A 112,918-nucleotide genomic window follows, 5' to 3' on the forward strand; every position below is an offset into this window, starting at 1 on the left:
CCGCCGCGAGCGCGAACGCGCCGGTGCACAGCGAAACGATCCGCGCACCTTGGTCTGCTGCTTCTCGGATGGCGTTGACCAGCTTCGCCGGAATGGGCTGTCCAGTTTGGACACACGCGTACGGCAAGGCGGGAACCAGCACGGTGTCCGCGTCCTTGAGCGCGTCGAGACCGTGCCCGGCGTGGTGCCGGAAGCCGAACTCGGTGCGGGTTTCCGGCTTCGCCGCGCAGAACCGCAGCTCGTACCAGGGATCGGCGAGGTCGGTCCTGGCCGGCCCGAACACCTCCGCCGCGATGGCCAGCTCGAACAGCGGCATGTCGTCGACCAGCGCGACCGCGACGGTTCGCATGGTTCGAGGATACGGCAGGAATTTTGCGGAAGCAGTCAGTCCTGCCACTCGCCCGACCCGCGAAGCGGTGGCAGATTCGCCTCCGTGACCGTCGTGGAGCTTCGCCAGTACACCCTCCGGCCCGGGCAGCGGGACGTCCTGATCGACCTGTTCGACCGGGAGCTGCTGGAACCGCAGGAAGCCGCGGGCTGCACCGTCGTCGGCCAATTCCGCGACGAGGACGACCCGGACCGGTTCGTGTGGTTCCGCTCCTTCCCGGACCTGGCGGCCCGGCACGCCGCGCTGACCGCGTTCTACCTCGAAGGCGAGGCCTGGCGGAAACACCGCGACGCCGCCAACGCCACCATGCTCGACAGCGACAACGTCCTGTTGCTCCGCCCCGAATCCGACTTCCCGCCGTTGCCCCGGCCAGTCGGTGCTGCGTCGTCGCGAATCCTGGTGCTCATCGGCCCGGCTTCCAGCGACTTCGCCGGGCCCTTCGCTTCCTTCGTCACCGAACCAGCCGAGAACACCTTCCGCGCGCTGCCGGTGCGGGAGGGGAGAACGTCCGAGTCGGGGTTTGGGTTTTCCCGGATCTAGCCGCGCGGCAGGCTTTCGAGCGCGGGTTGCCTACGAACCAGATGCAGCGGCTCCGCCTGGCCCCAACGTCGCGTTCTGCGCTTCGCTGATCCGCTGGGCGACGAGCTGGTCGAGACGTTCCCACGCTGGGCTGTCGAGATGCGCGGTGAGCAGCTCGACGACTTGACGGGGAACCTTCCGGAAGTCCGGCAGATCAGACGGCAACGTCATCCTCTGCCCGAGCGCGGCGGCCTTCTCCGCGATCCCTTCGAGCCGGGGATCGTCCGGCGGCCAGTCGATCGCCTCGTCATACGCGCGGAGAACGGCGACGTACTCCGGATCCTCCAGCAACGCACTGCGGCTGGCGAGAATGACGCGGCTGATGTCCGGAGCCAGCGCACAGGCGAGAATCCATCCGTCGCGGATCGCGCGTTCGTGGCGTTCGGACAGCCCGATCGGCTTCACCCGCTCCATGAACGCGATCGCTTCGGGCGGCAGGCAGAGCCGGTCCGGCTGATCGAGATGCCGCAACCGAGCGCGGCGCTGTTCGAGCTGCCGGATCCGGTCGCGCAGCTCGGCGTCGATCTGCTCGATCTGGCCCGCGCCGCCCTTGAGGACGTCCGGGATGCGCGCAAGCGGGACACCGGCCTTGGCGAGCGTGACGATGCGGGCCAGGTCGATGACCGCCTGCGCGTCGTAGCGCCGGTAACCGGAGGCGTCGCGTTCCGGCTCGGGCAGGAGCCCTTTGGCGTGGTAGACGCGGACGGCCTTCGCTGAGACCCCGGCTTGGCGGGCGAGCTGCCCGATGGTGAGCATGCGTCCAGTATCGCGCTTGACCTTGTCCCTGGGGCAAGGTTGGAGACTGGCGGCATGCACGATTACGACACCCTGCGCGCCCTGGCCGACGAGGGAAACGAGACCGCACTGGACCGCCTCGCCGACCTCGCCGACACCCGCGGCGACCTGGCCGCACTGTCCGATCTGCTGGACGAGGGCAGCGAACACGCCGGCCGCCTGCTGACCCGCCGCGCGGTGGCGAACCGCGACCTGCGCGAGCTGCAGCGGTTGTCGGACGCGGGGAGCAGCGAGGCGGAGACGGAGCTGGAACGGCTGCTGCGGGCGGATCCCTCAAGTCCGTGAGGGAATCAGATTCCGTGAAGGTTCCCCTCACGGACCTTCCGGCTGCGTGGCGTGCGGGGCGGACCTCAGGTGAGCGCTAGCGGCAAAGTCCGCCGCACCGCCGCCGCGTGCTCCCCGTGCAGCGGAACCACCGAAACCCCTTGCAGCACCGGCACTTCCTCCGCCCGCGCCCCGACCCGGACGGTCAGCTCCAGCTTCTCCCGCCCGCCCGGCGTCCGCCGCAGGGTCGCCGACGTAGCGGTGAACGCCGCCCCCGGCACCGCCACCGCCAGCGTCCGCGCGAGGCCGCGCGACGACCGCGGCGAGTAGCACGTCTGCGTCAACCCGCCCCACTTCCACGCGCGCCACGAATCCCCGTCCGACTCCGGGTCTCCGGTGGAAACACCCAGCGCCACCCGAAGCTCGTTGGTCAGCTCGCCAGCCTCCAGTACCGTTGACGGATACCCGGCCTCCGCCAGCGCCACCATCAAGCTCAACGCCGCACTCGCCGTGCTCCGCAGCGCCCCCAGTTCGCCGCCGCCCCGGGCGAGGGCGGCGATCGGCGCGTCCTCCGGCCGGTAGCGCACCGCGAGCCAGCGCACCCGGTACACCCGCGAATCCCTTGGCACCGCCCAAGTCAGCAGCTGCACGGCGGCCAGCGGGATGTCCGTGCCCTGGAACGCCGTGCGGAGGATGGCCAGCAGCTCGTCGGTCGACGGCTCCCCGGCACCGGGGGTGAGGCGGACGATCGCGCTCCAGTCGCCGTCGACCTCGGCGACGCCGAATCGGTTGCCCGCGCGGTCCACGTGCTGGCGGACCTTCACCGGGCCCGCGATGCGAAGCAGGGCATCCGGACTGTCGCGGCGGCTGTCGTGCCGGCGCAGGCGATGCGCGAGCCATGTCCACGCCCATCCGGCGAAATGCCGTCCGGCGATCCGCACCGACGTCGTCACCACGAGCAGCCCGGCCAGCGCGGCGACGGTGATCCGCATCGGCTGAGCCAGAGCGGGCGCGGCGAACGCGAGCAGAATCGCGAGCGCGGCGATCTCCCACCCGGCCGCCTGCAGCGGGCGGATCGGCAGCAGCCACGGCCACGGCGCGGTGCCCGAGATCCCGGCGGTCCCGGGGGCGCGGGCATGGGCCGGGGCAGGCGGCGCGGACACGGACAACGCATTCCCCTCTTCCCCGGGCAGCGACCCGGCCCCGCGAACGCTAGCGTCCTCGCGCGGGCGCGTGGGCGTAAAAATTACCCTCGTGCGCTCTGGAGGAGCTGTCTAGCCTGCGCGGGAAGCGGATGTGATCTCCAGGGGGCCGGAACAGCGTGTGGACGCAGCGGGACCAGATCCAGGCGTACCAGTTCCTGCGCCGCCGCCTCGTGTCCGCGCTCGTCGCCGCCGACGCCAACCATCCGGTGTCGCCCAGCCGCCGTCTCGTGCTCGGCACGGTGCTCGGCCTCGGCGCGGCCCTGCTCGTGACCGCGGTGTTCGGGGTGATCGGCCTGGTCAGCCCGTCCGGCGGGAAGGACTGGCTCGCCGGCGGCAAGGTGATCGTGGAAGAGGGCAGCGGGGCGAGATTCGTGCTCGGCGCGGACGGCGCGGTGCACCCGGTCCTGAACTACGCGTCCGCGCGGCTGCTCGCCGGCGGCAGCGGCCACGACACGGTCACCGTTCCCGCGGAGAAGCTCGGCACCGCCCCGCGCGGCACGCAGATCGGCATCGTCGGCGCGCCGGATTCGTTGCCCAGCACGCTGATCACCACCCCGTGGACCAGCTGCAGCCGCACCACCCAGGACGCGCCCGCCTCGGCCGAACCGCTCGTCGCCGTGCTGCTGGAAGCGGCCTCGTCCGGGGTCGAGCTGCCGCGCGATTCGGGCGTGATCGTCCACGTCCCGCAGGGCAGCCGGTTCCTGATCGCGGGCGGCCACCGGTACCGGCTGAGCGACGAAGCCGCGGCGGCCCTGCAATTCGACAGCTACCCGACGATCACCGTGTCCGCGCGCTGGATCGACACCGTGCCCGCCGGACGCGACCTCGGCGAGATCCCCGTCGACGGCGCCGGCAACCGCGGCCCGCGCGTCGGCACGCAGGACACGCGCGTCGGCCAGGTGCTGTCGGTCATCGACCCGATGGCCGGTGCCGCCACTGCCTCGACCTACTACCTCGTCCGTCCCGACGGTCTCGAACCCGTCGGCCAGACGGAGGCCGCGCTGCTCGTCACGACCCCGGCGAACGAATCGGCATATTCGGGTCGCCCGGAGCCAGCGCGGGTTCGCGCCGCGGACGTCGCGTCGGTCAAGAAGGTGAGCGAACCCCGCTCGGGCGGCGCGGATCCGGCGGCGTACCCGGACCGGATCCCCGGCAAAGCCCCGATCACCGGCAGCGCGGTAACCCTGTGCGCGCAGAACGGCCACGTGACGGTCTCGGCGGACCTGCCAGTTCCGCCCGGTGCCCGCGCACTGCCGGTGCAGAGCCGCACGGACGCTCGGGTCGCCGATGTCGTCTACGTCCCGCCCTCGCGCGGCGCGGTCGCGACGGACAGCGGTTCCGGCACGAGTTATCTCGTCACGGACACAGGACGGAAATATCCGGTGGCGAACGGGACGGCGCTCACGTCGCTGGGCTACGGTGCTGGTTCCGGGCATCCGGTCGCGGGCGGGCTTCTCGCGCTGATGCCGACCGGCCCCGCGCTGGATCCCGCCGCGGCCGGGCAGCCTGCGGGAACGGGGTGAGCGAGCAGGTGACCACGACAGCGCAGCGACCCAGCGACGTGCCGGACCGCCCCGAATCCCCGGCTCCCGGCAGCATCCCGGTCGCCGTGATCGAAGACCACCCGCTCTACCGCCGCTCGGTGGAACGCGTGCTCATGGAAGCCCCGGACGTCGAACTGGGCGCGGTGGTCGATTCGGTCGCGCGCTTCCACGTCGCGCGGCAGCCGTCCGGCAGCGTCGTTCTCCTCGACCTCGGCCTGCCCGGCGTCGCCGGCGCGGCGGCGGTGCTCGAAGTGGCCGAGCTGGGCCACCACGTGCTGGTGGTGTCCGCGCAGGCGGAGCCGGAGACCGTGCTCGCCGCGATCGCCGCCGGGGCCAAGGGATTCCTGTCGAAGGACGTCGACGTGGACGAGCTGCTGATCGCCATCCGCGCGGTCGCGGGCGGCGGCGCGTACGTGTCGGCCGTCGTCGCCGGAATGATCATCAAGGACAACACCGACCGGCCGGTCACCCGGCCGGAGATGGAACTGTCCCCGCGCGAAGAGCAGGTGCTGCGGCTCGTCGCGGCGGGGGAACGGGACGTCGACATCGCGCGGATCCTCGGCATCGGCGTCCGCACCGTGCGCGGCTACCTCGACCGGATCCGCGACAAGACCGGCGAACGGCGGCGCCCCGGCCTCGTGAAGGAAGCGATCCGCCGCGGGCTGGTGGGGAAGGAAACAGTGACGTGAAAGCCGACGAGGGGCGGCGCCGGACCGGTCCCATCCAGGTCGGGGTGATCGAAGACCACCCGCTGTACCGGGACGCGGTCGCCCGCGTGCTGAACGAGGCCCCGGACATCGAACTCGGCGCGGTAGCGGATTCGGTCGCGCGCTTCGCGGTCCAGGACCAGCCGCCGGGCAGCGTGGTGGTGCTCGACCTGAAACTGCGCGGCGTCCAGGACGCGGCGGCGGTGCTCGAGGTGGGGCAGATGGGGCACAAGGTGCTCGTGGTGTCCGCGCACGCGGAACAGCCGGAGGTCCTGGGCGCGATGCAGGCCGGCGCCAAGGGTTTCCTGTCGAAGGACGTCGACGGGGACGAACTGCTGCGCGCGATCCGCACGATCGCCGAGGACAACGCGTACGTCTCGCCGACCCTGGCCGGAATGATCATCCAGGACAGCGACGAACGGCACGCGGGGCCGAAGATCGTGCTGTCGGAACGGGAGAAACAGGTCCTGCGCCTGGTCGCGGCGGGGGAGCGGGACGTGGACGTGGCGGAGATCCTGGACATCAGCGTCCGGACGGTGCGGTCGTACCTGGACCGGATCCGGGACAAGACGGGGGAGCGGCGAAGGGCGGGGTTCGTGCGGGTGGCGATCCGGGAAGGGCTGCTGCGCTAGAGCTTCCCCGCCCCGCGAGCGCACCCAGCGGATATTCCTCGACCGGTGCGTCCCCTTCACGGACATCTGAGGGAGCGGAGCCGCGCGGCCCGTCTCAGCTGGTGCCTCACGTCGCTCCGGCGTGCATCGCGACAGCGAACCGGCCGCACACCGCACTACCGCGAAACCCCCAATGCCACATTGGGTGCGTCAGATGCACCCAATGCCACATTGGGGCGTACGGAAGCCCAGGTCACAGCCGCCGGTTCGCCAGGGCCCCAGTAGCCGCCCGTGCCTTCCCAGCCACCTCCGGCTCCACATCCACCACCAGCATCTCCGCCCCAGCCCCAGCCTGCGCCTCCACCCGGCCGAACCCGTCCGCGACCAGCGAGAACCCGATCCCGGTAGGCGCCTTCGGATTAACCTCCACCCCAGTCACCGAAGGATCGGCCTGCCCGCAAGCCGCCACCCAGCACCCGGAGTCCAGCGCCCGCGCCCGCACCAGCACCTCCCACTGCTCCCGCTTCCCAGCGCCCGCGCCCCACGAAGCCGGGACGACGACCACATCCGCCCCGTCGTCGGCCAGCCGCCGGAACAGCTCCGGGAACCGCAGGTCGTAGCAGGTAGCGACCCCGAACACGGTCCCCTCAGCAGAGAACGTCACCACCTCCGTCCCGGGCGCGACGGTGTCCGATTCAGCGAACCCGAACGCGTCGTACAGGTGGATCTTGTCGTACCCGAGATGCTGCCCCAGCCCGGTGACCAGCAGCGTGTTCCGCACCCGTCCGTCGTCCGCTGGCGTGAACATCCCCGCGATCACCACGACGTCGTGCTCCGAGGCGATCGCCGCCACCGCCGACGCCCACGGGCCGTCGAGCGGCTCGGCTACCGGGGCCAGCGGGCGGCCGAAGCGGGCCATCGTCGCTTCCGGGAACACCACCGCGCGCGCTCCGGCGGCGGCCGCGGCCTCCGCGCCGGAGCGAACCGCTTTCAGGTTTTCTTCCGGGTCGTCGCCCGAGTTGAGCTGGCACAACGCGATCCGGGGCACACGAGCCTCCCTGGTCCGGGGACAGCGGGTCGCCACCGAGTATCCCTGCCGGGAGCGCGCGGGCCACCTCGTACCCTGGTGTCCATGTTGAACCGCACCGACCTGCGCGGGCAGGTCCCCTCCGCTGCCGAACTGCGTGCCGCGCTTCCGCGCGCCGAGTACGACGTGGACGCGGCGCTCCATCACGTCCGGCCGGTGGTCGAGGCCGTGCGGGACCGCGGGGTCGAGGCGGTCCTCGAGTTCACCGAGCGGTTCGACAAGGTGCGCCCGGAGACGGTCCGGGTGCCCGCCGAAGAGCTGGCCAAGGCGCTGTCCGAGCTGGACCCGCAGGTCCGCGCCGCGCTGGAGGAGTCCATCAAGCGCGCCCGGAAGGTGCACGCGGACCAGCGCCGCCAGGACGTCACCACCCAGGTCGTCCCGGGCGGCACGGTCACCGAGCGCTGGGTGCCGGTCGACCGCGTCGGCCTGTACGCGCCGGGCGGGCTGGCGGTGTACCCGTCGACCGTCGTGATGAACGTCGTCCCGGCCCAGCTGGCCGGCGTGCGCTCGCTGGTGGTGTGCTCGCCGCCGCAGGCCGCGTTCGGCGGGCGGCCGCACCCGACGATCCTGGCCGCGGCCGCGCTGCTCGGCGTGGACGAGGTGTGGGCGGTCGGGGGCGCGCAGGCCGTCGCGCTGGTCGCCTACGGCGGCGTCGACACCGACGGCGCCGAACTGGCCCCGGTGGACATCGTGACCGGGCCGGGCAACATCTACCTCACCGCGGCCAAGCGCCTGGTCCGCGGCGTGATCGGGATCGACTCCGAGGCCGGCCCCACCGAGATCGCGATCCTCGCCGACGAGACGGCCGACCCGGCGCACGTCGCCGCCGACATGATCAGCCAGGCCGAGCACGACCCGCTGGCCGCGAGCGTGCTGGTGACCACCTCCGAGGAGCTGGCCGACGCCGTCGACCGCGAGCTGGGCAAGCGCGTCGCCGCGACGAAGCACTCCGAGCGGGTCGGCCAGGCCTTGGGCGGCAAGCAGTCCGGCATCATCCTGGTGTCCACAGTGGACGACGGACTGCGCGTGGTGGACGCGTACGCCGCCGAGCACCTGGAAATCCAGACCGCGAACGCCCGCGAAGTGGCCGCGCGGGTGCGCAACGCCGGCGCGGTGTTCGTCGGCGCGTACGCCCCGGTTTCGCTCGGCGACTACTGCGCGGGCTCGAACCACGTGCTGCCCACCGGCGGGTTCGCGCGGCACTCCTCGGGACTGTCGGTGCAGAGCTTCCTGAAGGGGATCCACGTCGTGGACTACTCCGAGGACGCCCTGCGCGAGATCGCCCCGCGCGTCGTCGCGCTCGCGGACGCCGAAGACCTGCCCGCACACGGCGAAGCCGTCACCGCGCGTTTCGAAGGAGACGGCCGATGAACGAAGCGATCCCCGGCGGCGAGGTCACCCTCGCCGAACTCCCGCTGCGCGAGGACCTGCGGGGCCGCACCCCGTACGGCGCGCCGCAGCTGGACGTCCCGATCCGGCTCAACACCAACGAAAACCCGTATCCGCCGCCGCCCGAGCTGGTCGCCGACGTCGCCGAGGCCGTGCGCGCCGAAGCCGCGTCGCTGCACCGGTACCCGGACCGCGACGCGGTGGCGCTGCGCACCGATCTGGCGGACTACCTGACGGTGTCCACGCGCGTGGTGCTGTCGGAGTCCAACGTGTGGGCGGCGAACGGGTCGAACGAGATCCTGCAGCAGATCCTGCAGGCGTTCGGCGGTCCCGGACGTACCGCGCTGGGCTTCGAGCCGTCGTACTCGATGCACCCGATCATCGCGACCGGCACGCGCACCGACTGGCTGCCGGTGCCGCGCCGCGCGGACTTCTCGCTCGACACCGAGCAGGCCGCCAAGGCGGTCGCCGAGCGGAAGCCGGACATCGTGTTCGTGACCAGCCCGAACAACCCCACCGGCGGGTCGATCCCGCTGGAGCAGCTGCGCGGCGTGCTCGACGCGGCCCCGGGGATCGTCGTGGTGGACGAGGCGTACGCGGAGTTTTCGTCGCAGGCCAGCGCGATCGAGCTGATCGCGGAGTACCCGGCGAAGCTGATCGTGTCGCGCACGATGAGCAAGGCCTTCGCGTTCGCGGGCGGACGGCTGGGCTACCTCGCCGCCGCACCGGCCATTGTGGACGCCCTGCAGCTCGTCCGCTTGCCGTATCACCTTTCCAAGGTCACCCAGGCGGCCGCCCGCGCCGCTCTCCGGCACGCCGACGCCACCCTCGCGTCGGTGCACCGGCTCTCCGCCGAACGCGACCGCGTCGTGGAAGCCTTGCTGGGCCTGGGATTCACCCCGGTGCCGAGCGACGCCAACTTCGTCCTCTTCGGACAGTTCGGCGACGCGCCGGCCAGCTGGCAGTCCTATTTGGACCACGGCGTGCTGATCCGGGACGTGGGCATCGAAGGCCACCTGCGGGTGACCATCGGCACCCCCGAGGAGAACGACGCTTTCCTCGAAGCGAGTAAGGAAGTCAAACGATGAGCCGCGTCGGCAAGATCGAGCGCACCACCAAGGAATCGTCCATCCTGGTCCAGCTGGACCTCGACGGGACCGGCCAGGTGGACATCGCCACCGGCGTGCCGTTCTACGACCACATGCTCACCGCGTTCGGCGTGCACGGCTCGCTGGACCTGAAGGTCGAAGCGACCGGCGACGTCCACATCGACGCGCACCACACCGTCGAGGACACCGCGATCGTGCTGGGCCAGGCCCTGCGCCAGGCCCTCGGCGACAAAAGCGGCATCCGCCGCTTCGGCGACGCGTGGATCCCGATGGACGAAACCCTCGCCCACGCCGCGATCGACGTCTCGGGCCGCCCGTACTGCGTGCACGTGGGCGAGCCGGAGCAGTACAACACCTTCACCATCGGCAACAACTACCCGTTCGTCCTGACCCGGCACGTGTTCGACTCGCTGGCGTTCCACGCGCAGATCGCCTTGCACGTCCGCGTGATCCACGGCCGCGACCCGCACCACATCGCGGAAGCGGAGTACAAGGCGGTGGCCCGGGCACTGCGGGCGGCGACGGAACCGGACCCGCGCGCCGGGGGATTCCGTCCACGAAGGGCGTGCTTTAACGGTCACGCGCGGCACACCGTGCGCGGCGTGCACGGTGTGCCGCGGTCCTGCACCGGAGATGGGGAAGGTGCGGCGGGGATGGATGTGCGCGGTTCTCTCAAGGAAATACTGCGTTCTTCCGATTCGGAGGCCGCGGCATTGGCGACTGAGCTTGTTCGAGCCGCCGACGCGGGAATCGACGACGCGCTGTTCGGATTGCTGACCCGCGGGTTGTGGCCGCCCGCAGGGAACACGCTGGCGATCCGGATCCTCGTGGAACGCGATCGCGGCCGTGATCCGGACCCGCTGCTCGATCTCGTCCCGGACGGGAAAGTCAGGGCAGACGACAGCCGCCCGGCCCGGGCGATCCGGGCACCGATCGTCACGAGGTACAGATTCGGCTTCGGCCGGCTCCGGAAACTGGACCCCGTGGGCCAGTACGACGTAATCCTCAGCCGTTATCCCGCTGTCGTGCGGATGGATGCGGCAATCGGGCTTGGCGATTCTGGGGAGAGCAGCGCTCTTGACCCCTTGGCAGAAGGCGTTGAAGGACACTGCCCCCGCTGTTCGCACTCTCGGCGCGGACGCCGTCCGCAGGCTCGGCAACGCGGGATTTCGCGAGACAGCGCGGGAGCACCCTGTCCGGGAGCTGCTGATCGATCTGCTGCAGGACATCCTCCGGGAGACGAGGATCGCCGCGGCGCGGGCACTCGGTTCGCTGGGGGAGTTCGAGGTCTTGCAGGAGCACAGCCCGAGGTCGTCCCGCGATCAGCGCGAGTGGGCGAGAATCCTGCGCGGCGAGATTCCGCCCTTGAAGCGGATCTGGCCAGGGGATCTCACGATCTGACGGCTCAGACCCGGAACACCGTGCGCGGTGCGGCATAAGCCACCGGCCCGGGAAAGTGTTCCGCGGCAAGGCGAACCGCGTCGCGCGCGGTGACCGTGTGGCCGAGATGCGTGAGCACCAGCCGCGCCGCTCCGGCAGCGGCGCGGCCTGCTTCCGCCGGAGTCAGATGTTCCGCGGACGGCTCGATGCTGTCCGCCTCGCACAAGAACAGATCCGTCCCCGCTGCGAAGACGGAGAGCGCGTCGCACGGCCCGGTGTCCCCGGAGTACGCGAAAGTCCGCTCCCCGTCAGTGATCCGCACCCCGAACGCCGGAAACCCGTGCGACACAGCCACCGTTTCCAGCCGCAGGCCGCCAACCCGGGTCCGGTGGCCGTCGTGCAGCTCGCGGACCGCGAATGCTTCCTCGATCGGCGCGCGGCCAGTGTTGCTGAGGAACGCGGAGATCCGCGCCGCCGTCCCGGGCGGGCCGTACAGCGGGATCGGCCGTCGCAGCCGCAGGTCCGCGAACAACAGCGCGTACACCGCCGGCAACAGATCCGCGACGTGGTCCGCGTGCAGATGCGAGATCCAGATCGCGTCGAGTTCCGCGGGCGAGACGTGCTCCTGCAGCGCGGCGAGCGTGCCCGGCCCGGCGTCGAGCCAGATCGCGGTGTCCTCGTGGCGCACCAGGTACCCGGAGCACGGCGCGTCCGGGCGCGGGTACGGTGTCGCGCTGCCCAGTACCGTCACGGTGAAGGCCATGTGGCACGCTAACCCCTGTGAGCAAAGAGCTGATCGCGGTCCTGCTGCTGGCCCTCGGCGGCTTCCTGGCCGGCGGGGTCTACTCGCTGTGGAAGACCGCGAAGTTCTTCGCTGTGGTGCTGGGCATCGCGGCGGTACTGGCGATCGGCGGGGCCATCGCCTGGCTCGTCAGCTGACCATCACGGACCTCGCCACGGCCACCGCGCTTCCGCGCGACCGGCGCGGGCCTTCTCGCGAGTGGCGCGGATCTCCCACATCTGACGCGGACCTCGCTACGGCCAGGGCGCTTCCCTGCGACCGGCGCGGGCTTTCTTGCGACTGACGCGGGCCTCCCACATCTGACGCAGACCTCGCCGCGGCCAGCGCGCTTTCCCGCGACTGGCACCGGCCTTCTCGCGAATGGCGCGGATCTCCCGCACCTGACGCGGACCTCGCTGCGGCCACCGCATTTCCCTGCGACCGGCGCGGGCCTTTTCGCGACTGACGCGGACCTCGCCACGGTCAGCGCGCTTTCCTGCGACCGGCGCGGGCCTTTTCGCGACTGACGCGGACCTCCCACATCTGACGCGCGCCTCCGGGCACCCGTCGCAGCTGGCTCTCCCCGCGACGAGCGCGGGCCTGTTCCCGCGTCGGGTCGTCCGATATCCGCTGTGGCTCGCCTCGCGACTAGCGCGGGTCTGTTCCCGCGTCGGGCCTCCCGCCGTCCGCTGTGACTAGCCCCCGCTTCCCCTCGACGAGCGCGGGCTGCCCCCGGAACTCACCGCTCCCCTCCGCACGAGGCTAAGCCTCCAACGGCTGATAAATGCACTCAGCAATCGTCGAGTGCTTCTTCCACCCCAGCGTCTCGTACAGCGCCCGCCCGGCATCGGTAGCTCCGAGAACACCGAGCACCGCACCGCTTTCCACCGCGCGATCGGCAAGTGCGCGCATCACGAACCCGCCGAGTCCGCGCCGTCGGTGGGCCTCCTCGGTCACCACCCGGTCCACGATCACCGCGTCCCCGACCGCCGCCATCTGGCCCTTCGCTGCCTGCTCGCCGCCAGCGTCCAGCACCCGGAGGAACGTGACCGCCCCGGAGGTCTCCACCGTCACGGTGTAGCCCTCCGGCGCGACCGGGTTCGTGGCCAGCAGGTCCGTCGCCATCAGATGCCCGGTGTGCTCCCACGCGACCACCCAGCCGTCCGAAATCCACGGCTCCACCGTCTCCGGTTCGGCGGGAGCCTTCAGCCACGTCCGGGGTTCGCGGACCGCGGCGGCAGCGGCGCGGACCAGCGACTCCTCGGCTTCCGGCAGGACGTGCCGCCCGGCCTCGGCGGGATTGTCCGGGACCTCGACGTACAGCCCCCACGGCTTCTCGACCGGCGCTGGCGTCCGCCGCGACAGTGCCCATCCCGCCACCCAGGTCCGTACCGTTTCCTCGATCATGAAACGAAGGGTACGGACCACCACCGACAAAAACTCAGACTCGAGTCAGCTCGCGTTCGTCGTCGCCGGGGGTGCCGAGTTCGCGGACCAGGCCTTCGCCCTCGACGTCGACGTTGGGCAGGATCCGGTCCAGCCATTTCGGCAGCCACCAGGCGCCGCGGCCGAGGAGGGACATGACGGCGGGGACGATGGTCATGCGGATGACGAAGGCGTCGATGAGGACGCCGAAGGCGAGTGCGAATCCGATGGACTGGATCAGGGTCGATTCGGCGAGCACGAACCCGGCGAACACGGAGATCATGATGAGCGCGGCGGCGACGACGACGCGTGCGCCGTGGCGGAATCCGGTGACCATGGCTTCCTGGGGTTGGGCGCCGTGGACGTGTTCCTCGCGCATGCGGGTCACGAGGAATACCTGGTAGTCCATCGCGAGTCCGAACAGGACGCCGATGAGCAGGATCGGGAGCATGCTCATGATGGGGCCGGTGGAGGCGACGCCGAGCAGGTCGGTGAGCCAGCCCCACTGGAAGACCGCGACGACCGCGCCGAAGGTCGCGACCACGGAGCCGAGGAACCCGAGGGTGGCTTTCAGGGGCACGACGACGGAGCGGAAGACCAGCATCAGCAGCAGGAACGCGAGTCCGACGATGAGCGCGAGGTAGGGCAGCATGGCGTCGGACAGTTTCTGTGACACGTCGATGTTGGCCGCGGTCTGGCCGGTGACCGCGAGACTCCCGCCGGTGGCGGCCTGCAAGGGTGCGGATTGTGCGCGGATCGCGGCGACGAGGTCTTCGGTCTGGGTGCTGCTGGGGCCGCTCTTCGGGATCACGGTGAGCAGCGCGGTGTCCCCGGCGGGGTTGACCCGCGGCGGTGTCACGGCGGCGACGTCGGGAAGCTTGCCGATGTCGGCGGCGGCGTGTTTCAGGGCGGCGGGGTTGTGGGTCGGGCCGGTGTCGACCACGACCAGCAGCGGTCCGTTCGCGCCCTCGCCGAAGCCCGTGCTGACCAGGTCGTAGGCCTTGCGCTGGGTGGTGTCCGGCGCGGCGGTCGAGTCGTTGGGCAGGCCGAGCTGCATGCTCAACGCCGGGATCGCGACCACGGCGAGCCCGGCGAGCGCGGCCAGCAGCACCGGGACCCGGTGCCGTGCCACGAACCGCGCCCAGCGTTCGCCGTGCGTCGGGCCTTCGCTGCGGCGGCGGATGCGGATGGTGTTGCGGCCGACGCGGGCGCCGGCGAAGCCGAGGACGGCGGGCAGCAGGGTCAGCGCGATGAGCACGGCGATCACGACGGTCGCCGCGGCGGCGACGCCCATCTGCCCGAGGAACGGGATTCCGACGACGGTCAGCCCGGCCAGCGCGATGATCACCGTCAGCCCGGCGAACACCACCGCCGACCCCGCGGTCCCGACGGCGCGCCCGGCCGCCTCTTCCGGGTCGCGGCCTTCGGATAGTTCGTGGCGGTAGCGGGACACGATGAACAGCGCGTAGTCGATGCCGACTGCGAGCCCGATCATCAACGCCAGCACCGGGGTGTTGGAGTTCAGCTCCAGCGATCCGGAGGCGAGCATGATGCCCGCCATCCCGACGCCGACCCCGACCAGCGCGGTCAGCAGCGGGATTCCGGCGGCCAGCAGCGACCCGAAGGTGATGATCAGCACGACCGCTGCGACCGCGACCCCGAGCCCTTCGGTGGCGCCGGTGGCGGGGATGCCCTGCACCGCGTCCCCGCCGTACTCCACCCGGTAGCCCAGCTGCTTCGCGTGGTCGCCGGTGGCCAGCAACGCGTCCCGGTCCGCGTCGCCGAGTTCGAAGCCCTTGACCTGGTAGCTCACCTGCGCAAGCGCGACCCTCCCGTCCGGGGAGACGGACTTGGCCTGGAACGGGTCGACGACCGCGGCCACCTTCGGCGCGGACTTCAGCTTGCCCACCACCGACTCGACGGCCGCCTGGCCCGCCGGATCGGTGATCTTCCGCCCGTCCGGGGCGGCGATCGCGATGCGCGCGGTGCCGCCGCCCGCCGCGGCCTGCGGGAAGTGCTCGGCCAGGCGGTCGATCGCCTGCTGCGATTCGGTGCCGGGGATGGTCACCGAATCGGACAGCTTGCCCGACAGCGTGAGCGCGCCCGCGCCCAACGCCGCGAGGACAAGCGCCCAGACCGCCGCCACGAGGGCCCGGCGGCGGAACGACAGCCTGCCGAGCCGGTACAGGAAAGGTGCCACGAGTCGTCTCCGTTTCGCGCCCGAAGCGGGCTCTCCGCACTGGAATCGCCCTTTCGAAGCTAGCCATTCGGCAAGGAGCTGCCAAGCCGATCGGCTAGGATGTGACTAGCCGCACGGCAAGTGTCGGACTAGTCGCCCGGCTAGTACCATGATGTGCTGCGGAGCGGCGCACTCCGCTTGACGAGGAGGGCGCGATGACGACCGTCGAACCGGTCGCGGACACCCGGACGAGGCTGCTCGCCACCGCGCTGCGGCTGTTCGCGGAGCATGGCGTGGAAGGCACGTCGCTGCAGATGATCGCGGACGAGCTTGGCGTCACGAAGGCCGCGGTGTACTACCACTTCAAGACGAAGGCGGAGATCACCGAGGCGGTCGCGGAACCGGGCATCCGGGAGCTGGACGAGCTGGTCGTCGAGGCGGCGAAGCACCGGCGGCACGGCGAGCGCGTGGACCACCTGCTGAACGGGTTCGTCGATCTCGTGGTGCGGCACCGGGTGCTGGTCGCGCTGTTCTCCAGCGACCCCGGCATCGACGCGGCGCTCGCGAAATCGGCGCACGGCGTCGAAGGGCTCAAACAGGCGCTGATCTCGATCGTGGCCGGTCCGGAGCCGGACGTGACCTCGCGCGTGTCGGCGATGGTGGCGTTCGTCGGCATCGCGATGGTCGGCGGGGAGCCGGATCTGGCCGAGGTGGACGACGACACCCTGCGCCGGGAGCTGCTCGGGGCGGCCAGGAAGCTGCTCGGCAGGCCGCGCCGCCGGGTCTGCTGATCTCAGTTATTGAGAATATCGTTGCAGTATTTGGGAATGATCTCTTAGCCTCGAACCATGCCTTCGGACAGCGCCTACGGTCAGGGTCACGCGGAAAGCGTTGTGCGGTCTCAGCATTGGCGCACCGTCGGCAATTCAGCGGCCTACCTCGCGCCGGAGCTGGTTCCCGGACGCAGTGTGCTGGACGTCGGCTGCGGCCCGGGGACGATCACGGTCGACATCGCCCGCCGGGTCGCCCCTGGTGAGGTTCTCGGCGTCGACCTGTCGGAAGCCGTTCTGGAGCAGGCGAGGGCCAACGCACAGCGCGAAGGGGTGACGAACGTCCGGTTCGAGCGCGCCGACATCACGTCGGCCGCTGACCTCGGCCGGTTCGACATCGTGCACGCGCACCAGGTGCTGCTGCACCTGACCGAGCCGGTGGAAACGTTGCGGCACATGCTGAAACTCGCCAAGCCCGGCGGTGTCGTCGCCGCGCGCGACACCGATTACGCCGCCGCGTTCTGGTGGCCGGCGGACTCGCGTCTGGACCGGTGGCTGGAGGTGTACCGCGCGGTCGCGCACGGCAACGGCTCCGAGCCGGACGCGGGGCGCAGGCTGCTGGCTTGGGCACACGCTGCCGGCGCGCACGACGTCACGCCGAGCGCCTCCATCTGGTGTCACTCCACGCCGGAGGAGCGGGCGTGGTGGGGCGGCATGTGGGCGGACCGGATCCTGAATTCCCGGATCGCCGAGCAGGCCGTGGAAGGCGGGTACGCGTCCGCCGCAGACCTCCGCGACATCTCCGAGGCGTGGCGCGCGTGGGCGGCCGACCCGGACGGCTGGTTCGCGATCCCGCACGGCGAAATCCTGTGCCGCGTCACCGAATCCGGCTGAGCGTCACTCTGGTGCGGTCAAGAACTCCGCTGGCACCGCGGCGGTGAGCCACACGCCGTTGTCACTGACCTGAAACGCGTGCCCCCGCGCGGCCATTTCCCCGGATGCGACCGTCAGCACCACCGGTTTCCCGTGCCGCGCCCCGACTTTCCACGCCGTTTCGCGGGTCGCCGACAGATGCACCGCATGCCGTTTCATCGGCCGCAGCCCCTCGGCCCAGATCGACGGCAGAAACCGCGTCGCCGTGCCGTGAAAGAGGATTTCCGGCGGCGGCGCGTCCGCCAGCTCCAGGTCGACGCGGACGCTGTGCCCCTGGCTGGCGCGGATCAACGTCCCCGTCTCGTCGAAGGCGAACCGCTGTTTGGCGCAGTTCGCGACGACCTCGTCCAATTCCGCGCGGCTCACCGGGAACCGGTTCCGGGCGAGCGCCGCCAGCAGGTCGGCGACCGGGACCCACCCGCCGGGGGCGAGGGTCAGCCCGAGCCCGCCGGGATCGTGGCGCAGGTGCCGGGACAGCCGTTTCGATACTCGTATTCGATATTTCTCGTTCATTGCTGCCTGAAGTAACCCACACCGGCCTGCCGGCGCGCAACGGAATTCAGATGCCGCCCTCCAGGACCGGGCGCAGTTTGCTCGCCCCGGGGCCGAAGCGGGCGAGTTCGTCGTCCGCGTTGTACAGGCCGCAGCTGCGCAGCGACAGGCATCCGCAGCCGACGCAGCCGGTCAGCCGGTCCCGCAGCCGCTGCAACGCGTCGATCCGGGCGTCGAGTTCGGTCTGCCATTCGCGCGACAGCCGGGCCCAGTCCGCCTTCGTCGGCGCGTGGTCCGCCGGGAGCGTCTCCAGCGCCGCGCTGATGTCCTCCAGCGACAGCCCGACCCGTTGTGCCGCGCGGATGAACGCGATCCGCCGCAGCACCGAACGCGAATAACGGCGCTGATTGCCCGCCGAGCGCTCGGAGGCGATCAGGCCGCGTTCCTCGTAGAACCGCAGCGCGGTGTGCGGGACCCCGCTGCGTTCCGCGACCTGCCCGATGCTCAGCTTGTCCGCCAACCTCGTCATTGGTCCAGGTTAGCGCTTGACCTTCAGTTTGGTCGAGGTTGCATCGTCGAGACCATGACCACCACACGCGCGCCGGGCTACGCGGACCTGCCCCGGCTGATTTCGCTGATGACCGGCGACGACAAACACCACGCGGCCGCGGAGTCCACAGTGGACGTCCTGTGGGTGCTGTTCGACCGCGTCCTGCGGCTCGGCCCGGAGACCGCCCGCAAACCGGGGCGCGACCGGTTCCTGCTGTCCAAGGGGCACGGGCCGATGGCGTACTACGCGGTGCTCGTCGCGAAGGGCTGGCTGGCCGAGGACGAACTGGCCGACTGGAGTTCCGCGCGTTCGCGGCTCGGCCACCATCCCGACCGGGTCCGCGCGCCCGGCGTCGAAATCTCCAGCGGTTCGCTCGGGCACGGCCTGCCGATCGCCGTCGGCGCCGCGCTCGGCCTGCGCGCCCGCCGGTTCAGCTCGCGCATCGTCACGCTGGTCGGCGACGCGGAACTCGACGAGGGCTCCAACCACGAGGCGATCGTCGTCGCCGCGCGGCTCGGGCTCGAAAAGCTGACCGCGGTGGTCGTGGACAACCAGTCCTCTACGCACGGCTGGCCCGGCGGCATCGCCCGCCGCTTCGAAACGGAGGGCTGGGCCGTGCGCACGGTGTCCGGCCGGGACCACGAAGCGCTGTACGACGCGTTCACCACCCCTCATCCCGGACGGCCGCTCGCCGTGGTCGCCGTCGTGGAACCGAAAGGCGCGCACTGATGCCGAACATGCGGGACACTTTCCTGTCCACCGCGGAGGAAATCGTCAACACCGACCCGGACGTGGCCGTCGTGCTCGCCGACATTTCGGCCGCGTCGCTCGCCGAGGCCGCGCGGCGGCATCCGGACCGGGTGATCAACGTCGGGATCCGCGAGCAGCTGCTCGTGAGCACCGGGGCCGGCCTCGCGCTCGCCGGGCTGCGGCCGATCGTGCACACCTTCAACGCGTTCCTCGTGGAGCGCGCGTTCGAACAGATCAAATTGGACCTCAGCCACCAGAATCTCGGCGCGGTGCTGGTGTCCTACGGCGCTTCCTACGACATGCCCGCGGAAGGCCGCACGCACCAGGCTCCCGGGGACGTCGCGCTGATCGACACCCTGCCCGGCTGGTACGTGCACGTGCCGGGGCATCCCGACGAGGCCCGGCGGCTGCTGTTCGATTCGGTGCCGGGGGACAGCCGGACGTACCTGCGCCTGTCCGCGCAGGAGAATTCCGAACCGCACCTCGGCGTCGGGCTCCAGCTGATCCGCGAGGGCGAGCGCGGCGTGGTGATCGCGGTCGGCCCGATGCTCGACCGGGTGCTGCGAGCGACCGCGGGCATGGACGTGACGGTGCTCTACACCTCGACGGTGCGCCCGTTCGATGTCGAAGGACTGCGCGCGGCGATGACCGACGTGGCCGACGTGGCGTTGGTCGAGCCCTATCTCAAGGGCACCTCCGCGCACTGCGTCACCGACGCGCTGGCGGACCGGCCGCACCGCTTGCTTGCTCTCGGCACCCGCCGGGACACCGAGGTGCGGATCTACGGGACGCTCGCCGACCACGACCTGGCGCACGGACTCGACGCGGGTTCGATCGCCTTGTCCCTTAAGGAATTTTTCACCGGATGAGCCGGAATCCCGGCAACGGCCAACCGCCCGGGGTCACCAGCCGCCGTCGGTGCGCCGCACGGGGTTCGCCGCGCGCGCGGTCGACCGGCGCGCGAGGTCGACCTCGGCGCGGGTCTTCTGCAGCGGGATGGTCAGCTCCCTGAACTGCGGGAACGGCACGCTGTCGATGTCTTCCCGCCAAGCTTGGAACATCCGGCAGAGCAGATCGGACTCGGACATCTCGTCCTCTTTCCGGGTCCGGGGCGCCGGCGGCGCCGCACGAGGTCGGGTAAGTACCCATTCGGGGCGGGAACGAAACGGGCGCGGAACGAAAATCTCCGGGGGACTACGCTCGGGGTGTGTCTCGTGTGGTGATCCTCGATTACGGCTCCGGAAACCTCCGCTCCGCCGAACGCGCCGTCGCGCGCGCGGGCGCCGAGGTGGAAGTGACCGCCGACCCGCAGGCCGCGCTCGAGGCCGACGGCCTCGTGGTGCCCGGCGTCGGCGCGTTCTCCGCGTGCATGAGCGGGCTGCTGAGCGTGCACGGGCACCGGATCATCGGCAAACGGCTCGCCGGCGGACGGCCGGTGCTGGGCATCTGCGTCGGCATGCAGATCCTGTTCTCCCGCGGCGTCGAGCACGGCGAGGAGACCGAGGGCACCGGCGAATGGCCGGGCGCCGTCGAGCGGCTGCACGCGGACGTCCTCCCGCACATGGGCTGGAACACCGTCCGCCCGCCCGCCGATTCGCAGCTGTTCGCCGGGATCGGCCCGGAGGAACGGTTCTACTTCGTGCACTCCTACGCCGCGCGGACCTGGGAACTGGACTCCGGCCTCGCCGGCCAGCAGCCGAAGGTGACCTGGGCGAACCACGGCGAGGACTTCGTCGCCGCGGTGGAGAACGGGCCGCTCTGGGCGACCCAGTTCCACCCGGAGAAGTCCGGCGACGCGGGGCGCAGCTGCTGCGCAACTGGCTCGGCACGCTGGGGTAGCGGCCCCCTGGGCGGTGTGCCCGGGGTCGGCAAGCCGGGCTGCTGGGTCGATGTGCTGCTGGTCACGCGAGTGTTCCAGTCCGCGGAGCAGCTCGGCACCGCACTTCTCCCCGGAAATTTCGGTGCGGCTGCGCCGAAATCGCGACACCTGGCAGCAGCGCTTCGCCGCGGACCGGCCCGTCCCGAGGTCGACGCGGTCTTCCGTCCGCGCCGCAGTCGCGCGCCGGGTCGCTGCCGCTGTCCGGCTTGGCGTGTATCCCCCGAGCGGTGCGCCGGACCCCGCCGCCTAATCTGTGCGCGTGACTTTCACGCTCCTTCCCGCAGTTGATGTCGCCGACGGCCAGGCGGTCCGTCTCGTCCAGGGCGAGGCAGGCACCGAGACCTCCTACGGCAGCCCGCTCGAAGCGGCCCTCCAGTGGCAGCGCGACGGCGCCGAGTGGATCCATCTGGTCGACCTCGACGCGGCGTTCGGCAAGGGCAGCAACCGCGAGCTGCTGGCCGACGTCGTCAAGCGGCTCGACGTGCAGGTGGAGCTGTCCGGCGGCATCCGCGACGACGCTTCGCTCGAGGCGGCGCTGGCCACCGGTGCGCGCCGGGTCAACCTCGGCACCGCGGCGCTCGAGGACCCGGACTGGACCGCGAAGGTCGTCTCCGAATACGGCGACCGCGTCGCGATCGGGCTCGACGTGCGGATCACCGAGGCCGGCCACCGGCTGTCCGCGCGCGGCTGGACGTCCGACGGCGGCGACCTGTGGGAGGTCCTGGAGCGGCTCGACCGCGACGGGGCCAGCCGGTACGTCGTCACCGACGTGAGCAAGGACGGCACGCTGCGCGGTCCGAACCTGGAGCTGCTGCGCGAGGTCACCGCCCGCACCGACGCGCCGGTGATCGCGTCCGGCGGAGTGTCCAGTGTGGACGATCTGCGCGCGCTGGCCGGACTGGCGTCGGACGGCGTCGAGGGCTCGATCGTGGGGAAGGCGCTGTACGCGGGCGCGTTCACCCTGCCGGAGGCGCTCGCGGCGGTCCGCTGAGCGCGGGAGTCGTTGCCGGGCAACGGGAAACCGGTGCCCGGGCTACTCCGCGACCTTGATCGCGATCCCGATCGTCCGCTCCGGCCCGCCGCGAAGACGGCTGAAGAACATCGTCACGCGTCCGATGACGCCGTAATCCCGCGCGATCACGCGGCGGACGCGGTCGGAGTCTGCGGCGTCGAGCAGCCGAGCCGTCCCGCTCACCTCCGCACCGTGCAGCCGGCGCCCGCGGACGTCGCACGCCTGCAGCCGGACCTCGCCGTTGTTGCGGATCCGCTTGACCTTGCCCGCCGTGCGTTCCGAGAACAGCACCAGCTCGTCTCCGTCGCGCGAAGCCCACACCGGGGTCGGGACTGCGCGGCCGTCGCGGCGGAAAGTGGTCAGCACGACGTACTTCTCAGCGCCAAGACGCTCCAATTCGGACATAGCCCTACGGTAGCCGTTGGCAGCGGTCCCGGGGCTCGCCGGAAGCAGCCGGCGCGCTGGCTAAAGTGCCGTGGTCGGCCACCTTCTGCATCACCACGTGTGTCGCCGCCACGTAGCCCCAGGTGAACAGGACGACCAGAGCCGCGGCGACGCCGAGGATCGCCTTCCGCCGCCCGGCGCGTCCGAGGAGCGCCGAAATCCCGGCTCCGGCGAGCAGGAACAGCACCAGCGAACTCACCTGCCACAGCGATACGCCCATTCCCGACCACGGCACGAGATTGCGCAGCCGGCAGGTCAGCTGCTCGCCCGCGGTGAGCTGCGCGAGGTAGTTGGCTCCCACGCACCAGGCCACCAGTACGGCGATGACCGCGGCACCGATGCCGACGGCGTGCGCGACCCGAGAAAGCGTGCTCCGAGACTCCCCCAGTTCGGACATGGCTTCACGGTAGCGGTCAGCGGCTGCCCAGCCAGCCGTAATCCGGTGCCGAATCGAGGACGATCCCGTCCGCCACCGCGACGAGCTGCTCGCGCGGGATCCGGCCGGACGCGGTCAGCCAGCGCCCCGACGACAGCCGCACGGTGACCAGCGCGTCAGCCGGTCCGGTGGCGGGCACGTAGGCCCCCGACACCCCGCGCACCTGCACCGGGACCGACCCGCCGAGCGCCGGGGAGCCGCCGCCGATGGTCACGCGCACCTTGCCGGCCGGGCCGCTCGCGTCGAGCACGGTCGTCGCGTTGTCGGAGCTGCTGCCGCGCACGGTCGTGGCCCCTTCGCGCATCCCGGCGGGCAGCGGGCCGAACCGGGCTTCGCCGCGGACGAGGACCGGATCGGCGGTCACGGAATCGGCGACCTGCTCGGCCACCGCTCGTGCGTCCGGAACGCCTTCGACCTTCGCGGTGAGCACGTGGTGGTCGTCCGGCATCCAGGTCAGCGTGGCGGCCGTGCTGACCGAACCGGTCACCATCGCGACCCGCCCGTGCACCACGACCTGGTCCGGCAGCGCCGCGATGCGCAGCGCGGTCTGCGCCCATTCCGGATCGGCCGTGGAATGCGCCGCGAGTTCCACCTGGCTCGCGCCGGACTGCCATTGCCGCACCTGCGTGGTGATCCCGGGCCCGCCGGAGCGGTACTGCTCGGTGAAACCGTCCGGCAGCCAGCCCGGCGTGTACCCGAGCACCGGACGTCCGGCGGCGGGCGTGAGCTGCGCGGGAGCCTCGGTCACCGCGTTGACCACGAACGGCACCCCGGCGGCGACCGCGATCACGGCGGCGGCCGCGGCGGCGAGCGCGAGACGAGGGCGGCGTTTGCGCTGCCGGGCCCGCGCGAGCGCGTTGAGCACCGCGTTGCCGTCAGGCGCCTGCTCCGCGAGCCGTTCGAGGCTGTCGCGCAGCAGCGTCTCGGTCTCGTTCGACGGGGTCATTCTCCTGCTCCGGTGGTGAGGGCGGACGGCAACGAAGGCAGGCCGGCGCGCAAGGTCGCCAGCGCGCGCGAGATCTGGCTGCGCACGGTCGAAACGCCGCAGCGGAGGAAATCGGCGATTTCGGCGTCGGTGTAGTTCTCGTAGTAGCGCAGCACGACCGCGGCGCGCTGTTTCCGCGGCAGCGTGGCCAGCAGGTCGAGCATTTCGTCGCGCTCGTCGTAGGCGGTGCTGGGATCCGCGGTCGGCGGCCCGAGCGCGTCGAGCACCGTGTGGTTCGACGGCACCACGCGGCGGGCGGCGCGGCGGCGCCACGACAGGTACTCGTTGGTGATCATCCGGCGGACGTAGGTGGGCGGCGAGTCGATCTTCGCCCAGCGCTGCTGGGCGCGCAGGAGCACGTCCTGCACGATGTCCTGCGCGAGATGCGGGTCGTCGGCCAGGACGGTCGCGTAGCGCAGCAGCCCGTCGAGGCGCTCCGCCACGAACTCGTCGAAACCGATGGTCACGATCATGAGACGCGCGAGACCCCGGAGTTGATGCATCGGATCCGGAAATAATCTCGGCGGCCGTCGTTCCCGGCTCCGCCGAGCGGCCGACTAGGCTGGTCCGCATGGCTGTGGCGGTTCGGGTGATTCCCTGTCTCGACGTCGACGCGGGCCGGGTCGTGAAGGGCGTCAACTTCGCCGACCTGCGCGACGCGGGCGACCCGGTGGAGCTGGCGCGGCGGTACGACGCCGAAGGCGCCGACGAGCTGACCTTCCTCGACGTCACCGCGTCCTCCGGCGACCGCGAAACGACGTTCGACGTGGTCCGCCGCACCGCTGAGCAGGTCTTCATCCCGCTCACCGTCGGCGGCGGCGTGCGCTCCACCGACGACGTCAACCGGCTGCTGCGCACCGGCGCGGACAAGGTGAGCATCAACACCGCCGCGATCGCCCGCCCGGAGCTGCTGCGCGAGGCGTCGCGCCGGTTCGGGGCGCAGTGCGTCGTGCTGTCGGTCGACGCGCGGCGGGTCCCCGAAGGCAGCGAACCGACGGAGTCCGGCTTCGAGGTCACCACGCACGGCGGCCGGCGCGGCACCGGCATCGACGCGGTGGAGTGGGCCGCGCGCGGCGAGGAACTCGGCGTGGGGGAGGTGCTGCTCAACTCGATGGACGCGGACGGCACCAAAACCGGCTTCGACCTCGAACTGATCGGCCTGGTCCGCAAGGCGGTGCGGGTCCCGGTGATCGCCAGCGGCGGCGCGGGCGCGACCGAGCACTTCCTGCCCGCCGTGGAAGCCGGCGCGGACGCGGTGCTCGCGGCGAGCGTATTCCACTTCGGACAGTTGACGATCGGCGACGTGAAGGGCGCGCTGCGCACCGGCGGGGTGGTCGTGCGATGAGCCTTTCTCCGGAGCTTTCCGCCCGGCTCAAGCGCAACGCGGACGGCCTGATCGCCGCGGTCGTGGTGGACCACGCGACGTCCGACGTGCTGATGATGGCCTGGATGAACGACGACGCGCTGGAATCCACGCTCACCACCCGGCGCGGGACGTACTGGTCGCGCAGCAGGCAGGAACTGTGGGTGAAGGGCGAGACCTCGGGCCACGTCCAGCACGTCCGCGAAGTCCGCATCGACTGCGACGGCGACACGGTGCTGCTGCGAGTGGACCAGACCGGCCCGGCTTGCCACACCGGAACGCACACGTGCTTCGACACCGACGACCGGCTGCTGCTCGCGGACGAGAGCGCGTGATGACCGTCGTCGCGAACGTGCTGATCGGGCTGGTCGCCCTGATCCACCTGTACATCGTGGTGCTGGAGATGGCCCTGTGGACCACGCCGCGGGCGCGGGCGGCGTTCGGCACCACCGAGGAATTCGCCCGCGAGAGCAAGACCTTGGCGGCGAATCAGGGGCTGTACAACGGGTTTCTGGCCGCCGCGCTGATCTGGGGTCTGATCGCGGCTGATCCGGCGGGCTTCCAGCTGAAGCTGTACGGCTTGGCTTGCGTGATCGTGGCGGGTCTTTACGGGGCGGCGACGTCGTCTAAGCGGATCTTGTTCGTGCAGGTGCTGCCGGGCGGGCTGGCGCTGGTCTTTCTGCTGCTGTCGCGCTGAGCCGGGGCTAAAGGTCCGAATCTTCGCGAAGCCCGGTGAGCGCGGAGCCGCAGCTGGGACAATTCGGCGAGACGACACTCTCGAAATCGCCCAGCACACAGCGCGCGCAGAACACCGTGGGGCAGGTCCGGCATTCCATGCCCACCCGTGGCCCGTAATAGCGAACGGCGGCATCGCCCGGATTCGCGCGCTCGACGGGGCAGCCGCATCTGCGGCAGTAGCTCATCTTCAAGGCGCGAAGCGTCCGCAGAGCTTGCGGATGACCGAGAAACGCCGCCCGCGCGAGGTGAATCTCGCCTTCGGCGGGCCGGCCGAGACGGCCGAGGACCATGCCGAGCGTGTTGTGCCCGTCGACGTGGTCAGGGGCAAGTTCGACGCATTTTCGGAGCGGCGCGGCCGCGGCTTCGGGATTGCCGGCTTCGGCCAGCGACGCGCCGAGCCGGAACTGCGCGTCGGCCGACCCCGGCTCAAGCGGGGCCGCCGCCTTTCGGCCACGCTTCGAGCGACGCGAGAATAAGCCCATCAGCGAACTCCGTTGGCAGGTCAGCCGATCGTCGCCGCGACGGTAGCGGCGGGTCGCCGGGAGGGGTCCCGAATCGCCGCTTCACGAGCCCCGCCTCAGTCGATGTCCCCGGTGAGATACCGCTGCAACGTAGGAGCCACCGCCGCGATCAGCGTGTCCACCTCCGCCGCCACCATCGGCGGGAACCGGGCCACGTACCGGATCAACCCGATCCCCACCATCTGCGACGCGCACAGCGCCACCCGCAGTTCGTGCCGGTCGCCGCCGAGGTCGCTCAGCAGTCCGGTGAAAAACTGGGAGAAGAACTCGCGCAGCACGGTGCTCGCCGCGTCGTGGCTGGCGATGCTGCGGATCAGCGCCTGGAACGTGTCGCCGCCGGCGCCGTCCCAGCGGGTCACGAACGTGTGCACGATCCGGACGCCCAGCTCCTCGACCGGGCCGTCGCCCAGGACCGTGACCAGTTCCGCCGGTTCGAACGGCAGTTTCAGCACCGCTTGGGCGAACAGGCCTTCCTTGCCGCCGAACCAATGGTTCACCATGGCCGCGTCGACGCCCGCCCGCGCGGCGATGGAGCGGACCGTCGCGCGTTCGTAGCCGTTCTCGGCGAACACCGCGCGGGCGGCTTCGAGCAGCACCGCGCGGGTGTCCTGACCAGCGGGACGGCGGCCGCGGCGGCGCGCGGTAGTGTCTTCGGTGCTCACCGGACCATCTTGACCGGTCGCCGCCTCGAATTCAACAGTCATTGAATTGAGAGCCCGCCGACCGCCGGATCCGGGCGTAGCGGCACAATGAGGCGCATGGTCAGCTCAGCAGCCACGTCCACGGCCGGGCCCGGCCCGGTCAGCCCGTCCCGCGCCGAGTTCCGCGCGCTGGCCGAGAGCCGCCGCGTGATCCCCGTGGTGCGCCGGGTGCTCGCCGACGGCGAGACCCCGCTGGGGATTTACCGGAAACTCGCCGCCGACCGGCCCGGCACGTTCCTCTTCGAATCGGCCGAGAACGGGAAATCGTGGTCGCGCTGGTCGTTCATCGGCGTGCGCAGCCCGGCCGCGCTCACCGTGCGCGACGGGAAAGCGGTCTGGACCGGCACGCCGCCGGTCAACCTGCCCTCCGAGGGCAACCCGCTGCAGGTGCTGCGCGCGACCGTCGAGGCGCTGCACACTGAACCGCTGCCCGGCCTGCCGCCGCTCACCGGCGGAATGGTCGGCTACCTCGGCTACGACTCCGTCCGCTGGCTGGAAAAGCTGCCCGAGCTGGCCGAACGGGACCTCGACATCCCCGAGCTGACCATGCTGCTGGCCACCGACCTCGCCGCGTTCGACCACCACGAGGGCACCGTCACGCTGATCGCCAACGCGGTCAACTGGGACGACTCGGCCGAGCGCGTGGACGCCGCGTATGACGATGCGCTGGCCCGGCTGTCCGCGATGACCGAACAGCTGCGGGTGCCCGCGCCGCCGACGGTCGCGACGTTCGACCGTCCGGTGCCGGAATTCCGCCGCCACCGCAGCAAGGAAGACTTCCACGCGGCCGTCGACAAGGCGGTCGAGGCGATCAAGGCCGGCGAAGCGTTCCAGGTCGTGCCGTCGCAACGGTTCGAGATCGAGACCGGGGCGGACGCGCTCGACGTGTACCGCGTGCTCCGCACCTCCAACCCGAGCCCGTACATGTACCTGCTGCGGCTGGAGGGCTTCGACATCGTCGGCTCCAGCCCGGAATCGCTGGTGACGGTGCGCGACGGCCGCGCCACCACGCATCCCATCGCGGGCACCCGCTGGCGCGGCGCGGACCCGGAGGAGGACGCGCAACTGGCCAAGGACCTGCTCGCGGACGAGAAGGAGCGCGCCGAGCACCTGATGCTCGTCGACCTCGGCCGCAACGACCTCGGCAAGGTCTGCAAACCGGGCACCGTGCACGTGGTCGACTTCTTCCAGATCGAGCGCTACAGCCACGTCATGCACATCGTGTCCACAGTGACCGGCGAGCTGAAGGACGACGCCACGGCGTTCGACGCGGTCACTGCCTGCTTCCCGGCGGGCACGCTGTCCGGCGCGCCGAAGGTGCGGGCGATGGAGCTGATCGAGGAACTGGAGCCGGTGCGCCGCGCGCTGTACGGCGGCGTGGTCGGCTACCTGGACTTCGCCGGCGACGCGGACACGGCGATCGCCATCCGCACCGCGCTGATGCGCGACGGGACCGCGTACGTCCAGGCGGGCGGCGGGGTGGTCGCGGACTCGGTCCCGGACTACGAGGACACCGAATCGCTCAACAAGGCCCGCACCGTGCTGTCCGCGATCGCCGCGGCGGGCACGATGGTCCCGGCGGGCGAACTGGACCCGGCAGAGGACGCGGCCGGTGTCTGAGCAGCCAGAGGAGGCGGAACCACGGCGCGGCGGCACTGAGGCGGAAGAGGCTGCTGTGACGCAAGGTGCGGCGAAAGCGGCCGCCCGCCGTCCACTGTGGACGATCATCGTCGCCCTGCTGCTCGGCGCTCTCGCCCTTTGGGGAGCTTCGCGGCTGGTGTGGTTCGCCGAGTTCCGCGACGAGGGTGTCCGCGGAACCGTCCTGTACACCGAACCCGGCGAACAGCGCGCCACCGCGCTCGTGCCGCTCGCGATCCTCGCGCTGGCGGGCGTCGCCGGGGCCATCGCCACCGGCGGCTGGCTGCGCCGGGTGCTCGGGATCGTGCTGGTGCTCGCCGGCGCCGCGGGTGTCTGGAACGGCTTGGACGGGATCAAATTCGGCGGCTTCGCGCCCGGGCTGCCCGGCACGGAAATCGTGCTCGGCCACCTGATCGCCGTGCTCGGCGGAATTCTCGTGGCCCTCGGCGGGTTGGCAGCGATCAAGTGGGCGGGAGCCGCGCGGAAGCTCGGGGCCCGTTACGCCGCACCGGGAGCCAAGGCCGTGCGGAAGGATCCGGACACCGAACTGTGGGAGGCGCTGTCGGAGGGGGACGACCCGACCGAGCCTCCGGATCCTCGTCGCTGAGCAACCCGGGACCGGCCGGTCATCGAGCGGGGGTTAGCATCGTTTCGGCGGGAAGGGGAAGGTTTTTGTGAGCGAGCTTGCGAGTGGACCCAGGAGTGCGGCAGCGGGTAGGGGCGTCCGATGAGCGTGCTCGAAGACATCGTCGCCGGCGTGCGCGAGGATCTCGCGCAGCGGGAATCCGCGCTGCCGTTCGACGAACTGAAGGCCCGGGCGGCGAAAGCCGCCCCGCCGCGTGACGTGATGTCCGCGCTGCGCGAATCCGGCATCGGCGTGATCGCCGAGGTGAAGCGGCGCAGCCCGTCCAAGGGCGACCTGGCGGCCATTCCCGACCCGGCCGCGCTGGCCCGCGACTACGAGGACGCCGGCGCGCGCGTGATCAGCGTGCTCACGGAACAGCGCCGCTTCGGCGGCTCGCTGGCCGACCTCGACGCGGTGCGCGCCGCGGTGGACATTCCCGTGCTGCGCAAGGATTTCGTCGTCAGCCCGTACCAGGTGCACGAGGCCCGGCTGCACGGCGCGGACATGGTGCTGCTGATCGTCGCCGCGCTGGAGCAGAACGCGCTCGCCGCGCTGCTCGACCGCGTCGAATCGCTCGGCATGACCGCGCTCGTGGAGATCCACAACGCCGAGGAGGCCGACCGCGCGCTCGAAGCGGGCGCGAAGGTCATCGGCGTCAACGCGCGCAACCTGCACACGCTCGAAGTGGACCGCGACGTGTTCTCCCGCCTCGCGCCCGGCCTGCCGATGGACGTGTTCAAGGTCGCCGAGTCCGGCGTCCGCGGCCCCGGCGACCTGATGTCGTACGCGGGCCACGGAGCCGACGCGGTGCTCGTCGGCGAGGGCCTGGTGGCCTCCGGCGACCCGAAGGGCGCGGTCGTCAAGCTCGTCACCGCCGGTTCGCACCCCGCCTGCCCGAGGCCCTCGCGGTGACCGGACGCGGCAAGCACGACCCGGACGAACGCGGCTACTACGGGCCGTACGGCGGCCGGTTCATGCCGGAGGCGCTGATCGGCGTGGTCGACGAGGTCGCGGCGGAGTACGAGAAGGCCCGCCACGACCCCGCGTTCACCGGCGAGCTGCACCGGCTGCTCACCGAGTACGCGGGCCGTCCGTCGCTGCTGACCGAGGCCAAGCGGTTCGGCGAGCACGCGGGCGGCGCGCGCGTGTTCCTCAAGCGCGAGGACCTCAACCACACCGGTTCGCACAAGATCAACAACGTGCTGGGCCAGGCGCTGCTGACGGTCCGGATGGGCAAGAAGCGCGTCATCGCGGAGACCGGCGCGGGCCAGCACGGCGTCGCCACGGCCACCGCGTGCGCGCTGCTCGGCCTCGACTGCGTCGTGTACATGGGCGAGGTCGACACCGAGCGGCAGTCGCTGAACGTCGCGCGGATGAAGCTGCTCGGCGCCGAGGTCGTGCCGGTGAAAACCGGGTCGCGCACGCTGAAGGACGCGATCAACGAGGCGCTGCGCGACTGGGTCACCAACGCCGACACCACGCACTACCTCTTCGGCACCGCGGCCGGCCCGTACCCGTTCCCGATGATGGTGCGCAATTTCCACCAGGTCATCGGCGAGGAGGCGCGGGCGCAGATCCTGGAGAAGGCCGGGCGGCTGCCGGACGTCGTCGCGGCCTGCGTCGGCGGCGGGTCCAACGCCATCGGCATCTTCTCCGGGTTCTACGACGACCCGTCGGTGCGGCTGGTCGGCCTCGAGCCGGGCGGCGAGGGCATCGAGGGCAACCGGCACGGGGCGACGCTCACCAAGGGCACCCCGGGCAACCTGCACGGCGCGATGTCGTACCTGCTGCAGGACGAGGACGGCCAGACGGTCGAATCGCATTCGATCTCGGCCGGGCTGGACTATCCCGGCGTCGGCCCGGAACACGCGTGGCTCAAGGACTCCGGCCGCGCCGAATACCGCCCGGTCACCGACGCGGCGGCGATGGACGCGTTCCGGCTGCTGTCGCGCACCGAGGGCATCATCCCGGCGATCGAATCGGCGCACGCGCTGGCCGGGGCCCTGGAGCTGGGCCGCGAACTGGGCCCGGACGGGCTGATCGTGGTCAACCTTTCGGGCCGGGGCGACAAGGACATGGACACCGCGGCCCAGTGGTTCGGGCTCGTGGACGGGGAGGGCAAGTGAGCGGCCTCGACGAGCTGTTCGCGGCGACGCGGGCGGAACACCGGGCCGCGCTGGTCGGCTACCTTCCGGCCGGATTCCCGTCCGTGGACGGCTCGAAGGACCTGCTGGCCGCGACCATCGACGGCGGCGCGGACCTGGTCGAGGTCGGCGTCCCGTACTCCGACCCGGTCATGGACGGCCCCACCATCCAGGCGGCCGCGGAGTCGGCGCTGGCCGGCGGTTTCCGGCTGAAGCAGCTGTTCGAGGTCGTGGAATCGGTGTCCGCGCGCGGCGGTCGTGCCGTGGTGATGACGTACTGGAACCCGGTGCACCGCTACGGGGTCGACGCGTTCGCCCGCGACCTGGCCTCGGCGGGCGGGCTCGGCCTGATCACGCCGGACCTGATCCCGGACGAAGCGGACGAGTGGATGGCCGCGTCCTCGGCGCACGGCCTGGACCGGATCTTCCTGGTCGCGCCGTCGTCGTCGGAGGAACGCCTGGCGAAGACCACGGCGGCGTCGTCGGGCTTTGTGTACGCGACCGCGGTGATGGGCGTGACCGGTGCCCGCGACGCGGTGGGTGTGCACGCGGAGGACCTGGTGCGGCGCACCCGGGAACACACGGAACTGCCGATCGGGGTAGGCCTCGGGGTCCGCTCGCGGGAGCAGGCCGCGCAGGTGGCCGGGTTCGCGGACGCGGTGATCGTGGGATCCGCGCTGGTCACGGCCGCGGCAGATGGTCCGGAGGGCGTGGCGAAGCTGGCTGGGGAGCTGGCGAAGGGCGTGCGCGAGGCGGTTGCTCCGGCCTGATCGCGGGGTCGACGGTCCAAAACTGTCGGTGGTCGTTCGTACACTCTCGGTATGCGGAAGAACCGAGGGGGAGTGCGAAGGCTATGGCAGACTGGAACCGGCGGAAGAGACCGAGCGCGGGTGGAGGTGACTTCGCATGTCAGCACCTGCTGAGCACGATACCGGCCACCCCGCGGCTCCGTGGCTGTCGGAAGTGCTTGCGCTGCCGGAAGAGCAGCTTCTCGGCACCCGGATCGAAGCGGTTGACGGGGCGCTCCTCATGAGCCCAGCCCCGACCTCGCTGCACCAGCGGTTACTTCAGCGTCTCCAGCTGGCAGTGGCACCGGAGTTGCCGGACGATCTGGAACTGCTCCCCGGCGTCAACGTCCGCTGCGGGGAGAACCGACTGCTGATCCCGGATTTCGTGGTCGTGACCTGCCCGGATGTGGCCACGACCTGGTACCCCGCGTCCGAGGTGCTGCTCGCCGCGGAGATCGAATCCCCGTTCACCCGGGTGCAGGACCGGATCTTCAAGAAAGCCCTCTACGCCGAAGCGCTCATCCCTTACTACCTGCTAGTCGACCCCGAGCAGGAAGCCGCCACCGTGTACGCGCTCGCCGACGGCGACTACCTCCCGCACGCGAAAAGCGAAGACGGCGTGCTCACCCTGGCCGAACCCTTCCCGGCGGAGCTGAACCTGCGCGCCTGAGCGGCCGGTTGTACACATCGTGTACGCCGTCCGCGCACAGTGCGGCGCATGGCTTTCGACATCGGACAGGTTCCCCGGAGGACGTTCCTGCGCGGAGCGGCCGGCGTGAGCGCTGCCGCGGCGGCGGGGCTCGTGCTGCCCGGCCTCGCGCACGCCGCGGCCGCGCCGCGCGTCTACAGCTGTGCGGAGTGGGGTGCGCGCCCGCCCGCGGACCAGCTCACCACGCTCGACCATCCCGCCACTCGTGTGCTCATCCACCATATCGACTGTCCCAACAGCACCGACTACTCGCTCGAGCACGCGTTCCAGGTCGCGCGCAACGACCAGGCCGACCACATCGACAACAACGGCTGGTCCGACACCGGCCAGCACTTCACGGTCTCCCGGGGCGGCTACCGCCTCGAAGGCCGCCACGGCAGCCTGGACGCGTTGCGCAGCGGGAAAAAGATCGTCCGCGCGGCGCATTGCCCCGGCCAGAACGACAACGCGATCGGCATCGAGAACGAGGGCACCTACATGCAGGTCGCGCCGCCGAAGGCGCAGTTCGATTCGCTGGTCGTGTTCGTCGCGTACGTGTGCCGCCAGTACGGCATCCCGGTCAAGGAAATCAAGGGGCACCGCGACTTCTACAACACGGACTGTCCCGGCGACAAGCTGTACGCGATGCTGCCCGAACTCCAGTCCCGGGTGGCGGCATTGCTCCGCTGAGCGCGGTCAATGCAGCCAGCGCATCGCCCGGCACAGCTCGTCCGGGGGCAGCGATCCCAGTTCGGCCACTTCCGCGCGGCGCACGTCGAGCAAGGTCGTGGCCAGCTGGGAGCCGAACGCGCCCGGCAGCACGTCGTCGGCCTCGAACGCGGCGAGCGCGTCCGACAGCGACTGCGGCAGCCGGGCCACTCCCGCCGCCGCGGCTTCGTCGGGGAGAGCGCGCCGGGGTCGACGCTGACCGGTTCCGGCAGGCGTGCGTCGGCGTCGATGCCTGCCTGTCCGGCGAACAGCAAGCCCGCGACCACCAGATACGGGTTCGCGGTGAGGTCGAAGCACTTCACCTCCAGGTTCGCCGCGGTGTCGCGCTGCCCGGCCGCGCCGCGGATCAGCCGCAGCGGGGCTTCGCGGTTTTCCAGGCCCCACGCGGTAAACACGCCTGCCCAGTGGTGCGGTTCCAGCCGCAGGTAGCTCACCACCGACGGCGCGCCGACCGTCAGCAGTGCGGGCAACCGGCGGAAAATGCCCGCACCGAACGATTCCGCCGTCGACGTCAGGCCGAACGCTCCGGCCCCACCCGCGCACAGGTTTCGTTCGCCGTCCCAGATACTCAGGTGCACGTGTCCGCCGTTGCCGACGCCGCCCGGCTCGAACTTCGGTGTGAACGACGCCCGCAGCCCGTGCGCGGCGGTGACCGTCCGCACCGTTTCCCTTGTCAGCACAGACAAATCGGCCGCACGCACCGGGTCGGTCGCCGCGATCGACAGCTCGAACTGGCCAGCCGCGTACTCCGGGTGGATCTGCTCCACCTCGACACCCTGACTGTCCAAAGCAGACACCAACGCGCGCAGATACTCGTGGTTCGCGCTCAACCGCGAGTATCCGTAGGCCGGACCGGACAGCGGGACCTCGTCCGCGTCGGTCGCGATCCACTCCAGCTCGAACGCCATCCGCGCGGTCAGCCCGCGTTCGGCGAGCTGCGCCACGGCGGTCGCGGCGAGCGCTCGCGCGTCCTGCGGATGCTGCTGTCCGTCCTGGTCGTACCGCCACGCCGGAGCCCACGCCCAGCCGGGCTGCGCGGAGAGGACGGTGAGCGCGTCGAGGTCGGGGTGCAGCCGCAGGTCGCCGACCGGGCCGAGGGAATGCTCGCCGCCGGCGATGGAATCGGTGCCGAGGAAGAAGTCGAACGAGTTCGACGCGCCGACGCCCCACGCCGCGACCTTCGCCAGCCTCGCCACCGGCACCGCTTTGACCCGGGAAATCCCGGAGTTGTCCACGAAACTCAGCGCGACGAGGTCGACGCCCGCCTGCTCCATCCGGCCCGCGGCGGCCGCGCCGAGTTCGGCGGGCCGTTCGCGGTCGAGTCTGGCGGGAGACGAGAGAGTGGACGACAAGGTGTGCTCCTTCGGTGCTGGGCGGGAAGGTTCAGCCAGTCGGCGCTGGTCGCCCGCGCCGTCCCGGATGTTCACTGTGTACTTCGCGGGGAGAGGAGCGCATCCGTGTCCGGAGACCGTCCCGAATTGCGGCGCACCCTTTCGGTCTGGCAGGCCGTCGGGCTGTCCGTCGCGCTCATGGCACCCAGCATGGCCGCGAACATCAATCCACAGCAAACAGCCGCGGCGGCCGGACGCGCGGTGCCGCTGGCGTTCCTGCTGTCGGCGGCGGGAGTGCTGCTGGTCGCGTACGGTTTCGTCCAGCTCTGCCGCCACTACCAGCACGCCGGATCGGTCTACGCGTTCGTCGGCGCCACGCTCGGCCCGCGCGCGGGTGTCGTGTCCGGCATCGGATTGCTCGGCACGTACACCTTCTACGCCGTGGTCACGAGTTCCGCCGCGGGCGTCCTCGGCACGGCCTTCTTGACCCAGGTCGGGATCTGGCCGCATCCACCGTCGTGGGGACCGTTCGTGCTGACCGCGGTCGCGCTCGCCGGCAGCTGGCTGCTCGCCGTCGCTCCGGCCCGCCGCGGCACGAGCACGCTGCTCGTCGTCGAGGGCGCGACCATCGCGCTCATCCTGCTGGTCACCGTGGTCATCCTGGTCCGGCTGATCGCCGGAGACGCGCCCAGCGGCCGGTTCACGCTCCAGGTTTTCGTCCCGGACACCGGAGTCTCCGGCATCTTCCTCGGCGCGGTGTTCGGCTTCTTGTCGTTCGCCGGTTTCGAGGCCGCCGCGACGCTCGGCGAGGAAACCCGCGACCCGCGCCGCAACATCCCCCGCGCGATCCTCGGCACGGCGATCTTCGGCGGCGCCTACTTCGTGCTCGTGACTGCCGTAGAGATGATGGCCTTCGGAGGCGACGCCACCGCGTTCCACGATTCCCCGTCACTGCTGGGCGACCTGGGCAGCCGCTTCGTCGGCCCGTGGGTCGGCGACGTCATCAGCGCGGGCGCCGCGATCAGCGCGTTCGGCTGCTGCCTAGCCTGCGTCGTCGGCGGCTCACGACTGCTGTTCGCCCTCGGCCGCGATGCCTTCGACGGACGCGGCATCGGCCGGATCTCCGCCAAGGGCACCCCTGCCGTCGCCGTCACCGTGGTCGCCCTCGCAGCAGCGCTGATCATCTTGGTGTGCGCGGTATTCTTCGGTGCCACCGCGGACGACACCTTCGCCTGGGCAGGGTCCATCGGAACCTTGCTCCTGCTGGTGATTTACCTGCTGACCACCGTGGGCGCGATCCTGCTGCTGTTCGTCCGGCGGCGGATGCGGGTGCCTTGGTGGCACTTGGTGTTCCCGATTGGAGCGTTGGCGCTGCTTGGCTACACCGTGTACGTGAACGTGGTGCCGTACCCGACCGAAGGCCCCGCGCGATGGTTCCCGGTGGTGGCTGGCGGGGTGCTCGTGTTGGCGGTTGTTGTGGTGGCTTTGGCACCTGGATTCGCCCGTAGGGTGGGGGAGAGGCTTGCTGAGGGAGAGACATGACCGGACTGCTCGATTTCGTCGCGGACTTGCCGTTGATCGACCACCACTGCCACGGCGTGCGTACCACGGGCGTCGATCGCGACGGGTTCGAGCGGATGCTCACCGAGGCGGACACCGTGTCGCCGCTGGGGACGTCGTTGTTCGATTCGCTCATCGGCCTCTCCGTGCGCGAACGCTGCGCGCCCATCCTCGACCTGCCGAAACACGCCCCGGCCGACGACTATCTCGCCAGGCGCGCCGAGCTGGGCACCGACGAGGTCAACCGGCGGTTTCTGCGCGGCACCGGCACCACGGATTACTTGCTGGACGGCGGTTTCCTGCCCGAATCCCTCACTGGCACGAAAGACTTCGCCGAGCTGGCCGGCGCTCGTGCGCACGACATCGTCCGGCTGGAGCAGGTCGCCGAGGACGTCATCCGCGAGACCAGCGCTGCTCGCTTCGCCGAGGACTTCGCGGCCGAGCTTGATCGCCGCACCTCCAACGCAGCGGGCGTGAAGTCCATCGCGGCGTATCGGGTCGGGCTGGAGTTGTCCGGCGAACGGCCGAAACAGGCCGAGGTCGAGGCTGCCGCCGGGCGTTGGCTGGCGCGGATCGAGGCGGGCGAAGCGGTCCGGCTGGCTGACGAGGTGCTGCACCGTCACCTGATCTGGGCCGGGATCGACCGGCGGCTTCCGGTGCAGTTCCACGTCGGCTACGGGGACTCCGACGTCGACCTCCACCGCTGCGATCCCTTGCGGCTCACCAGCTTCCTGCGCGCGACCCGCGACACCGGCGTCCCGGTCCTGCTCCTGCACAACTACCCGTTCCACCGCAACGCCGCCTACCTCGCGCAGGTTTTCGAGCACGTCTTCGTCGACGTCGGCCTCATCACGCACAACGCGGGCTTCCGCGCGCCCGCCATCCTGGCCGAGACGCTGGAGCTGGTGCCGTTCGGGAAGCTGCTGTTCTCCACCGACGCGTTCGGGCTCGCCGAGCTGTATCACCTAGGCACCGCGCTGTTCCGGCAAGGCCTGTCCGGCTTCCTGCGCACCGCCCTCGAAGCCGACGCACTGTCCGAAGTGGACGCGATCCGGCTGGCCCGCTTGGCCGGACACGAGAACGCGGCCCGGATCTACCGGCTGGAGCGCGAATGAACGACCTGGCTGAGGACTGGCGCGCGGCGCTGGCCGAGGAGTTGCCCGCAGCGGTCGAACTGCGGCACCGGATTCACGCGGACCCGCGCGCTTCCGGCGACGAGGACGACACCGCCCAGCGGGTGGCGGCCGCGCTGGGCGAAGGCGAGCGAGTCGCGAAAACCGGGCGGCTGATCGAAATCTCCGCACCGCATCCAGGTCCAGCCGTCGCTTTGCGTGCGGAGCTGGACGCACTCCCGGTCATAGAGCGCACCGGCGTCGAATGGGCCGCGCGGAACGGGCTGATGCACGCCTGCGGCCACGACGTCCACCTCGCCGCGCTGACCGCCGTCTGCCGGGCCGCGCGGCGCGTCGAAATCCCGCGTCCGTTGTTCGCGATCCTGCAGCCGCGCGAGGAAACGTCCCCGTCCGGGGCGCTTGACCTGGTCGAATCGGGCATTTTGGAGGAGCGCGGCATCGACACGGTGATCGGCGCGCACGTCCAGCCGCGGCTGCCGTACGGCGTCGTCTCGGCCGCGCCGGGGCCGGTGAACGCGTCCACCGACGAGTTCGAGATCGTGCTCCACGGACAAGGCGGGCACGCCGGTTATCCGCATCTGCTGCGCGATCCGGTGCTGGCGCTCAGCCAGCTGGTGGTGAGCCTGCAGCAGGTCGCGAGCCGCCGGATCGACCCGATGCACGGCGCGGTCTGCACCGTCGGCCGGTTGAGCGCGGGCACGGCGGCGAACGTCGTGCCGAACACCGCGTCCGCGTTCGGTTCGCTGCGGTTGATGCGCGCGAGCGACCGCGAACGCGCGCTGGAAGCGCTCGACGAGGTCGTGCACGCCACCGCTCGCGCGTACGGCTGCACCGCCGACCTCCGGATCAGCCCGTGCGAGCCCGTCCTGGTCAACGACCCGGCGCTGGCCTCGGCCGCGCGGATCTGGCTCGAACGCGCAGGCACCGATGTCGACGTGGATTTCCGTTCGTTCGGCGCGGACGATTTCGCGCATTACTGCGGCGAGGGCGTCCGCGGCCTGATGCTGTTCGTCGGGCTCGGCGAGACCGCGAACGCGCCCAGCCTGCACGGCGAAACGTTCCTGCCCGAGGACGCCGCGGTCGGCCAGGTCGCGCACGCGCTGCTGGCCGGGTACCTCGCCGCGGCGTCCGATCCGCAGTATCCGGAGGCGGCCGTGACCGGGCTGTGACCGGGTCTTGACTAAGGGTTCCGCGGCACCGGGACCACGACCGGGGCCCGACGCGCTACGGTGGCCGCGTGTACTCCGCAGCATTCCTGGCCACGATCCCGAGCCCCGACCAAGGCGTCTGGCACCTGGGCCCGATCCCGATCCGGGCGTACGCGCTCTGCATCATCGCCGGCATCATCGTCGCGATCTGGTGGGGCGAGCGGCGCTGGGAGGCGCGGGGCGGCACGAAGGGCACGGTGCTCGACGTCGCGGTGTTCGCGGTGCCGTTCGGCCTGGTCGGCGGCCGGCTCTACCACGTCATCACCGACCCCGAGCTGTACTTCACCGAGGGCAAGAACCCCTGGAACGCCTTCGCCATCTGGGACGGCGGCCTCGGCATCTGGGGCGCGGTCGCGCTCGGCGGCGTCGGCGCGCTGATCGCGTGCCGCCGCCGGGGATCCCGCTGCCCGCGATGGCCGACGCGATCGCGCCCGGCATCATCGTCGCGCAGGCGATCGGGCGGCTCGGCAACTACTTCAACCAGGAGCTGTACGGCGCGCACACCGACCTGCCCTGGGGCCTGGAGATCTACCAGCGCTTCGACCCGGCCACCGGAGCCCCGGACGCCCTCGGCGGCGTCGCGACCGGGCACATCCCGCTGCCCGACAGCCCGGTGCACCCGACGTTCCTGTACGAGCTGATCTGGAACCTGCTGGTCGCGCTGCTCGTGGTGTGGGCGGACCGCAAGTTCAAGCTCGGCCACGGCCGCGCGTTCGCGCTCTACGTCGCGGGCTACACGCTCGGCCGCTGCTGGATCGAGCTGATGCGCACCGACACCGCCAACCACATCCTCGGCCTGCGGGTCAACGTGTGGACGTCGATCATCCTGTTCGTCGGCGCGGTGGCGTTCTTCGTGGTCGCGGCCAAACGCGGGCCGCGCGAAGCCCCGGAGACGTTGCGCAGCAAGGGAGACGAGCGCGAGTCCACTTCGGACGACGCGGCGGAAAAACCGGAGAACACCGTCGACGCCGGGTCCGCGGGCGAGAACGGCAAGTCCGAGAAACCCTGAGCACCGCACGAGAAAAGGTCCCCGCCCGGATTGGGCGGGGACCTTTTCGCTGCGCGCCTAGCCGAGGAACGAACCGCCGAAGTAGTCGTCGTCATCGCCGGAGTCCTGACGCCGGGAACGGCGGCCGGACGACGGCGGCGGAGACGACGGGGGAGCGGGCCGCTTCCGGTCGCCGCGGTCGGCGAGGGGATCGGCGAACTCGTCCTCCGGCTCCGGTTCCGGCGCGCGATGCCGGGGCGGGGCGGGCGGTGCAGGAGGTTCTTCGCGCGGCGGAGCCGGCGGCGGAGTCCGTTCGGCGAGCGGATTCTCGTTCGAGTACCCGGACGGTTCCGGCTCGGGCGGGGCCGGGGGCCGCGGCCGAGCGCTGCTCGCCAGCGGGTCCTCGGCGGAGTAGCCGGCGGGCTGGTCCGGCGTGTCCGGATACGTCGAACGGCCGTTGTCCGACAACGGGTTCCCGGCGCCGCCGGTGCGCGCCTCGAGGATCTCCTCGGGGGTCTGGCCCTCTTCCAGCTCCTCGAGGATGTCCTTGGCCTCGCTGAGCTTTTCGTCGGCGAGGGCGCGGACCTCCGGATCGGCGAAGGCCCGGCCCGCGGCGACGTCCTCCCAGGACAGTTCGCCCGCGTCCACCTTCCGCTTGATCAGCCGCAGCTGGGCGGGCGCGTCCGGACGCGAGGCGGCGCGCTTGATCGCCTCGATCCGTTCCGGGGTGTCGGTTTTCGGCAGCGGGCGGAGCTTGATCTTCTCCAGGTCCTTCAGCAGCTGCTGGGACTTGCGGACGGTCCGGTCGAGCGCGGCCTCGGCCTCCCGCAGCTCAGGGGTCTTCCACGAGTCGTCCGCGGTCGTGGGCTGGGACATCTCGGCACTTCCTTCTTAGTCGATGCGGCCGTGGATCCGGCCGCTCGCCGAGCGACGGTGCGGATGGGACGGCTGGTGGTCCGAGGGCTGGTGGCTCGGCTGGCTCGGCTGGTGGTTCTGCTGCTGCGGCGGCTGGTGGTTCTGCTGGTTCTGCGGGGGCTGGTGCTGCGGCCCGTCCGGTTCGGACCGCTGGTTCTGGCCTCGGTCGCCCGAGCCCTGCGACCGATCGCCGTCGTCCCCGGAGCGGCGGTTGGTGTTGCCCTCGTCCCCGGACGAGCGGGTGTCGCCGCCGTCGTCGTCGCCGCCTTCGCGCGAGCGCCGGTTGTCCTCGTGCTGCTGGCGCGACTCGTTGACGCCGTCCTTGCCCGCCTGCACGGCGTCCTTGGCGTCCTGGCCGATGCCCTGGGCGTTGTCCTTGATGTCGCCGATGTCGCCGCCGATGTTCTTGGCGATGTCGGCGAGATCGCCGATGCTGCCGACGTCCTTGATCTTCTGCAGCTGCGACCCGATGTCCTTGATCGAGTTCCAGATGTCCTGGACCTTCGTGATGATGTCCTGGATCATCTCGATGATCGAGATCAGCGCGTTGATCAGCGGCAGCAGTTCGGACAGCGCGGTGATCGCGTCGGCGACCCAGCCCGCGATCGGGATGCACGCCTCCGCGGCCATCACCAGCAGCCGGTCGATCAGGCTCTTCAGCAGGTCCAGCGCCTTGGCCGCGAGCTTCTTCGACGTGTCCGCGAGCAGGTCGAAGCCCTTGGCGATCAGCGACGCGATCCCGGCCTCGGCGGCGAGCCCGGCCCGCCATCCGGCCTGCACGTAGGCCTTGTGCTCCAGGGAAGCCGTGCCGTGCCAGGAATCGCTGACGGTCTTCTCGTTGGCGACCATCACCTCGGAGAACGCCTTCATCGCCTCGGAGATGTTGCGCCACGCCTCGGCGTCGGCCGACATCTTCGAGAAATCGCCGGTGAGCGGTTCGATGAACTGCTGGGTGAGCGTGGTGCCGGTGAACTTCTGGTACACCCACTCGACGGCCATCACCTCGACGCCGGCGTCCTTCACCAGCGCCTGGACGTCCTCTCCGGACGTGTCCTCCGGCGGCTGCAGCATTTCGGTGATCGAATCGCCGCGGTCGAAATCGCCGGTGGCGCCGGAACCGCCGGGCTCACCGCCCGAACCTCCGGTGCCGCCCTCACCGCCGTTGCCGCCGCCTTCGCCGCCCTCGGTGCCGCCCTCGCCGCCCCCTTCTCCGCCTTCGCTGCCCTCTCCGCCTTCGCCGCCGGAGCCCTCGTCGCCGCCCCGGCCGCCGCCTTCGTCGCCGCCCTCGTTGCCGCGGTCGCGGCCGTTGCCGTCGCCGCCGTCCTCGCCGCGGCCCCGGCCGTTGCCGCCTTCGTCGCCGCCGTCCTGGCCGTCGCGGCCGTCCCGACCGTCGCGCCCGTCCCGGCCATCTCGGCCGTCGCGCCCGTCCCGGCCGTCGCCGCCGGTGCCGCTCGGATGCGTCTGGTCGTCCCCTCCGGACGGACGTCGCCCGTCCGGGCCGTTGCCGCCGGGATGCTGGTTGCCGCCAGGGTGCTGGTTCCCGCCGGGCTGGTTGCCGCCCGGATGCTGGTTGCCGCCCGTGCCGCCGGGGTGCTGGTTGCCCCCGGGGTGGTTGCCGCCCGGGCGGGACGGCGGATGCGTCGTCCCCGTTCCCCCGGGGTGGTGGCCCCCGCCGTGTCCGCCGCCGTGCCGTGCCATGTCGTCTCCCCCTCGTCAGAACTGTGTGGTGCCGGTGCGCATCAGGCCTTGCCGCTCCCGGAATCGATGCCGTCGAACTGGTCGATGAACTGCTTGAGCAGCTGTGCGGAATTGGCGTCGTGGTGCGCGTAGGCCTGCGCCGCCTGCTTGACCCCTTCCGAGAGCGAGGTCAGCCGCGAATGGCCGAAGTCGAGCGTGCCGCCGTACAGGTTCCCCACCAGCTGGACGACCGGCTGCAGCACCACGAACAGGCCGGTGAACCCGGACGTGTCGCACGCGGTCGAGCGCATGTAGTCGTTGATCTTGCTGATCTTCTCGTGGAGGCTGTCGAGCACCTCGGCGTACTGGTTCATCGTCTCGACGTCGACTTCTATGCCGGACATGAAAGAAACCGCCCTCCCCGTGAGCTTTTCGGTTGCCGAACACTATGGCAACCGACGATCACCGAGTGTGGGCGGTTCCCGGAAATTTGTGCGATTACCTGGGAAGATCGGGCGAAGAGGACGAAGCGGGCGCATCGACTGCGTCACGTGCCGGGTGCGCGAGGCGGCCCGGGGGCTTATGCTTCGCGGACCGAAGCATCGGGAACCCATCCGGAACTATGTCGTTCCGCGCTGCCGGATCGTTACCGTTCTTCCCCGTTCGGGGGGTCGCGAGGCGCTGCTGGGGTGTTTCCCAGGTGTTAAAGTCGCGCTAACAAGCGGGCCATCGTCGTCCCGTGCGCTCCCCGCGGCCGGTTCGCCGGCCACCGCACGAAACGACGAAGGAGGTCCCTTTTCCATGATCTTCTCCGCCATCCCCGGCAAGCAGGGTCTGTACGACCCGGACACCGAGCAGGATTCCTGCGGCGTCGCCATGGTCGCCGACGTCCAGGGCCGCCGCACGCACGGCATCGTCACCGACGGTCTCTCCGCGCTCACGAATCTCGACCACCGCGGAGCCGCGGGAGCCGAGCCGACGAGCGGCGACGGCGCCGGGATCCTGCTGCAGCTGCCCGACGAACTGCTGCGCGCCGAGGCGGGTTTCCCGCTGCCCGCGAGCGGCGCGTTCGCCGCCGGGATCGCGTTCCTGCCCGCCGAGGACGAGCAGCGCCGCAAGGCGATCGGCCTCACCGAACGGATCGCCGCCGAGGAAGGGCTCACTGTCCTTGGCTGGCGCGAGGTTCCGGTCGACACCGACGGCGCGGAGATCGGCCCCACCGCGCGTTCGGTGATGCCGCACTTCGCGATGCTGTTCGTGTCGTCCCCGCACGGCGAAACCGGCCTGGAGCTGGACCGGCTGGCGTTCTGCCTGCGCAAGCGCGTCGAGCACGAAAGCCTCGCTTCCGGCTGCGGCACGTACTTCCCGTCGCTGTCCGCGCGCACGATCGTCTACAAAGGCATGCTCACGCCCGAGCAGCTGCCGCGGTTCTTCCCCGACCTGCGCGATTCCCGGCTCACCAGCGCGATCGCGCTCGTGCACTCCCGGTTCTCCACCAACACTTTCCCGTCGTGGCCGCTCGCGCACCCGTTCCGGTTCGTGGCGCACAACGGCGAGATCAACACGATCCGCGGCAACCGCAACCGCATGCGCGCCCGGGAAGCGCTGCTCGAATCCGACGTGCTGCCGGGCGATCTCTCGCGGCTGTACCCGATCTGCTCGGCCGACGCGTCGGACTCGGCGTCCTTCGACGAGGTGCTGGAGCTGCTCCACCTCGCCGGCCGCTCGCTGCCGCACGCGGTGCTGATGATGATCCCGGAGGCGTGGGAGAACCACACCTCGATGGACCCGGAACGGCGCGCCTTCTACCAGTTCCACGCCAGCCTGATGGAGCCGTGGGACGGCCCGGCGTGCGTGACTTTCACCGACGGCACGCTCGTCGGCGCGGTGCTCGACCGCAACGGCCTGCGCCCGGCGCGCTGGTGGCGCACCGCCGACGACCGCGTGGTGCTCGCCAGCGAGGCCGGAGTCCTCGACGTGGCCCCGGAAAACGTCGTCGCGAAGGGACGGCTGCAGCCCGGCCGGATGTTCCTCGTGGACACCGCCGCGGGCCGGATCGTGGACGACGAAGAGGTCAAGTCCGCGCTGGCGCGCAAACAGCAGTACAGCGACTGGCTGCACGCCGGGCTGCTCAAGATCGCCGAGCTGCCCGACCGCGACCACGTGGTGCAGAGCCACGATTCGGTGCTGCGCCGCCAGCTCGCGTTCGGCTACACCGAGGAGGAACTGAAGATCCTGCTCGCGCCGATGGCCGCCAACGGGGCCGAGCCGATCGGGTCGATGGGCTCGGACACCCCGGTCGCCGTGCTGTCGAAGCGGTCGCGGCTGCTGTACGACTACTTCAAGCAGAACTTCGCGCAGGTCACCAACCCGCCGCTGGACGCGATCCGCGAGGAGCTGGTCACGTCGATGAGCCGGATCATGGGTCCGGAGCGCAATCTGCTCGCGCCGGGTCCCGCGTCGTGCCGGCACCTGAACCTGCCGTACCCGGTGATCGACAACGACGAGCTGGCCAAGCTCATCCACATCAACGACGACGGCGATCTGCCCGGTTTCGCCTGCAGCGTCCTTTCCGGACTGTACGAAGTGGACGGCGGGGCGGAGGCGCTGGCGGCGGCGATCGAGCGGGTGCGGCGCGACGCGTCCGAGGCGATCGCGGGCGGGGCGCGCACGCTCGTGCTGTCCGACCGCGATTCCGACCACCGGATGGCCCCGATCCCGTCGCTGCTGCTGGTTTCCGCGGTGCACCACCATCTGGTGCGCACCAAGGAGCGGCTGCGCGTCGCGCTGGTCGTGGAGACCGGCGACGCCCGCGAGGTGCACCACATCGCGCTGCTGCTCGGCTACGGCGCGGCGGCGGTGAACCCGTACCTCGCCTTCGAAACCATCGAAGACATGATCAGCCAGGGCGCGATCACCGGCATCGAACCGGCGAAGGCGGTCCGCAGCTACGTGCAGGCGCTCGTCAAGGGCGTCCTGAAGATCATGTCCAAAATGGGCATCTCCACCGTCGGCGCGTACACCGCGGCGCAGGTGTTCGAATCCCTTGGCCTGAGCCAGGAACTGCTCGACGAGTACTTCACCGGAACGTCGTCGAAGCTCGGCGGCGTGGGGCTGGACGTGCTTGCCGAAGAGGTCGCGGTGCGGCACCGCCGGGCGTACCCGGACAACCCGACCGACCGGGTCCACCGAGGACTGGACACCGGCGGCGAGTACGCGTACCGCCGCGAGGGCGAGCTGCACCTGTTCACGCCGGAGACGGTGTTCCTGCTGCAGCACGCGTCGAAGACCGGGCGCGACGAGGTGTACCGCAAGTACACCGAAGAGGTGCACCGGCTCTACCGCGAGGGCGGCACGCTGCGCGGGCTGTTCAAGTTCCGCGACGGTGCGCGCGAGCCGATCCCGCTGGACGAGGTCGAGCCCGCGTCGGCGATCCTGCGCCGGTTCAACACCGGGGCGATGTCGTACGGCTCGATTTCGGCCGAGGCGCACGAAACGCTGGCCATCGCGATGAACCGCATCGGCGGCCGGTCCAACACCGGCGAGGGCGGCGAGGACCCGGAGCGGCTGTACGACCCGCAGCGGCGCAGCGCGATCAAGCAGGTCGCGTCCGGCCGGTTCGGCGTCACGAGCGAGTACCTGGTCAACGCCGACGACATCCAGATCAAGATGGCGCAGGGCGCGAAGCCGGGCGAGGGCGGGCAGCTGCCGCCGAACAAGGTGTATCCGTGGATCGCGCGCACGCGGCATTCGACGCCGGGCGTCGGGCTGATTTCGCCGCCGCCGCACCATGACATCTACTCGATCGAGGACCTGGCGCAGCTGATCCACGACCTCAAGAACGCCAACGAGAAGGCCCGCATCCACGTGAAGCTGGTGTCCTCGCTGGGCGTCGGCACGGTCGCGGCGGGCGTGTCCAAGGCGCACGCGGACGTCGTGCTGATCTCCGGGCACGACGGCGGCACCGGCGCGTCGCCGATGAACTCGCTCAAGCACGCCGGCACGCCGTGGGAGATCGGGCTCGCCGAAACGCAGCAGACGTTGCTGCTCAACGGTTTGCGCGACCGGATCACGGTGCAGGTGGACGGTGCGATGAAGACCGGCCGCGACGTCGTGATCGCCGCGCTGCTCGGCGCCGAGGAATACGGTTTCGCGACGGCCCCGCTGGTCGTGGCGGGCTGCATCATGATGCGCGTCTGTCACCTCGACACGTGCCCGGTCGGCGTCGCCACGCAGAGCCCGGAGCTGCGCAAGCGCTACACCGGGCAGGCCGACCACGTGGTGCGGTACTTCGAGTTCGTCGCCGAGGAGGTGCGGGAAACCTTGGCACAGCTGGGCTTCCGCACGCTCGACGAGGCGATCGGGCACGCCGAGATGCTCGACACCGACGAGGCTGTCCAGCATTGGAAGGCCTCCGGGCTCGACCTCGGCCCGGTGTTCGACATGCCCGCGGAGACGCCGTACGGCGGTGCGAAGCGGCGCGTGCGCGAGCAGGACCACGGCCTGGCGCACGCCCTCGACCGCACGCTCATCCAGCTCGCCGAGGCGGCGCTGGAGGACGCGCATCCGGTGCGCCTGGAGCTGCCGGTGCGCAACGTGAACCGCACCGTCGGCACGCTGCTGGGCTCGGAGATCACCCGCCGCTACGGCGGCGAGGGCCTTCCGGACGGCACGATCCACGTGCTGCTCACCGGTTCGGCCGGGCAGTCGCTCGGCGCGTTCCTGCCGCGCGGCATCACGCTGGAAATGGTCGGCGACGCGAACGACTACGTCGGCAAGGGCCTGTCCGGCGGACGGATCGTGGTCCGCCCGCATCCGGACGCGAGCTTCGCCGCCGAACAGCAGACGATCGCGGGCAACACGCTGGCCTACGGTGCGACGTCCGGCGAGATGTTCCTGCGCGGGCAGGTCGGCGAACGGTTCTGCGTCCGCAACTCCGGCGCGACGGTCGTGGCCGAGGGCGTGGGGGACCACGCTTTCGAGTACATGACCGGCGGCCGCGCGGTGGTGCTCGGCCCGACCGGGCGGAACCTGGCGGCCGGGATGTCCGGCGGCAGCGCGTTCGTGCTCGACCTCGACCGCGCGAAGGTCAACCAGGACATGGTGGACCTGCTTCCGCCGGATCCGGACGACCTGGCCTGGCTCAAGCAGATCGTGCGGCAGCACCACGACCTCACCCGCTCGGCCGTGGCCGCGTCGCTGCTCGGCGACTGGACCCGGCGCGCGGCGGCGTTCACCAAGGTGATGCCGCGCGATTACCAGCGGGTCCTCGATGCGGCGAAGGCAGCGCGCGCTGCGGGCCGCGACGTCGACGAAGCGATCATGGAGGCGGCTCGTGGCTGACCCCACCGGTTTTCTGAAGTACGAACGGCAAGAGCCGAAGAAGAAGTCTTACGAGGAAAGGCTTTCCTCGTGGGGCGAGGTCTACGCGGACGTCGCGCCGGAGGAGCGCAACGAGCAGGTGCGCACGCAGGCGTCGCGGTGCATGGACTGCGGCATCCCGTTCTGCCATTCCGGCGGTTCCGGCTGTCCGCTGGGCAACCTGATCCCGGAATGGAACGATCTCGTCCGCCGCGGCGACTGGGCGGCGGCGAGCGATCGCTTGCACGCCACCAACAATTTCCCGGAATTCACCGGGAAGCTGTGCCCGGCGCCGTGCGAGGCGGGTTGTGTGCTGTCGATTTCGCCGCTGTCCGGCGGGCCGGTGGCGATCAAGCGCGTCGAGGAGACGATCGCGGCGCAGTCGTGGGAAGCCGGATACGTGCAGCCGCAGCCGGCCGAGGTGTCCTCGGGCCGCAAGGTGGCCGTCGTCGGCTCCGGCCCGGCCGGGCTCGCCGCGGCGCAGCAGCTGACCCGCGCGGGCCACGAGGTCACCGTGTTCGAACGCGACGACCGGCTCGGCGGCCTGCTGCGGTACGGCATTCCCGAGTTCAAAATGGAGAAGAAGGTCCTCGACCGGCGGCTCGCGCAGCTGCGCAAGGAGGGCACGAAGTTCGTCACCGGCTGCGAGGTCGGCGTCGATCTGTCGGTGGAAGACCTGCGCGCGCAGTACGACGCGGTGGTGCTCGCCGTCGGCGCCCTGCGCGGCCGCGACGACCGCACCACGCCGGGCCGTTCGCTGCACGGCATTCACCTGGCGATGGAACACCTGGTGCCGGCCAACAAGTTCGTGGAGGGCGACGGTCCGTCCCCAGTGGACGCGAATGGCAAGCACGTCGTGATCATCGGCGGCGGCGACACCGGCGCGGACTCCTACGGCACCGCCACCCGCCAAGGCGCGCTGTCGGTCACCCAGCTCGACCAGTACCCGACGCCGCCGCAGACCCGCGACGACGAGCGGTCGCCGTGGCCGACCTGGCCGTACATCCTGCGCACCTACCCGGCGCACGAGGAAGCGGGCGAGCGGAAGTTCGCTGTGGCGGTCAAGCGGTTCGTCGACGACGGCAACGGGCACGTGAAAGCCGTGGAACTGCAGGAAGTCCGCGTGCAGAAGGATCCGGAAACCGGCCGTCGCGAGGTCATCCCGGTCACCGAAGAGGTCGAAACCCTGCCCGCGGACCTGGTGCTGCTGGCGATCGGCTTCGAGGGCGTGGAGGAAATGCCGCTCCTGGAAGGCCTGGACCTGAGCCTGACCCGCCGCGGCACTCTGTCGTGCGGTTCGGACTGGCAGACGGAAACCCCCGGCGTCTTCGTCTGCGGCGACGCCCACCGCGGCGCCTCGCTCGTGGTGTGGGCCATCGCCGAAGGCCGCTCGGTGGCCGCCGCGGTGGACACGTTCCTGACCGGAGACTCGGACCTGCCCGCACCCGTGCACCCGACCGCGTTGCCGCTCGCGGTGGTGTGATCGGCCCCGTCTCGGGCCCCGGCGCAACGGCGCGCCGGGGCCCGTTTTCTTTACGCTGGATGTTATGCGGATCGGTGAACTAGCCCAGCGGACCGGAGTCAGCACCCGCTCGCTGCGCTACTACGAGCAGCAGGGCCTGATGCAGAGCACACGCTCCGCCGGCGGGCAGCGGCACTACCCAGCGGATGAGGTCGAGCGGGTCGAACTCATCCGCCGGTTGTTCGACGCGGGCTTGCACAGCAAGGTAATCGCCCGGCTGCTGCCCTGCGTGCACAGCGCCGACGAAGCCGTCATCGAAGACGCTTTCACCACCATGGTGTCCGAACGCGACCGGCTGACCGCCGACATCGCCCGCCGCGTCGAGGCCCGGGACGCCCTCGACGTCCTGATCGAAGCGAACACCCGATACCGGCAGGGCGAGGGCAGCTCCTGCTAGCGACTCAGGTCGATCACTAACTTGCCCGCCGCGTGGCGCGATTCGACGAGCGCCAACGCCTCCTGCGCCCTAGCGAGCGGGTAGGTCTCCGTGATGTGCGGATCGAGCCGCCCCTCGGCCATCAACTCGGCGACCCGCTCCAGACCCGTCCGATCAACGCGACGACGGACGAACTCCCCGCCGAGTTCGGTCACCGACTGGTCTCCGACCGAGATGAGCTTCCTCGTCAACGGTGCGACTTCACGCAGGGACTGGCCGCCAACGGTGTCGACCACCGCGTCGAACCGGCCCACGACGCTGCCCGCCGTGTAGTCGATGAACGCTGCCCCGTACTTCGTCGCGAGTCCCCGCTTGGCCGCGCTGCCCGTGCCCGTCACCACCAGCCCCCGGTCCCGCGCGAGCTGCGCCACCGCGATGCCGACCCCGCCGCCGATCCCGTTCACCAGCAGTGCCGCGCCCAGCTCCAGGTCGAGCTGGTCGAGCACATCCAGCGCCGTGGTACCCGCGACTGGGATGGTCGCCGCCCAGGTCCACGGCAGCGTGTCCGGGATACGGGCGGTGGACTCGCCGAGCAGCAGCGTCGTCTCCGCGTACGTGCCCGCCCCGGTCAGCGCGAACCCGGTAACCCGATCGCCAACGCCGAGCCCGGTCACGTCCTTCCCGGTCGCGAGCACCGTCCCCGCCGCTTCCATCCCGATGACCCGGGGAAACGGCAGGTCCCCGCTCAGGTCGGGAACGTGCCCGGACCGCAGCAGATGATCGAGCGGATTCACCCCCGCGGCCGCGACGCGCACGAGAACCTCGTGGGGACCGGGCGCAGGGTCCGGCCGGTCGAAGAACTCCTGGACCTCGGCGGTGCCGAACGCCCGATATCCCAAGGCGGTGCTCATTTACTCCTCCATCACGGTCGATTCGGGACCGACGCTAGGTGCTGACACCGGTGTCAACTTCCATCCGATGTGACCGGGACGACACGGTGCCGAAGGCCGCTCGGGCGCGCCGGGGCCCGTTTCCTTCTGTGGGTTTCGTGAGAAGCTGAGCCGCGGGAGGAGGGGCGATGGACGAAGACGCGCGGGTGACGAACCAGATCCTGGGCCCGGTCACCGGCGGCAAGGTAGTCCAGGTGGGGCACGCGGACACGGTGTACGCCGCCGCACCGCCCGCCCGGTCGCGGTACCGGCACTGGGTCCGCCAGGTCGCGCCGCCGGAGCTGATCGGCCGCGCGGGCGAACTCGCCGAGCTGGCCGAATTCTGCACCGACCCCGCCGGCCCGGACTACGTGTGGTGGCGGGCCGCGCCGTGGACGGGGAAATCGGCTCTGATGGCGACGTTCGTGCTGAATCCGCCGGAGCGCGTGCGCGTGGTTTCCTTCTTCGTCACGGCGCGCTCCCTTGGCGACGACACCCGCGAGGCGTTCGTGGACGTCGTCCAAGAGCAGCTGGCGGAAGTCCTGGAGACCGCGAAAGACCCGTCCGCCCGCAACCTCCACGCCGTCTTCGCCGACGCCGCCGCCCACTGCCGAGCCCGCGGGGAACGACTGGTCCTGGTCGTCGACGGCCTGGACGAGGACCGCGGCGCGGGCCCCGGCGGGCACAGCATCGCCGCGCTGCTCCCGTATCCGGAGAACGGCCTGCGGGTGATCGTGGCGAGCCGCCTCAACCCGGATGTGCCGCCGGACGTGCGGTCCGACCACCCGCTGCGCGCTCCCGGCATCGAACGCCCCTTGGCCTTCTCCCCGGCGGCCGTCGCGGCGAAGGCCGACATGGAGCGCGAACTCGACGCGTTGCTGCGAGGTCCGGCCGGGGAACAGGACCTGCTGGGGTTCCTGGTCGCCGCACGGGGCGGTCTCACCAGCTACGACCTCGCCGAGCTGACCCAGCGCCGCCGCCGCGACGTCGAGCGGGTGCTCAACAGCGGGGCGAGCCGCTCGTTCACCCGCCGTCCCGCGCATTGGCATCCGCATCGGGCCCCGGAGATCTACTTGCTGGGGCACGAGAACCTGCGGCGGGAAGCCGTCGAAGCGCTGGGGCAGGCCGAACTGTCGCGGTATCGGTCCGCGATCGACGAATGGGCCGACCGGTATCGCCGCGACGGCTGGCCGCCGGGCACGCCGCAGTTCCTCCTGCGCGGCTACTTCCAGCTGGTTCAGGAGACCGGAGACGCGGCCGCACTGGTGGAGTTGGCGACGGACCCGGCGAGACACCAGCGCATGCTGGACGCGACCGGCGGCGACCTGACCGCGATGGCGGAGCTGGAGGCCGCGCGGACGGCGGTGCTCGCGTCCGAGCAGCCCGATCTGGTCGAGCTGATCATGCTCGACATGTATCGGAGCAATTTCCGGCACCGCAACAAAATCACGCCCGAACGGCTGCCCGCGACGTGGGCCGAGCTGGGGAAGATCGAGCACGCGACGGCGCTGGCGCAGTCGATGACCGAGCCGGCGCCGCGCAGGCGGGCGCTGCTCGGGCTGGCCGGCGCGCTCGTCCGCGGCGGGCGGCTCGATCGCGCCGGGCAGCTGCTCGAAGACGAGCACGACCCGGACTTGCGCGACGCCCTGCTCGCGGAAATCGCGGTGTCCGCGGCGGGCAACGGCGAAGCACGGGCGTCGGTGCAGATTCTTCCGCGGCTGAGCCCGGACCGGCGCAAGCTGGTCCGGGCGCTGACCGCCGCGCTCGGCCCGGAGCCGGATTTCGCCGCTCTCGCGACGCTGGCCGGGCAGATCGCCGACGAACGCGTCCGGGACGACACCTTGCACGATCTGGCGGTGCTGGCGATCGGCCGTCCGGTAGCGGCTGACCTGGCGGACGCGGTGTCGGACGCGCACCGTCGAGCCCGGACCCGCTCGGCGCTGGCGCATGAGCTGTACCGGCGCGGAGAAATCGCCCAGGCACGCGAACTGGCTCTCGAATGGCGCGTGGACGACGTAGTGCTACGCATCGACCTGGTCGCTGCGCTGGCGGCGGCGGACGATCCGGCGGAAACGATCGCCGCGTTCGGCTCGAGGTTCTCCGCCGAGAAACGAGAACGCGTGTTTTCGCGGACACTGGTGCCGGCGCTGGCCGAGACCGGGCGGTTGGCCGGCATTCCGGACGTCCTGGAGTCGCTGACCAACGCCTTCGCGCGGGACGGCGCGATCACCTCGTACGTCGAAGCACTCGCGCGCAACGGCGACGTCGACGCCGCGTTCCGGTGGGCAGGCCGGTTCTCGTCGGAGCGTCGTTCGTTTCTCGAGCGGGAGTACGACGTGCGCCGGTATGCGCTCCTCGCCGAGACTCTGCTCTCGGCAGGCGACCCCGTGCGCGCTCGCGAAGCAGCCGAACGCGCGGAGGCGCTCGCCCGGCGTCCGGTGAGCGACTGGCGCACCGCGGACGCGATCACCGCGTTGGCCGCGGCGGTGGTGCAGGCCGGCGACGTGCGGCGAGCCGAGCTGCTCGCGCCGGTGGTGCGGGAGAGCTGGAGCGACGGGCGCGAAATCCGCGAGCTGGCGAATCTGGTCGCCGCACGCGGCGATGTGCGGATCGCCGAGGACCTGGTCGTCAGTCTCGAGCTTCCGCACCAGGCGGCAGAGCCGCTGGTGGTGCTCGCCCGGCGGCTGCGTTCCGCCGGCGACCACGCCGCGCTGGCCCGGCTGGCGGCACATGTCCGGAAGGGGATGGCGGTGTCCGGCGAGGGTTTCGTCTCCGCCCGGATCAGGATTCTGTGCGCGGTGGGGGAACCGGCCGACCTGGTGTCGCTCGCCGCGGGCGGGAACGACGCCAGCCGCGGCCTCGCCCTCTTGGACGGAATACCGGACCTGGCCGCGCGCGGCGAAGTCGGGGCCGCGCTCGAACTGTGCGGTTTCCTCGAGGAGCACGACGCCTTCGACGCGCGGCGGGCCTTGGTACGGGAACTGGCCGCGGCCGGGCACGTCGACCAGGCAGAGGCCGTGCTGGAGAGCTTCGCCGAAGGGCGGCACCGGGACCTGGCGACCGCGGCTTTCCTGCCGGAGCTGGCCAGGCACGACCTTCCGCGCGCGCTCGAACGGGTCCGGCTCCTGCAGCTCCCGGACGACCGAGCCCGGCTCCTGGTCGAAATCGCCGAAGCCGCACCTGCCGAGGACCGCCGCCGGATCCTCGCCGAGGCGCTGGCTCTCGGCCACTGGTCCGTCATCGTCCCCGCCCTGGACACCGACGAACTCGCCGGTCTCCTCGACGTAGCCGACCGCTTCGGCGCCCTCTACCGCCAAGAGGACCCGGACGCGTGACCCTCGCCGCCCGACGGTCCGGGCAAACGTGGCAGACCCTATCCTGAGACGCGTGAACTGGACAGTCGACGTTCCCGTAGACACTCTCCCCGAGCTGCCGCCGTTGCCTCCTGAGCTGCGGGACCGCCTCGACACCGCCTTGTCGCTGCCCGCCGCGCAGCAGCCGGAGTGGCCGGACGTCGCGCTGGCCAAGCGGGTGCGCGGCGTGCTGGAGAGCGTGCCGCCGATCACCGTGCCCGCCGAGATCGACCGGTTGAAGAGCCGGCTCGCCATGGTGGCCCGCGGGGAGGCGTTCCTGCTGCAGGGCGGCGACTGCGCGGAGACGTTCGAGTCCAACACCGAACCGCACATCCGGGCGAATCTGCGCACGCTGCTGCAGATGGCCGTCGTGCTCACCTACGGGGCCAGCCTTCCGGTGGTGAAGGTCGGCCGGATCGCGGGCCAGTACGCGAAGCCGCGCTCGTCCGGCACCGACGCGCTCGGGCTGCCCGTCTACCGCGGCGACATCATCAACTCGCTCGTCGCCAAGCCGGAGCTGCGGGTGCCGGACCCGGGCCGGATGATCCGCGCCTACGCGAACGCGGGCGCGGCGATGAACCTCGTCCGCGCGCTCACCGGGGCCGGCATGGCCGACCTGCACCAGGTGCACGACTGGAACAAGGACTTCGTGTCCTCCTCGCCGGCGGGGGAGCGGTACGAGGCGCTCGCCGCCGAGATCGACCGCGGCCTGCGGTTCATGAACGCCTGCGGCGTCACCGACTCCTCCCTGCAGTACACCGAGATCTTCGCCAGCCACGAGGCGCTGCTGCTCGACTACGAGCGCGCCATGCTGCGGCTGGACCGGGCCGACGCGGCGAATCCGAAGCTGTACAACCTGTCCTCGCACTTCCTGTGGATCGGCGAGCGCACCCGGCAGCTGGACGGCGCGCACATCGCGTTCGCCGAACTGCTGTCGAACCCGATCGGGCTCAAGATCGGCCCGACGACGACGCCCGAGCAAGCGCTCGAGTACGTCGAACGGCTCGACCCGCGCAGCGAGCCGGGGCGGCTCACGCTCATCTCGCGGATGGGCAACGGCAAGGTCCGCGAGGTGCTGCCCGCGATCGTCGAAAAGGTCGAATCGTCCGGGCACAAGGTCATCTGGCAGTGCGACCCGATGCACGGCAACACGCACGAATCGTCCACCGGCTACAAGACCCGGCACTTCGACCGCATCGTCGACGAGGTCCAGGGCTTCTTCGAGGTGCACCGCAAGCTCGGCATCTACCCCGGCGGCATCCACGTCGAACTGACCGGCGAGGACGTCACCGAATGCCTCGGCGGGGCACAGGAAATCTCCGACGTCGACCTCTCCGGCCGCTACGAGACCGCGTGCGACCCCCGGCTCAACACCCAGCAGTCGCTGGAGCTGGCCTTCCTGGTCGCGGAGATGCTGCGCGGCTGACCATCCGCTCGTGAGTGCTGATCACGGTGAGAACCGGGATCAGCACTCACGACGCGTCCAGAAGTTCGGCCGCCGACTTGGCCACCGCGTCCCGCAGCGACCCGAGATCCTCCACCGCCTCCCGGTTCGCCTGCAGTCCGATGTGGACACTGTCGCGGTAGGGAGCCACCGCGATGCCCACCGCCTGGCGCGGGGCCAGCGGCACGAACGGGTACACCTGCGTCAGCGGCGAACCGGCGAGCGCATGCCGGGCGGGCGGCACCGGCACCGTCGTCACCACCAGGTCGAACAGCAGCGGCGCGGCCAGCCCGGCGGTTCGCGTGCCCAGCCAGTGCAGCGCCGCGGGCACCCGCTCGGCCAGCAACGGGAACGCCCCGGCCCCCCGCGTCGGCCCGGCGGCTTTGTTGCGGGCCATCGCCTCGCGCACCTCGGTCAGCCGCCGCACGGGATCGTCCACTCCGATCGGCAGATCGCACAAATAGCCGGAAAGCTTGTTCCCGCCCACTTGCTCGGCCGCTCTCCCGCGCACGCTCACGGGAATCAGCGCGCGCACGGACCGTCCGGTCGCGCGAATGCCGCGGTTGACGAGCCATTCGCGCAATGCCCCGGACAGCACCGCGAGCACGACGTCGTTCGTGGTGCCGCCGTGCGTTCGCCGGATCCGGCGAAGATCGGCCGAGGCCAGCCGGGCGAAACCGAGGCACCGTTCGGCGGTGGCGGGCGCGGCCAGCGGGAGGCACGGCGGCCGGGCCGCACGGACGACCGAAGACGCGATTCCCGCTGTCTCCAACGTATCCCGCACCGCGCTCAGCGGCGAACGGGGCCGCGGGATCGCCGGAGCGGGCTCCGGCAACGGCTTTCCGTCGAGCAATCCGACCGTGACGGCGTAAGCGCCTGCTCCGTCCGTGAGCGCGTGGTGCAGTTTCAGCAACACCGCGAAACCGCCGTCCGGAAAGCCCGTCACCACAGTGAGTTCCCACAACGGACGGCGCGGGTCGAGCGGTTCGGCGATCCACCGCGCGGCGAACTCCGGCAGCGGGTCCGGGTCGTACAGCGTGGTGAGCCGATGGTGGCGGATGTGTTTCACTGCCTGGAAATCCGGGTCGTCCACCCAGGTCGCGGCCCCCGGCGGGAACAGCTCGGCGCGGATTTTCCGGCGCAGCGGCGGAATATTCGCCGCGCGCCGCGCGAGCAGCTCGGTGATCCGCTCCGGGCGGACCGGCTCCTCCGGCGCGAACACGAGGGCCACGCCCATGTGCATCGGCGCGGTTTCCCTGGAGAGACAAAGAAAAGCGACATCGAGCGAGCTGAGCGGGGCAGGTGCCATGGTCCACCTTCCAACGTCCGGCGTCGAGTGCGAATGTCGAGGGCGAATGTCACGACACTACTCGGGTATGACAGGCGGACGGCCGTTATGTTGCCAGGACGCTAATTCCGCGAAATTTCACTCACCCGTGGCACGCCGCGGCAGCCGCTGCGGCAGGCCGGGGCCGGCGGGGGCCTCGTTCGCCTCCGCGGCGATCTGGCGCATCGCGACGCCGTTGCCCGGCCGCTTCGGCAGCCCCGGCCACAGTTCGCCCGCGTCGAGCGCCGCCGCGCGCAGCCGTCCGCCGTCGAGCTTCGTGTGCGTCTCCGGGATCTCGCGGTCGAGCCACTGCACGATCACCTTCAGCGGACCGGCGCTGGGCAGCGGCCACACGAAGACCGCGTGCTCGTAGTGGAATTCCGAACCGCCAGCGTCCTCGACGCGCAGCACCGGTTCGTGCGGTTCGCCCGCGCTGGGCACCGAAACGGTTTCCGAGCTGGCCCGTCCGCCGTCCGGGAACAGCACGCCGACCAGCAGCGAGTTGTAGTCCGGGATGCGCCGGTGGGCGACCAGCGGCGCGCCGTCCATGCGGTCGCGCGAATACACCGCGATCCGCAACGTCATCGCCTCCGGCCACACCTCGACCGCGCGCAGCGCCACGATCGTGCGTTCGGAGCGGCCCAGCGGCGTCGCCCACGGCAGCAGCGCGGGCACGATGTGGTCGGCGGGCGGGCCGGTCCACGGACGGCCCTCGTAGCCGAACAGCTCCTGTTCCCGCACCGGGAACAGGGGGCGCTCGCGAGGACCGTCCGTGAAGAAGCTCATCAGTCCTCGCGAGGGGCGAGGCCGCCGCCGGACTCGGGCTGCTTGGCGCCCATGGCGTCCATCAGCTGGCGGGCGAGGCCGAGGCCCGTGCCGCCGAGCGAGAGCGCCTTGGTGAACATGTCCGACATCCCGTCCGCGCCGTTCAGGACCACCATGTGGTCGACATTGCCGAAGGCCTTCGCGCCGGCTTCGACGATCTCCGGCCAGCGCTCGGCCAGCTGTTGTGCTACCACAGCCTCCTGGTTCTCCGCCAGTGCGGCCGCGCGCGCCTTGATCGCCTCGGCCTCGGCGAGCCCCTTCGCTTTCGCCGCTTCGGCTTCGGCCAGACCTTGGGCTTTCGCCGCGTCGGCGTCCGCGAGGCCCTTCGCCTTGGCCGCCGCCGCTTCGGCCTCGCCAGTGGCCTTCGTCGCACTCGCGCTGGCTTCCGCACGGGCCTTCGTGGCCTGCGCTTCGGCCTCCGCCGCGGTCTTGACCCTGGTCGCGTCCGCGCCCGCCCGCAGCTCGGTTTCCTTCGCCTGCGCCTGGGCGCGGGCGATTTGCGCGTCGCGTTCCGCGTCGGCCGTGGTGCGCGTTTCGTACGCCTTCGCGTCGGCGGGCTTGCGGACCTGCGACTGCAGCCGCTGCTCGGACAGCGCCGCCTCCAGTTCGGCGGCCCTGGTCTCCTGGACCACGACCTCCTGGCGCGCGGTCGCCTCGGCCAGCGGACCGGACTGGCTCGCCTTCGCCTTGGCCTGGTCCACCTCGGCCTGGTACCCGGCCTGCTGGATCTGGCTCTCCCGGATCGCGCCCGCCTTGCGCGCGGCGGCGACCTGCTCGGCCTCGGTGGCCTCCTGGTCGCGCTGCGCCTCGGCGATCCGCGCGGCGGCGGCGATCGCGGCCGCGTGCGGTTTGCCGAGGTTGACGATGTAGCTGGACTCGTCGTCGATCTCCTGGATCTGCAGCGAGTCCACGATCAGCCCGAGCTTGATCATCTCGGTCGCCGACGACTGGCGGACCTCGCCGGTCAGCGCGTCCCGGTTGTGGATCATCTCCTCGATGGTCAGCCCGCCCACGATCGACCGCAGATGCCCGGAGAACAGCTCGTGGATGGTGTCGTTCATGCCCTTCTGCTGGTCGAGGAACCGGCGGGCGGCGTTGGCGATCGAGGCGAAATCGTCGCCGACCTTGTAGATCACGACCGCGCGCACGGTGACCGGGAGGCCCTGTTTCGTCACGCACGAGACCTGCAGGTTCACCCCTCGGGTGTCCAGCGACAGCCGGCGCGCGGTCTGGAAGCCGGGCAGCACGTTCACGCCCCGGCCGGTGACGATCTTGAACCCGAGGCTGTCGGCGGTTTCGCTGCGTTCGACGCGCACGCCCCAGCCGGAGATGATGAGCGCCTCGTTCGGCTCCGCGACCTTGTACAGGATCCGCAGCAGACCGAACAGCAGGATCACGGCGACGACCGCGATCACCACGATGACCCAGATTTCCATAGCCCCTCGCAGCGGTATTCAGATGGCTTGACCCCACTGCGACGCGGTCAAGCGCGCAGTGGTTGCCACCTTTCCACGTAGACCGTGCGCGGGGGCTCGAAATCGACCACCAGAACGGGGGTTCCGACCGGGAAACTGGCTTCCGGTTCGGCCGAATAGGCGTAAAACGCCTCGGTGCCGCCGCGGACGCTCAGCAGCACCTCGCCGATCAGGCCCGGTCCGACGGTGCCGGTGACGCGGCCGCGGCTGCCGATCATCCGCCGAACCCCCGGATCTTGACCTTGGTGCCCTTGGGCACGAACGTGCCCGGCGCCGGGTCCTGCTGCAGGACGAAGTCGAAACCGCCGCCGCCGTGCCCGTGCCCGTCGCCGCCCTTGCGGTCGACCTCGAGCCCGGCCTCCTTGAGCGCCTGCGCGGCGGCGTCGAACGGGCGGTAGCGCACGTCCGGGACCTGCACCGCGTTCGAGACGTAGACCTTGACCTTCTTGCTGCCCGGCGAACCCGCCGCCGGGTCGGTCCGGGTCACCGCACCCGCGGGCACGCTCTGCGAGAACTCCTCGCCGCCGTCCTGCGGGTCGAAGCCGGACTGCTTGAGGATCTGGAACGCCTCGTCCTTGGACCGGCCGGTGACGTCCGGCACCGGCGGCAGCGGTTCCTGGCCCTTGGACAGCACCAGCGTCACCTGGCCGCCCACGTCCACCGGGGTGCCCGCGGCCGGGCTCACGCTCACGACGGTGCCCTTCGGTGCGGTGTCGCTGTACTCCGGCGTGCCCTGGACGACGGTGAGCTTCTGCTCCTGGATCGCCTTCGTCGCCGTGTCGAGCGCGGTGCCGACCTGGATGTCGGGCACCTTCGGCTTGCCCTTCGACACCACCACGGACACGGTGGCGTCCTGGGCGAGCGTGGTGCCCGCCGCCGGGTCCACCTTGATCACCGTGTTGGCGGCGACGGTGTTGTCGAACTCCTGGCTGTAGCGCGGGGTCAGCTTCGCCGCGCGCAGCTGGTCGCCCGCCTCGGCCTGGGTCAGCCCGGCAAGCTTGGGCACGGTCGTGGTCGTCGGCTTGGAATCGCTGAGGATGAACGCGAACGCGCCGATCAGCCCGCCGAGCACCAGCACCCCGGCGATCGCCAGCGCGATCAGCTTGCGCTTGTCGCGCGGCTTCTCGTCCGGCGCGGCCGCGGGCGGCGGCGCGGCGGGCGGCGGTCCGGGCGGGGGTCCGGCGGGGACCGCGCGGGTCATCGCACGCGTGCCGCGCGGCCCGGAAACCGGCATGGTCTGCTGGCCCTGCGGGACGGCCGGGATGTTCGGGAGCGTGCGCTCGACGTCGGACACCCGGTCGCCGTCCGGCGGCGGGGGCACCGGCACCGCGACCGGCTGGAGGCCCAGTTCGGCGCGCGCGGCCTGCAGCTGCGCCAGGAACTCGCCCGCGTCGGCCGGGCGCTGCTCCGGGTCGCGGCGGGTGGCGCGCAGGATCAGGTCGTCGAGCACCGGCGGCAGGTCCGGCCGCAGCTCGCCCGGACGGGGGACGTCGTCGTTCACGTGCCGGTAGGCGACCGAGATCGCGGTGTCCCCGGTGTAGGGCAGCCGGCCGGTGAGCATCTCGTACAGCAGGATGCCCGCCGAATAGACGTCGCTGCGGGCCGTGGTGTCGCCGGTGGCGACCTGTTCGGGGGCCAGGTAGCCGACGGTGCCGAGGATGACGCTCGAGCTGGTGGTGCCCGCGCTGGCCACCGCGCGGACCAGGCCGAAGTCGCCGACCTTCACCACGCCGCCGGCCAGTTGCCCGCTGCGGCCGATGAGCACGTTCTCGGGCTTGACGTCGCGGTGCACCAGCCCGGCGGCGTGCGCGGCGGCCAGCGCGGCCAGCACCGGCTCCGCGACGCTCAGCGCGAGCGAGACGTCCAGCTGGCCCTGCTCGTCCAGCAGGTCGCGCAGCGTGCCGCCGTCGACCAGCTCCATCACCAGGAAGGCGAGGCCGGTGTCCTGGCCCGCCGGGGTGTCGAAGCCCTGGTCGTGCACGGCTACCACGTTCGGGTGGTGCAGCTGGGCGGCCGAACGCGCTTCGCGCACGAACCGGTCGACGAACGACCGGTCGTCGGCGAACCGCGGGTCCATGATCTTGACCGCCACCGCCCGGTCGAGACGGGTGTCGAGGCCCCGGTAGACGGCCGACATCCCGCCCCTGGCCAGCAGCTGGTCAACGCGGTACCGGCGTTCGAGCAGGGTGCCGACGAGGCTGGGCTGGGTGCGCGTCACGGTGGGCAATCGTACGGAAGGGCGTGCGCCCGCGGGCGGGTCACCCGTGCGTACCAGTGGGCCGGACGGGGGAATGTGGCAGAGTGTCACGCGTGAGTGGGATTCCTGTCGCCGACGACGTCCTCGATGCCGCGGTCGCGGTCAAGCCGTTGCCGGAGGTGGCGGCCGCCTTGGGCGTCTCGGCCAACAAGGTGCGCCAGATGCTGCGGGACGGCGAGCTGATCGCGGTCCGGCGCGACGGCGAACTCTGCGTGCCCGGCGACTTCTTCGTGAAGGACGGCATCGTCAAGGGCCTCGGCGGCACCATCACCGTGCTCGCCGACTCCGGGTTCAGCCGCACCGAGATGCTGCGCTGGCTCTTCACCGCCGACGACACGCTCCCGGGCAGCACCCCGATCAACGCCCTGCGCACCAGCCACGGCACCGAGGTGAAGCGGCGCGCGCAGGCGATGGCGTTCTAGGCGTTCCCTCGTTCTTAGCCCTTCCGGCCTTTCCCGCATTGCTCCGGACGGGCTGACAACAATGGGCGTCCCGGACAGAAACCCCGTTTCTCGTTGACGGGTCAATTGGTTCAGTCCATCCTCCGAACCGTCCTGAAAATCCTGCTCGGCCGCATGCTGGAGAGGAGCATCGGGCATGAGAGGACGGATTTCCGGAAGACGCCGCCTGGTCGCGCCGGCGGCGCTGATGCTGGGCGGTTCCGCGTTGCTGGGGCCGCCCGCTGCCGCCGCGGGCGCGCCATTCGCGGAATCGCCGCCGCAAGCCCGCGAAGTAACATTGATGACGGGAGACCGGCTCACGGTTTTCCCTGGCCCGAACGGCAGTACGAATTACGCTTTTTCTTCGCCGCCGCGCACCGCGTTTCAGTCGTATCAAGCCGACGGCGGCGACCGTTTCGTCATTCCGAGCGAGGCTGTTCCCTTTCTCGGGCAGCTGGACAAATCGTTGTTCGACGTCACCGCGCTCGCCCGGGCACAATCCGGCAAAACGCCCCTGGACCTGACTTTCCCCGCCGGCGCGACGCCGTCGGCGCTGCCCGGCATCACGCTCGCCTCGTCCGCCGGGAACACCGCGACCGGCTATCTCGATTCCCCGGCGGAATTCACGGCTGACCTGCACCGGCGCATCGCCGCCGACGCGGCTGCCGGGCGTCCGGCGGGGAGCAGCGCGTTGCCCGCGACGATCCGGCTGGCCGGCACGCCCCGCGAGCCGCAGCCGCGCTATCCGATGAAGATTCTCGAACTCCGGCTCGCCGACCTGCAGGGCCGCGCGGTCAACGGCATCGTGTCGCTGATCAACACCGACAACGCGGCCAAGCTGCTGCGCCAGGTCGAGGTCGACGGCGTCGCCCGGGTCGCGGTTCCCGAGGGGCATTACGCGGCGTCCGCGACCTTCTCCGACTTCGACAGCACCGGCAACACAGTCGCCGCGCGGACCTCGTGGGTCGAGGGGTTCGTCGTCGGCGATTCGCCGGGCGTGCAGACCCTGACCGTGGAGGAGAAGTACGCGACCGCCGAGGTCAAGGTGGCCGCGCCGAAGTCGGCCAAGCAGGACCTGCTCACCACCAACTTCTACCGCGAGGACCCGGCCGGCCGCGGGTTCGCCGTCGGCATTTCGGGCAGCACGATCAAACAGTATGTGCGGCCGGTTCCGAAACCGGCTCAGGGCTTGCTGCACTACGTCGTGCAATGGGGCGGCAAAGCGCCGAAGGCCGAGGACCGGTATCGCGTCGATCTTTCGTTCGCCAGCGAGGGCGTCTCTGAGAACCAGTCGTTTTCCACTAAGGACAGTGAACTCGCGACGGTACGGGACCGGATGTACGCCGATCCGGCCGACAAGATGCCGGTCGCGATCGACAGCGGTCCGGTGGACCCGGTGATCGAACGGCACGGCCTCGGCGCGAGCGGCTTCTTCATCCCCGCCCCGGGCGTGCTGACCGACTACCTCGGCACCACGCACACGAAGGAATGGGTGCAGTACGAGCAAAAGGGCTCGTCGTACACGCTCATGACGGCCGATCCGCGCACGTACCGGCCGGGCAGCACCACCACGGTCGACTGGTCCCGCGGCCCGCTGACCGCCGGGCTCGGGCAGTGGAAACGGGGCAGGCTGTGCGAGGTCTGCCATTCCGGCGGCCTGGTTTCGGTCGCCATCCCGTTCCTGCGGGACAGCGAGCCGGACCATTCCGCGATCCCGTTGCTGCACCTGCCGCGGATCCATTTCTCCCTGTACCGCGACGAGCAGCGGATCTTCGACCAGGACGATGCCTACGGCGCGTCCCTCGACCTGCCGAAGACGCCAGCCACCTTGCGCGGCGTGCTGGACGTCGACCGGACCGCGGTGCCCGGCGTCAGCCAAGCCGGAAAGCTGCGGACTGAACTGACCCTGCGGTACGACCCGGCCGCCGGCCCCATGTTGCCGTCTCCGCACAGCTGCGTGACCAATGATCCCGCGCAACCGTGCCGGATCCTCGGCGCGCTGACTGTGGACTATCAGCTGGATTCCGACCTCTCCACGACGTCGTCGTCGCCAGTGCAGGTGCTCGAATTGCACGTCGGCCACGCCGCATACGGCATCCCCGGGTCGGATGCGCCGATCACCTCGGCGACGGTCTCGGTGTCCGTCGACAATGGAGCGACCTGGCAGCCCGCCCAGGTTTTCGGGTGGTACGGCGAATACGTGGCGATCTGGCGGAATCCGCCGGCCGGGACCGCACCGTCGCTGAAGGTGACCGCGCAGGATTCGGCGGGCAACGCGATCACGCAAACGATCAGCAACGCCTACACCGTCGGAAAGGACGGTCAGCGATGAGACGCCTCGGTTTCCTGGCTGTGCTGATTGTTCTCGCCGCGCTCGTCCCGTCCGTGGCTTCCGCCGCGCCCCGGGACGTCTGCGGGCCCGCCGCGCCCGGATTCGCCCGCTGTTACGCCAAAGTGGACAGTCGGCACGGGCTCCGGGCCGCCGGATACGGCCCGGCGGACCTGCGTTCCGCCTACCGGCTGCCAGATACCGGCGGCGCGGGCGAGACGATCGCCATCGTCGACGCGGGCGACGCCCCGACCGCCGAAGCCGACCTCGCGGTATATCGACAAACCTACGGCCTTCCGCCGTGCACCACGGCGAACGGCTGCTTCCGCAAAGTCAACCAGCACGGCGATCCCGCTCCGCTCCCGCCGCGGCAGGGCAGCTGGCCGGTGGAGACCGCACTGGACCTGGACATGGCCTCCGCGGCCTGCTCCCAGTGCAAACTCTTGCTGGTGGAGGGAGACGACGCGTCCTTCGAGGCGCTGGCCGTGTCGGTGGACACCGCGGTGAAGCTCGGCGCGACTGTCGTGTCGAACAGCTACGGTGCGACAGAAAGCCGTCAGTCCAACGATTTCGCCGCGCATTACCGGCATCCCGGCGTCGCGATCGTCGCGTCGAGCGGTGACAGCGGATTCGCCGCGCCGAGTTTTCCCGCGGTGTACTCAAGCGTCATCGCGGTCGGCGGCACGTCACTGTCCAAAGCGGACAACGCACGCGGCTGGACTGAGTCGGTGTGGAAGGGCGCGTCGAGCGGATGTTCGGCGTGGGTGGCGAAACCGGCGTGGCAGAAGGATCCGAACTGTCCCGGCCGGACGGTCGCCGATGTTTCCGCCGTCGCTGATCCCGTTACTGGGCTCGCGGTTTACGAAACGACGGTCGCGACCGGCTGGATTCTCACCGGCGGCACGAGCGCGTCGGCCCCGTTCGTCGCCGGAGTGATCGCGTTGGCCGGACACCACGACCAGTATCCGGACGCTTCCCGGCTCTACGCACAGGCCGGTCAGCTCAACGACATCGTCCGCGGAGACAACGTCCAATACGAGGAATGCGGGGGCGATTACCTCTGCACCGGCGTCCCGGGCTACGACGGCCCGACCGGCAACGGAACCCCTAACGGACTCGCTGCTTTCTGACCGTCCACAACGGATGCGCGACAGCCGCGACCACCTGCGTCCCCGCCGCCGCGGCCAGCCCGGCGGCGGGGGAGCAGGCGGCCAACGGCCCGGCCACCGCGTTTCCCAGCGCTATTCCGGCGATCTTGATGCTCGCCGCGGTAGTGAACACCTGCGCCCGCATTTCCGGCGGCGCTTCCCGATGCCGAACCGCGAACAACGACGCCAGTTGCGGCCCTTCGCCGATTCCGGTGAGCGCCACCGCGGCCACCAGCAGCACGGCATTCGGCGCTACCGCCGCACCCGCCAGTCCGATTCCAATAGCGACAGTGCTCAATTGCACGACGCGATCCGGCGAATACGACTGTCGCGAAAGGACAGTGTTCGCGAGCAACGACGCGACCGACAACCCGATCAGCAACAACGTCCCGTATCCCGCGCTGCCCAGCCGTTGTTCGCCGATCAGCGGATAACACACAAACGCCATCCCGATCCCGACGCACGACAACGTCGAGGTCGCGGTCGATTGCCGCAGGGCGGGATTGCGCACCAGCACCATCGCCGCCTCCCGGAATCGCGGCCGCCGCTGTTCGCCGTTTCCGGGCAGCCGCCACGCGAACGGCACCGCGACCAGCGCCAGCACCCCAGCGACGATCATCGCGACCGGCGCCCCGGCAGTCGCGGCCAGCACTCCCGCGAGCCCCGGCCCGACCAGCGCGGCGACGGTGAACGTCATCGCGTCGAGCATGCTCGCCCGGCCGAGCTTCTCCGCCGGGACGAGCGCGGGCACCTGCGCCGTCCATCCGCCGCCGATCGCCGGTGCCAGCAGGCCGGTCACCACCGCGATCCCCACGACCAGCGCAAACGGCACCTCCCCGAAGGCCGCGGTGATCGCGGCCAGCCCGGTCGCGTACCCGATCAGCCCCATCGCGAGGACCCGGCCCGGCGCGCGTGACCGGTCCAGGACCGCGCCCAGCAACGGCCCGCCGACCGCCGCCGAGACGGTGAGCCCGGCCAGCAGCGTCGACCCCGCGACCGCCCCCGAAGCACCCACGCCGAGCAGCAGTACTGCCGGACTGGACAGCTCGTCACCAGTGCGCGCGGCCGCCGCCCCGGTGAGGTATGCCGCGAACTTGTAACGGCTTGTCACTGTCGAGATGTTACAGTGGCTTATGCCTGGAACGCAGCCGGATTTCGCCGGACGCTCCGCTCGGGACGCCGTACGCCGTGCCGTAGCGCTGCTGGATGTGCTGCTGGTGGCGGATCCTTCGCCGGATTCGGTAGCCGACGTGCTGGTCGAATACGGAGAACCGCGGATCCAGCTCTCCGCGCACGAGGTGGCCGAACTGCGCGCCGCCGCGCTGGAGCTGCGAGAGGTCTTCGCCGCACCAGACGCCGCTTCGGCCGCCGAGGTGTTGAACGCGCTGTTCGCCGCCTACGCCGGACCCCCGCGGCTGACCGCACACGACGCCAACTTCGGCTGGCACCTCCACGTCGACTCCTCCGACGACGGCCCGTGGGGTGCCTGGCTGGTCACGTCCTCCGCACTGGCCTTGGCGACCTTGGTGGCCGACCGCCAGAGCGCCCCCGGCGGCCTGTGCGCGTCACCGTCGTGCGGAAAACCCTTCGCGCATCTCGGCGGCGGAAGCCCGCGCCGCTACTGCTCTTCCCGTTGCGCGACAAGGGAACGCGTCGCCGCCCACCGGGCTCGGCAGGGTTAACGTCTGGCCAAGCCTGCGATCAGTCCCGGCAGCGCGACCGCGAGCCGCCGTCGCTTGCCGACGACCGCGCGCCGGTTCAGCACGGCGTAGTCCATCGCCTCGATCTCGTCCAGAATGCCCTCGTACAACGTGATCGCCGTCCGCACACAAGCCCGGGATTCCGGCCGCAGCAACGAAATCCCCGCCTCCGCCCGCCGATACACCGCGCGCGTCCGCGAAACCGCTACCGCGAACGCCGCCCGGATCCGTGGGTCTGCCCGGTCCTGCCGCCGCGCGTCGATCAGCCTCGCGCGGTCCACTCCGAACGCCGCCAGCTCCTCCGTCGGCAGATACAACCGCCCGCGGTCGAGGTCCTCGCCGACGTCGCGCAGGAAATTGGTCAGCTGGAACGCTTCCCCCAACGCCGCCGCACTCGGCGAAGCTTCCTCGCGGGGCACGACGGTCCCGAACACCGGCAGCATCTGCAGCCCGATCACGCACGCCGAACCGTAGATGTACTCGGCGAGATCCGCGTACGTCGCGTATTCCGTGATTGTTAGGTCCATCCGCATGGAATGCAGGAACGCGTCCACCAGATCGCGGCGGATGTCGTAGCGGCGCACGGTGTCCGCGAGCGCGGCCAGCACCGGATCGGCCGGGACGCCGCCGTCGTAGACCTCGTCGACGAGCCCGGCGACCTTGTCCAGCGCGACCGCCGGATCGGTGCCGGGCTCGGGGTTGTCGACCAGTTCGTCGGCCATCCGCGCGAAGCCGTACAGCGCGTGCGCGGCCGGTCTCGCGCGGGCCGGAAGCAGCCGGGCGGCAAGGAAAAACGTGCGGCCGTGGTGGGCGTTGATGCGCCGGCACTCCGCGTAGGCAGCGCGCAGCGCCGGCTCGGCGATGCCGGCCGCGTCGAGTTCGCTCACCGTCCGGTGATCCTTTCCGCGGCGAGCCGTCCGGAGATCAGCACCGGCGGAATGCCGACGCCCGGCGTGGTCCCGCAGCCGGCGAGCACCACGTTGTCCGCCGCCCGCACCAGGTTCGCCGGCCGGAACGGGCCGGTCTGGCCGAAGGTGTGCGCGAGCGAGAACGGCGTGCCTGCGGCCAGCCCGCGTGCCGCCCAGTCCGCCGGAGTGAGCTGTTCGTCCACAATGTACTCTTCGCGGAATCCGGTGAGCCCGCGCGATTCCAGTGTGTGCAGCAGTTCTTCGCGATAGGCGGGGCCGACGCGCGCCCAGTCGATCGGGCCGGTGTTCAGGTTCGGGGCCGGAGCGAGTACGGAGACGATCTCGCCGCCGTCGCCGGCTAGCGACGGCTCGGTCGCGGTCGGGCGCGTGACCAGCAGCGACGGATCGCTCATCAGCTTGCCCTCGCGGACGATCTCGGCGAAGGTCCGTTCCCACGCCTGACCGAAGAAGATCGTGTGGTGGTCCAGTTCCGGCCACGAACGGTCCGCGTGCCCGTGCAGCACGAAGGCCGACGGCGAGTACTTCAACGGCAGCACGCGCCGCGGACGCGCACCGATCAGCCGGTACGCCGCCGAAAGCTCTGTCGCGAGCACCACGGCGTCACACTCAATACGCTCGCCCGAACGCGTGCGTACAGCGCGTACGCGGGACGACACTCGCTCAAGCCAGGCAGCTTCGGTACCGAACCGCAGCTCCGCACCTGCGCGCGTCGCAGCGTCGGACATGGCGCGCGCGATCGCGCCCATCCCGCCGCGCGGGTAGTACACGCCGCCGACGGTGTCCATGTACGCGATGACGCCGTACGCGCCAAGTGCACGCGTGGGATCGAGGCCCGCGTACAGCGCTTGGAAGGAGAAAAGCCGCCGTACGCGCTCGTCGCGCAAGAAGCGGGAGACGCGCGGCCCGAGACGGCCGAAGCCGCCTAACGCGGCTAGCTTCACCAACTCGGGCCGGACGAGATCCAGCGGCGAATCGAAGTTCGCGCCGATGAAGTGGTCCTTCTGCGCCGCGTACAGGTCGGTGAGCCACCGCCGCAGCCGCCGGTAACCGTCCGCCTCGGCCGGACCGGCGAACGCCCGGATCTCGGCTTCCATCGCGTCGCCGTCGGTGTGCAGGGCGAGCGTGCTGCCGTCGGCGAAGCGAGCCCGGTACGCCGGATCGAGCCTGGTCAGGGGCACCGTGCCGGCCAGCGATTCGCCGACCGCGTGCAGTGCTTCGTCCACCAGCTCCGGCATGGTCAGCACGCTGGCCCCGGTGTCGACCGCGTTCGCGCCGAAGTCCTGCTGCCCGGCCCGCCCGCCGGGCATCTTCTGCTGCTCCAGCAGCGTCACCCGCCGTCCCGCGCCGAGCAGGTGCAGCGTCGCCGACAGCCCGGCCAGCCCGGCGCCGACGACCACCACGTGGTCGGCGTGCCCGTTCACCGTCCGCATCAGAAGTTCCGCTGGGTCGCCAGCCGGATCAGCCCGGCGAGTGCCGACGGGGCGGGCTCGGCCAGGTGCGCGCGGTCCAGCGCGGCGTTCGCGGAGGCGGTCAGCTCGTCGATCCGGCGTTCCACCGCGGCGACCGCGCCGACCGAGGTCAGCGCCTCGCGCACCTGGTCCACGGTCCCGCTGGTCAGGTCGGCGGCCCCGATCGCGTCCGCGATCGCCTTGGCCGCGGCGCGGTCGCCCCGCTCGTCGGCCAGCTGCAGGCCGAGCGCCACGAGCAGGGTGCGCTTGCCCTCGCGCAGGTCGTCGCCGGCGGGCTTGCCGGTCACCGACGGGTCGCCGAACACGCCGAGCAGGTCGTCGCGCAGCTGGAACGCGACGCCGACGTCGCCGCCGAACTCCAGCAGAGTGGCGATGAGCCGCTCGTCCGCCCCGGCGAGCGAAGCGCCGAGGTGCAACGGCCGCTGGACGGTGTACGCGGCGGTCTTGAGCCGGTCGATCCGCAGCGCGGCCTCGGGCGAAGCGTCGCCGACCGCCTGCGTGCGGACGTCGAGGTACTGCCCGGCGAGCACCTCGGTGCGCATCGCGCGCCAGGCCGGCCGGGCCGCGGCGATCGTGGCCGCGGGCAGCGGGGCCTCGGCGAACATGTCGTCGGCCCAGGCCAGCGCCAGATCGCCCACCAGCACCGCGCTGGCCAGCCCGAACACCGACGGCGAACCGAGCCAGCCGCGGTCGGCGTGCAGTTTCTCGGCGGCCACGTGCACGGTCGGCTTGCCGCGCCGTGAGTCGGAGGAGTCGATGAGGTCGTCGTGGATCAGCGCGCACGCCTGGATCAGCTCCAGGCTCGCGACCGCCTGCAGCGCGCCCTCGGCGAGCGGACCGGACGCCGCGCCGCCCGCGCCGCGCCAGCCCCACCAGGCGAAGGTCGGCCGGATCCGCTTGCCGCCGCCCAGCACGAAACCGGACAGCGCCTCGATCCCGGCCGCGACGCTCGGTTCGGTGCGCAGGATCTCGCTCCCCGCCCGGCCGAGAAAATCGGCCAGCGCACGCTCCACGTGCGCGGGGAGATCGGCGTCGAATCCGGGCGAGTCCATGCCCTCATCCTCCGGGACGAGGGCGGCCGGGGTCACGCCGGGCGCCCCCGGATGTGGCGCACCAGACGCGCTCAGCCGCTCCGGAACGCGTCAGGCCGCCCGTTCGCCGCGAAGTATTCCGCCGCCTCGACGGGCCCGCGCGGCCGATAACCGGGTTCGAGGCAGCCGGTGTACCAGTCCTTCGCGAGATGCCACAGCGCGTCCAGCCCGAGCAGCTCGCCCGGACTGTCCACACAGGACTCGCCGCAGTACAGCCGCTGCTTCCCTCGGTCGCCCGCCAGCTGGTCGGGCGAGGCCGGGAAGTACGCGACCTGCGCGCCCTTCGGCGGCCGGTCCCGCCGCACGACCAGCGCGGACGGCTCGCCGCAGCCGGGACAGCGCGTGGCCACCAGCACCTCGGGCTCGCCGGAGACCAGATGCGGGATCGCGAACGAATCCCAGGCGCAGCCGCCCCACCACATGGTGTGCTCGCCCATCACCGCGAACCCGAGCGGGACCGCCGCGAACGGCGCGGCCAGCGCGACGTGCTCGCATTCGTCCAGCCACAGCCATCTCGGGTCGGCCATCCGGTGCAGCGCCTGTTTCGCCACCGCGAGCGACCCGTGCGCGGCGTCCGCCAGCTCGGGCGCGGTGGGCGGGCGGCCGCGGGAGGCGAACGCGCGGTAGACGGCCACGCGCACGTCCTCGTCCCAGGCCAGATCGTCTTCGCTGCTCATGGCTCGCCTCCCCGGAGGGTTCGCCCCTGACGGTACGCCGCGTGGCCAAGCCCACCTGTCAGCTCTGCCGCGCGTCGAAGCGAGCCACTACCATTTCACTCCATGACGTCGGTGATCGAAAGGCTGCGGGGGGACGGGCCCGCGTTCTCCGTCGAGTTCTTCCCTCCCCGCGACGAGGCCGACGAGGCCGTCCTGTGGAAGGCCATCCGCGAGCTGGAACCGCTGGACCCGGCGTACATGTCGATCACCTACGGCGCGGGCGGTTCGAGCCGCGACGGCACGATCCGCAGCATCGCCCGGGTCGCCACCGAAACCACGCTCTGCCCGATGGCCCACCTGACGGCGGTCGACCATTCGGTGTCCGAACTGCGGAACGTGATCGGCTGGTACGCGGCGGTCGGCGTCCGCAACATCCTCGCGCTGCGCGGCGACCCGCCGGGCGACGTGTACGGCGACTGGGTGCCGCACCCCGAAGGCTTCACCTACGCTGAAGAACTGGTCGAGCTGGTCCGCTCGCTCGGCGATTTCTGCGTCGGCGTCTCGGCGTTCCCGTACGGACACCCGCGTTCGGCGGACCTGGAGTCGGACACGAAGCACCTGGTCCGCAAGTTCCGCGCGGGAGCCGATTTCGCGATCGCGCAGCTGTTCTTCGAGGCCGAGGACTTCCTGCGGCTGCGCGACCGGGTCGCCGCCGCGGGCTGCGACGCGCTCGTGCTGCCCGGCATCATGCCGCTGACCACCCTGCGGACGCTGCACACCACGATCAAACTGTCCGGAGCCCCGGCGTCGCAGCGCCTGCTGGACCGGCTCGAACCGCTGTCGGACGACCCCAAGGCCTTCCGCGCGGCGGGCATCGACTGGGTCACCGAACTGTGCGAGAAACTGATCGCCGAAGGCGTTCCCGACCTGCACTTCTACACCTTCAACCGGTCCAAGGCGACCCGCGAGGTCGTCACTCGGCTCGGGTTGGTGCCCGCCCGCGCTTAACTCCGTGGGCTCGGGGCGGGTCCGGCCGGTAGCGTGCCGGACATGGCTTCCACCGAACAGAGCGTTCCGGAGATCTGCGACCGGTACGTCGACGATTACGTGGCCGTGGACCCGGTCGCGGCCACCATGCTCGGCGTCGCGGGCTACGACGACCAGCTCACCGACTATTCGCCCGCGGGCCACGACGCCCGCGCGGACCTGGCCCGGCGCGCGCTGGCCGCGGTGACCGCCGCGGAACCGGCGGACGCGGGGGAGCGGGTCGCGAAGGCCGTGTTCGCCGAGCGGATCGGGCTCGAGCTGGAGATCCACGACGCGGGTCTCGACGCGGCCGCGCTCAACGTGATCGAAAGCCCGGTGCAGAGCCTGCGCATGGTCTTCGACCTGATGCCGACCGACACGCCGGACGACTGGGCGAACGTCGCGGCCCGGCTGCCGAAGGTGCCCGAGGCGCTGGCCGGGCTCCGCGCGTCGCTGCTGGCCTCGGCCGACAAGGGCCGGGTTTCGGCGCTGCGGCAGGTGTCCAAGGTCGCCGAGCAGTGCGACACGTGGGCCGGGCTCAAGGACGGCCCCGGCTTCTTCGCGAGCCTGGTCGACGGCGCGGGCGTGGATTCGCTGAAGGCCGAACTGGCCGCGGGCGCGCGGGCCGCGGACGAGGCGTTCGCGGAGTTCGCCGGCTTCTTGCGCGCCGAGCTGGCCCCGAAGGCCCCGGTGAAGGACGCCGTCGGCGAGGACGTCTACCGGCTGTGGTCGCGCTACTTCATCGGCGCGGAGCTGGACCTGCGCGAGGCCTACGAATGGGGCTGGCACGAATTCTCCCGCCTCGAAACGGAAATGCGCGCGGTCGCGAACCGCATCAAGCCCGGCTCGACGCCCGCCGAGGCCGCCGCCGCGCTCGACGCCGACCCGCGGTACCGCGTGCAGGGCCGCCCGCAGTTCGAGGCGTGGATGCAGCAGCTGTCCGACGAAGCGCTGAAGTCGTTGCGCGGCAAGCACTTCGACATCCCGGACCGGCTGATGGCGCTGGAGTGCAAGATCGCCCCGCCGGGCGGCGGCGTCGGCGCGTACTACACCGGTCCGAGCGAGGACTTCAGCCGTCCCGGCCGGATGTGGTGGTCGCTTCCCGCCGACCGCAACGAATTCACGACGTGGCGCGAGGTCTCGACGGTCTACCACGAGGGCGTTCCCGGCCACCACCTGCAGATCGCGACGGCGGTCAACCAGGCCGAGACGCTCACGAAGTACCAGCGGCTGATGACGTTCATCTCGGCGCACGGCGAAGGCTGGGCGCTGTACGCGGAACGCCTGATGGAGGAACTGGGCTACCTCTCGGACGACGGCAACCTGCTCGGCATGCTGTCCGAGCAGCTGTTCCGCGCCGCCCGCGTCGTGGTCGACCTCGGCATGCACCTCGAACTGGAAATCCCGGCGGGCACCGGATTCCACGAGGGTGCGCGGTGGACGCCGGACCTCGGCCTGGAGTTCATGCTGACCCGCACGATCACCGACCAGGCGCACATCCGCGACGAGATCGACCGCTACCTCGGCTGGCCGGGCCAGGCCCCCTCGTACAAGCTCGGCGAACGCCTGTGGCTGGCCGCGCGCGACGACGCCCGGGCCCGGCAGGGGTCGGCGTTCGACATCAAGCAGTTCCACACCAAGGCGCTGCGCATGGGCGGCATGGGGCTGGACACGCTGCGCGAACAGCTGGCGCAGCTGGACTGAGACTGCTTTCCCGGGCCGGTGTCCCTTCGGCGCCGGCCCGGGTGTCGTTCTCTCATGGTGACCGCGCAGCTCATCGAAACCGCCCGGCTGGACCTGGTTCCGCTGTCCGTCTCCCATGCCGAGGAGATGGCGGCGGTGCTGTCGGATCCGGCGCTGCATACGTACATCGGCGGCACCCCGGACACTCCGGAAGCCCTGCGCTCGCGCTATCAGCGGATGACCGCGGGCTCACCCGATCCGGCGGTGTCCTGGCTGAATTGGGTGCTCCGGCCACGCGGGTCCGGCCTGGTCGGCACCGTCCAGGCGACGGTCCGCGGTTCGGTCGCCGAAGTCGCCTGGATGGTGGGAACTCCGTGGCAGGGCCGGGGTTTCGCCACCGAAGCCGCACAGGGACTGGCCGGCTGGCTGTTCCAGCAGCCGATCGACGCGATCATCGCGCACGTCCACCCGGAAAACCGGGCCTCCGCCGCGGTCGCCGCCGCGATCGGGCTCACCCCGACGGACGAACAGCAGGACGGCGAGATCCGCTGGTGTCGCAGGCGATAAACCCGTTGTCCGTCCCTTCGTCTTCTGGTTAGGCTCCCGCCCGTGCACCGGATCTTCCTCGTCACCCCACCCCCGCGCGCCTGAGCGGGGTAGTTTTCGCCGCGTGCGCCCGGAACCGGGCCCGCGGCCGCTGGGTGCTGCCGTGAACCGGCTCGCGCACACTGCCCCGCGTCGTCGATCTCCGATTCCTTCGACGCAGGAGCCCACTTCCGCATGTCTGTTTCCGTACCTTCGCGCGCCCGCTCGTCGGCCGCCCTCGTCGTCGCCGGTGTGCTCTGGGGAACCGGCGGCCTGTCCGGTTCGCTTCTCGGCCAGCAAGCCGGTCTGCACCCGCTGGCCGTCGCCACCTACCGGCTGCTCCTCGGCGGTGCCGCGAGCGCGATCTGTGTCGCCCTCGCCGGCGGACTTCGCCTCCCCACCAAGCAAAACTGGCGACGCCTCCTCCTCATCGGCGGTCTCTTCGCCCTCTTCCAGGCCAGCTACTTCGCCTCCGTCACGCTCAGTTCGGTCAGCACGGCGACGATGACCACGATCGGTGCCGCACCCGTTGTGCTCACGGTGTTTTCCGCGGTGCGGCACCGGCGCGCGCCCCGGCTGTGGACGCTGGTGTCCGTCGGCGGCGCCGTCGCGGGGCTGGTGCTGTTGCGCTGGTCGCCAGAGACCGCGACGTCACCCGCGCGGCTGATCGGCGGCCTCGGCTTCGCGCTGCTCGCGGCGACCGGTTTCGCCGTGCTCACGCTCGTCACGGCGAAACCGGTCGACGGCCTCGACCCGTTGGCTACCACGGCATTCGGCTGTCTGACCGGCGGTTTGCTGCTGACACCGGTCGCGCTGTGGCTCGGCATGGGCTTGCCCGCCCGCGTCGACGTGCTGCTGCTGGCCGTGTACTTCGGCGCAGTCCCGACCGCCATCGCGTACGCCGCGTACTTCCGCGGCCTCGGCGGCGCGCACCCGGTGCTGGGTGCGTTGTCCGCACTGCTGGAACCGCTTACGGCGACCGTGCTTTCCGTCGTTTTCCTGCACGAACGGCTGAGCGTGTCCGCGTGGTCCGGCGCGGTGCTGCTGGTCGCGGCGCTCGCGGTCGGCTACTGGCGTCCCGAACCCCGATGATCGTCTTTCACGGACTGTCCGCGTTTTTGGGGATTTCGCCACGAACGGGTGAAGGACTCGGCTACGGTGCCGCTCATGATCACCAAGAACGGAACATTCCGGGCGTCAGCGCTGATGGCCGGAGTGGCTTTGCTGGCCCTCCTCGCCAGCTGCGGCGGCGGCTCGGGCGCGGACTCCGCCGCCTCTCCCGCCGCCGCCGCGAAACCCCAGATCACCGACCCCGCGGTGCAAGCCGCGGCCCTGCGGACCGTGGATCCGTGCGCGCTGCTGGACAGCAAGACCCTCGGCGGCGTCGGCACTCCGGACCAGGAGAGCCTTTCCTCCTCCGAATGGGGCGAGTGCAGCGTCGACGTCAAGGACGCCGGCGGCAAGAAAGTCGAGCTGGTGCTGCGCGTCGGCGACCAGCTGATCATGTCGGAGGACCCGGTCGAGAAACTCGAAGGACTTCCGCTGGTCGTCGACAACGACAAGCCGGGGTCGTGCTGGGTCTCGGTCGTGACGTCGTTCGAGCAGTCGCTGGGGATCACGTTCCAGACCAAGTCCCCGGGCGACGCGTGCGCGCCGGGCCGCACGGCGCTGACCAAGGTCGTGCAGGCCCTGCACGGCACTCCGCCGCAGTACAAGCAGGTGCCCGGTTCCGTGCTGACGACCGACCCGTGCACGGTGGCGAGCAAGCAGGCGGTGGAGACCGCGCTGGGGCAGAAGTCCTTTGTGGAGCCCAAGAGCCTGCACGAATGCGACTTCTGGTCCGGCGACGACACCCACTACCCGCAGGTGTCGGTGCGCCTGTACCAGGGCCTGCCCGCCGACGCCGAGGACGGCCAGCCCGCTGACCTCGGCAGCGGCGTCACGGCCATCCAGAAGAAGGACGAGGACAGCAGCGTGGTCAGCTGCGACGCGACCTGGCGCAAGGTCGAGACCCCGAAGGAGGACGAGGCGCACGGGTACGGCGAGATCGTCTCCGTGCAGTTCAGCGGCGAGCCCGCCAGTCTCGACACCGGCACCGCGTGTACGAAGGCGGTCGCCGTGGCCAAGACGGTGGCCCCGTCGCTGGGACACGCCTGACAGTTCGCGGTTGCGCGGGCCTTTGGGGGCCGTGTTTCGCGGAGGTGAGCGCGCCGCGCGCCTGGTCTCGTACCGGGCGCGTGGCCGTTTTTATTGTTCGTCGAGCGGCAGTGCCCGTCCCAAGATCGCGAACGGCCGCGGGTCGCCGGTGAACTGGTAGTCGCGCAGGACGTCGACGAATCCCATGCGCCGGTACAGCTTCCACGCCCGGCTCGTGCCCTCGGGGGTGGAGAGCAGGACGTTCGCGCTGGGAACGCCGTCGAGCAGCCGGCGCAGCAGGTCCTCGCCGATCTGCTTGCCCTGGTTCTCCGGGCGCACGTGGATCTCGGTGAGTTCGAAGTAGTCCGCCAGCCAGCGCTCGGCTTCCTCGTTCCCGGAGCGCCGGATGAGCCCGTGCCGGACCTGCTCGTGCCACCACTGCCCAGCGCGGCCCTTGTACCCGTACGCGACGCCGAGCAGCACCCCGTTGTCGTCGAGGGCGGCCATGCAGCGCCAGCCCTCGCGCAACGCGTGCGTGAGCCACATCGGCGCGCGCTGCTCAGCCGTGCCCTCGGGGTAGCGCATGGCGTTGACGTAGATCGCCAGCGCTTCCGGCAGCCGGGCCCGGAACTCGTCGGCGGAGAGCTGCACGTAGCGGGAGCATCCGGAGGACATCGCGGTCACAGTCGACCATCCTCCCCTTCTCCCGCGAGATCGCCAGGGGTGCCCCCGGTGAGCGTGACGAGCGCTTCAAACGTCGTCGGAAAGACCGATTTCGGGTGCCCCGCCGCGGCCCAGACCTCCGGGTACCCACGCAAGGCGGTGTCCACGAGCGTGACCAGCTTCGCCGGATGCCCCACCGGCGCGACACCCCCGATCGGCTGCCCAGTGTGCACCCGAACGAACGCCGCGTCCGCCTTGCCGACCTCGGCAACACCCGCGAGTTCAGCCAGCCGATCCTCCCGCGCCCGATGCGCCCCCGACGTGAGCGCGAGCAACGCGACCTCGGCCCCGTCGGCAGTGCGCGCCCGAAAGACCAGGCTGTTGGCGATAGCGCCGACCGGTACGCCCAGCGCCTCCGCGGCCTGCGCGGCAGTGCGCACCTCGGCGGGCAGCACCCGCACTCCGTCAGCGGCGGCGTGCTGCCCGGCCTCGCTCAGTGCGGCGGTGACCTTGGCGACAGCGGGATGGTCGTGGGTGCTCACCCGGTTATGAGACCACGCCGGTGCGGCCGTGTCCCGCACCACGTGCCCGGATTCCACCGGCGGGGTTGAGCGGACTCGTCGGCGCGGCTACTCTGGAAACAGATCGAACAGACGTTCGATACCCGGTGGGAGAGCACCGGCCGGTCCCGGGGTGGGGGAAGCACCTCGGGCCCCCGGCCGGACCCGCCCGAGCAGGAGGAGGGTCGCCATGTCCGTCTCGGCCGTGTCCCCCGCGGACCGCGCTTCCGAGGGACGCCCCGCCACGGACCGCCCCGGCCCGGCGGGCGAACAACTGACCCTCGGCGAGCCGGTCGGGTCCGCTCGTCCTGCCGCATCGTCGGGCGAGTCCGCGGGCGTTGTCCGGCGGACGGCTTCGGAGGACTCCGCCGCTCGGGCGGCTGCCTCTGCTTCTGCTCGGTCTGCTTCGGCGGCCGGTTCCGGCCAGCTCGCAGCCGCGGCACACAGCCCGGGCTTGTGGCCAGCCGGGGAAGGCAACTCCGTCGCCACGCCTACGCCAGCGACCAGTCCCGCACCCGCCCTGCCCTCCGCGGCGGAGCGCGACCGCATGGCCAGTCCCGCGCCGGTCTCGGCTTCGGCGGTGGAGCGCGGTCCCATGGCCAGTCCTGCATCGGTCTCGGCTTCGGCGGTGGAGCGCGGTCCCGTGGCCGGTCCCGCGCCGGTCTCGGCTTCCGTGACGGAGCGCGGTCCCATGGCCAGTTCCGCGCCGATCTCGGCTTCTGTGGCGGAGCGCGGTCCGATGGCCAGTTCCGCATCGGTCTCGGCTTCTGTGGCGGAGCGCAGCCCCGTGGCCGGTCCCGCACCGGTCTCGGCTTCGGCGGTGGAGCGCAGCCCCGTGGCCAGTCCCGCACCGGTCTCGGCTTCCGTGCCGGAGCGCAGCCCCATGACCAGTTCCCCTCCCACCCCCAGGCCAACCGTGCACCACGTCCCCGAAACCACCCCGGCCCGCCCCGGCTCCCCAGCCCCCAGGCAGGTCGTCCACCGCACCCGGGCCGCCGTCCGGCCCTCCGCCGAACCGTCCGCCCGCCGCTCCGGCGCCCAGGGCCAGCCGCAGCTCCCGCTGTCCCTGCGCCCACCGGCCCCGCCCGAAGCGGTGGCCCTGCTGTCCCAAGCCAATCGCGGCCTCGACCACGCGGAAAACGAGCGAGACCCAGCCGAGCGCTTCATCGGCGCCTACCTCGCCGCCCTGCGCGGCGCCGGGGCGGTGCTCGCCGTCCGGGGCCGCCCGCGCCGGAGCCGTCCCGCCAGCGGCTGGGTGCTGCTCGACGCCGTGGCCCCCGAACTGCGCGAATGGTCCGCGTTCTTCGCCGCCAACTCCGAAACCCGCGCCGCCGCCGAAGCCGGCATCACCGGCCGCGTCGACGCCGAGCTGGCCGCGGGCCTGCTGCAGGCGACCGCCCAGTTCCTCGAACTGGTCCGCCGGGTCGTGCACGGCCTGCCGATGTCCGGGGAAGCCCATGTCGCGTGAACTCGGCACGGTCGACCACGGCCGGTTGCTCGAGGCGTTCTCCGTCGAAGCCCAGCTGCTGGGGGAGGTGGCGCACTCGGCGTCGCCCGATTCGCCGGTGCCCACCGCCCCCGGCTGGACGTTGACCGAGCTGCTCCGGCACGTCGGCACCGTGTACTGGCAGACGCTCGGCTGGATCCGCGAAGGCCGCCGCCCCGAACCCTGGCGGCGCGAGCCCCTGCCCGGCCAGCCGGTGACCGACTTCTACGCCGCCGCCCGCACCGAACTGGACGCCGAACTGGCCGCCCGCGACCCGGCCGCCCGAGCCGCCACCTGGTGGTCCGCCGACCCGACCCACGGTTTCTGGCGCCGCCGGATGCTCCACGAAACCCTCGTGCACCGAGTCGACGCCGAAAACGCGGCCGGAGCGGGCGAGTCGACAGTCCCGGACGACCTGGCCGCCGACGGCGTCGACGAGGCCCTCACCCTCTACTTCGGACACAAGCTCACCACCATGGGCATCTCCGGAACCCGAAACGGCACAGTGGGTTTCCACACCGGCGGCCACAGCTGGATAGCGAGAGCCGGCCCCGGCGAAACCGAGGCCTGGCGCTGCTCGCCCCGGGAGGCCGACGCCGCGGACGCGATAGTCACCGGCTCGCCCGCGAACGTCTACCTCTGGCTCTGGGGAAGAGTCCCGGTGACCATGGTCCACACCGACGGAGACCACGAGCTGTCCGCCCAAGCCTGGGCCCTGCTGCGACTGGCCACCCGGTGACCGCCGCCTAGAACCGAAAGCGGGGAAGCTTCCCGGTTCTTTCCGGCCACCGGCGGCGATTCAGGGTTCCGGCAAGCGCGAACTCCCGCGCTTGCCGGAACGGTTCGCTCAGCCGAGCGTGTCGACCAGATGTCCGAGCACAGCCGTCACGTGTGCGCGCCGCCCCGGGAAAACGGTGATCCGCCGGTCGTCTCCGCTGACGACGACCAGAAGCCGCCCCCGTCCGGCCAGATCGACCAGGCACCCCGGCGCACTCCACGTGCGCTCCCCGCCGAAACCCCGGCCCGCTGCCCGGAACTGATGCACCGCGTCCGGCTTTTCCCGCAGCACCAGCCGAAACTCGCCGGACTTCTCCGCAAGCTCGGCGAGCAGATCCCCGCCCCCGCAATCCCGGCCGACCCCACGACGGTCCTTCGGCACCCCCATCGGCCTCACCCGGGCCGGCGAGCACGTCGGCAGCGCATCCACCACACTCGCGGCCAGCTCAGCCGGCCGAACCGGATCGAGCCGCACCGTCTCGCCGCCCGCGATCAGCCGAACCGCGTCCGCCCCGGACACCGCGCTCAGAACCCCAGCAGCGGACCCGACTTCCCGATCGAGGCTGTCCCACGAAAACACCTCGCGCCGGGCATTGCCGAGAACGCCGAGTGTCCGCCGATAACGCGGCTCGAGCACGCCGTCGTCGCCAGCCAACCCGAGCCGGACCAGTACCTCAAGCGCCCGCCGCCGATTGTTCCAGCCAGACTGACCCGGCCCGATCACAACAGGAAGCTCGCCGAGCCCGGCCAACTCCCACGACACCAGAAACGCGAACCGGGGCATCCGCACCGGCCGACTGATGACCGTCACCGCGCCGCAGCGCAACCTCCGACACTCATAAAGCCATCCTGCCACGCGAAACCCGGTGCGGCGGATGCTTTCGGCAACACTGTCGCCAACGCCCCGCGACATCGCTTCTCGACCACCTCGCCGGACGTCTTCCGCACCGTGCGCTGCCCGTCCTCCCCGCACGCCCCGATATCCCGCAATCCCCACCACAACTCCCTGCTGCCCCGGGCACCCTCGCCTGGCTCGCAGCCGCCGTTTTTGTCGGTGCTCCCCGCTACCGTGGGCGACATGCCAACCCACCTGGTCAGCCTGGTCACCGCAGCCGAACACCCGGCCGCCCTGGCCCGGTTCTGGGCAGATCTGCTCGGCTGGCGGATCACCGCCGAAGCCCCGGCGGAGGCCACCGTGCAGGCCCCGCCCGGCGACGGCTGCGAAATCGCCCTGTCCTTCGTCCCGGCGTCCCAGCCGAAGAACGGCAAGAACCGCCTCCACCTGGACCTCGCCAGCACCTCCGCCCAGCATCAACGCGAAACGGCCGCCCGAGCCGTTTCCCTGGGCGCCCGCCCCATCGACATCGGCCAGCACAACGTCCCCTGGACCGTCCTGGCCGACCCCGAAGACAACGAGTTCTGCGTGCTCGAACCCCGCACCGAATACGCCGAATCCGGTTCCTTGGCGGCGATCGTCGTCGACGCTCAAGACCCCGCGCGTCTCGCCCGCTTCTGGTCCTCGCTCACCGCCTGGCCAGTCGCCGCCGACGAACCGGCCATCACCGCCCTGCGCAACCCCACCGGCCGCGGCCCCGCGCTCGAGTTCCTGCGCGCGCACACCCCGAAGCACGGCAAAAACCGGCTCCACCTCGACCTGGCTCCCCGCCGCGACGACGACCACACCGCCGAAACGCGCCGAATCCTGGCCGCAGGCGCCCGCGAGATCGATGTCCCCGGAGCAGTCTTCGCTGACCTGGAAGACAACGAATTCCGCCTGCTCGCCCCACGCTGACCCCCTCCGCAGGTTTCGCGCGGATCACCATTTCCGGGAAACCTCTGACACACCCGAAACACCACAGGAGGCCCCCGGTTACGTGCGCCGGAGACGGTGGGTGCCATGAACACACCTCCCACGCGCCACAGTCTTCTCGCGACCTCCGTTTCCGACGGACCGGCCAGCCTCCCTCCCGCCGGTTCAGCGCGGAAACCCGTTCCTCCCGCCGCGCCCCTCCCCGCGACCCACGCCTGGCGAGTGCGCATCCGGTCCGACGACCAGCCCGAAACACTGGCCCGCTTCGCGATCCGGCTGGCCGACCTCGAATGCCGCATCCTCGGCCTCACAAGACACCCGGTACCCGGCGGCGTACTGGACGAATTCGTGCTGCGCCCCGCGACCGGCCTGCCCCAGCACCTTCTCGTAGACGCCATCCGCGACGAAGGCGGCGAATGCCTGGGGATGACCGAAACCGTCGTCCGTGACCCTCGCGCCCCAGCCGCTGCCGCGCCCGCCGTCGAGGAGTCGATCGCTGATGCCGCTGTCCGAGAACTCCTCGCCCCGGCAGCAGATGCATTAGCTGCTGGTCGGGGGACCGTTTCCGGAGCTGACGCCCGCGAGTCTGGTGCTTCGTCGACTACCGCGCTCCGCGCCGCATCAGCCGCTGGTCGGGATACCGCTTCTGGAGCTGACGCCCGCGAGCCTGGTGTTCCGTCGACTACCGCGCTCTCCGCCGCGGAGGATGCATTGGCCGCTGGCCGGGGGACCGTTTCCGGTGCCGACGCCCGCGAGCCTGGTGCTCCGTCGACCACCGCGCTCCCCGCCGCGGAAGATGCGCCCGCCGACGAATCCCCCATGGAACTGGGCGCACCCGCAGAAACTTCCCTTGCCGCAGATCGAGAAGCGCGCTCGTCGTTCGCGCAGCGAGAGCAGGATCAGCGTGCCCCAGCGGCTGCACACGTGGTGGAGGCGGCTGCCGAAACCAGCGTCGGCGGGCTTCGTGACCCGGCCGCGACTGCGCTCGTCGCTGCTCGGCGGGCGGTCGCTGATCCTGGTTGCCGGGCACCGATGTTGCGGGTGGTTTTGTCCGCCGACCTGGTCACGCTCGTCCCGGAGAGCGAGGCCAATCCGGGGCGCGGCGAAGGCGGGCACCGGGCGGTTTTCCCCGCTGGCGACGGGCAGGCGTTCGTCGCCCGGCGGCGGTGGGTGCCGTTCGACGAAGCCGAACTCGCTCAGGCCGCGGCGTTTCTGGAGTTGCTCGCCGTGGCGCGGCAGAATCTGAGCGGTCCGGTGGTGCTCGACCGTCCGGACGGGGCCGCGGTCGTTCTGCGGCTCGGCACCCCGCGGGACGTCGACGCGGTCGGTGCGGTGCATCTTCGCTGTTCGGCGAAGACTTTGTTCAATCGCTACCACACTGGCCTGCGTACGGTTCCCCGAAAATGGCTGCACCGGTTGCTCATGCCGCCGCGCGGATCGAGCGTGCTCGCGGTGTGCGGCCGGGACGTGATCGGGTTCGGGCAGCTGATTCCTCAGCGCGACGGCACCGCCGAGGTGTCGCTTCTCGTCGAGGATGCCTGGCAGCGGCAGGGAATCGGCACGGCGTTGCTCGCTCGGCTGGTCACCCTCGCCGGAGCCGCCGGGATCACGGAACTGACCGCGGTCCGTCTTCCGGACAATGACGCCATGGTTCGCACTGCGGCTCGCGCCGGGCTGTACGTCGAATCCAGTCAGGACGACGGCACGGTGCTTCGGCTCTTCGCCGCTGCCTCGACGCCGTGGGACGCGGTCAGCGGTTCCAGAACCAGTCTTTGCCCCGCGCCTCGCGCAGAGCCTGCTTCTTCCGCTCGGGAGTGAGCCGGTCGAGGTACAGCTTCCCGTCGAGGTGGTCGGTTTCGTGCTGGAGGCACTGCGCCAGCACATCGACGCCCTCGACCTCGATCGGCTCGTTGCGCATGTCGACGCCGCGCACAACGGCGTGCTTCGCGCGGACCGTCGGGAACCACAGCTCCGGCACGGACAGGCAGCCCTCGCCGATTTCGTGGGTCTCCTCGGACAGGTGGACGATCTCCGGGTTGATGACGTACCCGGTCAGCCCGCCGACGTCGTAGCTGAACACCCGCAGCCCGACCCCGATCTGCGGTGCCGCGAGCCCGGCCCGGCCCTCCGGCTGCACGCTGTCGAGCAGGTCCTTCACCAGCGCCTCGATCTTGCTGTCGAACGTGGTCACCGGGTCGCACACGGACTTGAGCACCGGGTCACCGAAGTAGCGCAACTCGCGCATCGCCATGATCGAACGTCCTTATATCCACCGAGGGGCCACGCGAAGTCTAGTGACACCACCTGCTTCCCCGATGCGGGTCCACCGATCAGGCCCGCTTGACCCGCGGCGGAGCCCGTTCTCGGCTGCCGTTCCGGGAGCGATCCACCCTCAAGCTCTCAAACGGAGTCCCTTCGGAGTCGCGCGGAAGCCGGCTTCCTGCAGGATCTCGGCCAGTTCCGACGTGAGGGCGTGCTCTCCGTCCGCGCGCTGGACGGCCAGCTGGCCCAGCCAGCCTTCCCGGACCGCGGTCGACAGCGCGGCCGCCGCGGCTTGCAGCGAGCTGCGTTCCTCGGTGAAGCTCAGCAACGAGCGGCCACCGCGTTCGACGTACAGAGCCGGGACTCCGTCGACCAGCACCGCCAGCGCTCCGGCCTTGCGCGCCGGACGGTGCTTCGTGTCACCTGTGGCGGCAGGCCAGGACAGCGCCGCGCCGTACGGCTGTGCTGGGTCCGCGGCGGCGAGAACTACGGCCCGAGCATTGTCGTCTCGGCCCGCGACGGAGGGCGCGGTGCTGGAGAGCGCCCGCAGCCGGTCGACTGCGCCCTTCGCGGCGAACTGTGCGGCACCGAGACCTTCGACGACGTAACCGCGGATGACCTGTCCGGTGTCTTCCATACCGCGCAATACCTTGTAGATCCCGGAAAAACCGCCGGTGACCCGTTCGGTGTCGAGTGCGCCGCGAGTGAGGACGCCGTGCCGTTCCAGGAACGCCTCGGTGCGGGCATGTGCGCGGCGGGTCGGCTCGGCCTCTCGGGGCGGGGTCAGCGCCCAACGGCCGGCTGCGGTCGGCGGCCCGGTGCGGGAGGGCATTGCCGGACGCCCGGCGCGCATGCGGGCGTACCGGCCGCGTGGTGCTTGCCGCCGCGGTTTGTGCGCGCCATGACCCGCGACCTGTGCGCGCAGCGGCGCGAGCGTGTCGCCGGTGACCAGCCCGGCCCACACCAGGTCCCACAATGCGGCTACCACGGCACCGTCGTCCGGTGGCTGCTCCAGACCCGGCGTGACGCGGTCGACGAGCTGCCGGAAGAACAACGCCCCGCCTTCCAGCGCCGTGACGATCGCGTCGTGCAGCGGGCTGGACGGCGGATTCTCCTCGACCTCGGGCAGCAGCAGGTCCGCGACGTCCGACGGGGCCAGCGCCAGCCAGCCGTCCCCGCCGGAGAGCGCGCCGCAGCCTGCCCAGGTGACCTCGCCCGCGGTGGTGAGTTCGTCGAGCAGCGCGGGGGAGTAGCCCGGCAATCGGCTCGGCAGGATGAGCGATTCCACCGCGCTCGCTGGCAAGGGCGCACCGGCCAGCTGTTCGACCACCGACAGCACGTCGTCGGCGGTCGGCGCGGACCGCAGGCGCGCACCGATTCCGTGCCACGCGGGCAGGAACCGGCCCAGCGCTGCCGGCTCCACGGGCTCGACCTCGGCCCGCAGCCGAGCGAGTGACGCACGACGCAACCGCCGCAACACGGCCGCGTCGCAGTACTCGACGCCCACGCCATGGGTTTCCGGATGCCCGACCGGACTCAGCTCGCCGCGTACGAGCCTGCCTTCGCCGGTGAGCCGGTCGAGCACACCGGTGACGACAGCCGAGCCCAGCCCGAACCGGTCTGCCGCGGCTGTCGCGGAGAAGGGACCGCGGGTCCGCGCGTAGCGGCCGAGCAGGTCGCCCAGCGGATCCGCCACCGGTTCGGTGAACGCCTCGGGCACGCCGACCGGAAGCGCGACGCCCAGCGCGTCCCGCACCCGTCCGGCGTCCTCGATGGCCAGATAGCGCTCCTCGCCGCCGATGCGCACCTGGATCGCACGCCGCGCCGAGGCGAGTTCCGCCAGCCATTCCGGCTGGATCCCTCGTTCCGCGGCCTCCGCCACCGAGAGATCGCCGAGGAATCGCAGCAGGTCGGCGGCGTCCTCCGCCGACCGGGCGCGCCGGTCTGGATCGAGCCGCTGCAGCGACCGTTCGACCTCGGCCACCGCCTCGGGGTCGAGCAACTCGCGAATCGCTTCCGTGCCCAGCAATTCGGCCAGCAGCGCGGAATCCAGCGACAGCGCCGCGGCCCGCCGTTCGGCCAGCGGGGCGTCCGTCTCGTACAGGAACATCCCGACGTACCCGAACAACAGGCTCCGGGCGAACGGCGACGCGGCCGGTGTCTCCACCTCGACCAGCCGCACCTTCCGTGCCCGGACATCCGACATCAGCTCCCGCAGGCCGCCGACGTCGTACACGTCTTGGAGAACCTCGCGCATGGCCTCCAACACGACCGGGAACCGCTCGTACTTCGCCGCTACCGACAACAGCTGCGACGCCCGTTGCCGTTGCTGCCACAGCGGTGTGCGCCGCCGCGGATCACGGCGCGGCAGCAACAGCGAACGGGCCGCGCACTCCCGGAACCGCGCCGCGAAGACCGCCGAGCCGCCGACCTCCGCCACGATCAGCTGCTCGACCTCCTCCGGGTCCAGCAGGACATCGTCGGCGCCGATGGTGACTTCGCCGCCGTCGGCGTCGAGCGCGTCGGGCAGCCGCAGCACGATGCCGTCGTCGGAGTGCGCCACCTGGGCGTCGACACCGCGGTTTTCCCGCAGCCGCGCGGCGATCGCGAGCGCCCACGGAGCGTTCACCTGCGCACCGAACGGAGAGTGCAGCACGATCCGCCAGTCGCCCAGCTCGTCCCGGTAGCGTTCGAGCAGGATGACGCGATCGTTGGGCACGTGCCGGGTCGCCGACTTCTGTTCTTCCAGATACGCCAGCAAATTGTCGCAGGCGCGCTGGTCGAGACCGGCCGCGGCGGCCCGGTCCCTGGCCGCCGAAGTGTCCGAAGTGGACAGTTCGCGGACGAACGCGCCGAGCGCCCGTCCCAGTTCCAGCGGCCGTCCCGCGGCGTCGCCCTTCCAGAACGGCATCCGGGCGGGCTGGCCGGGGGCGGGCACGACGATCACCCGGTCATGGGTGATGTCGGTGATCCGCCACGACGAGGTGCCGAGCAGGATCGTGTCGCCGACCCGCGACTCGTACACCATCTCCTCGTCGAACTCGCCCACGCGAGAGCCGGGTTTGCCCTCGTCGCCCGGGGTCATCACGGTGAACAGCCCGCGGTCGGGGATCGTGCCGCCGGACGTGACGGCCAGCCGCTGCGAACCCGGCCGTCCGCGCAGTTCGCCGCCGACCCGGTCCCACGTGATCCGCGCCCGCAGCTCGCCGAACTCCTCGCTCGGGTAGCGGCCGGCGAGCATGTCGAGCACCGCGTGCAGCGCGTCGTCCGGCAGCGAGCTGAACGGAGCCGCCCGCCGCACCAGCGCCGCCAGCTCCGGCACCGTCCACGGTTCGAGCGCCACCATCGCCACGACGTGCTGGGCCAGCACGTCGAGCGGATTGCGCGGGTACCGCACCGCTTCGATCGCCCCGGTCGCCATCCGTTCCGCGACCACCGCGCACGACACCAGGTCGCCGCGGAACTTCGGGAACATCACGCCGGACGACACCGCGCCGACCTGGTGTCCGGCCCGGCCGACGCGCTGCAGCCCGGACGCCACGGTGGGCGGGGCCTCGATCTGCACGACCAGATCGACCGCGCCCATGTCGATGCCGAGTTCGAGCGACGACGTGGCCACCACGCACGGCAGCCGCCCGGACTTCAGCTCCTCCTCGACATGGGTCCGCTGCTCGCGGGACATCGATCCGTGGTGCGCCCGCGCGATCACCGGATCCGCGCCGGACGTGACGCCGGACTGCCCGACCGCCTCGGCCGGGAACGCGTCGCCCTGGGCCAAACCGCCCTGAGCCAGGCCGGCCTGCTCGGACGCGAGTTCGTTGAGCCGCGCGGTGAGCCGTTCGGTGAGCCGCCGCGAGTTGCCGAACACGATGGTGGAGCGGTGCGCGCGGATCAGCTCCAGCACCCGTTCCTCGACCGCGGGCCAGATCGACGGCCGCTGCACCGCCGCGCCCGAGACCTCCTCCTGGGTGCCGATCCCGCCCTCGGACGGCAGCTGCGACAACGACGTGAGGTCGTCGAGCCGCTCCATCGGCGACGGAGCCGGGCCGTCGAGGTTCGCCATGTCCTCGACCGGCACCTCCACCCGCACCTGGATCGTCTTCGCGAGCTTCGGCTGCACGACGGTGACCGGGCGGCCGCCGGCGAGGAACGCGCTCACCTCGTCGATCGGGCGCACCGTGGCCGACAATCCGATGCGCTGGGCCGGTCTGGGCAGCAGCGCGTCGAGCCGTTCCAGCGACAACGCCAGGTGCGCGCCGCGTTTGCCGCCCGCGACGGCGTGCACCTCGTCGACGATCACCGTCTCGACGCCCTTCAGCGACTCCCGCGCGGAGGACGTGAGGATGAGGAACAGCGACTCCGGCGTGGTGACCAGCACGTCCGGCGGGGTTTTCCCGAACGACCGGCGCTCGGCCGCCGTGGTGTCGCCGGTGCGCATGCCGACCTCGATCTCCGGCGCGGGCAGGCCGAGCCGGTGCGCGGCCTGGGAGATGCCCGCCAGCGGCGCGCGCAGGTTGCGCTGCACGTCGACCGCCAGCGCCTTCAGCGGCGAGACGTAGAGGATCCGGCACCGCTCGCGCGGGTTCGCCGGCGGCGGTTCCGCCGCGAGCCGGTCGAGTGCCCACAGGAACGCGGACAGGGTCTTGCCGGACCCGGTGGGCGCCACGACCAGGGCGTGCTGCCCGGCGTGTGCGGCCCGCCAGGCCCCTTCCTGCGCGGCCGTCGGGGCGGCGAAGGCTCCGGCGAACCAGGTGCGGGTCGCCGGGGAGAAGAGGTCGAGCACGTCGTTTGCCACGGGATCCATCATGCGCGGCACCCCCGACAATTTCCGGGGCCCGGTCGGCGCACCCCGCGCCGGATCCCCTCGTGTGGGTGACCGATCGGCTTAGATCGCGTACTTCCACACGGTCAGCGAATAGGCCGAATACCAGGCTCCGACCAGCACGAACACGGTCGCCGCGGCGATCATCGTGGACTTCTTGCGCCCGGCCAGCCCCATCGCGACGGGCAGCAAAAGCGCGAAGTCGGGGAGGACGAACCGCGACTTCAGAGCAGGCAGCCCGGCACTGCAGAGGACCAGCACCACGACCCCCACCGCATACGCGGCCAACGGCCACGGAATCTGGCGGCTGGTCACGGAGACGACCGCGAGCGCGATCGCGGCGACCATCACGAGCACGACGAGCGTTTCCCACGCGTTGCCCGAGGTGAAGAGCGTCTGCGTGATCCACCGCCAGGCTTCGGCACCGCCGTCGAAACGCGTGTTCCAGCCGCGAAGCTCCACGTCCTGCCAGCCGGTCAAGCTGCCGGTCTGCACCGCGACGAACATCCAGTACCCGAGCAGCCCGAGCGGCGCGACGAAGACGCACATGAGCGCGTTCCACCGCTGCCTGTTCCGCCACACGTCGATGGCCGCGGCGATCACCACGACAGCGACCAGTACGCACGCGGTGGACCGACTGAGCCCGGCGAACAGCGTCGCGGAAGCAGCGAGGTACCACTTGCGTTCGAGCACGCCGACCAGCGCCCACGCGGCGAACGCGGTGAAGAGCGCCTCGGTCATCACCATGCTCTCGGCGATCGCCATCGGCGCGGCGCCCCACAACACCGCGAGCAGAAACCCCGCTCGTTCACTGTGGACGAAGCGGCCGATTCGGTACATCGCCGTCGCCGCCGCGATTCCGGCGAGCGTCGACAGCAGGATGCCTGCCCCGAAGTACGTCACTCCTGGCAGCTTCGCGAGCATCCCGGTCAAGGACGGGTACAGCGGGAAGTACCCGTACGCCGCGTCGGGATACGGCAGTCCGGCGGCGTCGAGCGGATTGCTCACGCCGCTGTAGCCGTGCTCCGCGATCTGCAGGTACCACCAGCCGTCCCAGGACTGCAGCCGTTCGCCCAGCGGCAGGTCCCGGGGCGCGGCCATGGCGGCGAGCACGCCGACGCCGACCAGCCGCACCACGAGGTACAGGACTGCCGCGCGTACGTAACCGGAACGGCTCCATCTGCCGAGCGGACTGTCCACGGCGGTCTGCTCAGGCTGTTCTCGGCGGGTCTTGTCCACTAGCTCTGTCATTACCTCCCCGTCCTCGGAAGACGAGACGTTCCGTTGCTTCCCGGGGTTGCGTGCGTCGCGAGTTTCGCGGGTCCGCACGCACGGTGACCGGGCACGTGGCAGCATCTCCGCCAGCACTGTTTGAGTCGAGGGGAAATTACTGTGCGGATCCTGTCGGTGGACCTCGGGACGTCCAACACCGTTGCCGTCCTTTCCGCGCACGGCAGGCCGCCTCGCGTCGTAGAGGTCGACGGGTCGGCCAACATGCCCTCCGCGGTGTTCGCCGGCGAGGACGGCACGCTCATGGTCGGCAGGGACGCCGAACGTCGTGCGCGGCTCGATCCGACGCGGTTCGAACCCAACCCTAAACGGCGCATCGACGAGCAGACACTGCTCCTGGGCACGGACGTCGTGCCTGTCAACGAAGCGCTCGCCGCGATTCTGCGCCGGGTGCTCGACGAGACCACCCGCCAGCTCGGCGGCGAACAGCCGGATGAGGTGCGGCTCACCCACCCCGCGCAGTGGGGTCCGGTGCGCCGCAACGTACTGCTGAGCGCGGCGCGGCTCGCCGGTATTCGCGGAAACATTGTCCTCGTGCCGGAGCCTGTCGCCGCCGCTGCGCACTTCGCGTCGTTCCCTGAGCGCGCGCTGGCTCCAGGGAAGGCTCTCGCGGTGTACGACCTCGGCGCGGGCACGTTCGACGTCGCAGTCGTCGGTGCGAATCAGAACGGCTACACAGTGCTCGCCGAAGACGGTCTGCCGGACCTCGGCGGCCTCGACGTCGACCAGGCGCTGATGGTCCACGTTGGACGTGAGGTGTCGCACTCGGACCCGCAGCGTTGGCAGAGGCTGCTTCGTCCCGAGTCCACTGCGGACCGGCGTACGCGACGCGCGCTGCAAGAAGACGTGAAGGCCGCGAAGGAGGCACTGTCTCGGCATCCGCAGACAGAGGTGCCGATGCCGGAGCCGTTCAAGGACGTGCTCGTCACGCGCGGAGAGCTTGAAGGCTTGGTGCGTCCGGCGATGCTGCGTAGCGTGGAGTTGCTGTCGCGGACGCTGCGCGCGGCTGGGCTCACTTCGGACCGTCTCGTCGGCATCTACCTCGTCGGAGGTTCGAGCCGCCTGCCGCTGGTCGGGTCGATGATCGCGGAGAAGCTCGGCGTCGTCCCCACGAGCCTTGATCAGCCTGAGACGGCAGTCGCGCTGGGTGCGCAGCACGTCGCTAAAGACGGACTGTCGATGCGTACGCAGAACGTCGAGGGTCAGGTGGCAGCAGGCGCGCCGTACACACCGCCTGCTGCGCAGCAGGGCAACTACCCGCCGTACTCGCCGCCGCAACCGCAGCAGATGCCGCCGTTCCAGCCTTCGCCGGCACCGTCGAACTTCCCGACGTACACGCCTGCTGCGCCGGAGAAGAAGAGCCGCACCAAGCTGTTGATCGGCATCGCGGCGGCTGTGGTGGTCGTGCTCGCGGCAGGGCTGACCGTGTTCCTGACCACAAAGGGCTCGTCGGTGCAGACGTACACCGCTGACGAGTGCCGTACGCCGGGGCAAGCCGACTCGTCCGGCCTGACCGGCTGCATGCGTCAGCTGGCCGGCAAGGTCGCTGACAACGGGGGCTGTGCGCCCGGCATGGGCAACGGTCCGGCCGCGCCGGCGAAGAGCCTCGGAGCCGCGTCGACGTGCGCCGCGCCGGGGCGCGCGGGTACTCAGGTGACGTACGTGCAGGGACAGTCGGCAGCGGAGCTGAAGCAGTACACCGACGGACTGCTCTCCTCCGCGGGCGGCGACCGCACCGAAGCGGACTGGAAGGGCAACGCCCTCGAAGGCCACTACTCGGCGGCGGCCGGGCAGTCGTCGGCGGTCCTCGTGTTCACCGTGAAGGACCGGCCCCTCGTCGGGTTCCTCTATCAGGTGAATTCCGGCGGCCAGGCGGCCACGCCGGGTGCGCTGGCCGACTACTTCGAGCAGAACGTCCAGCCGGGGGAGTGATCCCCGCCGGAGCGGGAAAGCTAGCATTCGCCCGATGCGTATCACGGTGTTCCGACGGCTGATGGCCGAGGAGTTCGGGTCCGGACGCGCCGAGATGCTCGCCAAGGACCACGTGTTCAGCGGGCTCGGCGGGCACACGGTCGAAGAGGCGCTGAGCGCGGGAACGCCGCCCAAGGAGATCTGGCGCGCGGTGTGCGTCGAGTTCGAGGTGCCGCCGGAACGGCGCTGACCTGGGAGTTTCCGGGCCCGGTCACCGCGAAGGGCGAAAACCGCGGAACCTGGGCGTGTCGCTGCGAGCCTCGAACACCTGTTCGTCTATGGTGTTGTGCACAACGGGGCCAGCGATCCACAGATCGGTCGCCGCGCCTGGAATTGTCGGTCCCTCCCCGTAGCGTCGGACCGGACAGAGCTTGGACCCCGGACAAGCTTGATCTGGACAACCGAACACACACAGGCCCCAACCAGCGAGGTGGACTTCCATGCCAGCAGCACCCGACAAGGACAAGGCGCTCGAACTCGCCCTTGCGCAGATCGACAAGCAGTACGGCAAGGGCTCGGTGATGCGCCTCGGCGAGGACGCCCGCCCGCCCATCGCCGTGATCCCCACCGGCGCGATCGCCCTCGACGTCGCGCTCGGCATCGGCGGCCTGCCGCGCGGCCGGGTCGTCGAGATCTACGGACCGGAGTCCTCCGGTAAGACCACGGTCGCCCTGCACGCGGTGGCCAACGCCCAGCGCAACGGCGGGATCGCGGCGTTCATCGACGCGGAGCACGCGCTCGACCCGGAGTACGCGAAGAAGCTCGGCGTCGACACCGACGCGCTGCTCGTGTCCCAGCCGGACACCGGCGAGCAGGCGCTCGAGATCGCGGACATGCTGATCCGCTCCGGCGCGCTCGACATCCTGGTCATCGACTCCGTGGCGGCCCTCGTGCCGCGCGCGGAAATCGAGGGCGAGATGGGCGACTCGCACGTCGGTCTCCAGGCCCGCCTGATGAGCCAGGCGCTGCGGAAGATCACCGGTGCGCTGTCGAACTCCGGCACCACCGCGATCTTCATCAACCAGCTCCGCGAGAAGGTCGGCGTCATGTTCGGCTCGCCGGAGACCACCACGGGCGGTAAAGCGCTGAAGTTCTACGCCTCGGTCCGGCTCGACGTGCGCCGCATCGAGACGCTCAAGGACGGCGGCGAGCCGGTCGGCAACCGCACCCGCGTGAAGGTCGTCAAGAACAAGGTGGCCCCGCCCTTCAAGCAGGCCGAGTTCGACATCCTCTACGGCATGGGTGTCTCGCGCGAGGGCTCGCTCATCGACATGGGCGTCGACCAGGGCATCCTGCGCAAGTCGGGCGCCTGGTACACGTACGAGGGCGACCAGCTCGGCCAGGGCAAGGAGAACGCCCGCCGGTTCCTGCGCGACAACCCGGACATCGCCAACGAGATCGAGAAGCGGATCAAGGAGAAGCTCGGCATCGGCCCGCAGGTCGACGCCGAGGCCGAGGCAGTGCCCGCGCCGGTCGACTTCTGATCCGGGGAGGGGAGGGGATCGGCGGATTCCCTCCCCGGTGCCCAGTGCTCCGGCGAGCGCCGGGCAGCGCTGAAACCTGGGTCTGGGGCGGGTCGCCGTGCCGGGTCCTTCGGTGAGGCCTGGGCCGGTGGCGCGGTTCGTCGTGACCGGGGCTTCGGGTGTGGCGGTGTTCCGGAGGCGTCGGTGTCCTGTCGCCTGGCGGGGAGGGTTTCTCCGGCTGGGTGCGGGGCGGCGGGTTGTGCGCGGATCGCGGCCCGGGCGGCGTGGCGGTGTGCTTGGCCGGTTCGAGGCGGCGAGCGCGGTGTGCTTGGCCGGGTTCGAGGCGGTCGGCACGGGCGTGCTTGAGCCGTTCGAGACGGCGGGTACGGCGTGCTCGAGACGCTCGAGGTGGCGGGCGCGCGGTGTGCTTGGCCGGTTCGAGACGGCGAGCGCGGTGTGCTTGCGCGGGCTCGAAGCGGTGGGTGTACGAACCGGTGCGGGATTGCCGGTGCGGGACCTGGCTGGTTCGAGCCGGGGTGAGGCTCGTCGGCTGAGGTCCGGCCGACCGGGCTTTGCACCGGCGCCGGACCAGTGGCGTCCGGTGCCGGTGGAAATCGGTGTCGAGGTGAAGGCGCCGTCGTCCGAGGGCGGGGCCGGGAAGAGGAGTGCGGTCGTGGCCAGGGTGCCGAAGGTCGAGCCGGCGGAGTTGCCTCCGGAGGAGCGGGCCAAGAAGGCCAAGGAGATCTGCTTCGACCTCCTCGCCGCCCGGCCGCGGACGGTCGACGAGCTGCGGCAGGCATTGCGGCGCAAGGGGTTCGACAGCGAGACCGTCGAAACCCTGCTCGGCAAGCTCGACCGCGCCGGCCTCGTCAACGACGCCGAGTTCGCCGAAACCTGGGTCCGCAACCGGCACGCCAACCAAGGGCTGTCGCGGACGGCGCTGGTCGCGGAGCTGCGGCGCAAGGGCGTCGACGGGGAGATCGCGGCGCAAGCGGCGGAGGAAGTCGACCGGGATTCCGAGGAACAGCGCGCCCGCGAACTGGTGCGCAAACGGCTCGGGTCGCTCGGGAACGTCGACGAGCAGACCGCGATCCGCCGGCTGCTCGGGTTCCTCGCGCGCAAGGGTTATCCGCAAGGAATGGCGTACACGGTGATCCGCGACGAGCTGCGCGAGTTCGGTGCGGAATCCAGCCTGCTCGACGACGTGACGGTCGACTGACCGGCGCGCGTCACGAAGAAACCCGCCGCCTCCAGCACGAAGGCGACGGGTTCCGGAAGAAGGCTCAGCGCAGTGCGGCGGCCTCGGCGGCCAGCTTCTCGACCGCGGCGAAGTCCTTGGCCGCCAACAGCTTCGATGGCGTCAGCCACGATCCGCCGATGCAGCCGACGTTCGGCAGCGCCAGATATTCCCGCGCCGACGACACCGTGATCCCGCCCGTCGGGCAGAACTGCAGCTGCGGCAACGGCCCGGCGATCGACTTCAAGAACGCCGCGCCCCCGCTGGCTTCCGCCGGGAAGAACTTCAGCGCGCTCAACCCGCGCTCGGCCAGCCGCATCGCCTCCGACACGGTGCTCGCGCCCGGCAGGAACGGCAGCCCGGTGGCGAACGCGGCGTCCAGCACCGCGTCCGTGGTACCCGGCGTCACCAGGAACTTCGCGCCCGCTTCGGCGGCCTGTTTCGCCTGCTCCGGCGACGTCACCGTGCCGGCGCCCACGACGATGTCCGGCACCTCCGCGGCCACCCGCTCGATCGCGGTCAGCGCGACCGGCGTGCGCAGCGTCAGCTCGATCACCCCGATCCCGCCGGCGTGCAGGGCGCGGGCCGTCGGGACCGCGTCGTCGACGTCGTCGATCACCACGACGGGCATCACGGGGGACAGGGCGAGCAGGTCCGTGCCGGTGGTCACTGACCGACCTCCTGGGTCTGGAGAGCGTACGGGGACTCGCCCATTGTCCCGCTTCCGAATGGCGGAACGCCCCGGGCGAGGTCCAGCTCCGGCGTGAGCGCTCCGAACACGCTCGCGCCCTGGTCCGCCGGGCCGATCGCGCGGCGCAGCGCCCCGAACAGCTCCCGCCCGGTCCCGCTCCACGCGGCCTCCGACGGCGGGGCGTCCGCGAGGTCCCGCCGGGCCAGTTCCTCGTCCGGGACCAGCACGTCCAGCGAACCGGACCGCGCGTCGAACCGGACCACGTCGCCGTCCGCGATCCGGGCGATCGGCCCGCCCACCGCGGCCTCCGGCGTCACCTGGATCGCGGCCGGAACCTTGCCGGACGCACCCGACATCCGCCCGTCGGTGAGCAGCGCGACCCGGAATCCGCGGTCCATCAGCACTCCCAAGGCCGGCGTGAGGCCGTGCAGCTCCGGCATGCCGTTCGCCTGCGGACCCTGCTGTCGCAGCACCACAACCACGTCGCGGTCCAGTTCTCCGGCCTCGAACGCGGTCCGGAACGCTTCCTGCGACGTGAACACTCGCGCCGGTGCCTCCACCACCCGGTGCTCCGGGGCGACTGCCGACACCTTCGTCACGGCTCGGCCCAGGTTGCCTTCCACCATCCGCAACCCGCCGTCCGGCGCGAACGGCCGCCACACCGGACGCAGCACCTCTTCGTCGAGGCTGCGCGTCGGCACGTCTCGCCACACCAGTTCGCCGTCCGACAAGATCGGCTCCTGCGTGTATCGGCGCAGGCCAGGACCCGCGACGGTCTGCACGTCCTCGTGCAGCAATCCCGCGTCGAGCAGCGTGCCGACCAAGAACTGGATGCCGCCTGCCGCGTGGAAGTGGTTGATGTCCGCGCTGCCATTCGGGTACACGCGCGCCAGCAGCGGCACGACCGCCGACAGGTCCGAGAAGTCGTCCCAGCTCAGCTGAATCCCGGCCGCCGCGGCGATCGCGACCAGGTGCATCGTGTGGTTCGTCGACCCGCCGGTGGCCAGCAGCGCCACGATGCCGTTCACGAACGCTTTTTCGTCCAGCACCTGCGAAATCGGCGTGTACGCCTCGCCGCGGGACAGCTCGACGACGCGCCGTCCGGCCTCTTCGGTGAGCGCCTGGCGCAACGGAGTGTTCGGCGGCACGAAGCTGGCGCCCGGCAGGTGCAGGCCCATCACCTCGACCACCATCTGGTTCGAGTTGGCGGTGCCGTAAAACGTGCACGTGCCAGCGGAGTGATACGACGCCGCTTCCGCGTCGAGCAGGTCTTCCCGCGTCGCGAGCCCCTCCGCGTACAACTGCCGAACCCGCGCTTTTTCCTTGTTGGGCAAGCCGGAATTCATCGGCCCGGCGGGCACGAGCACCGCGGGCAGATGCCCGAACGACAGCGCGCCGATCAACAGTCCCGGCACGATCTTGTCGCACACGCCGAGCAGCAACGCCGCGTCGAACATGTCGTGGGACAGCGCGATCGCCGTCGCCATCGCGATCACTTCGCGGCTGAACAACGACAACTCCATGCCCGGCCGGCCTTGCGTGATGCCGTCGCACATCGCGGGCACGCCGCCGGCGAACTGCGCGACGCCGCCGGCCGCACGGACCGATTTCTTCAGCCAGGCCGGATACTCCTGCATCGGCTGGTGCGCGGAGAGCATGTCGTTGTAGGAGGACACGATCGCGACGCCGGGCGCGCGCAACTGCCGCAGCGCCTGCTTGTCGACGCCGTCCATAGCGGCGAAACCGTGTGCGAGGTTGCTGCAGGCGAGGCCGCGGCGGACGGGCCCCTCCTCGAAAGCGGCCGCGCTGCGGGCGAGGTACGCCGCCCGCGTGTCCGCACTGCGCTCGGCGATCCGGTCGGTGACGTCGGCGAGAACGCGGTGCACCGCGGCGGTCGGGTTCGGGCTGCTGCTCATCTCAAGCTCCCGGCTCGTGACGGGTTCGCGAGACGGCGGCGCTGGCGTCGCGGGAACGTGACGGTGCACACGGTAACCCGAAAACCTGCCGGAAACAAAATCGATTCAGAAACCCCTACGCGGTGTCCGCCGGGAGCAGCGGGCGGCTTCCGCCTGGCAAGGCCGCCGCGTTGTCTGCGGCTGATGACGCGGGTCGGCTAGAGCGAATGGGTGTTTTCGGTTGATGACAGGCACGATCCCCGGCCGGAGGTGACGGTGGATGCGAGATTCGGAGATGCCCGCTCCGCGGGAGCGCGTGCTGGGCCTGGCGCTGCGCCATGCCCGGATCGAGGCGAGCTTCGGCTTGTGCGAGCTGGGGCGGTGGGTCGGGGTGGACCCGGCGCTGCTGTCGAGCTGGGAGCTGGGCCAGCGGGTTCCGTCGCTGGAGGACGTGGCGGGGGTGCTGGGCGCGCTCGGGGTGGTCGGCGAGAGAAAGACGCGGATCATGGCGCTGGCGCGCGAGCTGGCCGGGTCGAGCTGGTTCACGCGGGAGTCGCGGGCGGACCCGGCGCTGGCCGGGCACGAACGGGCCGCGGCATCGGTGACGGTGTGGGCTCCGCTGCTGATTCCGGATCTGCTGCAGATCCCCGATTACGTGCGGCTGGCGTTCGGCCCTGGCTTGCGGGACAAGGACGTCCTGGAACAGATCGTCGAGAACCGCTTGGACCGCAACCGGATCCTGTTCGGCGCGGAGACGGTCGAGACGCAGCTTTACGTCGGATCCGAGGCGCTGCGCAACTACTTCGGCGATGCCGAGGTGATGCTGCGGCAGGTGCGATACCTCAAGGAACTGCTGGAGAATTCGCGGACGGTGAAGATCCAGCTAGTGCCAAGCCGGGCCGTGACGGAGGGCGCGTTCAGCCGGTACCGACGGCGGGACACGTCGGAAGTCGTGTACTGCCCGCACCAGCGCGTCGGCGTCTTCCTGGCCGGTCATCAGGCTGCCTCGTACGCGGCAACCATCGAGCGTTTGGCCGAGTGCGCGTTGTCTCCGGAGGACTCGCTGCGCCAGCTGTCGGTCGCGGTGGCCGGGTTCGAGGAGGAGGTGAAGGCCGAGCGACTGGCGGACGAGGTTGGGCTGACGAGACTTCTGGCGGGCGAGGATCCGGCCGAATAGGTGCCGGTTTGGATCTTCCTGGCCGGTCCGCCGTGAGCCCTTCGCGGCTTGGCGGACCGGCCACGGCCAGAGGCGAGGTTCAGCCGTCGCGGCCTGCGTCTGCAGCTGGTGACGGCGAGTCTGCGGGCATTCGCTGATGCTGTCACGCGGGGTGAGGAGCGAAGAACTCTCTGTTTGTCAGAGGCGGGCATGCGGCGCGTCGGCGACTTGAGTTGTGCGGCTGATGGCCCAGAGGCGGCCCAGACCCCACTTTCGGCCCCTATCTGGCGAGAAATCCCCAGGTCAACCAGTACAACATGCCCAGCTCTGGTAAATGTGCTACTTCTGCCGAGGGGGTTTCCTGACCTGCGGACCTTCGCCCGGGTAGCGCTCTGACCTGCGTTTTCGGGTCGGTCGGGACCGGTTGAGTCTGGTCCGGTTTGGATCTCTGACGTCCTGTAGACGTCCTGAGGCCGGTCTGTCTGAGCCCGTTTGCGGCCTGGCGGACCGGCCTCTAGCCGTGCCTGCCGACTGACTACTCGCAGTGGCGAACCGGGCTCCGCGGGAGGTGTCGGGCGGTCTGATCCGTCGTTCTCGCCCTTGCCAGCTTGAGTGCGGCGGTGCCGGGGTCAAGGGTGAGCGAAGCTCATCGCGAAGCGACGCCGTAGGCGCCCTTGATGCCGGTGGCGCGGCGTTCGATGCTCGGGCGCGAGGATGACGGCCCGACGCCGGAGGTGGGCGGCTGAGCTAGGACGTGTGGCCGCCTTGTCGCGGCTGGGGGAGCCTTCCGCGCCGCCTGCGGCGGTGTGCGCACTCGGGCTGCTCTTCGGCGGGCTCGCCGGGCGGGCCGGCCGGAGCGCCAGCGGAGGCCCGCCCAGCCAACCGGCGAGTCTCGCCGTACGCGAGGTGACCGGTTGCGCGCCGCCGCAGGCGGCGCGCCTTGATCCCATAGAGCCAAATTCGGCAGTGAGCAGACCTTAGGCGAGTATCATCGGCAACGCAGTGTTCATTCCTGAAGATTGGCAGAAATTCGCATGGCTGACGAGTCGCCGGAAATCTCCCCACAAACGATTGAGCTGACTGAGACACGTCAAGGTCTCGACTCGATGGGTGTTGCGCCTCCAGAGCCCGTGATTCTGCCGACGGCGTCGGCAGACGGCCCGTCAATTAGTGGAGATAGCGCCGAAAATAGCTTCTGGGGAGTTGAAACCCTTGACTTTGATGGATGAATAATAACGTGCTGACAACTTGGGTTTCAGTTCTATTTTTCTTCATATTCGTTGCGCCGGGAATTCTTTTTGACCTGCTGAGCGAGAGGAGGCGTCCGGGGGCATCCGAGTCCAGTTTCCGCGAAATTAGCCGGACGGCGCTGGCGAGCTTAGTATTTAGTGGCACAGCAGCGGTTCTGGTTTTTTGTGTCAGTCAGATCTTTCCGGGACTGTTTCTCAAGATTGAAGGTATTGCACGTCGCGGTAATGCATACTTGCTTGAAAATCTGGCTTTAACGTTCCGAACCTGTGCGACCTTGGTTCTAATCTCCCTCGGTCTAGCGATCTTGGGAAATTGGTTGCTTTCAAGACGATCTGGTGGGGCTAACATTCGCGCAATAAACTCCTGGACTCAAGTCTTCAAGAATGATCGTCCGGAGGGGCATGAAGCCTATGTTCGAGTCCGTACCGGGTTTGGCACCTATTATGGCAAAGTTGCGAATTTTTCATCTGGCCTTGAGGGCGATGGGCGCGAGCTTGTTCTTGCCCCGCCGATTAGATCTGCCGTAGTTGGAAAATCTATGTCAGCTGCGCCAGCTCGCTTCTCGCGTCTGATAGTGAAGGGTGATGATATTCAATCAATGTTTGTTGAGTATTACCCGAAGGGGAAGAGTCCGATCCCGCTTAAGGAACATCATCCTGATGATTCCTCAGGGGAGGAATCTGGGATGCCCGACGAGGGGGCTTGATGGAAGTAAACTCCGCGGTTCGAGGTGTCTTCTTCTGTGTGGCTTATATCTATTGTGAAGCCGAAGATGGTGCAAAATCTGTCGGAACAGGGCATGTTCAGATCGAGCAGGTTGACGATCTCGTGGTTCCGGTATTAATAACAAACAGGCATGTAATAGCTGGCGCCAAGCGGGGAAAGATACGATTTATCAGAAGCAACGGCGACGGCGGCCCACTGCTTGGCGAATCTGTTGAATATGTATACGAGGAGTTTCAAGAGGGGTGGATATGTCATCCCGACCCAGAGGTTGACGTTGCGGCGAAGTTATTGTTGATCGACTTTTTGGGCGACTTCGACGGTGAGATCAAGCCATTTTTTAAGGCAGTTTCAGGTTCGGTGTATCCCACGGAGGAAGTACTACAAGAACTCGATATTCTCCAAGAATTGTGCTTCGTGGGCTATCCGTCGGGACTCTACGACAGCAAAAACCTGACGCCCGTATTCAGGCGGGCAGTCGCTGCCACCCCCATAGAAGTGGACTGGCAAGGGAAGCCTGTCTTCTTGATCGACGGATCCATTGTAAATGGAAGCAGTGGTAGTCCTATCTTCGTCATAGAAGAAGGAATGTATCGGCAGAGAAACGGGTCGCTTATGATTGGGGCCAGCAGAGTTGTCTTTCTCGGTATAATTTCATCTGTGTACGAAGATGTGGGCGTAGGGAAGATGGCAACAGGCTCGGCGATATCTGAGTTTAGGGTAAATCAGAGAATCAACCTTGCTCTGGTGTATAAATGGACCGCCGTCCGCGAGGCGGTCCGAGCGCTAATTTCCTCTCAGGGGCGAGAAATCAATGTGGTAGCGAGTGCTGTGCGGCGCAATGGGTAAAAACCCGTTACTGAGTCTATATTCTGGCTAAGATGGGTAAGGGTAAGAGGATTGTGGAACTTCTCTTGTAGGTTTACTGTTTTTTCAGAAGTCCTCGTCGTCTACTGTTAGTTCGGAGAGTCAACCGAGTTCTGTCGCAGCCTGGTGGGGGTCGAGGTGTGATGCACTCGTGGCCTAATGAAGCATCGGTGCTGTTTGCGGGTGTCGGCATAGCTGCGTACTAGCCAGATGAGAGGTAAACGCTGGGGCCTGTGCTGATCACAGCGATGGTTGGAAGCGGAACCCCTCTGTATCCTGTCTCCATGCGAGGTGCGGGTGATCAGCTCAGCATCGGGGAGCGTATTGCCTTCTACCGGCGGCGGCGTGGGCTGTCGCAGGCGGTGCTTGCTGACTTGGTGGGCCGCACTGAGGACTGGCTGAGCAAGATCGAGCGCGGCGAGCGGGATATCCGCCGGTTGGATGTGTTGGCGGAGGTCGCGCAGGCCCTGCGGGTCACGTTGGGCGATCTGCTCGGCGAACCGGTCCTGCTGGAGGACCAGGAGAAGAACGATGACGTCCCGGCGATCCGGGATGCGCTGATGGCTCCGCGTCGGCTCTCCCGGACCTTGTTTTCCTCGGCGATGTCGCCCGAGTACATCGATCCCGCGCCGGTCGCCCAGTTGGTGGAAGGTGCCTGGTCCAGCTATCAGAACGGCGAACTCGGCCGGGTCGTCGCGGCACTGCCTGGTCTGATCAAGACCAGTCAGGCGATGGAGGCCGCATCCTCGGACGATACGACGTATAAGCGGGCGTGCGCGGCGGTGTCGGCCCGCGTACACCACCTGGCCGCGACCACGCTGAGCAAGATCGGTGAGGCTGACCTCGCGTGGATCGCGGCGGAACGGGCGATGCAGGCGGCCGATGACGCGGATGATCCGCTGGTGCTGGCGTCGGCCGCACGGTCGGGGACGCATGCGCTGCTGGCGGTGGGCCGATTCGATGACGCGCTGGAGCTGGGCGACGTCGCGGCCAAGTGGCTGCTGCCGCGCATGGCTGAAGGTGATCCGGCGGCGCTGAGTCTCTACGGGATGCTGTACCTCCGGACCGCGGTTGCTGCGGCTCGGCATCAGGACCGGTCGACGGCGAATGTCCTTCTCGGCCACGCGGGGCGGGCGGCGGATCAGCTCGGGGTGGATGCGAACTACTGGCAGACCGGGTTCGGACCGGCCAACGTCGAGCTGCACCGGCTGTCGGCGGCGCTGGATCTCGGCGACGTCGGGCAGGTGATCGAGTCCGCGCCGCGCGTCAACGTCGATCATCTGCCGGTGGAGCGGCAGGTCACGCACCTGATCGACTTCGCGCGGGCGTTGAGCCTGGTCGCGAAGGACGACGAAGCGCTTGACGCGCTGCTGGAGGCCGAGACGAAAGCACCGACCGTCGTCCGGCACAACACGATGGTGCGTGAGGTCGTGCGGTCGATGTATCGGCGTGCTCCGGCGTCGGCGGGCAAGAAGTCCTCGGCGCTGCTGGCGCTGGCTGAGCGCTGCGGCGCGGTGAGGTAAGCGGATGACTTCGCGTGTTCTCGGCCTGGTCGGTTCCGGTGCTGGCGGGGTTGAAGATCTGCTTTCGAAGCTGATCCGTCCTGCGCAGACGGCGGGGTGGACGGTCGCGGTGACCTTGACCCCGACGGCTGGGCGCTGGCTGGCCGAGTCGGGTGCGCTGGCGGAGATCGAGGACGCGACGGGCTACCCGGTGCGGGTCGAGCCGCGGTCGCCGTCGGAGCGCAGTCCGCATCCTGCGCCGGACTGCTACCTGGTCGCGCCGGCCTCGGCGAACGTGGTCGCGAAGATGTCGCTCGGCATCGCGGACAATCAGGCGTTGACACAGGTCAACGAGGCCATTGGCACGCACAACATGCCGGTCGTGGTCTTCCCACGCGTGAACGCGGCGCACGCGCGTCAGCCGTTCTGGGAGATGCACATCGAGAACCTGCGGCGCGTCGGCGTCGACCTGCTCTACGGTGACGACGTCTGGCCGCTGCACGAGCCGCGCAGCTCTCCCGGTCGGGATCTGCCCTGGTCGGCGATGCTCGACGCGATTGAGAAGGCCGTTCCGGCCGGGCGCTAGCCCCTGCTCGAACCTACCCGGACAGTTTGTCCGGGTGATCTGCCTTACCCGGGTGTCTCCTGATCCCAGCGCGCCAAATCGGGCGTGCGGAAGCCGAGACATCGGGAGAGCACATGGGCATTCACGTGGTGATTCAGCCCCTCGTCGGATACGGCGCTGCCGTCGTGTCGCCTTCCCCTGGGGTTCGCCAGCTGGTGGCCGGGGGCGATGAGACCGCGATCGTGATACAGGTACCGGCTCGCATCGGCGGCTTGATGGATACCGCGCGGTTTGCGCGGAGTCTCTCTGTGGCCGCTGGCGAGTTCGGCGAGTGGTGCGAGACGCAGAACCGCACTCGCACCTACTCCTCTCCTCTCGGCGACCAGTGGCCGGAAGAGCGCGACTGAGCGCACAAAAACCTAGAGCAGCAAAGGAAATTCAGCATGGCTATCGAAAAGGGACACCGGTTTGCGATCGACTTTGACGACGCGTTCCCGCAGGGACTTGTGATGGTGGGGGAAGTGATCCCGGACAACGAGTATCAGTCTCGCGAGGACCGTGCTGCGGGGCGACCCGTACGCCAGCGCATTGACGAGGTGACAGGCAAGCGGCAGTGGCGAGCGGCGGTGACGGACCCGGGCGAGACGAAGGCGAAGCGGGCCTCGTTCGAGGTGACGTTCCTGGCGGACGTTCAGCCGGTGCCGACGACGTCGGAGGCGTTGCCGGGGATGCGGCCGGTGGAGCTGGACGGGTTGACGGCGGAGCCGCGTGTGGGCGGGCAGGGCGAGTTCAAGTATCAGACGTATGTGTTCCGGGCGACGGGGTTCAAGGCTGCGGCGAGTGCTGCGGGGAAGCCGTCGCGGTCGGCCGGAGCTGCGTCTGCAACTGGTGACAGCAAGGCGGCGTAGATGCGTGGCACGGATATGGCGAGCCCGCGAGCGCGCGGCCTGGGCGCGGCGTTGCGAGACGCCAGGCTTGAGGCGCGGTTTGGGTTGCGGGAGCTGGGGCGGCGGATTGGGGTGAACCCGGCGTTGTTGTCGAACTGGGAGCTGGGTCAGCGGGTGCCGACGCCGGTGGAGGTGGCGGGTGTGCTGGGTGCGCTCGGGGTGACCGGGCAGCGCAAGGCGTGGATCATGCTGTTGGCGCGGGGGGTGTCGGGGCCGAGCTGGTTTTCGGCGGGGTCGCAGGCTGATCCGGCGCATTACACGACGTTGGTCGCGCATGAGAGGGTGGCGCGGTCGGTGACGGTGTGGGCTCCGCTGCTGGTGCCGGATTTGCTGCAGGTTCCGGATTACGCGCGGTTGGTGGTCGGTCCGACGTTGCGGGACAAGGAGAAGCTGGATCAGGTGGTGGAGGACCGGTTGGACCGCAACCGGATCGTGTTCGGCGCGGGCGCGGTCACAGCGCAGATGTTCATTGGGTCCGAAGCGCTGAAGAACCATTTCGGCGTGACCGGGGTCATGCGGCGGCAGATGAGTTTCCTCCGGGATCTGGTCGGGCTGTCGCGGACGCTGACGATCCGGCTGGCCCCGAGCCAGGCCGTGTCGGAGGGGGCGTTTAGCCGGTACACGCTGAAGGACACCTCGGATGTCGTGTACTGCCCGCACCACGGTGCCGGGGTCTTCCTGGTCGGGAAGGACGCGGAGCCGTACACGGCAACGATCGAACGGCTCGCGAAGGCGGCGATGTCCCAGCGGGAATCGCTCGCGTGCCTGTCGGACGTGGTCGACCAGTTCACGGAAGAGGCGGCTGAGGAGCGGCTGGCGGATGACGCCGGGCTGACCCAGCTGTTGACCGGCGAGGAACCCGAGGACTAGCCGAAACCAAGCGGGAGTATTGAAAAAAGCGCACGGCGACGTGTGCTGTGTTCAACGCGCCCTTGAACGGGCGGAATTGTTCCGTATAAAACGCAGAACCGGCCTCTGGCTGCCAACCTTCACCGGTTCTGCGCTGTCCACTGGGAAGTGAACAATGACGAACATAACCGGTTCTGGACGGCGTGCGTCAACGGGGGTCACCCGGACGCGCTGCGCCGCATGCAAAAGTTCGCCCGCCTCGTGCCGGGCGAGAAGAAATGCGCGGCATGCCAAGGAATGCTGCCGCTCGACCTCACCGCGGCTGAAGGCGGTGAGCGCCGATGAACGCAGGAACGGTGCTGATCGGCGGCGCTGGCCTGGCGGTGCTGGTGTGGGTGCTGGCCAAGCTGGGTCGGGCATTCGCCGCGATCGCGGAAACCCTGGCCGCGCTGGCGATCCTCGGTCTTGCCTTCTGGGGCCTGATGCGAGCGATGGGCTGGATTGTTCGGCAACTGGCCGCGCACTGGCGCACCTGCCTGGCGCTGCTCGCTTTGGGCGCGTGGTGGCGTTGGCTCGGCTGGCCTTCGCTGGCGATCACGGCTGGCTCTGTCGGGCTGACGGCGCTCGTGTGGCGGAGCGGCTGGCCAATCGGGTTCGAACTCTGGTGCGGGCGGTGGTGCCGAGCCTGGTGGCTGCGCTGGGCCGTCTACGGGCGCAAACTCCCGGGCTGGCTGCATGCCTGCGGGTTGACCGTGCGGGACGAAGCGATTCCCGTGGACGTCACGGTCAATCTGGTGTCTCGCCGTCGCAAGCGCGAAGCGGTTGCCCAGTCTCGGCGTGACGCGGGCGTGGCGTTCCCCCGTGTCCTGCGGGTCCGTTCTGGCCCGTCGTGGGACGAGGTTCGCGTACGCCTGGTGCCCGGTCAGACTCCGGAGGATTTCGGCGAGGCTACGCGCGCTTTGGCGACGGCTCGGCGGGTGACGCGGGTGCAGGTGCGGGAGATCTCGCCGGACGTTGTCTCGGTGGACTTCATGCGTCGGGACTTGTTGGCCTCGGCCGTGTCCTGCCTGCCGCTGCCGGAGGTGGCTGAGGCGTCGGCGGTGGATTTGCGGCGGGTGTTCGCCGGTTCGACCGAGTATGGGACGGCTTGGCGGCTGCCGTTGCTTGGCGGGGGCGCGCACATCCTTGTGGCCGGTGCGTCGGGTGCGGGGAAGAACTCGGTGATGTGGTCGCCGCTGGTGTCGGCTGCTCCGGCGATCCGGTCCGGGTTGGTGCGGGTGTCCGGTGCGGACCCGAAGGGTATGGAACTCGCCTACGGGCGCGGGATCTTCTCCCGCTACGCGGTGTCCGGTGCGGAAGCGCTGGAGGTGCTGGAGGCGCTGCGGGACGAACTGGAACGGCGCAAGCGAGCGTTTGCCGGGCAGACGCGGGAAGTGCCGCTCTCGCAGGACTTTCCGTTGGAGCTGCTGGAGTTTGATGAGCTGGCGGCGTTGACCCGCTACACCGACCGCAAGACGCGCGACGCGATCACCGAACACGTCTCGGTGCTCAACACCCAAGGACGGGCCGCGCTGATCTCGGTGCGCGGTTACGTGCAAGACCCGACCAAGGAAACCGTTCCCGTGCGAGAGCTGTTCACCCGGCGGGTGTGTCTGCGCGTCACGTCCAAGTCTCAGGTGTCCATGGTGCTCGGCGACGGCGCGTACGAGCGCGGGGCGTGGGCCAACCGCATCCCCGAGTCCGCTCCCGGTGTCGGCTACGTGTGGGGCGAGGGCATCCGCGAACCCCTGCGCGTCCGGGCCGGATGGGTGTCTGACGCGACGGTGAAGGCGCTGGAGGACTACGTCACCAACGGCGGGGCTCAGGTGCTTGACCTTGCCCACAACCGCCGTGACGGCGCGGAAAGGGGGACAGCATGAACCGGCTGATGGTCTTCCTCGACGCGATCCGGGACCACCTCGATTCGTACGCGCTGCCTCCGGCTTGCTCGGTCGAGGTCACCACCTGGGCCGCGCCGGTCACCGTGGCTCTGGACACCGACACCATGCCTGGCGTCGCGGCGGGATTGGCCATCTGGGCGGTGACCCTCGACGGGGCGCGGGTGAGCCTGTGGCGCACGCCGGACGGCGCACGGGTGCAACTGGAGCTGTCTGGGCGGACGCCGTGCGGCATCCCGGTCCGGGTCTACGGCGGAGTCCCGTTCGATCCGAGCACCTTCCCCGATCTGCCTCCGCAGACCGATCAGGAGCTGCCGGTGTGGCTGCTGCGGGAGTGGGCGCGTGCCGGAGAGGCGGCGGCATGACGACCTCTGCGCAGGAAACCGCTGGTCAGGCGCTGCCGGCCGGGGCACGTCGGGAGCGAATCCGCGGTGCCCTCGCTGCCGACGTGGTCAAGGCGACGGCGGAGCAGCACGGGGTGTGCGTGCGGCCGTTCACGATGGAGGTTGCCGACACCGAGACAGGGGAGTTGCGCTACGTCCCAGTGCCGTGCGGCTCGACGGTGGAATCGGTGTGCCTGCCCTGTGCCCGCAAGGCCAAGGCCCTGCGGCAAGCGCAGTGCCGGGAAGGCTGGCACCTGACCGAAGAACCCGTGATCACCCGCGCCCAGCCCAGTGAGACTCAAACGGAGCTGCTGACCTACCGGGCGGACTTAGCCGCGCACTACCGGGAAGCGACGGCGGCCGGGAACGAGGCCGAAGCGGAGGAACTGCGGGCCGAAGTGTCCAGCGTGGACGTCGAGTTGCGGGAGTCGGGCATGACCGGCCGTCTGCCCGTGCTCGACCCACCTGCGAAACGGGCGGTGAAGCGGTCCACGCGTCGGCGGCAGGACGCGCCGAACCTGCCTCGGAAGAAGGTTGCGAAAACCACTGTGGGAAGGGAGTTCGCGGGGTTCCGGCCGTCGATGTTCGTCACGCTCACTTGCGACACCTACGGCCGGGTGCGTCCGGACGGCTCGCCGGTCGATCCCGAGTCGTACGACTATCGGCGGGCGGCTCGGGACGCGGTGCACTTCGCGGCGCTGGTGGATCGGTGGTGGCAGAACCTGCGCCGGGTGGTCGGGTTCGAGGTCCAGTACTTCGCCACCGTGGAACCCCAGCGCCGGGCCGCGCCCCACCTCCATGCCGCGTTGCGGGGAGCGATCTCACACGACGTGATCCGGCTCGTGACCGAAGCGACCTATCACCAGGTGTGGTGGCCCAGCCACGACGTCATGGTCTACGGCGGAGACCGGAAACCCTTGTGGGACCCGGATGTTCGTTCCTTTGTGGACCCCGATACCCGGGAACCGCTGACTGGCTGGGATGACGCGGTGTCCGAAGTGGAGGAACCGGCGCATGTCGTGCGGTTCGGGGAACAGGTGCACTCGAAAGGAATTCTCGGCGGCACCGAGGAAGCTGGGCGGCACATCGGCTATCTGACCAAGTACCTCACGAAGTCGACCGGTGAAGTGGTCGACGCCGAGACTGCCGCGCAGCGTGATCACCACGACCGGCTGCATGCTGAGCTGGCGGTGACCCCGTGTTCGCCACGCTGCGCGGTGTGGCTGCTGTACGGGATCAATCCCAAGGGAGCCAACGCGAAGACCACCCCGGGGCACTGCCGGGGGCGTGCGCATCGGCGGACCACGCTCGGGCTGCCGGGTCGGCGGGTGCTGGTGTCGCGCAAGTGGTCGGGCAAAACCGTGGCGGACCACAAGGCCGACCGGGTCGGGTTCGTGCTGTCCGCCCTCGCGGCGGTGGGGATCGAGAAACCGCGTCCTGCGCCGGAAAAGCTGGTGTGGCGGAAGGTCGAGCCTGGCGACCCGCACTGTCCACCCCGGGATCAGCTCGTGATGCGTGCCATCGCAGAACGCCGCGCCTGGAAAGCCGAGTACGAAGCGGCCCGGCTCGCCGCATCCGGATCGCCACCTGAGCCGCCGGAAACTTCGGCAACTCCGGCGCTGGCGTCCTGACCTGGGAAGGGGGAGACATGAACAACAACTCGCGTGTGCGGCTGGTCAGTGTGGAGGGCTTGTGGAGCCCCGAAGATCTCTCCGCCTACCTCGACATTCCCGAGGACACGCTCAAGGACTGGCGTTACAAGAACTACGGCCCGCCGTGGCGGCGGATGGGGAAACACGTCCGCTATCACCCCGACGCTGTCCGGGAATGGCTTGAGGGTCCCGAAACCATGCCTGCCGCATGAGGGGAGAGGGGGAACAAATCTGATGGCACACATTGAGGATCGCTGGTTTCGGGACAAGATCGACCCGGAAACCGGGGAAGTCGTGCTCAACGACAAGAAGAAGCCCGTCCAAGAGCGCACCGCAGACTACGGGAAAGGCATGCGGTACAAGGTGCGCTGGGTCAAGCCGGACAAGTCGGAGGCGTCCCGGTCCTTTCCGGACAAGAAGCTCGGTGCGGCGAAGGAGTTCAAGACCAAGATCGAGAACGAGCTTTACGCGGGGGTGTACCGGGATTCGAGTGCCGGGAAGGAGGGTTTCCGGGCCTACGCCATGCAAGTGCTGAAGAGTCGTCCGCTTGGCGAATCGTCGTTGAACACCATGACCTCGCAGCTGGACAAGTATGTGTTCCCGTTCTTCGGCGAGCGGAGTCTCGACATGTGCGAGAGTTCCGACCTTGCCCGGAAGTGGCTGGCTTGGCTGAACGACAGCGAGTGGAACCTGTCGGGTACCTATCAGCGTCAGGTGTTCGACCTCGTGTTGTCCATTTGGGACGCGGCGGTGGTCGACGAGAAGATGCGGCTCAACCCGCTCAAGAAGGCGACCATTCCGCGGCCGAAGACAACAACCAAGGAGGTTGAGGTCTGGCCTGAGACGCGGGTTCACGCCATCGAGGAGGCCGTTGTCGAGCGATTCAAACCGGCGGTGGTGATCGGGGCGGGCTTGGGGTTGCGGCCGGGGGAGGTGCTGGCGTTCAGCCCGGACAACATCGACCGGGAGAAGATGGTCTACCGGTGCACTCGGCAGCTCGTGATGGTCAAGGGCGTGCAGAAGTTCAAGCTTCCGAAAGGGCGGAAGGTGCGGGAGATCCCGCTCGGCTATGGCCTGCTGGAGAAGATCGACGCCTACCTTGAGGAGTACCCGCCCGTCGCGGTCACGCTCCCATGGGGCGAGCGGGACGGGCAGGCGTACGAGACGGTCAATCTGCTTATGACCAAGCCGAGCGGCGTGCCGTACAAGAACCAGTCGTTTCACATGGGCGTGTGGCTGCCCGCGTTCGTCGCCGCCGGGCTGGCCTATGTCAATGACCGGGACGGCATGCACGCGCTCCGGCACCTGTTCGCCTCGCTGATGCTGTCACGCGGGGTGAGTATCAAAGAACTCTCCGCATACCTCGGGCACTCCAGCGAAGCGTTCACTCTCCGTGTCTATACCCACCTCATGGAGACGAGTTACGAGCGGGCGCGGGCGGCGATCGACAGCGTGTTCCGCCCGTCGAGCGATCTCGCGTCGGCGGCCTGAGTTGATCGGCTGACGTCCTGGTGACGTCCTGGACCCCACTTTCGGCCCCTATCTAGTCATAAATCCCCAGGTCAACCGGTACAACATGCCCCGCTCTGGTAAATGTGCTACTTGTCACAGTGCACCGCGCGAGGCAGAGTCGTACTCGGCGACGTTGATCGTCACCCGAACTGCCGGCCCCACCATCAGGGAGGCTTCCGATGTCCACCACAGAGATTGCCGAACTTCGGCGCACCATCGGCCAGTTGCGGCAGTGCGTGGGCGCATTGCGATCGCGCTACGGCGACGCGTCCGCGGTGCGCCGGCTGGCCAACGACGTCGAGCGGCTCGACATCGACAGTTCCGACCTGGACGGGCACCCGCCCGCTGTGCCCGCGCAGGCGAAACCGGTCGAACGCGTTCCTGTTCCGGATACTCCCTACGATCCGGCGCTGTGGAGCGGCGCCGACGACGAAGGTGTCGGTGGCTACAAGCGCGACCAGCGGTGAGCGCCCCCGCTGACAACGACGTCAGCCGCGCCCCCACCGGCGTTCGAGCGCCGGGGCGGGCGCGGCTCGCCGCCCGGACACTGCGCACCGACCGGTGGTGGCTGTCGCCCCTGCTCACTGTGCTGGGGCTGGCCACCTTCGTCGTTTACGCGACCGTCCGGGCGTTCGTGCGCACCGCGTACTGGGTGCCCGAATACCACTATCTGACGCCGTTTTACTCCCCGTGCGTGTCCACTTCCTGCGTCGACGGATCCAGCCACTTCGGGCACTGGTTCGGCGAGATGCCGTCCTGGTTGCCGCTCGGGGTGCTCGTGCTGCCGTTCCTGCTCGGGTTCCGGTTGACCTGCTACTACTACCGCAAGGCTTACTACCGCTCGGTGTGGTTCTCCCCGCCGGCCTGTGCGGTCGCCGAGCCGCACGCGCGCTACACCGGCGAGACGCGGCTGCCGCTCATCGTGCAGAACGTGCACCGGTACTTCTTCTACGTCGCGTGCGTCGTCTCGCTCGTCAACACCTATGACGCCATCGTCGCCTTCCAGAGTCCCACCGGTTTCGGGTTCGGGCTCGGCAACGTGATTCTGGTGCTGAACGTCGTGCTGCTGTGGGCGTACACGCTCTCCTGCCACTCGTGCCGGCACGTCACCGGCGGGCGGCTCAAGCATTTCTCGAAACATCCCGTCCGGTACTGGATCTGGACGCAGGTCACGAAGCTCAACACCCGGCACATGACCCTCGCGTGGACGACGCTCGGCACGCTCGTGCTGACCGACTTCTACGTGATGCTCGTGTCCAGCGGTGCGATCTCGGACCTGCGATTCGTGGGCTGAGCCCCGGAAATCCAGCAGTGCAAGGCAGTTCTCCCCAGCTCGTGAGGTGGCTTATTCCATGACCGAGGTCGAACGGCACAGCTACGACGTGGTGGTGATCGGTGCCGGCGGCGCCGGTCTGCGCGCGGTGATCGAAGCGCGCGAACGCGGTTTCAGCGTCGCGGTGGTGTGCAAATCCCTTTTCGGCAAAGCGCACACGGTGATGGCCGAGGGCGGCTGCGCGGCGTCGATGGGCAACGCGAACTCGAACGATAACTGGCAGGTGCACTTCCGCGACACCATGCGCGGCGGGAAGTTCCTCAACAACTGGCGGATGGCCGAGCTGCACGCCCGGGAAGCGCCGGACCGGGTCTGGGAACTGGAGACGTACGGGGCGCTTTTCGACCGCACCGCGGACGGGCGGATCAGTCAGCGCAACTTCGGCGGGCACACCTATCCGCGGCTCGCGCATGTCGGGGACCGCACGGGGCTTGAGCTGATCCGCACTATGCAGCAGAAGATCGTTTCGTTGCAGCAGGAGGATTTCAAGCAGTACGGCGACTATGAAGCCCGGATCAAGGTCTTCGCCGAATGCACGGTCACCGAGCTGTTGCTGGACAACGGCGCGGTCGCCGGTGCGTTCGGGTACTGGCGCGAGAGCGGGCGGTTCGTGCTGTTCGAAGCGCCAGCCGTGGTGCTCGCGACGGGTGGCATCGGCAAGTCGTTCAAGGTGACGTCGAATTCGTGGGAGTACACCGGCGACGGGCATGCGCTGGCCCTGCGCGCCGGGGCGAAGCTGATCAACATGGAGTTCGTGCAGTTCCACCCGACCGGGATGGTCTGGCCGCCGAGCGTGAAGGGCATCCTCGTCA

At 70.2% G+C, this 112,918-nt stretch carries 104 protein-coding genes and 4 pseudogenes (2 of these 108 cut by a window edge); 69 read left to right on the forward strand and 39 right to left on the reverse strand.

From position 1 onward, the window contains the following. Window positions 1-349, reverse strand: the 5' portion of a protein-coding gene (locus tag RPX00_RS24755; protein WP_406628884.1) for a helix-turn-helix domain-containing protein. It extends 605 nt beyond the left edge of the window; only the first 349 of its 954 coding nucleotides appear in the window; it begins with the start codon at window positions 347-349; the stop codon falls past the left edge of the window. Between the two features lie 84 nt (window positions 350-433). Between RPX00_RS24755 and RPX00_RS24760 the strand changes: the two genes are divergently transcribed. Further along, complete coding sequence (locus RPX00_RS24760; RefSeq protein ID WP_406628886.1) at window positions 434-928, forward strand: NIPSNAP family protein; 495 nt, start codon at window positions 434-436, stop codon at window positions 926-928. Between the two features lie 30 nt (window positions 929-958). Here the strand turns inward: RPX00_RS24760 and RPX00_RS24765 are convergent, their stop codons facing one another. Further along, window positions 959-1,723, reverse strand: a complete 765-nt coding sequence (locus RPX00_RS24765; protein WP_406628888.1) for a MerR family transcriptional regulator — start codon at window positions 1,721-1,723, stop codon at window positions 959-961. 54 nt (window positions 1,724-1,777) lie between these two features. Here RPX00_RS24765 and RPX00_RS24770 point away from each other — a divergent pair, with 54 nt between their 5' ends. Then, the gene (locus tag RPX00_RS24770) at window positions 1,778-2,047 is read left to right on the forward strand and encodes a hypothetical protein (protein ID WP_406628889.1); all 270 of its coding nucleotides are present in this window, start codon (window positions 1,778-1,780) and stop codon (window positions 2,045-2,047) included. A gap of 65 nt (window positions 2,048-2,112) precedes the next feature. Here the strand turns inward: RPX00_RS24770 and RPX00_RS24775 are convergent, their stop codons facing one another. Next, window positions 2,113-3,195 carry a type VII secretion protein EccE gene (locus tag RPX00_RS24775; protein ID WP_406628891.1) on the reverse strand — a complete coding sequence of 361 codons (1,083 nt, stop codon included), beginning with the start codon at window positions 3,193-3,195 and terminating at the stop codon, window positions 2,113-2,115. Between the two features lie 152 nt (window positions 3,196-3,347). Here RPX00_RS24775 and eccB point away from each other — a divergent pair, with 152 nt between their 5' ends. The 3 genes from eccB to RPX00_RS24790 are packed head-to-tail and all read left to right on the forward strand — an operon-like array spanning window position 3,348 to window position 6,114. Further along, complete coding sequence (gene eccB / locus RPX00_RS24780; protein WP_406628893.1) at window positions 3,348-4,754, forward strand: type VII secretion protein EccB; 1,407 nt, start codon at window positions 3,348-3,350, stop codon at window positions 4,752-4,754. 38 nt (window positions 4,755-4,792) lie between these two features. Beyond that, window positions 4,793-5,464, forward strand: a complete 672-nt coding sequence (locus RPX00_RS24785) for a response regulator (protein ID WP_406643066.1) — start codon at window positions 4,793-4,795, stop codon at window positions 5,462-5,464. Next, window positions 5,461-6,114: a response regulator gene (locus tag RPX00_RS24790; RefSeq protein WP_378312662.1), complete on the forward strand. Its 654-nt coding sequence runs from the start codon at window positions 5,461-5,463 to the stop codon at window positions 6,112-6,114. Before RPX00_RS24785 ends, RPX00_RS24790 begins: the two co-directional genes overlap by 4 nt. Window positions 6,115-6,346: 232 nt before the next feature. Here RPX00_RS24790 and RPX00_RS24795 read toward each other — a convergent pair whose 3' ends face one another. After that, complete coding sequence (locus RPX00_RS24795) at window positions 6,347-7,141, reverse strand: carbon-nitrogen hydrolase family protein (RefSeq protein ID WP_406628895.1); 795 nt, start codon at window positions 7,139-7,141, stop codon at window positions 6,347-6,349. Between the two features lie 84 nt (window positions 7,142-7,225). On the opposite strand from RPX00_RS24795, the gene hisD reads away from it, so the two are divergent. The 4 genes and pseudogenes from hisD to RPX00_RS24815 all read left to right on the forward strand — a co-directional run bounded on the left by hisD (window position 7,226) and on the right by RPX00_RS24815 (window position 11,079). Continuing rightward, window positions 7,226-8,551 carry a histidinol dehydrogenase gene (hisD, locus tag RPX00_RS24800; RefSeq protein ID WP_406628897.1) on the forward strand — a complete coding sequence of 442 codons (1,326 nt, stop codon included), beginning with the start codon at window positions 7,226-7,228 and terminating at the stop codon, window positions 8,549-8,551. Then, window positions 8,548-9,657: a histidinol-phosphate transaminase gene (locus RPX00_RS24805; protein WP_406628899.1), complete on the forward strand. Its 1,110-nt coding sequence runs from the start codon at window positions 8,548-8,550 to the stop codon at window positions 9,655-9,657. The genes hisD and RPX00_RS24805 overlap by 4 nt, the downstream gene beginning before the upstream one ends. After that, window positions 9,654-10,252 (forward strand): annotated as a pseudogene (hisB, locus tag RPX00_RS24810) (imidazoleglycerol-phosphate dehydratase HisB). The gene RPX00_RS24805 and the pseudogene hisB overlap by 4 nt, the downstream one beginning before the upstream one ends. Before the next feature lie 503 nt (window positions 10,253-10,755). Then, window positions 10,756-11,079, forward strand: a complete 324-nt coding sequence (locus RPX00_RS24815; protein ID WP_406628901.1) for a hypothetical protein — start codon at window positions 10,756-10,758, stop codon at window positions 11,077-11,079. 4 nt (window positions 11,080-11,083) lie between these two features. Here RPX00_RS24815 and RPX00_RS24820 read toward each other — a convergent pair whose 3' ends face one another. After that, window positions 11,084-11,821: an MBL fold metallo-hydrolase gene (locus RPX00_RS24820; RefSeq protein WP_406628903.1), complete on the reverse strand. Its 738-nt coding sequence runs from the start codon at window positions 11,819-11,821 to the stop codon at window positions 11,084-11,086. Window positions 11,822-11,838: 17 nt separating this feature from the next. On the opposite strand from RPX00_RS24820, the gene RPX00_RS24825 reads away from it, so the two are divergent. After that, complete coding sequence (locus RPX00_RS24825; protein WP_162836028.1) at window positions 11,839-11,997, forward strand: hypothetical protein; 159 nt, start codon at window positions 11,839-11,841, stop codon at window positions 11,995-11,997. 604 nt (window positions 11,998-12,601) lie between these two features. On the opposite strand, the gene RPX00_RS24830 is transcribed toward RPX00_RS24825, so the two are convergent. Together RPX00_RS24830 and RPX00_RS24835 are read right to left on the reverse strand one after the other, a co-directional pair. Further along, window positions 12,602-13,246: a GNAT family N-acetyltransferase gene (locus RPX00_RS24830; protein ID WP_406628905.1), complete on the reverse strand. Its 645-nt coding sequence runs from the start codon at window positions 13,244-13,246 to the stop codon at window positions 12,602-12,604. A 34-nt stretch (window positions 13,247-13,280) separates the two neighbouring features. Further along, window positions 13,281-15,464 carry an MMPL family transporter gene (locus tag RPX00_RS24835; protein ID WP_406628907.1) on the reverse strand — a complete coding sequence of 728 codons (2,184 nt, stop codon included), beginning with the start codon at window positions 15,462-15,464 and terminating at the stop codon, window positions 13,281-13,283. Between the two features lie 194 nt (window positions 15,465-15,658). Between RPX00_RS24835 and RPX00_RS24840 the strand changes: the two genes are divergently transcribed. After that, the gene (locus RPX00_RS24840) at window positions 15,659-16,234 is read left to right on the forward strand and encodes a TetR/AcrR family transcriptional regulator (RefSeq protein ID WP_406628909.1); all 576 of its coding nucleotides are present in this window, start codon (window positions 15,659-15,661) and stop codon (window positions 16,232-16,234) included. A 57-nt stretch (window positions 16,235-16,291) separates the two neighbouring features. After that, window positions 16,292-17,107, forward strand: a complete 816-nt coding sequence (locus RPX00_RS24845; protein ID WP_406628911.1) for a class I SAM-dependent methyltransferase — start codon at window positions 16,292-16,294, stop codon at window positions 17,105-17,107. Between the two features lie 3 nt (window positions 17,108-17,110). On the opposite strand, the gene RPX00_RS24850 is transcribed toward RPX00_RS24845, so the two are convergent. Continuing rightward, entirely contained in the window at window positions 17,111-17,659 is a 549-nt protein-coding gene (locus tag RPX00_RS24850; RefSeq protein WP_406628914.1) for an RNA 2'-phosphotransferase, read from the reverse strand. 46 nt (window positions 17,660-17,705) lie between these two features. Continuing rightward, window positions 17,706-18,167, reverse strand: coding sequence for a redox-sensitive transcriptional activator SoxR (gene soxR, locus RPX00_RS24855; protein ID WP_406628915.1), 462 nt, complete (start codon window positions 18,165-18,167; stop codon window positions 17,706-17,708). Between the two features lie 54 nt (window positions 18,168-18,221). On the opposite strand from soxR, the gene RPX00_RS24860 reads away from it, so the two are divergent. Together RPX00_RS24860 and RPX00_RS24865 are read left to right on the forward strand one after the other, a co-directional pair. Further along, window positions 18,222-18,917: a thiamine pyrophosphate-dependent enzyme gene (locus RPX00_RS24860; RefSeq protein ID WP_406628917.1), complete on the forward strand. Its 696-nt coding sequence runs from the start codon at window positions 18,222-18,224 to the stop codon at window positions 18,915-18,917. Further along, the gene (locus tag RPX00_RS24865) at window positions 18,917-19,807 is read left to right on the forward strand and encodes a transketolase family protein (RefSeq protein WP_406628918.1); all 891 of its coding nucleotides are present in this window, start codon (window positions 18,917-18,919) and stop codon (window positions 19,805-19,807) included. Before RPX00_RS24860 ends, RPX00_RS24865 begins: the two co-directional genes overlap by 1 nt. Window positions 19,808-19,840: 33 nt before the next feature. Here the strand turns inward: RPX00_RS24865 and RPX00_RS24870 are convergent, their stop codons facing one another. Further along, on the reverse strand, window positions 19,841-20,026 hold the full coding sequence (locus tag RPX00_RS24870; protein ID WP_406628920.1) for a hypothetical protein: 186 nt from the start codon (window positions 20,024-20,026) through the stop codon (window positions 19,841-19,843). A gap of 128 nt (window positions 20,027-20,154) precedes the next feature. Here RPX00_RS24870 and hisH point away from each other — a divergent pair. Together hisH and priA are read left to right on the forward strand one after the other, a co-directional pair. Continuing rightward, window positions 20,155-20,777, forward strand: a pseudogene (gene hisH / locus RPX00_RS24875) (imidazole glycerol phosphate synthase subunit HisH). 299 nt (window positions 20,778-21,076) lie between these two features. Next, entirely contained in the window at window positions 21,077-21,808 is a 732-nt protein-coding gene (priA, locus tag RPX00_RS24880) for a bifunctional 1-(5-phosphoribosyl)-5-((5-phosphoribosylamino)methylideneamino)imidazole-4-carboxamide isomerase/phosphoribosylanthranilate isomerase PriA (RefSeq protein ID WP_116202272.1), read from the forward strand. Between the two features lie 42 nt (window positions 21,809-21,850). Here the strand turns inward: priA and RPX00_RS24885 are convergent, their stop codons facing one another. From RPX00_RS24885 to RPX00_RS24900, 4 genes are read right to left on the reverse strand one after another with little or no spacing between them, the layout of a single operon-like run. Continuing rightward, window positions 21,851-22,234 (reverse strand): PPOX class F420-dependent oxidoreductase, encoded by a 384-nt coding sequence (locus RPX00_RS24885; RefSeq protein WP_406628922.1) that lies wholly within the window; start codon window positions 22,232-22,234, stop codon window positions 21,851-21,853. Between the two features lie 4 nt (window positions 22,235-22,238). Beyond that, on the reverse strand, window positions 22,239-22,670 hold the full coding sequence (locus RPX00_RS24890) for a hypothetical protein (protein ID WP_406628924.1): 432 nt from the start codon (window positions 22,668-22,670) through the stop codon (window positions 22,239-22,241). 16 nt (window positions 22,671-22,686) lie between these two features. Next, window positions 22,687-23,655, reverse strand: coding sequence for a hypothetical protein (locus RPX00_RS24895; RefSeq protein ID WP_406628926.1), 969 nt, complete (start codon window positions 23,653-23,655; stop codon window positions 22,687-22,689). Continuing rightward, entirely contained in the window at window positions 23,652-24,167 is a 516-nt protein-coding gene (locus tag RPX00_RS24900; protein WP_406628927.1) for a SigE family RNA polymerase sigma factor, read from the reverse strand. The genes RPX00_RS24895 and RPX00_RS24900 overlap by 4 nt, the downstream gene beginning before the upstream one ends. Window positions 24,168-24,265: 98 nt before the next feature. On the opposite strand from RPX00_RS24900, the gene hisF reads away from it, so the two are divergent. From hisF to RPX00_RS24915, 3 genes are read left to right on the forward strand one after another with little or no spacing between them, the layout of a single operon-like run. Continuing rightward, on the forward strand, window positions 24,266-25,039 hold the full coding sequence (gene hisF / locus RPX00_RS24905; protein WP_378312717.1) for an imidazole glycerol phosphate synthase subunit HisF: 774 nt from the start codon (window positions 24,266-24,268) through the stop codon (window positions 25,037-25,039). After that, on the forward strand, window positions 25,036-25,392 hold the full coding sequence (gene hisI, locus RPX00_RS24910) for a phosphoribosyl-AMP cyclohydrolase (RefSeq protein WP_406628929.1): 357 nt from the start codon (window positions 25,036-25,038) through the stop codon (window positions 25,390-25,392). The genes hisF and hisI overlap by 4 nt, the downstream gene beginning before the upstream one ends. Next, window positions 25,392-25,754: a DUF1304 domain-containing protein gene (locus RPX00_RS24915; protein ID WP_344268118.1), complete on the forward strand. Its 363-nt coding sequence runs from the start codon at window positions 25,392-25,394 to the stop codon at window positions 25,752-25,754. Before hisI ends, RPX00_RS24915 begins: the two co-directional genes overlap by 1 nt. Window positions 25,755-25,761: 7 nt before the next feature. On the opposite strand, the gene RPX00_RS24920 is transcribed toward RPX00_RS24915, so the two are convergent. Both RPX00_RS24920 and RPX00_RS24925 read right to left on the reverse strand, forming a co-directional pair. Further along, window positions 25,762-26,277, reverse strand: a complete 516-nt coding sequence (locus tag RPX00_RS24920) for a hypothetical protein (RefSeq protein WP_406628932.1) — start codon at window positions 26,275-26,277, stop codon at window positions 25,762-25,764. A gap of 95 nt (window positions 26,278-26,372) precedes the next feature. Then, window positions 26,373-26,978, reverse strand: coding sequence for a TetR family transcriptional regulator (locus RPX00_RS24925; protein WP_406628934.1), 606 nt, complete (start codon window positions 26,976-26,978; stop codon window positions 26,373-26,375). Window positions 26,979-27,074: 96 nt separating this feature from the next. On the opposite strand from RPX00_RS24925, the gene RPX00_RS24930 reads away from it, so the two are divergent. From RPX00_RS24930 to RPX00_RS24960, 7 genes are all read left to right on the forward strand, one after another. After that, entirely contained in the window at window positions 27,075-28,637 is a 1,563-nt protein-coding gene (locus tag RPX00_RS24930) for an anthranilate synthase component I (protein ID WP_406628936.1), read from the forward strand. Window positions 28,638-28,743: 106 nt separating this feature from the next. Beyond that, entirely contained in the window at window positions 28,744-29,262 is a 519-nt protein-coding gene (locus RPX00_RS24935; protein WP_406643068.1) for a Trp biosynthesis-associated membrane protein, read from the forward strand. A gap of 120 nt (window positions 29,263-29,382) precedes the next feature. Continuing rightward, complete coding sequence (trpC, locus tag RPX00_RS24940) at window positions 29,383-30,192, forward strand: indole-3-glycerol phosphate synthase TrpC (RefSeq protein ID WP_406628938.1); 810 nt, start codon at window positions 29,383-29,385, stop codon at window positions 30,190-30,192. After that, on the forward strand, window positions 30,171-31,406 hold the full coding sequence (gene trpB / locus RPX00_RS24945; RefSeq protein ID WP_406643070.1) for a tryptophan synthase subunit beta: 1,236 nt from the start codon (window positions 30,171-30,173) through the stop codon (window positions 31,404-31,406). The genes trpC and trpB overlap by 22 nt, the downstream gene beginning before the upstream one ends. Beyond that, window positions 31,403-32,194 (forward strand): tryptophan synthase subunit alpha, encoded by a 792-nt coding sequence (gene trpA, locus RPX00_RS24950; RefSeq protein ID WP_406628940.1) that lies wholly within the window; start codon window positions 31,403-31,405, stop codon window positions 32,192-32,194. The genes trpB and trpA overlap by 4 nt, the downstream gene beginning before the upstream one ends. 136 nt (window positions 32,195-32,330) lie before the next feature. Then, window positions 32,331-32,882: a Uma2 family endonuclease gene (locus RPX00_RS24955; protein ID WP_406628941.1), complete on the forward strand. Its 552-nt coding sequence runs from the start codon at window positions 32,331-32,333 to the stop codon at window positions 32,880-32,882. A gap of 48 nt (window positions 32,883-32,930) precedes the next feature. Further along, window positions 32,931-33,590 carry a peptidoglycan recognition family protein gene (locus tag RPX00_RS24960; protein ID WP_406628943.1) on the forward strand — a complete coding sequence of 220 codons (660 nt, stop codon included), beginning with the start codon at window positions 32,931-32,933 and terminating at the stop codon, window positions 33,588-33,590. 6 nt (window positions 33,591-33,596) lie between these two features. Here RPX00_RS24960 and RPX00_RS24965 read toward each other — a convergent pair. Beyond that, window positions 33,597-34,903, reverse strand: a pseudogene (locus RPX00_RS24965) (glutamine synthetase). A 183-nt stretch (window positions 34,904-35,086) separates the two neighbouring features. Between RPX00_RS24965 and RPX00_RS24970 the strand changes: the two are divergent. From RPX00_RS24970 to lgt, 4 genes and pseudogenes are all read left to right on the forward strand, one after another. Beyond that, window positions 35,087-36,502, forward strand: coding sequence for an APC family permease (locus RPX00_RS24970; protein ID WP_406628945.1), 1,416 nt, complete (start codon window positions 35,087-35,089; stop codon window positions 36,500-36,502). After that, window positions 36,499-37,635, forward strand: a complete 1,137-nt coding sequence (locus tag RPX00_RS24975; RefSeq protein ID WP_406628947.1) for an amidohydrolase family protein — start codon at window positions 36,499-36,501, stop codon at window positions 37,633-37,635. Before RPX00_RS24970 ends, RPX00_RS24975 begins: the two co-directional genes overlap by 4 nt. Then, complete coding sequence (locus RPX00_RS24980; protein WP_406628949.1) at window positions 37,632-38,822, forward strand: M20 family metallopeptidase; 1,191 nt, start codon at window positions 37,632-37,634, stop codon at window positions 38,820-38,822. The genes RPX00_RS24975 and RPX00_RS24980 overlap by 4 nt, the downstream gene beginning before the upstream one ends. 68 nt (window positions 38,823-38,890) lie before the next feature. Then, window positions 38,891-39,870, forward strand: a pseudogene (lgt, locus tag RPX00_RS24985) (prolipoprotein diacylglyceryl transferase). A 57-nt stretch (window positions 39,871-39,927) separates the two neighbouring features. Here lgt and RPX00_RS24990 read toward each other — a convergent pair. Genes RPX00_RS24990 through RPX00_RS25000 form a run of 3 tightly spaced genes read right to left on the reverse strand, consistent with a single transcriptional unit; the run spans window position 39,928 to window position 42,845 of the window. Further along, window positions 39,928-40,725, reverse strand: coding sequence for a hypothetical protein (locus tag RPX00_RS24990; RefSeq protein WP_406628951.1), 798 nt, complete (start codon window positions 40,723-40,725; stop codon window positions 39,928-39,930). Between the two features lie 15 nt (window positions 40,726-40,740). Further along, entirely contained in the window at window positions 40,741-42,462 is a 1,722-nt protein-coding gene (locus RPX00_RS24995) for a hypothetical protein (RefSeq protein WP_406628953.1), read from the reverse strand. A 41-nt stretch (window positions 42,463-42,503) separates the two neighbouring features. After that, a complete protein-coding gene (locus RPX00_RS25000) occupies window positions 42,504-42,845 on the reverse strand; it encodes a hypothetical protein (RefSeq protein ID WP_406628955.1) in 342 nt (113 codons plus the stop codon). 397 nt (window positions 42,846-43,242) lie between these two features. On the opposite strand from RPX00_RS25000, the gene gltB reads away from it, so the two are divergent. The 3 genes from gltB (at window position 43,243) to RPX00_RS25015 (ending at window position 49,721) form a co-directional block, all read left to right on the forward strand. Then, entirely contained in the window at window positions 43,243-47,784 is a 4,542-nt protein-coding gene (gene gltB / locus RPX00_RS25005; RefSeq protein WP_406628957.1) for a glutamate synthase large subunit, read from the forward strand. Continuing rightward, window positions 47,777-49,285, forward strand: coding sequence for a glutamate synthase subunit beta (locus RPX00_RS25010; RefSeq protein ID WP_406628959.1), 1,509 nt, complete (start codon window positions 47,777-47,779; stop codon window positions 49,283-49,285). The genes gltB and RPX00_RS25010 overlap by 8 nt, the downstream gene beginning before the upstream one ends. Before the next feature lie 64 nt (window positions 49,286-49,349). Next, the gene (locus tag RPX00_RS25015) at window positions 49,350-49,721 is read left to right on the forward strand and encodes a MerR family transcriptional regulator (protein WP_406628961.1); all 372 of its coding nucleotides are present in this window, start codon (window positions 49,350-49,352) and stop codon (window positions 49,719-49,721) included. Here RPX00_RS25015 and RPX00_RS25020 read toward each other — a convergent pair. Continuing rightward, window positions 49,718-50,611, reverse strand: a complete 894-nt coding sequence (locus RPX00_RS25020; protein ID WP_406628963.1) for an NADP-dependent oxidoreductase — start codon at window positions 50,609-50,611, stop codon at window positions 49,718-49,720. The two genes, RPX00_RS25015 and RPX00_RS25020, sit on opposite strands and share 4 nt — an antisense overlap. Window positions 50,612-50,778: 167 nt before the next feature. On the opposite strand from RPX00_RS25020, the gene RPX00_RS25025 reads away from it, so the two are divergent. Together RPX00_RS25025 and RPX00_RS25030 are read left to right on the forward strand one after the other, a co-directional pair. Further along, entirely contained in the window at window positions 50,779-53,964 is a 3,186-nt protein-coding gene (locus RPX00_RS25025; RefSeq protein WP_406628965.1) for a hypothetical protein, read from the forward strand. A gap of 52 nt (window positions 53,965-54,016) precedes the next feature. Then, window positions 54,017-55,408 carry a class II 3-deoxy-7-phosphoheptulonate synthase gene (locus tag RPX00_RS25030; protein ID WP_406628966.1) on the forward strand — a complete coding sequence of 464 codons (1,392 nt, stop codon included), beginning with the start codon at window positions 54,017-54,019 and terminating at the stop codon, window positions 55,406-55,408. Window positions 55,409-55,454: 46 nt separating this feature from the next. Here RPX00_RS25030 and RPX00_RS25035 read toward each other — a convergent pair whose 3' ends face one another. The 5 genes from RPX00_RS25035 to pknB all read right to left on the reverse strand — a co-directional run bounded on the left by RPX00_RS25035 (window position 55,455) and on the right by pknB (window position 61,271). Further along, entirely contained in the window at window positions 55,455-56,735 is a 1,281-nt protein-coding gene (locus tag RPX00_RS25035; protein WP_406628968.1) for a wax ester/triacylglycerol synthase domain-containing protein, read from the reverse strand. Window positions 56,736-56,852: 117 nt separating this feature from the next. Then, window positions 56,853-57,539: a hypothetical protein gene (locus tag RPX00_RS25040; RefSeq protein ID WP_406628970.1), complete on the reverse strand. Its 687-nt coding sequence runs from the start codon at window positions 57,537-57,539 to the stop codon at window positions 56,853-56,855. Further along, a complete protein-coding gene (locus RPX00_RS25045) occupies window positions 57,539-59,014 on the reverse strand; it encodes an SPFH domain-containing protein (RefSeq protein WP_406628972.1) in 1,476 nt (491 codons plus the stop codon). Before RPX00_RS25045 ends, RPX00_RS25040 begins: the two co-directional genes overlap by 1 nt. 47 nt (window positions 59,015-59,061) lie before the next feature. Continuing rightward, on the reverse strand, window positions 59,062-59,271 hold the full coding sequence (locus tag RPX00_RS25050; protein ID WP_406628974.1) for a hypothetical protein: 210 nt from the start codon (window positions 59,269-59,271) through the stop codon (window positions 59,062-59,064). Beyond that, window positions 59,268-61,271, reverse strand: a complete 2,004-nt coding sequence (gene pknB, locus RPX00_RS25055) for a Stk1 family PASTA domain-containing Ser/Thr kinase (protein ID WP_406628976.1) — start codon at window positions 61,269-61,271, stop codon at window positions 59,268-59,270. The genes RPX00_RS25050 and pknB overlap by 4 nt, the downstream gene beginning before the upstream one ends. 92 nt (window positions 61,272-61,363) lie before the next feature. Here pknB and RPX00_RS25060 point away from each other — a divergent pair, with 92 nt between their 5' ends. The 3 genes from RPX00_RS25060 (at window position 61,364) to RPX00_RS25070 (ending at window position 65,209) form a co-directional block, all read left to right on the forward strand. Continuing rightward, window positions 61,364-61,732, forward strand: coding sequence for an Rv2175c family DNA-binding protein (locus RPX00_RS25060; protein ID WP_406628978.1), 369 nt, complete (start codon window positions 61,364-61,366; stop codon window positions 61,730-61,732). A 175-nt stretch (window positions 61,733-61,907) separates the two neighbouring features. Then, window positions 61,908-64,082: a hypothetical protein gene (locus RPX00_RS25065; protein ID WP_406628979.1), complete on the forward strand. Its 2,175-nt coding sequence runs from the start codon at window positions 61,908-61,910 to the stop codon at window positions 64,080-64,082. Continuing rightward, complete coding sequence (locus RPX00_RS25070; RefSeq protein ID WP_406628981.1) at window positions 64,079-65,209, forward strand: S8 family serine peptidase; 1,131 nt, start codon at window positions 64,079-64,081, stop codon at window positions 65,207-65,209. Before RPX00_RS25065 ends, RPX00_RS25070 begins: the two co-directional genes overlap by 4 nt. Here the strand turns inward: RPX00_RS25070 and RPX00_RS25075 are convergent. Further along, entirely contained in the window at window positions 65,187-66,338 is a 1,152-nt protein-coding gene (locus RPX00_RS25075; protein WP_406628983.1) for an MFS transporter, read from the reverse strand. The two genes, RPX00_RS25070 and RPX00_RS25075, sit on opposite strands and share 23 nt — an antisense overlap. Before the next feature lie 22 nt (window positions 66,339-66,360). Between RPX00_RS25075 and RPX00_RS25080 the strand changes: the two genes are divergently transcribed. After that, window positions 66,361-66,909, forward strand: coding sequence for a CGNR zinc finger domain-containing protein (locus RPX00_RS25080; protein WP_406628985.1), 549 nt, complete (start codon window positions 66,361-66,363; stop codon window positions 66,907-66,909). Here RPX00_RS25080 and RPX00_RS25085 read toward each other — a convergent pair. From RPX00_RS25085 to merB, 4 genes are all read right to left on the reverse strand, one after another. Continuing rightward, window positions 66,906-67,814, reverse strand: a complete 909-nt coding sequence (locus tag RPX00_RS25085) for a phytoene/squalene synthase family protein (protein ID WP_406628987.1) — start codon at window positions 67,812-67,814, stop codon at window positions 66,906-66,908. The genes RPX00_RS25080 and RPX00_RS25085 overlap by 4 nt on opposite strands. Further along, complete coding sequence (gene crtI, locus RPX00_RS25090) at window positions 67,811-69,286, reverse strand: phytoene desaturase family protein (protein ID WP_406628989.1); 1,476 nt, start codon at window positions 69,284-69,286, stop codon at window positions 67,811-67,813. The genes RPX00_RS25085 and crtI overlap by 4 nt, the downstream gene beginning before the upstream one ends. Then, a complete protein-coding gene (locus RPX00_RS25095; protein ID WP_406628990.1) occupies window positions 69,286-70,377 on the reverse strand; it encodes a polyprenyl synthetase family protein in 1,092 nt (363 codons plus the stop codon). The genes crtI and RPX00_RS25095 overlap by 1 nt, the downstream gene beginning before the upstream one ends. Window positions 70,378-70,448: 71 nt before the next feature. After that, window positions 70,449-71,093: an organomercurial lyase gene (gene merB / locus RPX00_RS25100; RefSeq protein WP_406628992.1), complete on the reverse strand. Its 645-nt coding sequence runs from the start codon at window positions 71,091-71,093 to the stop codon at window positions 70,449-70,451. A 102-nt stretch (window positions 71,094-71,195) separates the two neighbouring features. Here merB and metF point away from each other — a divergent pair, with 102 nt between their 5' ends. The 5 genes from metF to RPX00_RS25125 all read left to right on the forward strand — a co-directional run bounded on the left by metF (window position 71,196) and on the right by RPX00_RS25125 (window position 76,523). Beyond that, on the forward strand, window positions 71,196-72,080 hold the full coding sequence (metF, locus tag RPX00_RS25105; RefSeq protein WP_406628994.1) for a methylenetetrahydrofolate reductase [NAD(P)H]: 885 nt from the start codon (window positions 71,196-71,198) through the stop codon (window positions 72,078-72,080). A gap of 42 nt (window positions 72,081-72,122) precedes the next feature. Then, window positions 72,123-73,802, forward strand: a complete 1,680-nt coding sequence (locus tag RPX00_RS25110) for a DUF885 domain-containing protein (RefSeq protein ID WP_406628996.1) — start codon at window positions 72,123-72,125, stop codon at window positions 73,800-73,802. A 54-nt stretch (window positions 73,803-73,856) separates the two neighbouring features. Then, a complete protein-coding gene (locus RPX00_RS25115; RefSeq protein ID WP_406628998.1) occupies window positions 73,857-74,348 on the forward strand; it encodes a GNAT family N-acetyltransferase in 492 nt (163 codons plus the stop codon). A 213-nt stretch (window positions 74,349-74,561) separates the two neighbouring features. Then, window positions 74,562-75,458, forward strand: a complete 897-nt coding sequence (locus RPX00_RS25120) for a DMT family transporter (RefSeq protein ID WP_406629000.1) — start codon at window positions 74,562-74,564, stop codon at window positions 75,456-75,458. Between the two features lie 75 nt (window positions 75,459-75,533). Beyond that, window positions 75,534-76,523 carry a DUF3558 family protein gene (locus RPX00_RS25125; RefSeq protein ID WP_406629002.1) on the forward strand — a complete coding sequence of 330 codons (990 nt, stop codon included), beginning with the start codon at window positions 75,534-75,536 and terminating at the stop codon, window positions 76,521-76,523. Between the two features lie 90 nt (window positions 76,524-76,613). Here RPX00_RS25125 and RPX00_RS25130 read toward each other — a convergent pair whose 3' ends face one another. Together RPX00_RS25130 and RPX00_RS25135 are read right to left on the reverse strand one after the other, a co-directional pair. Further along, complete coding sequence (locus RPX00_RS25130) at window positions 76,614-77,186, reverse strand: GNAT family N-acetyltransferase (protein ID WP_406629005.1); 573 nt, start codon at window positions 77,184-77,186, stop codon at window positions 76,614-76,616. Beyond that, window positions 77,183-77,707, reverse strand: coding sequence for a YbaK/EbsC family protein (locus RPX00_RS25135; protein WP_406629007.1), 525 nt, complete (start codon window positions 77,705-77,707; stop codon window positions 77,183-77,185). The genes RPX00_RS25130 and RPX00_RS25135 overlap by 4 nt, the downstream gene beginning before the upstream one ends. A gap of 901 nt (window positions 77,708-78,608) precedes the next feature. Here RPX00_RS25135 and RPX00_RS25140 point away from each other — a divergent pair. Then, window positions 78,609-79,193: an SAV_6107 family HEPN domain-containing protein gene (locus RPX00_RS25140; RefSeq protein WP_406629009.1), complete on the forward strand. Its 585-nt coding sequence runs from the start codon at window positions 78,609-78,611 to the stop codon at window positions 79,191-79,193. Then, window positions 79,183-79,950 carry a maleylpyruvate isomerase N-terminal domain-containing protein gene (locus RPX00_RS25145; RefSeq protein ID WP_406629011.1) on the forward strand — a complete coding sequence of 256 codons (768 nt, stop codon included), beginning with the start codon at window positions 79,183-79,185 and terminating at the stop codon, window positions 79,948-79,950. The genes RPX00_RS25140 and RPX00_RS25145 overlap by 11 nt, the downstream gene beginning before the upstream one ends. 108 nt (window positions 79,951-80,058) lie before the next feature. On the opposite strand, the gene RPX00_RS25150 is transcribed toward RPX00_RS25145, so the two are convergent. Then, window positions 80,059-80,799 (reverse strand): ESX secretion-associated protein EspG, encoded by a 741-nt coding sequence (locus RPX00_RS25150; RefSeq protein ID WP_406629014.1) that lies wholly within the window; start codon window positions 80,797-80,799, stop codon window positions 80,059-80,061. A 267-nt stretch (window positions 80,800-81,066) separates the two neighbouring features. On the opposite strand from RPX00_RS25150, the gene RPX00_RS25155 reads away from it, so the two are divergent. Both RPX00_RS25155 and RPX00_RS25160 read left to right on the forward strand, forming a co-directional pair. Further along, entirely contained in the window at window positions 81,067-81,780 is a 714-nt protein-coding gene (locus RPX00_RS25155; RefSeq protein ID WP_406629016.1) for a VOC family protein, read from the forward strand. 240 nt (window positions 81,781-82,020) lie between these two features. Next, the gene (locus RPX00_RS25160; protein ID WP_406629018.1) at window positions 82,021-83,616 is read left to right on the forward strand and encodes a GNAT family N-acetyltransferase; all 1,596 of its coding nucleotides are present in this window, start codon (window positions 82,021-82,023) and stop codon (window positions 83,614-83,616) included. Here the strand turns inward: RPX00_RS25160 and def are convergent. The 3 genes from def to RPX00_RS25175 form a co-directional block, all read right to left on the reverse strand. Beyond that, the gene (def, locus tag RPX00_RS25165) at window positions 83,549-84,049 is read right to left on the reverse strand and encodes a peptide deformylase (RefSeq protein WP_406629020.1); all 501 of its coding nucleotides are present in this window, start codon (window positions 84,047-84,049) and stop codon (window positions 83,549-83,551) included. The genes RPX00_RS25160 and def overlap by 68 nt on opposite strands. A 141-nt stretch (window positions 84,050-84,190) precedes the next feature. After that, a complete protein-coding gene (locus tag RPX00_RS25170; protein ID WP_406629022.1) occupies window positions 84,191-88,867 on the reverse strand; it encodes an ATP-dependent helicase in 4,677 nt (1,558 codons plus the stop codon). Window positions 88,868-88,945: 78 nt separating this feature from the next. After that, on the reverse strand, window positions 88,946-90,133 hold the full coding sequence (locus tag RPX00_RS25175) for a hypothetical protein (RefSeq protein ID WP_406629024.1): 1,188 nt from the start codon (window positions 90,131-90,133) through the stop codon (window positions 88,946-88,948). 141 nt (window positions 90,134-90,274) lie between these two features. On the opposite strand from RPX00_RS25175, the gene RPX00_RS25180 reads away from it, so the two are divergent. The 4 genes from RPX00_RS25180 to RPX00_RS25195 all read left to right on the forward strand — a co-directional run bounded on the left by RPX00_RS25180 (window position 90,275) and on the right by RPX00_RS25195 (window position 94,825). Further along, window positions 90,275-92,104: an Hsp70 family protein gene (locus tag RPX00_RS25180; RefSeq protein ID WP_406629026.1), complete on the forward strand. Its 1,830-nt coding sequence runs from the start codon at window positions 90,275-90,277 to the stop codon at window positions 92,102-92,104. A 34-nt stretch (window positions 92,105-92,138) separates the two neighbouring features. After that, window positions 92,139-92,333 carry a DUF3046 domain-containing protein gene (locus tag RPX00_RS25185; protein WP_406629028.1) on the forward strand — a complete coding sequence of 65 codons (195 nt, stop codon included), beginning with the start codon at window positions 92,139-92,141 and terminating at the stop codon, window positions 92,331-92,333. 250 nt (window positions 92,334-92,583) lie between these two features. Continuing rightward, the gene (gene recA / locus RPX00_RS25190) at window positions 92,584-93,627 is read left to right on the forward strand and encodes a recombinase RecA (protein ID WP_037363691.1); all 1,044 of its coding nucleotides are present in this window, start codon (window positions 92,584-92,586) and stop codon (window positions 93,625-93,627) included. A 652-nt stretch (window positions 93,628-94,279) separates the two neighbouring features. Then, a complete protein-coding gene (locus RPX00_RS25195) occupies window positions 94,280-94,825 on the forward strand; it encodes a regulatory protein RecX (RefSeq protein ID WP_406629030.1) in 546 nt (181 codons plus the stop codon). 64 nt (window positions 94,826-94,889) lie between these two features. On the opposite strand, the gene eda is transcribed toward RPX00_RS25195, so the two are convergent. Beyond that, the gene (eda, locus tag RPX00_RS25200) at window positions 94,890-95,513 is read right to left on the reverse strand and encodes a bifunctional 4-hydroxy-2-oxoglutarate aldolase/2-dehydro-3-deoxy-phosphogluconate aldolase (protein WP_406629032.1); all 624 of its coding nucleotides are present in this window, start codon (window positions 95,511-95,513) and stop codon (window positions 94,890-94,892) included. Next, window positions 95,510-97,450, reverse strand: a complete 1,941-nt coding sequence (edd, locus tag RPX00_RS25205; protein ID WP_406629034.1) for a phosphogluconate dehydratase — start codon at window positions 97,448-97,450, stop codon at window positions 95,510-95,512. Before edd ends, eda begins: the two co-directional genes overlap by 4 nt. A gap of 259 nt (window positions 97,451-97,709) precedes the next feature. Here edd and RPX00_RS25210 point away from each other — a divergent pair, with 259 nt between their 5' ends. From RPX00_RS25210 to RPX00_RS25290, 17 genes are all read left to right on the forward strand, one after another. After that, the gene (locus tag RPX00_RS25210) at window positions 97,710-98,606 is read left to right on the forward strand and encodes a helix-turn-helix domain-containing protein (protein WP_406629036.1); all 897 of its coding nucleotides are present in this window, start codon (window positions 97,710-97,712) and stop codon (window positions 98,604-98,606) included. Window positions 98,607-99,810: 1,204 nt separating this feature from the next. Next, the gene (locus RPX00_RS25215) at window positions 99,811-100,542 is read left to right on the forward strand and encodes a DUF6338 family protein (RefSeq protein WP_406629037.1); all 732 of its coding nucleotides are present in this window, start codon (window positions 99,811-99,813) and stop codon (window positions 100,540-100,542) included. Continuing rightward, on the forward strand, window positions 100,542-101,408 hold the full coding sequence (locus tag RPX00_RS25220; RefSeq protein WP_406629038.1) for a hypothetical protein: 867 nt from the start codon (window positions 100,542-100,544) through the stop codon (window positions 101,406-101,408). Before RPX00_RS25215 ends, RPX00_RS25220 begins: the two co-directional genes overlap by 1 nt. Window positions 101,409-101,710: 302 nt before the next feature. After that, entirely contained in the window at window positions 101,711-102,949 is a 1,239-nt protein-coding gene (locus RPX00_RS25225) for a helix-turn-helix domain-containing protein (protein ID WP_406643072.1), read from the forward strand. 4 nt (window positions 102,950-102,953) lie between these two features. Then, the gene (locus RPX00_RS25230; RefSeq protein ID WP_406629040.1) at window positions 102,954-103,514 is read left to right on the forward strand and encodes a flavoprotein; all 561 of its coding nucleotides are present in this window, start codon (window positions 102,954-102,956) and stop codon (window positions 103,512-103,514) included. A 113-nt stretch (window positions 103,515-103,627) separates the two neighbouring features. Further along, the gene (locus RPX00_RS25235; protein WP_037713092.1) at window positions 103,628-103,900 is read left to right on the forward strand and encodes a hypothetical protein; all 273 of its coding nucleotides are present in this window, start codon (window positions 103,628-103,630) and stop codon (window positions 103,898-103,900) included. Between the two features lie 36 nt (window positions 103,901-103,936). Beyond that, window positions 103,937-104,401 carry a hypothetical protein gene (locus RPX00_RS25240; protein ID WP_406629043.1) on the forward strand — a complete coding sequence of 155 codons (465 nt, stop codon included), beginning with the start codon at window positions 103,937-103,939 and terminating at the stop codon, window positions 104,399-104,401. Then, a complete protein-coding gene (locus RPX00_RS25245) occupies window positions 104,402-105,310 on the forward strand; it encodes a helix-turn-helix domain-containing protein (protein ID WP_406629046.1) in 909 nt (302 codons plus the stop codon). Between the two features lie 147 nt (window positions 105,311-105,457). Next, window positions 105,458-105,634, forward strand: coding sequence for a hypothetical protein (locus RPX00_RS25250; RefSeq protein WP_406629048.1), 177 nt, complete (start codon window positions 105,458-105,460; stop codon window positions 105,632-105,634). Beyond that, a complete protein-coding gene (locus RPX00_RS25255) occupies window positions 105,631-107,208 on the forward strand; it encodes an FtsK/SpoIIIE domain-containing protein (protein ID WP_406629050.1) in 1,578 nt (525 codons plus the stop codon). Before RPX00_RS25250 ends, RPX00_RS25255 begins: the two co-directional genes overlap by 4 nt. Beyond that, complete coding sequence (locus tag RPX00_RS25260; protein WP_406629052.1) at window positions 107,205-107,591, forward strand: hypothetical protein; 387 nt, start codon at window positions 107,205-107,207, stop codon at window positions 107,589-107,591. The genes RPX00_RS25255 and RPX00_RS25260 overlap by 4 nt, the downstream gene beginning before the upstream one ends. After that, on the forward strand, window positions 107,588-109,240 hold the full coding sequence (locus tag RPX00_RS25265) for a replication initiator (protein WP_406629054.1): 1,653 nt from the start codon (window positions 107,588-107,590) through the stop codon (window positions 109,238-109,240). The genes RPX00_RS25260 and RPX00_RS25265 overlap by 4 nt, the downstream gene beginning before the upstream one ends. Before the next feature lie 17 nt (window positions 109,241-109,257). Next, window positions 109,258-109,473: a helix-turn-helix domain-containing protein gene (locus RPX00_RS25270; protein WP_406629056.1), complete on the forward strand. Its 216-nt coding sequence runs from the start codon at window positions 109,258-109,260 to the stop codon at window positions 109,471-109,473. A gap of 22 nt (window positions 109,474-109,495) precedes the next feature. Next, window positions 109,496-110,752, forward strand: coding sequence for a tyrosine-type recombinase/integrase (locus RPX00_RS25275; RefSeq protein ID WP_406629058.1), 1,257 nt, complete (start codon window positions 109,496-109,498; stop codon window positions 110,750-110,752). 200 nt (window positions 110,753-110,952) lie between these two features. Beyond that, a complete protein-coding gene (locus RPX00_RS25280; protein WP_378312822.1) occupies window positions 110,953-111,240 on the forward strand; it encodes a hypothetical protein in 288 nt (95 codons plus the stop codon). Next, window positions 111,237-112,067, forward strand: a complete 831-nt coding sequence (locus RPX00_RS25285; protein WP_406629060.1) for a hypothetical protein — start codon at window positions 111,237-111,239, stop codon at window positions 112,065-112,067. The genes RPX00_RS25280 and RPX00_RS25285 overlap by 4 nt, the downstream gene beginning before the upstream one ends. Before the next feature lie 58 nt (window positions 112,068-112,125). Then, window positions 112,126-112,918: the start of a fumarate reductase/succinate dehydrogenase flavoprotein subunit gene (locus RPX00_RS25290; protein WP_406629062.1), read on the forward strand. It continues 1,124 nt past the right edge of the window; only the first 793 of its 1,917 coding nucleotides appear in the window; its start codon is at window positions 112,126-112,128; its stop codon lies off the right edge, out of view.

The sequence above is a fragment of the Amycolatopsis sp. WGS_07 genome (assembly GCF_045278895.1).
In the GTDB taxonomy this organism is placed as follows: Bacteria; Actinomycetota; Actinomycetes; order Mycobacteriales; family Pseudonocardiaceae; genus Amycolatopsis.

What these genes read in the sequence shown, in the direction of transcription:
- RPX00_RS25155 (WP_406629016.1), top strand. Translation starts at nt 81,067, where the DNA reads ATGCCAACCCACCTGGTCAGCCTGGTCACCGCAGCCGAACACCCGGCC.
- RPX00_RS25225 (WP_406643072.1), top strand. Translation starts at nt 101,711, where the DNA reads ATGCGAGGTGCGGGTGATCAGCTCAGCATCGGGGAGCGTATTGCCTTC.
- RPX00_RS25185 (WP_406629028.1), top strand. Translation starts at nt 92,139, where the DNA reads ATGCGTATCACGGTGTTCCGACGGCTGATGGCCGAGGAGTTCGGGTCC.
- trpC (WP_406628938.1), top strand. Translation starts at nt 29,383, where the DNA reads ATGAGCGTGCTCGAAGACATCGTCGCCGGCGTGCGCGAGGATCTCGCG.
- RPX00_RS24765 (WP_406628888.1), bottom strand. Translation starts at nt 1,723, where the DNA reads ATGCTCACCATCGGGCAGCTCGCCCGCCAAGCCGGGGTCTCAGCGAAG.
- RPX00_RS25210 (WP_406629036.1), top strand. Translation starts at nt 97,710, where the DNA reads ATGCGAGATTCGGAGATGCCCGCTCCGCGGGAGCGCGTGCTGGGCCTG.
- RPX00_RS25240 (WP_406629043.1), top strand. Translation starts at nt 103,937, where the DNA reads ATGGCTATCGAAAAGGGACACCGGTTTGCGATCGACTTTGACGACGCG.
- RPX00_RS25000 (WP_406628955.1), bottom strand. Translation starts at nt 42,845, where the DNA reads ATGTCCGGCATAGAAGTCGACGTCGAGACGATGAACCAGTACGCCGAG.
- def (WP_406629020.1), bottom strand. Translation starts at nt 84,049, where the DNA reads ATGGCGATGCGCGAGTTGCGCTACTTCGGTGACCCGGTGCTCAAGTCC.
- RPX00_RS24895 (WP_406628926.1), bottom strand. Translation starts at nt 23,655, where the DNA reads ATGACCCCGTCGAACGAGACCGAGACGCTGCTGCGCGACAGCCTCGAA.
- RPX00_RS24820 (WP_406628903.1), bottom strand. Translation starts at nt 11,821, where the DNA reads ATGGCCTTCACCGTGACGGTACTGGGCAGCGCGACACCGTACCCGCGC.
- soxR (WP_406628915.1), bottom strand. Translation starts at nt 18,167, where the DNA reads ATGACGAGGTTGGCGGACAAGCTGAGCATCGGGCAGGTCGCGGAACGC.
- RPX00_RS24995 (WP_406628953.1), bottom strand. Translation starts at nt 42,462, where the DNA reads ATGGCACGGCACGGCGGCGGACACGGCGGGGGCCACCACCCCGGGGGA.
- metF (WP_406628994.1), top strand. Translation starts at nt 71,196, where the DNA reads ATGACGTCGGTGATCGAAAGGCTGCGGGGGGACGGGCCCGCGTTCTCC.
- crtI (WP_406628989.1), bottom strand. Translation starts at nt 69,286, where the DNA reads ATGCGGACGGTGAACGGGCACGCCGACCACGTGGTGGTCGTCGGCGCC.
- RPX00_RS24865 (WP_406628918.1), top strand. Translation starts at nt 18,917, where the DNA reads ATGCCGAACATGCGGGACACTTTCCTGTCCACCGCGGAGGAAATCGTC.
- RPX00_RS24990 (WP_406628951.1), bottom strand. Translation starts at nt 40,725, where the DNA reads ATGTCCCAGCCCACGACCGCGGACGACTCGTGGAAGACCCCTGAGCTG.
- RPX00_RS25230 (WP_406629040.1), top strand. Translation starts at nt 102,954, where the DNA reads ATGACTTCGCGTGTTCTCGGCCTGGTCGGTTCCGGTGCTGGCGGGGTT.
- RPX00_RS25095 (WP_406628990.1), bottom strand. Translation starts at nt 70,377, where the DNA reads ATGGACTCGCCCGGATTCGACGCCGATCTCCCCGCGCACGTGGAGCGT.
- RPX00_RS25025 (WP_406628965.1), top strand. Translation starts at nt 50,779, where the DNA reads ATGGACGAAGACGCGCGGGTGACGAACCAGATCCTGGGCCCGGTCACC.
- RPX00_RS25275 (WP_406629058.1), top strand. Translation starts at nt 109,496, where the DNA reads ATGGCACACATTGAGGATCGCTGGTTTCGGGACAAGATCGACCCGGAA.
- hisD (WP_406628897.1), top strand. Translation starts at nt 7,226, where the DNA reads ATGTTGAACCGCACCGACCTGCGCGGGCAGGTCCCCTCCGCTGCCGAA.
- RPX00_RS24955 (WP_406628941.1), top strand. Translation starts at nt 32,331, where the DNA reads ATGTCAGCACCTGCTGAGCACGATACCGGCCACCCCGCGGCTCCGTGG.
- gltB (WP_406628957.1), top strand. Translation starts at nt 43,243, where the DNA reads ATGATCTTCTCCGCCATCCCCGGCAAGCAGGGTCTGTACGACCCGGAC.
- RPX00_RS25125 (WP_406629002.1), top strand. Translation starts at nt 75,534, where the DNA reads ATGATCACCAAGAACGGAACATTCCGGGCGTCAGCGCTGATGGCCGGA.
- RPX00_RS25145 (WP_406629011.1), top strand. Translation starts at nt 79,183, where the DNA reads ATGTCGCGTGAACTCGGCACGGTCGACCACGGCCGGTTGCTCGAGGCG.
- RPX00_RS25070 (WP_406628981.1), top strand. Translation starts at nt 64,079, where the DNA reads ATGAGACGCCTCGGTTTCCTGGCTGTGCTGATTGTTCTCGCCGCGCTC.
- RPX00_RS24850 (WP_406628914.1), bottom strand. Translation starts at nt 17,659, where the DNA reads ATGAACGAGAAATATCGAATACGAGTATCGAAACGGCTGTCCCGGCAC.
- RPX00_RS24840 (WP_406628909.1), top strand. Translation starts at nt 15,659, where the DNA reads ATGACGACCGTCGAACCGGTCGCGGACACCCGGACGAGGCTGCTCGCC.
- hisF (WP_378312717.1), top strand. Translation starts at nt 24,266, where the DNA reads ATGGCTGTGGCGGTTCGGGTGATTCCCTGTCTCGACGTCGACGCGGGC.
- RPX00_RS25065 (WP_406628979.1), top strand. Translation starts at nt 61,908, where the DNA reads ATGAGAGGACGGATTTCCGGAAGACGCCGCCTGGTCGCGCCGGCGGCG.
- RPX00_RS24920 (WP_406628932.1), bottom strand. Translation starts at nt 26,277, where the DNA reads ATGGGCTTATTCTCGCGTCGCTCGAAGCGTGGCCGAAAGGCGGCGGCC.
- RPX00_RS25270 (WP_406629056.1), top strand. Translation starts at nt 109,258, where the DNA reads ATGAACAACAACTCGCGTGTGCGGCTGGTCAGTGTGGAGGGCTTGTGG.
- RPX00_RS25035 (WP_406628968.1), bottom strand. Translation starts at nt 56,735, where the DNA reads ATGGCACCTGCCCCGCTCAGCTCGCTCGATGTCGCTTTTCTTTGTCTC.
- merB (WP_406628992.1), bottom strand. Translation starts at nt 71,093, where the DNA reads ATGAGCAGCGAAGACGATCTGGCCTGGGACGAGGACGTGCGCGTGGCC.
- RPX00_RS25115 (WP_406628998.1), top strand. Translation starts at nt 73,857, where the DNA reads ATGGTGACCGCGCAGCTCATCGAAACCGCCCGGCTGGACCTGGTTCCG.
- RPX00_RS24975 (WP_406628947.1), top strand. Translation starts at nt 36,499, where the DNA reads ATGACCGGACTGCTCGATTTCGTCGCGGACTTGCCGTTGATCGACCAC.
- RPX00_RS25140 (WP_406629009.1), top strand. Translation starts at nt 78,609, where the DNA reads ATGACCAGTTCCCCTCCCACCCCCAGGCCAACCGTGCACCACGTCCCC.
- hisI (WP_406628929.1), top strand. Translation starts at nt 25,036, where the DNA reads ATGAGCCTTTCTCCGGAGCTTTCCGCCCGGCTCAAGCGCAACGCGGAC.
- RPX00_RS25110 (WP_406628996.1), top strand. Translation starts at nt 72,123, where the DNA reads ATGGCTTCCACCGAACAGAGCGTTCCGGAGATCTGCGACCGGTACGTC.
- RPX00_RS25245 (WP_406629046.1), top strand. Translation starts at nt 104,402, where the DNA reads ATGCGTGGCACGGATATGGCGAGCCCGCGAGCGCGCGGCCTGGGCGCG.
- RPX00_RS24860 (WP_406628917.1), top strand. Translation starts at nt 18,222, where the DNA reads ATGACCACCACACGCGCGCCGGGCTACGCGGACCTGCCCCGGCTGATT.
- RPX00_RS25015 (WP_406628961.1), top strand. Translation starts at nt 49,350, where the DNA reads ATGCGGATCGGTGAACTAGCCCAGCGGACCGGAGTCAGCACCCGCTCG.
- recA (WP_037363691.1), top strand. Translation starts at nt 92,584, where the DNA reads ATGCCAGCAGCACCCGACAAGGACAAGGCGCTCGAACTCGCCCTTGCG.
- RPX00_RS25040 (WP_406628970.1), bottom strand. Translation starts at nt 57,539, where the DNA reads ATGAGCTTCTTCACGGACGGTCCTCGCGAGCGCCCCCTGTTCCCGGTG.
- RPX00_RS25045 (WP_406628972.1), bottom strand. Translation starts at nt 59,014, where the DNA reads ATGGAAATCTGGGTCATCGTGGTGATCGCGGTCGTCGCCGTGATCCTG.
- RPX00_RS24870 (WP_406628920.1), bottom strand. Translation starts at nt 20,026, where the DNA reads ATGTCCGAGTCCGATCTGCTCTGCCGGATGTTCCAAGCTTGGCGGGAA.
- RPX00_RS25235 (WP_037713092.1), top strand. Translation starts at nt 103,628, where the DNA reads ATGGGCATTCACGTGGTGATTCAGCCCCTCGTCGGATACGGCGCTGCC.
- RPX00_RS25255 (WP_406629050.1), top strand. Translation starts at nt 105,631, where the DNA reads ATGAACGCAGGAACGGTGCTGATCGGCGGCGCTGGCCTGGCGGTGCTG.
- RPX00_RS24930 (WP_406628936.1), top strand. Translation starts at nt 27,075, where the DNA reads ATGGTCAGCTCAGCAGCCACGTCCACGGCCGGGCCCGGCCCGGTCAGC.
- RPX00_RS25280 (WP_378312822.1), top strand. Translation starts at nt 110,953, where the DNA reads ATGTCCACCACAGAGATTGCCGAACTTCGGCGCACCATCGGCCAGTTG.
- RPX00_RS25050 (WP_406628974.1), bottom strand. Translation starts at nt 59,271, where the DNA reads ATGATCGGCAGCCGCGGCCGCGTCACCGGCACCGTCGGACCGGGCCTG.
- RPX00_RS24915 (WP_344268118.1), top strand. Translation starts at nt 25,392, where the DNA reads ATGACCGTCGTCGCGAACGTGCTGATCGGGCTGGTCGCCCTGATCCAC.
- RPX00_RS24885 (WP_406628922.1), bottom strand. Translation starts at nt 22,234, where the DNA reads ATGTCCGAATTGGAGCGTCTTGGCGCTGAGAAGTACGTCGTGCTGACC.
- RPX00_RS24890 (WP_406628924.1), bottom strand. Translation starts at nt 22,670, where the DNA reads ATGTCCGAACTGGGGGAGTCTCGGAGCACGCTTTCTCGGGTCGCGCAC.
- RPX00_RS25080 (WP_406628985.1), top strand. Translation starts at nt 66,361, where the DNA reads ATGCCTGGAACGCAGCCGGATTTCGCCGGACGCTCCGCTCGGGACGCC.
- RPX00_RS24845 (WP_406628911.1), top strand. Translation starts at nt 16,292, where the DNA reads ATGCCTTCGGACAGCGCCTACGGTCAGGGTCACGCGGAAAGCGTTGTG.
- RPX00_RS25265 (WP_406629054.1), top strand. Translation starts at nt 107,588, where the DNA reads ATGACGACCTCTGCGCAGGAAACCGCTGGTCAGGCGCTGCCGGCCGGG.
- RPX00_RS24900 (WP_406628927.1), bottom strand. Translation starts at nt 24,167, where the DNA reads ATGATCGTGACCATCGGTTTCGACGAGTTCGTGGCGGAGCGCCTCGAC.
- RPX00_RS24960 (WP_406628943.1), top strand. Translation starts at nt 32,931, where the DNA reads ATGGCTTTCGACATCGGACAGGTTCCCCGGAGGACGTTCCTGCGCGGA.
- RPX00_RS25260 (WP_406629052.1), top strand. Translation starts at nt 107,205, where the DNA reads ATGAACCGGCTGATGGTCTTCCTCGACGCGATCCGGGACCACCTCGAT.
- RPX00_RS25170 (WP_406629022.1), bottom strand. Translation starts at nt 88,867, where the DNA reads ATGATGGATCCCGTGGCAAACGACGTGCTCGACCTCTTCTCCCCGGCG.
- RPX00_RS25020 (WP_406628963.1), bottom strand. Translation starts at nt 50,611, where the DNA reads ATGAGCACCGCCTTGGGATATCGGGCGTTCGGCACCGCCGAGGTCCAG.
- RPX00_RS25175 (WP_406629024.1), bottom strand. Translation starts at nt 90,133, where the DNA reads ATGACAGAGCTAGTGGACAAGACCCGCCGAGAACAGCCTGAGCAGACC.
- RPX00_RS24830 (WP_406628905.1), bottom strand. Translation starts at nt 13,246, where the DNA reads ATGATCGAGGAAACGGTACGGACCTGGGTGGCGGGATGGGCACTGTCG.
- RPX00_RS25215 (WP_406629037.1), top strand. Translation starts at nt 99,811, where the DNA reads ATGAATAATAACGTGCTGACAACTTGGGTTTCAGTTCTATTTTTCTTC.
- edd (WP_406629034.1), bottom strand. Translation starts at nt 97,450, where the DNA reads ATGAGCAGCAGCCCGAACCCGACCGCCGCGGTGCACCGCGTTCTCGCC.
- RPX00_RS25220 (WP_406629038.1), top strand. Translation starts at nt 100,542, where the DNA reads ATGGAAGTAAACTCCGCGGTTCGAGGTGTCTTCTTCTGTGTGGCTTAT.
- RPX00_RS24770 (WP_406628889.1), top strand. Translation starts at nt 1,778, where the DNA reads ATGCACGATTACGACACCCTGCGCGCCCTGGCCGACGAGGGAAACGAG.
- RPX00_RS24980 (WP_406628949.1), top strand. Translation starts at nt 37,632, where the DNA reads ATGAACGACCTGGCTGAGGACTGGCGCGCGGCGCTGGCCGAGGAGTTG.
- RPX00_RS24805 (WP_406628899.1), top strand. Translation starts at nt 8,548, where the DNA reads ATGAACGAAGCGATCCCCGGCGGCGAGGTCACCCTCGCCGAACTCCCG.
- RPX00_RS25120 (WP_406629000.1), top strand. Translation starts at nt 74,562, where the DNA reads ATGTCTGTTTCCGTACCTTCGCGCGCCCGCTCGTCGGCCGCCCTCGTC.